Origin of the sequence: Chryseobacterium sp. c4a, assembly GCF_009900745.1 — a bacterium.
Taxonomy (GTDB): Bacteria; Bacteroidota; Bacteroidia; order Flavobacteriales; family Weeksellaceae; genus Chryseobacterium.
Window position 1 is genome coordinate 115,343 of record NZ_WXVU01000009.1, and the last position, 87,186, is coordinate 202,528.

An 87,186-nucleotide genomic window follows, 5' to 3' on the forward strand; every position below is an offset into this window, starting at 1 on the left:
AAGAAGTTTATTTGCTTTTGTAAATGCTGTAGCCGTTTTAATTGTAGCATGTCCCTGTGCTTTAGGTCTGGCTACTCCAATGTCCTTAATGGTAGGAATTGGAAAAGGGGCTAAGAATGGTATCCTGATTAAAAATGCGGAAGCTTTGGAACAAATGAATAAAGTTAATGTCTTGATTACTGATAAAACAGGAACTTTAACGGAAGGAAAACCTTCTGTAGAACACATTGAAACAGTAAATAACGAAGATAAAAACCAGATTCTAAAACTGGCATTTTCTCTGAATCAAAATTCCGAACACCCGCTCTCCAATGCAGTTATTAAAAGAGCAAAGGATGAAAATATCACTGCTGAAAAAGTGGATCAGTTTGAAAATATTTCAGGAAAAGGAGTAAAAGGAAATATCTCAGGAAAAACAGCTTATCTTGGAAATGAAAGCCTGTTAACTTCTCATAAGATTCAAATTCCAACAGCATTAAAACAAAAAGCTATAGAAGTACAATCAAAAGCTCACACTATTTCTTACGTTGCTCAGGATCAGAATGTGTTAGGGTTTATCAGTTTTACAGATAAGATTAAAACAAGCTCTAAAAAAGCCGTAGACCGATTGATGAGTGAAGGTATCGACATCATTATGATGACAGGAGACAATGAGCATACCGCAAAAGCTGTTGCTGAAGAATTAGGGATCAAGCATTTCAAAGCCAATTGTCTTCCTGAGGATAAACTGAATGAGGTAAAAAGACTACAGCAGCAGGGTAAAATCGTTGCCATGACCGGAGACGGAATCAATGACTCTCCTGCCCTTGCCCAATCAGATATAGGAATTGCAATGGGAACCGGAACTGATGTAGCTATTGAAAGCGCTGAAATTACCTTATTAAAAGGTGACATTTTAGGAGTAGCCAAAGCAAAATTATTAAGTGAAAAACTTCTTAAAAACATCAAGGAAAACCTCTTTTTCGCCTTTATTTATAATGTTTTAGGAATTCCGGTTGCAGCAGGATTATTGTATCCATTCTTTGGAATTTTATTATCCCCAATGATTGCAGCAGCAGCAATGAGTGTAAGTTCTTTATCCGTAATTTTGAATTCATTGAGATTGAACTCAGTGGATCTGGATATCAAATAATATAATATTTTACAAAAACAAAAAGACGATCTATTTCAGGTCGTCTTTTTTATTGAGTACAGGTGATCATTCTGAACGAAGAGGATTTATAAATTAACTTGAAGGAAAAATAGGAAAACTCATTGAGCAATAGGATAAGTGATTTGTTAAAATAAAATAATTCCCAAACAAAGGAAGAATATTATTATCTCAACAAAAATAGAAAAAGACTATCGTTTTAGCATTTATAAATGTTAAGACCAACCAAAAACAAAATCATAACTAAACAATACGTATTTTAACAAAAAAAGCCTTTAAAATAAAGTTCTTAAAATAAACTTAAAAAGGAAAAACACAGAAAAACATGGCATATAATTTGTTAACATTAAAACGTTATTTTTAACGATTTTTAACAACACAATTCCATTACCTTTATGAGAAAAATTTTTGCGGGAAAGTCAAAAAATAAGGCTTTTCTCGGGATGTTTGCATTGATGAGTGCAACTTCAGTAGTTTTAAACAGCTGTAATTTTAAAAATGATGTGAACGACACACTAAGTTCACAGGAACATCCTACCGCAGAAACGGCACCCAAAATGGACGACGAAAGCGTAGACCCGGACAAAAGAGTAATCTACCTTACCTTTGATGATGGCCCTAACCAGGGAACTGAAAATCTTTTAAAGATTCTTGACAAAAGAAATGTATGTGCCACGGCTTTCTTGGTGGGAAAACATGCGTATGGCAGTACAAGACAAAAAAATGATTTTAAACTGTTAAAAGACAATCCACTGATTGAACTGGCTAATCATAGTTTTACCCATGCTCACAATAAATATACAGATTTTTATAAAAGTGCAGATGCTGTTGTCCGTGATTTTGACATCGCTAAAGACAGCCTGAAGCTTCATGATAAAATAGCAAGAACTCCCGGAAGAAATATCTGGAGACTTAACAATATCAATGTAACTGATATTAAGAGCACGACTGCCGCTGCAGATGGCCTAAAAAGAGCTGGCTACAAAGTGATCGGCTGGGATCTTGAGTGGAGACCTACTCATAAAATGACTCTAAAAGGAAGCCATGAGGCTATGCTTAAAAAAGTAGACAGCATTTTCCTTAATGACCTTGAAAAAACATCAAGGCACCTTGTATTCCTTACTCACGACCAATATTTGAGAGATACAGACTCTATCAATGAGCTAGATTTGTTTATTGAGAAATTACAAAAGAGCAACAAATTTGTTTTCAGAAAAATTTCTCAGTATCCGAAGATCAATGAAGTGTTGAACTAGTTTAGAAATTAAAGTTGGAGAAAAATAGATTCTTTTATGATAAAATCTGTTTTTCTCCAACTTTAAACTTTGAACCTTCCTCTAAATTTCAGAAATTTGCATTTATGAGTATTAAGGAAAATTATAAAGCGATACAAGATAAGCTTACATCAGATATTGAACTGGTTGCTGTTTCAAAAACGCATCCGATTTCTGCAATTCAGGAGGTTTATGATCTAGGGCAGAGAGTTTTTGGGGAGAACAAGGTTCAGGAACTAATGGAAAAAGCACCTCTCCTGCCGGAAGACATTCAATGGCATCTGATTGGGCATCTGCAAACTAATAAAGTAAAGTATATAGCTCCATTCATAGATACGATCCAAAGTGTGGACTCAGAAAAACTATTAGCTGAAATCAACAAAGAAGCAAGTAAAAACAACAGATCTATTAAAGTTTTACTTCAGGTAAAGATTGCAGCAGAAGAGAGTAAATTCGGTCTTGAAATATCAGAAGCTAAAACCCTTTTCCAACAGTATACCGAAGGAACTTTCCCTCATATTGAGATTACCGGATTGATGGGAATGGCAACTTTTACAGATAATGAGCTACAGATCAGAAAAGAATTTTTAACTTTAAAGGCACTTTTTGATGAATTAAATCAACTAAAACCTTTAAAAACCTTATCAATGGGAATGAGTGATGATTTCCCTGTTGCGATTGAATGTGGTGCCAACTCTGTAAGGGTAGGATCCGCAATTTTCGGAAGAAGAGACTATTCTATATAGAATATTTAGGTATGGTTTTTGCTAATAATTGAAACAAAAAATTTAAATTTGCGACTATGCAAAAAATCCTTATAGTAGAAGACGAAAAAGCAATCTCAGGAGTACTTCACAGTATTCTTTCAGACGAACTTACAGATTATGAATTTGTTATCGCCGAAGACGGCCTTGAAGGTTACAAACAGGTAGAAAAAGAAGATTTCGCTCTGGTGATCTCCGATATCAAAATGCCTAAACTTTCAGGAACCGAGCTTTTGAAGCAGAGTCTGTTATTAAAACCTGAAACTACTTTTATCATGATTTCAGGTCACGCAGACATTGATTCTGCTGTTTCCTGCTTAAAAGATGGTGCATACGACTTTATTTCTAAGCCTATTGACATCAACAGATTGATCACTAGTGTAAAGAATGCTTTAGCCAAAGAAACACTGAAGAAAGAAAACAAAAATCTTCAGACTGAAAATAAAACTTTAAAAAGAAAAGTAAATAAGAAATATCAGATGATCGGGAATTCTCCTGCTTTGCAGAAGATTCAGGATATGATCGAAAAGGTAGCCGTTTCTGATGCCAGAGTTCTGATTACAGGGCCTAATGGTGCTGGAAAAGAATTGGTAGCTCATGCTATTCACAATCAAAGTGATCGTGCAAGAGGGCCTATGGTAGAGGTAAACTGTGCTGCTATCCCATCTGAACTTATTGAATCTGAACTTTTCGGACACGTAAAAGGTTCTTTTACCGGTGCTATTAAAGATAAGCAAGGAAAATTTGAACAGGCTAACGGAGGAACTATCTTCCTTGACGAGATTGGAGACATGAGCCTTATCGCTCAGGCTAAGGTATTGAGAGCACTTCAGGAAAGCAAAGTATCTCCTGTAGGAAGTGATAAGGAAATAAAAGTTGATGTGAGAGTAATCGCAGCAACCAATAAAAACATGCAGAAAGAGATTGAGGAAGGGAAATTCAGAGAAGACCTTTACCACAGACTTTCTGTAATTGAAATTTATGTTCCACCATTGGATGACAGAAAAGATGATATCAAATTGTTGGTTGAACATTTCTCTGGCATGATTGCTGATGAGCATGGTACAGCTACGAAAAAGTTTGATGATAAAGCTATTGATGCTTTAAAAGCTCTTTCATGGACTGGAAATATCAGGGAATTAAGAAACGTTGTGGAAAGGTTAATTATTCTTGGTGGAAACACTGTTTCCGAAGGTGACGTTGCAAGTTTTGTAAGGAAATAATACAACTATTATTACAATATTATAAAAATTTGCAGTAGTACTACTGCAAATTTTTTTTTTGAACTATTTGAAATATAAACTATATGAATCTTAAAATATTATGAAATTTTTAGACAAAAACTACACAAAGGAATGCCTGACTTTAGCTCTGCCTGTAATGCTTACTCAGGTGGGGCAAGTTTCAGTAAACTTATTTGACAATATTATTGTCGGAAAACTATTAGGAGCAGATGCATTAGCTTCAGTTTCATTAGGAAATGCAGTATTCTTCTCCATATTTGTCTTGGCACTTGGTTTCTCTTTTGCCATCCCTCCGTTGGTTTCGGAAGCACATTCAAGAGAAGACCATGCTACGATCAATTCCGTATTCAGTCATGGTTTTGTAATCAATATGACTGTTGGAGTTCTTCTGATGGTTATTCTTTTATTAGGAATGCCTCTACTCTATCATTCTGGGCAACCTGCGAAGATTATTCCTGATACGGTAAGCTTTTTAAGCATCATGGTGGTCAGTATGGTTCCATTTATGGCATTTCAGACGCTTCGTGAGGTTTCAGAAGGGCTTTCTTACACAATTGGAGTAACAAAGGCTACGATCATTGCCAATATTATTAATATCGCCTTAAACTATGTATTTATCAAAGGACTTTGGGGAATTCCTGCAATGGGTGTGCAAGGTTCTGCTTTAGCAACCTTAATTTCCAGAATATTTATGGTGGTTTTCCTTTACTTTGTATTGCTAAAGGAGAAAAGAACGAGACGTTATATTAAGGATTTTTCATTAAAAATTCAAAACTTCTCAAAGGCCATGTTTGATAAAATGGTAAAGTTGGGATTACCTACGGCTTTACAAATGTTCTTTGAAGTAACCGCTTTCGCAGGAGCAGCATTCATCTGTGGACTAATTTCTGCGCATGATATTGCTTCTCACCAAATTGCTTTGAGCATGGCTTCATTTACCTTCAACCTTTGTGTTGGATTTAGTGTGGCTTCTACGGTAATGATTGGAAGAAAATTGGGAGAACAAAACTTTGTTGAATTGAGAAAAGTCGGAATTAACAATTTAAAGATCGCGTTCATTTTTATGTGTATCTGTGGATTGGTTTTCATCTTGGGAAGAAACATATTACCAACTTTCTTCACGAAAAAAGAAGAGGTTGAAGTAATCACTTTAGCATCAAAACTAATGATTATTGCAGCTTTATTCCAGCTTTCTGATGGTATTCAGGTAACAGCTTTAGGAATGCTGAGAGGTTTACAGGACGTGAAAATCCCTTCTATTTATACTTTTATCGCCTATTGGGTAATTACTATCCCGCTAGGATATTTCTTCTGCGTAACGCTAGGAAAAGGAGCTTTCGGAATGTGGATTGCTCTTGGGTTAGGATTAACGGTTTCTGCCGTTTTCCTGGTCAAACGATTTTTAAATATGTCTGCGAAAAGAATTAAGCAGAATACATAATACTAAAAGGCTGTTTCTATAGAAGCAGCCTTTTTATTTTCTCGCAGATTTTGAAGATCAGGCAGGTTTTTATAATGCAATGCTTGTATCCTATTATATTTAACAAACAATAAAATCATTTTCAAAATCCTAAATATAGGTTTTGGCTAAAGCCAATGAATTATCGTTTATTTTTAACGGACTAAAGCCCGTTTCTATTGAATTTAACAAAAGGAAATCACCTACAATACCGCCATTCAATAAGCATCTAAACATTCAAACAAAAAAAAAGCTTGTGAATATTTTTAATTGATCAATTATCACTTTCATGAAACTCAGCAAATCATAAGCATTTTATAATCTGCCTAATCTGTTAAATCAGGGAGAGTTTTTTAATACAGCAATAAGAAAAAAGGTTATTTCGTTTGAAATAACCTCCTATATTTTACTTAATTCTTTTCCCTAAAATCTTCAGGCTTCGTTCAATACCATCCAGAATAGCCACATCAGGAAGCGTTCCCCAATCTTCAAAATCAAAATGTCTAAATAGCTTCAAACTTGGCTCATTATGAAGAAAGATAAGGGCAACAAGATTATTCACTCCAAATTTACCTGCATTGTCGATACAATATTGAAGGATCGTTTTACCATATCCTTTTCCTCTGGAACTTTCATCCAAATAAATACTCACTTCTACAGTTCCGCTATAAGCAGATCTTTCATGAAAAGAGCTAAAACTCACCCATCCTACCATATCTCCTTCCATATTTTCTACCACCCAAAGCGGTCTTGTTTCCGGGTTATGTTCGTTGAACCATTTTACTTTACTTTCCACAGCTACTTCTTCTACATCTGCCGTTACCATTCTGGAAGCAATGGTTGAGTTGTAGATCGCTACAATTTTATTTAAATCGGCTAATTCTGCATTTCTGAATTTTATATTTTCCATTGATATTGGGCTCAACTTTTTACAATGCAAAAATAATAAATTTCAATAACACCCCATCATAATAGAATAATTATTTCAATTTTAATAAAAAAAACACAAACACCCCTATAAAAAAACAAAATAAAAAAATATTTCTTATTAGAAAGCACAAAGACTCAAGGATTTTATTTCCGATAAAATTGAAGGCTGATTCTAATGTTGCGAACGCACGAATAATTTATCAGCGTATAAAACCTATGTTTCCTTTAGTTTATAAAAAGAAATAAGTTTACAAACTAAAGGAAACATAGAATATTGTAGTGGAAAGGTATTTTTTTTCGTGCTGAGAATTCTTGATTCTCTTGTGTTTTTCAACGACTTTTATTTTAGATCCTTCAGAATTCTATTTAAACTTCTAACCGTGATTCCTAAATATGCTGCCATATCTTCTTTGGAAATCTGAATATTCTGCTTCGATTGCATTTTAAGCAACTGTGTAAGAGTATGTTCTATGGTATAAAGCTGCTGATATGAAGCTCTGCTTGTAGTATTGATAATGCGATCTGCAAAGGAACTAAGTAATAAATTATTAAGGATTAGATCCTGTTGAATCAATTCATTAAAATAAGGCAGACTTATGGTATACACAACCACTTCTGTTAATGCTTCAATACCGCACAAACAGGGAATATTTTTAATCAATTCTACTTCTCCAAGAATTTCACCACTTCCCAGGAATTCAACAATATATTCTTTTCCGTTTTCTTCTTCGAAATAGCATTTTGTAATTCCATCTTTAATCAGCATAACCTTCAAAACAGATTGATCCTGAATCAATAGCTGTTGCCCTTTGGAGAATGATTCCAATATAATATTTTCTCCATTCTTCTTATGATAAAGTTCTTCGAGATGGCTTAAAAATGATTGATTCGTTCTTAACATACTTCTCCGGGACAATTGTCCTTGTCTGATCTATTTTTTATTATGAATTTTACAGGCAGAAATTTACAAAACAAAAATGAATAATCATATTACGACGATAGCTTTTGATGCTGATGATACTCTTTGGATCAATGAGCCCTACTTTCAGGAAGCAGAAAAGGAATTTTGTGTTTTGCTTGAGGATTATCTTCCTCAGCATTCTGTATCACAAGAACTTTTTAAAACTGAAATGAATAATCTCCATTTATATGGATATGGAGTAAAAGGATTTATGCTTTGTATGATTGAAACAATCGGAAAGGTTTCTAATAATACCGCCTCTCTCCAACTTGTAAATAAGGCGATTGAACTAGGCCAGGAACTTCTTCAGAAACCGATTGAGCTTTTAGAGGGAGTTACAGAAACCCTTGAAAGTTTAAAAGGGAAATACAGACTTGTTGTAGCCACAAAAGGAGATCTGCTTGATCAGGAGCGTAAACTGAAAAACTCCGGATTACAGGAATATTTCCATCATATTGAGATCATGAGTGATAAAAAGGAATACGATTATAAAAAATTGCTTAAACACCTTGACTGTCAGCCTGAAAATTTTCTCATGCTTGGAAATTCTATCAAGTCAGATATTTTACCGGTATTGGAAATTGGAGGATCTGCAGCTCATATTCCTTATCATGTTACATGGAGCCATGAGCAGCAAGAGATCAATCTGGAACACGAAAATTTTATGGAATTGAAAAGTATTAATGAGATCTTGAAATTTCTTTAATGATCAGGATCTTCAGAATATTAAGTTAAGCTTTTACCCATAATGAGATTTCCTTATTCTGGTACAGTAACTAATCTTCCATTAGCTTATCATTTCTTAAAAGTAAAAAGGCTGTCTTGAAGTAAGACAGCCTTTTCATATTATTTTTTCAGACATTTATCAAGGAACTGATCTTGTTCCCATAAAACGTGGAATATATTCTCTTTTGCCTGATATCCGTGTGATTCTTTTGGAAGAAGAACCATTCTTACCGGTGCTCCAAGGTTTTTCAATGCCTGGAAATATCTTTCCGTCTGCAATGTAAAAGTTCCCGGATTGTTATCAGCATCACCATGAATAAGCAGTAATGGAGTTTTCATTTTATCGGCATTCATAAACGGAGACATGGTGTTATAAATTTCCGGAACATCCCAGTAATTTCTTTGCTCACTCTGGAATCCAAACGGAGTCAGTGTTCTGTTATAAGCACCACTTCTTGCAATACCACAAGCAAAAAGATTAGAATGCGTCAATAAGTTAGCTGTCATAAATGCTCCATAAGAGTGACCTCCAACGGCAACTTTCTTTTTATCAATATATCCCAACTGATCTACAGCATTAATTGCAGCATCAGCATCGGCTACCAATTGAGTAATAAAGGTATCATTAGGTTCTGTTTTTCCTTCACCAATGATCGGGAACGCAGCGTTATCTAAAACAGCATATCCTTTAGTCACCCAGTACACAAAAGAACCGTAATACGGGAAGGTAAAGTCGTTGTCATTCTGAGTGCTTTGTCCTGCAGTGTTCTTATCTTTAAATTCTCTCGGATAAGCCCAGATCAATAAAGGTAATTTTTCTTTCTTTGCATTTCTGTCATAGTTTGCAGGCAGATAAAGAGTTCCTGTTAATGTAACTCCATCATTTCTCTTATACGTAATTACTTCTTTATAAACGTCTTTAATGCTTTCAAACGGATTTACGAAATGAGTTACCGCTTCTGCTTTACTAGACTTAATATTCTTTTTGAAATAGTTTGGATATTGGCTTGAAGATTCCTGCGTTGTTAAAATCTCACCCTTTGAAGGATTTAAGATATCTACAATGTTCTCTTTAGCCCCTTTAAGACTAGAGGTATACAATCTTTTTTTCTTCAGTGATTTAATATCCATTTCATCAATAAACGGATGTTGACCCTCTTTTGTAAAACCTTCTCCCATCAGGTAAGCTTTTCCGCCTTTGATATCGATCACAGATTTACCATATTGGTTCTTCACTTTATTGAATTTCCCCGGATCACTATACACATCCTGAGAATTTCTATCATCAATCACTTTTGATTCCCCATTATTAAGATCAACCAGGAAAGTTTTGGTATTTCTCGTATCGTACCACTCTTCTGAAACTAAAGCATAATGATCATTCGTCCATTCTACATCCTCAAATCTCTGTTTGATCTTAAAGAATGATTTCGGAGCCGCAGTAAACGGAGCTTCCCAAGTAAAGATTTCATCTCTGTATTCCGAAGATTTATATTGATCTCCGCCATCAAGAGCTTCTGTAAAGACTAATGTTGCAGGAACATCGCTTCTCCAGGACATTGCTCTCTTTCCAGTTCTTACAGAGGAGAATCCTTTAGGCATAATTTCATTCAACGGAATTTCATTCACAACTTTCACAGTATTTCCTTTAGTATCATATACTGTAGTCGTCATTGGAAACCTGCTTAAAGGAACAATATATGAAAACGGTTTTTTAATCACCGAAGCCATCAGATAATTTCCGTCAGGAGAAAAGCTCAAGCCTGTATACATATCCTGATTCATTACCTTTTTAAGAGTACCATTCAGATCTACATTAAATACTTCCGAAGTTACTAATGTTTCAAAGTTCTTCTCATCCTGTGGATTCTTTAAAAGATCCTGATAAGTTCTGTTTTGAGAAACTTTCCCGTCCGCTGTAGACACAATTGGCCCTGTTGGAAGGTCTTTCCCTGAGTCAATCAAAGCAGGTCTGTTTTGAGGAAGTGTTCTGATTAAAAGGCTTTGGGAGTCATTATACCAAAGATACGGAGTTCCTAAATTCGCATTCAGAATGTCACCTGTAAGTTTTTTGGCGGTAGCTGTTTCCATATCTACCATCCATAATTCTACTCCTTTGTTGGTTGTATTGGTAAAAGTGAGTTTTTTTTCATCCGGTGAAAACTGAACATAAGCAATTTTTGCTCCTGCAGGTAGATTTTTCACCTGAACTTCATTTTTATCACTGAACTTTCTTACTTTAAGATTATTGAAATAAACTACCGTGCTGGCTATATTAGTGACTGGATTTATTCTTAATCCACCCAGCTTCATATCTTGTTGATTAAGATCCTCCAAGGTCTTATATGTTGGACGATAAGTAAAAACCACCCAATCTTTTTTGTTGTTCATCAAAACAGCTGGTGGTCTTTCATAATCTGCCAGTTTCAGGATTTCGGCAGAGGGTTTTTGATAAGTAATATTCTCCTGTGCATCATAAAAATTGAGAAATGCCAGAAGGCAGATTGTCAGTTTTATCTTCATATAGATTCATTTTCTACGAATGTAGTGATTTTTAATAGAATTCCTGTATAAAAATTCATCTACAAATCCCAATAACAAAGACATTTGCAAAAAATAACTCCAATAAAAAAGAGCATCCTCGGATGCTCTTTTCATTATATATTGTAAAAATTCTACCAGTCTGAAGCTCTTTTTCTTCTTTCAATCAAATGGTCTACAGAGACTTTTCCGGCTCCTAAAACCATCAGAAGAAGATAGACGGAAAGGTAGATAAGACTCATTTCTCTTTTCTCAAAGGGATCAGCTCCATGCACTACAAATCCTGCAATAATCATTGTAAAGATCAAAAAGCCTAAAGAAACTCTTGTAAAAAGTCCTAATATTAGTAGAATTGAACAAACAAATTCAGCAAGAACCGTAAGAATCAGGGTAATCTGCGGCCCCATTCCCAGAAAATCGAAAAACTCGATTTTACCACCAGCCAATAACATTTGGAGCTTTGGATATCCGTGAGAAAGCATTGCAAAACCAACAAATACTCTTACCGCTAATAAAATAACATCTTTAGGTATTGAGCTCGAATTTGAATTATTATAGTTCATTTACTAAAAAATTTAGACTAAGGTAATGAAAATCTTTTAATACAAAGGGCTTTACAGCATTTTTAGTCTATCTGTAACCAAAATTTTTAAGGTCTCTGTCATTCTTTCTCCAATCTTTTTTCACCTTAACAAATAGATTGAGGTGAATCTTTTTGGAAAAGAACTTCTCAAGGTCTAATCTTGCTTCTGTGCCTACCTTTTTGATAGCCTCTCCTTTATGTCCGATAATAATCCCTTTTTGGGTATCTCTTTCTACATAAATAATAGAGTCGATGAAAATAATTCCTTCTTTTTCTTTGAATTGCTCAGTTACCACTTCTACAGAATATGGAATTTCTTTATCATAATTCAAAAGAATTTTCTCACGAATAGCCTCATTTACGAAAAACCTTTCCGGCTTATCGGTATACTGATCCTTATCATAGTAAGGTGGGTTTTCAGGCAGTAAAGATTTTAATTTAGGTAAAATAACCTCCGTATTAAAAGCATTAAGAGCGGAGATCGGAAGGATTTCCGCTTTTGGAATCCTATTGTGCCAGTCTTCTACCAATTTTTCAAGACCAGCCTGATCAGTCTGATCTACTTTGTTTAATAATAAAAGTACAGGAACAGGGATCTTATTTAATTTATCTATAAGGAACTCTGAAGGTTCCGCTTTATCTGTTACATCAACAATGAACAGGAATACATCAGCATCCTGAAGAGAATCCTTTACAAAATCCATCATCTTTTCCTGCAAACCATATTTTGGATCCAATACTCCCGGAGTATCGGAAAATACGATCTGAAGATCCTCCTCATTATAAATACCAAAAATTCTGTGACGGGTTGTCTGAGCTTTCTGCGTTACAATCGCCAACTTCTCTCCCATTAATTGGTTAAGTAGTGTTGATTTTCCGGCATTAGGCTTTCCAACTATATTTACAAATCCAGCTTTGTGCATAAAAATAATATTACGAACTGCAAAGTTAGTAAAACAAAATTGGTCTTTACCGTTAATCTCAATATTTAAAAAGAAAAAAGCGAGTTATTTGTCTTTGAAGCCCATTTCAAAGAGATTTTTTAAGAAGTTTTTGCCCAAGATTTTTAAACTTCTATATCTGAACCACAAAGTCACAAAAATTTTTAAACACTTACGTTCACTTTAGTAAGTTTAAGAGGAGACTATAAAAAAGAACACTTAAGTTTTGAAAATCCAAGATGTTCATGAATGTTCCAATAGAAATATTACAATTAAATGACTGTCTATTTTTCTCTTTGGAAAGCGGACAGAAGCCAAGATTTAATGGGACGACTGATCTTCCAGCCCAATTTCTCACAAAAACCACAAAATAATTTTGTATTGCATTACCTAAAACTAATACTTTTGAATATTAGAATTCATCATTTTTATGAATATAGACCAGATTCTTGACCAAATTTACATACTCCCGGAAGCTTCTAAAAATAACTTAAAAGCATATATTACTGAAGTTTCCCATCCCAAAGGTTACTGTCTGATGGAAGCTGACAAGGTCATTCCCTTTGTTTATTTTATCCGTAAAGGAATTGCCCGTGCCTATTCTTCCACCTCAGAAAATGATATTACGTTTTGGTTTGGAAGTGAAGGCCAGTGTGTACTTTCCATGAAAAGTTATGTGGAGGACAAACCAGGCTATGAAAGTATTGAATTATTAGAAGATTGTGATCTGTACAGACTTGAAACGGAGCATCTCAAAAAGCTTTTCAACGAAGATATTCACATTGCCAATTGGGGAAGAAAACTGGCTGAGGCGGAAATGATAAAATCTGAAGAACTAATTATTTCAAGACAATTCAAAACTTCTCTGGAAAGGTATAAAGATATCATCCAGTATCAACCCGATCTGCTTAAAAGAGTTCAGCTTGGCCACATTGCTTCTTACCTTGGAATTACACAGGTGAGTTTGAGCAGAATCCGGGCGGAGATTAAGTAAGTTTCTGTTTTATGGAGGGAAGATGGAGGATGGAAGTACTATTCTGTTTAACGACTAAAGTTCAGTATCTATAAAATATTTTTTAAGTTTTGGCTAAAGCCATATGGAATAGAAATTTATTTTTGAAAGCGGGCTAAAGCCCGCTCCTATTGATGTTATAGTGTGTATCATAGTAATATTGATGATTACTTATACAAAGAAAAGTAAGTAGTTAACCCTTTTCCGCCTAAAAAACTCTAATTAAACAACAGACCCATTTAAACTACCCTAAACTCATTTATCTAACTAACAGAATACCTCTCATTCAGACTCCCATAACGTCCCTCTTCCAGCTTCCAACTTCCTGGCTAACATAACCTCATTGGTAAAAATAACAGAATGCCCTTGTCCAAGCTCCCATAACTTACCTCTTCCAGCCTCCAGCTTCCTACTAACATAACCTCATTGGTAAAAATAACAGAATGTCCTTGTCCAAACTCCCGCAACTTCCCTCTTCCAGCTTCCAGCCTCCTGGCTAACATAACCTCATTGGTAAAAATAACAGAATGCCCTTGTCCAAACTCCCACAGCTTCCCTCTTCCAGCTTCCAGCCTCCTGGCTAACATAACCTCATTGGTAAAAACAACAGAATGCCCTTGTCCAAACTCCCGCAACTTCCCTCTTCCAGCCTCCAGCTTCCAGCTTCCTAACTAAAAACTCATTTTTTAACAATTGTAAAATTTTTTCTCCGTTCAAATTCTGAAATTTGCAACAGAAAAATTTAACAAAATGAATTGGATCATCTTAATTATTGCCGGATTATTTGAAGTGGCATTTGCATCATGTTTAGGAAAGGCAAAGGAAACTTCCGGAACTGAATCTTATTATTGGTTTGCAGGTTTCTTGGTTACTATGACCATTAGTATGCTTCTTCTGATTAAAGCGACACAAACATTACCTATTGGTACGGCTTATGCTGTATGGACGGGAATCGGAGCTGTAGGAACAGCTTTAATGGGAATTATCTTCTTTAAAGATCCTGTAAGCTTCTGGAGAGTATTTTTTATTGTAACTCTTATCGGTTCTGTTGTAGGTTTAAAAGCGGTATCTTCATCACACTAAAAAGCAAATAAACTTCTATCTATATTTAATGAAACCGTTCTCTTATGGAGGGCGGTTTTATTTTTCAAGCTATTGTTGGCTTTTATTATTTCTAATCAGAGAATGGAAGACTCTGTAAGAAACAAAAACCACCTTCGTTATGAAGATGGTTTTTACTTCTAGTGTCATGAAACACTTATTATTTTTTATATACTACAGGTAAGATTTCATTACTTCTTAGCCCGTATTTTTTTATTTCTTCTTCAGAAAATTTCTGTGAATAGAAGTTGACATCTGTTTCAAATCCTGCATTTTTTAAACGCTCAAAGTAATCCATTCCATACCAGCGAACGTGATCGTACTGGCCAAAATGTTTTTGACGTTCTTTCGGATCTTTGATAGTAAAATCTTCATAAGTCTTTTCCAATGAGTTTTTCATCGGAACCTGAAGAATTCCCCATCCTCCTGGTTTCATTACCCTGTACAACTCGCTCATTGCTTTTGCATCGTCTTCAATATGTTCCAACACATGATTGCAAAAAACAATGTCAAAGCTGTCATTTTCAAAAGGCAAATCCAGAATATCGGCCTTTACGTCCACAATGGGCGAATACAGATCTGCCGAAATATAATTCAGATTGCTCATTCTCTTGAACTTCCTTAGAAATTCCTGTTCGGGAGCAATATGCAGCACTTTATAATTTTTAATGAAAAAATCTGTTTCATTCTGAAGATACAGCCACATCTGACGATGCCTCTCAAGGCTTAAAGTCCCGGGAGAAAGAGCATTTTCTCTTTGTTTTCCATACCCATAAGGCAGAAACTTACGATAAGATCTTCCATCGATAGGATCATAAAACTGATCTCCTTTGAAAAACTGATAAATAAGCGGTCTTGCCCAGATACTCATTTTTATAAGCATTGGACGTGGAATTTTGTTCAGTAAAAGCTTAGTTATCTTTTTCATTAAAAATCCAGTTGGAAAGGCTTTTCTTCGTCACTTACGATTCCTAAAGCTTCATATACATAGTCAAATGTAGAAAGCAATACCGGTTTACCGTTGATAACGGCCACATCATGCTCAAAGTGTGCAGAAGGCAGATTATCTAAAGTAGTTACCGTCCAGCCATCGTTATGGAATTTTACTTTTTCAGTTCCAAGGTTAATCATCGGTTCAATCGCAATAGCCAAACCGTCTTTGATTACTTTTCCACTTCCTTTTTTTCCATAATTAGGAACTTGAGGATCTTCATGCATTTGTCTTCCCAAACCATGTCCTACAAGCTCTCTTACCACTCCATATCCTTCTTTTTCACAATGTGCCTGGATCGCATGAGAAATATCTCCGATTCTTTTTCCTCTGATACATTGTTCAATCCCTTTATAAAGAGATTCTTTAGCAACTTTCAATAGTTTTTTTACTTCCGGTTTTACTTCACCGATTTCAAAAGTATAAGCGTGGTCTCCCACAAATCCGTTAAGAACCACACCACAGTCTACAGAAAGAACGTCTCCTTCTTTTACTACTTCATTATTTGGAAAACCATGAACTACTTGCTCATTTGGAGAAATACACAAAGAGTTCGGGAAACCTCCATATCCTAAAAATGCAGGTTCAGCCCCATGATCTTTGATAAAATCATGAGCTAATTTATCTAAATATAAAGTCGTAATTCCCGGCTTAATTTCTTTTGCTAGCATTCCCAATGTTTTAGAAACCAATCGGGCACTCTCCTTCATCAGACGAAGTTCGTCTATTGTTTTTAATTGAATCATTGTATTAATTTACCAATGTATTATTATATCAGCGTATCCACATTCATTGATCGATAGATACGTTGTTAATTTATTATATTTAATTCTACCAGAAAAGTCCTTTTTTCTTTTCTTTTTTAAGTTTTGAATAGGCCAACACTTCTTTTCCTTCTACACGAAATTCTATTCTTTCCTGAATAATATTGTAAATTTCACCCCATCCAGGGAATCCGCCTAAGTTTCTATCATCAATGAACCAGTCTGCATCTAATTTTCTGGATTGATTTTCAGAATCAAAGACTTCTCCTTCGAAGCTTGAGTTCACTGCATAAAATTCTACTCCATTTTGTTTGCAGAATTCTACTGCTTCATCTAACGTTTTTCCGTGTCTGTATGTCCAAAGAATAAGCCTATATCCTTCTGCCTGTAATCTTTTCAAGGTCTCGAAAGCGAAGATCTTTGCCTTTCCAATTCCCGGATAAGCATCATCAACAATGGTTCCGTCAAAGTCAACAGCAATCTTTTTATTATTTAACATTTTGTTCTTTTTTTAGCTTTGCAAAGATAAGAAATAAAAAAGAGTGCCAAAAAGAAAGGCACTCAATACTTTTATAATTTAAAATAATAATATGGGCTACTAGCTCTTAACCCAGTTAAACTGGAACTGAAGATCCGGAGTAGATACTCTGTCTGTGATCTTCTGTAGTCTTGCAGGAAGCTTCATCAGATATTCCTGAGCTTTTTCTGCTTTTTCTGTAAGACCTTTTACGTGCTCAATCTTCCATTCGTCTAACAGATCTTTCATGATATTGATATAATCCTGACCTGTGTAAACCATACATCTTTGCGCCGCATCTGAGAAATGTCCCCAAAGTTCTCCTGCCTTCTGCCCTGATTGTCTCATCAAGTGTGCCGGCATTACGATTTTCTTACGCATCATATCTTCAAATGCAAGAATCATTTCTGATGGATCTATTTCAAGGATCTTAGCTACGAAATGTTTGTAAGCTTTTGCGTGTCTTGCTTCATCTGCTGCAATTACACCACACATTTTAGCTAATTTTCCGTTTCCGGATTGCTTTGCCAATGTTCCTACTCTTCTGTGAGAAATATTGGTAGCTGTTTCCTGGAAACTTGTGTAAATGAAGTTTCTGTATGGATCCATACTTGTTCCCAAGTCAAATCCATCGTTGATCAGATATTGAGTGGTAATTTCCACTTCTCTCATATTTACTCTACCGCATAGGTAAAGATATTTATTTAATAGATCTCCGTGTCTGTTCTCTTCTGCAGTCCAAGCTCTTACCCAGTTTGCCCAGCCTACTTTTTCTTCCTGATTAATTCCGTCAACTCCCATTAACCAAGACTCGTATGAAGGAAGTGCTTCTTCTGTGATACAATCTCCAATTAATGTTACAAAAAGGTCATAAGGCATTTCGCGAGCGAATGTCTGAATTTCTTCTAGATCATGCTTAAATTCTTCGCTTGAAGGATCTGGTAAATAATCAGAAGGCTGCCAGATTTTTTCAATTGGCGTTAAAAATTTATCAAGAAAAGAACCTACTTCCTTTTCCAATATTCCCATTACTTCTTTCCTAACAAGCTTTTGATACATTTTTATATTCAGTTTTTAATTAGCAAAGATATGATTTATTTATTATTTAACGCATAATAAAGTATGCAACTCATACCTTATCTGACATAAATCATAAAAAAATGCCGATATACAACTATAACGGCATTTTTTTAACAATATTATTGAATTTTATTTAACTAAAATATCACCTGTCATTGCATTTGGTATTTCAACACCCATTACATTAAGGATTGTAGGGGCTACATCGCCCAATTTTCCTGGCTTTAAGCTCCAAGTATGGTCTTTATCCATCACAATAAAAGGCACCAAATTCGTTGAGTGCTGAGTATTAGGTGTTCCATCCGGATTCAGCATTACATCTGAGTTTCCGTGGTCAGCCAAAATAAACACAGTATATCCGTTTTCGTAAGCTGCAGTCGCTACTTTTTCGATACATGCATCTACTGTTTCTGCGGCTTTTACCGCTGCTTCAAAAACGCCTGTATGTCCTACCATATCTGTATTTGCAAAGTTCAGACAAACAAAATCGGCTGTTCCTTGTTCTAATTCAGGTACAATAGCATTAGTGATATCGTATGCTGACATCTCAGGCTTTAAATCGTAGGTAGGAACGTCTTTTGGACTTGGGCACAGTAATCTTTTTTCCCCCTTAAACTCTTCCTCTCTTCCACCTGAGAAGAAGAATGTAACGTGGGGATATTTTTCGGTTTCGGCAATTCTGATTTGGGTTTTTCCATTCTTTTCCAGAACTTCCCCCATTGTTTCCGTTAAAACATTTTCATCAAATACAACCTGAACATTCTGGAATGTTTTATCATAGTTGGTTAACGTAATGTAATAAAGGTTCAGTTTACGCATATCATAATCAGGGAAATCTTTCTGCGAAAGCACTTCTGTAATTTCTCTTCCTCTATCTGTACGGAAATTGAAACAGATCACTACATCATCTTCAATAATTTTCGCCACAGGAACAATATTTCCTGTCGCAGTTGTATTCATTAAGATGATAGGCTTCAGGAATTCATCCGTTACATTATTGTCATAAGATACACGGATAGATGCCAATGCATCTGTACTCTGTTCTCCTACTCCTTCTACAAGGGCATCATAAGCTAATTTTACACGCTCCCATCTTTTATCTCTGTCCATTGCGTAGTATCTTCCCACCACGGTAGCCAGTTTTCCGGTAGTGGCTTCCATATGGTTTTGAAGCTCTTCAATAAAGCCTAATCCGGAATGTGGGTCGCAGTCTCTTCCGTCTGTAAATGCATGTACAAAGACATTTTCATTCAGACCAAATTCTTTAGCTGCAGTCAATAATCCTTTAAGGTGATTGATATGTGAGTGTACTCCTCCATTGGAAACCAATCCGATGAAATGTACTTTCTTATTTTCTTTTTTAGCGTATTCAAAGGCATCCTGGATCACTTTTTCTTGTCCAAGAGTTCCATTTTCAACCGCCATATTCAGTTTTACAAGATTTTGATAAACAACTCTTCCGGCTCCAAGGTTCATGTGTCCTACTTCAGAGTTTCCCATCTGTCCTGCAGGAAGACCTACAGCCAAACCGCTTGCTTCAAGGGTTGTATGTGGAAATTTTTGGTAACAGCTATCTATAAATGGTGTATTTGCTTTGTCTATGGCAGAAACGTCCGGGTTTGTTCCCAATCCCCATCCGTCAAGAATTGCTAATATTGCTTTTTTTGACATTTTGTATAAACTTTTTATACTACAAATTTATTTATTTTGAAATGAATGGAAGAATTTGGAGTTCTGAATTTTATTCATTCAGAGTAAAAAGAAAAAATCAGCATCATCTGCGAACTGTATTATTCTCGCAGATGATGCTGATATCTCAGATTTTAAAATGTAGAATTATAAACTTCAGCGACCTTAGCTTCTAATCTAACACTAATTATAATTTTTAAACCAACTATTAATCTTATAAGTAAACTTTTTTGACTTCATATTTTCGATTTTGATATTCTGTCCTTTTTCCACGCCTTTTACATCTGCTTCCTGATCCCAGTTTCCTTTAGTAAATTTCAATTGCGCCGGTACATATATTTTTAAGGTAAGCGTTCTTTCAAGATCACTTTTCCTTTCCATTTTAATTGAAGAGGCACTCCAGTACCCCAATCCCTTCTGGTTTCCTGCAATATAAACCTCATCATTTTTATCAGGAACATTCACTACTAATGTTACCGTTGAAGGTTCTCCTGAAAACTCCTGAAAAAAATCATCATACTTTAAGTTCTTTTCTTTTGCATAGGCTTTGATATAAGAATCCAGAAAACCACTTTCTTTTAAAAATAAAAAAGGATCTTCAATGTTTAGAATATCGTGTACTGCTTTATGTTTATCAGTTTGTTTATTGAAATAGGCTTCACATATTTTGTATCCGATCCAATATCCCAAATCATTGGGTCTGTCATCTATTTTGGAAGTCCAATAGAACCAATCTCTCAAATCGTCACTTTTATATCTTGTTACGAATTCTTTGTAGAGTTTGTCTGAATTGGCTTCACCATACTGAAAGGCTTTTACATTCATTGGTTCTCCTGAAACAAATTCTGCGATAAAATCTGCTCCGCCTTCTGTTAAAGCTTGTTTTAATAAAGTTTCTCCACCTTTATTATTTTGCTGAAAATGGATCATTTCATGAACAATAAGCGGTACTACTCCATCCAGGTTTTTAAACAATTCAGTTCCTATTGAAATTCCTTCATTGGAAGAATTCCCTCCTGTATTCATTCTTCCATAAACGAAATATACGGTTGAGAATTTAGCATTTGGGTACCAATATTTTAAAGCGCTGTAACTCGCCTTTAGTTTTTTATCTTTTGCCCCGATTCCATTTAATACATTTCTGGTTTTAAGATATTCTTCCTTATTCTTTTTCACTGTTGCATATAGAGAATCTGCATTAATGATTCTATTCTTTATGAAACTTTTCACTCCCGGTGAACCGTTTTCTATGTATTCTACAAAAGGATTGGTAGATGACGTTTCCATTTTATCAAAGGCTTTCCAGAAGTTCTGTGCATCTTTTGTTTCTAAAATAGCCCCTAAAGGGTCTGTGGAAAAACCTGTTTGTGCATTTGTAATCCCAAAAGCCAAAAGTAAGGCTGCAAGAAGATTGGTTTTCATATTAGTTTTTAAGTTAAATATCAAAAAATGAAAAACGTAAATTCAATAAGGTTTATTATAATTTCGAAAATTTTTACCCTATAAATCCATAATTCTTTTTTAATTTTGCGGTATGGACTTACGTGATCAATTGAAGAATCTTTTTCCTGAACATGAAGAGCAGGATTTTGAAATGCCTGAAGAAGAATTCAAGCAGAAAGAGCCTTTGGTATGCAAATTTGAGAAGAAAGGAAGAAATGGCAAGCCTGTAACGATTGTTGAAGGCTGGGAAGGTAGTGAAGAAGACCTAAAAAAAATCTCAAAGAAAATAAAAACCACCTTAGGAATAGGCGGTTCTGAAAAGGATGGAACGATTATCATTCAGGGAGACAACCGTGATAAAATAATGGCTATCCTTAAAGATATGGGTTATAAAACCAAACGAGTTGGCGGGTAGGTCTAGAAATAAACCTGGGTCTCCGGCAGTAAGGCTTTTAATTTTTCAATTTTAGATTTTTCTATAGGATTTCCTGTAAGGATCAAGGTTTTCAGATTTTTAAGCTGACTGATTTCTACAGGAATATCTTTCAAACTATTGTTGGCCAGATTCATGCTGACAACCTTCTTTAATCCTTTTATACTTGGCGAAATCTCCGTGATATTGTTATCACTGGCATTCAGAAATTCAAGCTCCTGGGCTTTAAAAAGGTTTTTGGGAAGCTGGGTCATTGCGTTCTGCTGCAGTTCAAGATATTTTAAATTCCTGGGAAATGACAAGTTCCCCATGTCATTGATCTGGTTATTGGCTAGATTTAAAAATTTTAAGTTCTTGATCTGGTACAGTCTGTCTGTAATAAAACTAATCTGATTTCCTTCCAGGTTAATCTCCTGCAATCCTGGAATTTCCATAAGTGCTTCCGGAAAAACATTCAGGTTATTGGCATCAAAATGAACAGCTTTAAGGTTTTGAAGTTTTGCAACATTAGGATTGATGTTAGTCAGACTATTTAAATTCATGGAAAATGTTGTCAGCTTTTTAAGCTCACTTATTTCATCGGGAATATATTTGATGCTGTTTTCATTTACATTTAAAAATTCCAGTTCTTTGAGTGCAAATAATTCCTGATCCATCTTTTCTAGCTTATTGGCCATTATATTCAAAAAGAATATCGAATTCAATTTTACAATCTGAGGGGGAAGATTGAACAATCCTTTTTCTCTGAAACTCATGCTATAAACAGTATTTTTACTATTTAAGGCATCTTCGATATTCGTAAAAGTAGGATATTTAACCGGATCAATTTGAGCATTGATCTGGGCTAATGAAAAAACAGAGATAAATAGGATAACCTTTTTCATAGGAAGATGTTTATCGTTTTTTTGGTCATATACAATCGCGTCATTTTGATTTGCAAATGATAGCGATTTCATCAAAGAAAATGTCTGCCAGCAACAAAAAGCTACCAGCAGACAAGAATTATAAATAATTTATTTCTTTAAAAGTTTTACCGTTTTCTGGAATCCTCCTTCTGCTTCAATATTAAGAATTAAAACACGAGATCCTTCCAATTGCTGTGTAAAGTCTAGGTCTAAAGCTTTGTTAGTGCCATTAAACTTCTTGGTAAAGACAATTTTACCATCCATACTGTAAGCCGTTACTGAAATATCTTTCAATCCTTTTGGTGAATTGATCTTCACAATTCCGGAAGTAGGATTTGGTGCTACTGTTACTGTATTTTCTGCTATTGTATTTTCCCCTGTCCCTAAAGAACCTTGTGTTCCTAGGTTTCCTTTAAGAGCAATAACTACTGTAGCAGATTTTCCTCTGTAGTCAATCGTATTTCCTGTAGCATCAACATCTGTAGAAATGGTAGCATCAGGGTGCTGAATAGAGAAGAATCCAAATTTATGATCAGGTGTAAATGTTAATCCTGTAGGCTCAGATCCTGCCGGCATCGATGCAAATAGTCTTACTTTAGGATTTGCTTGTGTATGATCCGGAGCAATTACCCAGATATAGTTTTTACCACCATCCTGAAGTACCCAAAGGTTTCCAAGCTCATCAAAGGTAAGGTTATCATTTCCATCTGCCCATGCTTCAGATTTCATTCCTTGAGGGGTATCAAATGAATATACTGTAGATCCTCCACCTACGAAAGTTTCTACTTGTGAGGCTGTTGTTCCATCATCTTTTAAACGATAAACTCTATCCAGTCCTTTTGAGGTAAAATAAATTTTACCGTCTAGTGGACTGATATCTACATCCTCAATTCCATTAAATCTCGTTCCCCCTAATGTTTTAGCTGCATTATTGGTATTGTTCTGATCTGCCTGGGTTTTATTCGGAACCTGAATCCATGTTGCTGTTGTTCCTGCCGGATCACCAGCTGCAGTTAATCCTTGGTCTAACTTCAATACATAAAGATTTCCTGAAGAAAGGTTATTAGGTACATCCATCACATATTTATATACCATGTGAGTTCCTCCATCTTCTCCATAATAAGCAACAGTTCCGGCATTATTAATGACTACATTTTCATGATTCATAATTCCCATCTGCCAAAGTTTACCTTTAGAACCATCTGCATTTTTAGATATCACCTGAGCTGTTGCAGGGTCAATTTCTACAAGCCATCCATAATCTTTGTATCCATCACCATTCGTGTCGTTAGCTGTTACCGATTCTTCTGCTGTTACTACAGTTCCCCATGGAGTAATTCCTCCTGAACAGTTTCTGATTGTTTGTACCAAGCTAGGATCAGAAAAACTTACCGCTCTTGATCTTGTCAACTGCCAAAGTTTTGTAGAAGCATTGTAATTGACCTCAGCCATGGTAACACCTCCTGGATTCGTTTCGTGATTTACGGAAAGATAGCCGTTTGTACTGCTACCGGATTTGGCAACATAGCCCGTAAAGTCGTTTTGGCCACCTACTAAGCCGCCACCTTCAGTATAATTATCACCTTCTTTTAAAATAAGCTGATATTTGTGTTCTGCAGGGATGATTAGTTTACCTGTCTGTGCGGTAGGAACAATAGAGGTAAAACAACTGATATGAGTACCATCACATGCAAGAGGTGTTGGAGTGGTATTTCCTGTTGTTTTCAGATAGGCATCAATTCTAAGATCTGAACTGCTTACACTTCTATTATGCAATTCAATAGAAATTCTATTCACTCCGTTTACAAATTTTGATTTTGGAATAGAGAAAATATTATATACATTTTCTGCTGGCCCATCAATGATTGTACTTGCTAAAGTATTGAATGTAATTGTTCCTGCAGGCATATTATCTCTTACGACTTCCTCTCCGTTAAGATAAACTACAATACCGTCGTCTCTCATTACTCCAAGTTCTACATTGTCTGAAAGAGTTGCTAAATTGACAGTAATATCTTTAGCAAAGTAAGCTGTAATCAACCCAGTGGTTCCGGAGTGGATTGTAGTGGCAACAGGATCTCCATATCCCAATGGGCTATTACCCACAGGCCATGAAGAGATGTCATAATTTTTAGTTTTCCATGCATCAGGTTGTGCCTGATCAAGATCTTGATAACTCCAAGATGTACCCTTATCAAAAATAAGGGTCTGCGCATGGATGCCAGAAGTGGCAAATAGAGCCAAAGCTCCAATTGTTAGTAGTTGTTTTTTCATTTCAATTTCGATTTATTAGACCTTGCAAAACTATTTTTAAAAGGCTATGTTTCTGTTAATAGGACTTTAAATATGGACAGAAGAATGTTAATTAATTTAAAACCTAATGTTAAGGGGATTAAGTTTTTGTTAAATGCGGTACGGGGTGCGGGATTCGGGATTCGGAGTACGAGGTGCGAGGTGCGAGATGCGGGGTGCGGGGTGCGAAAATATCATCGAAGATTATTTGTTTCTGAAATATTATAAATTGTTTTCAGCCCATACATCTTGAGACTTTGTAACTCAAATCCTAGAACTCTAATCTCAAATAAAAAAACATCATTCCTACCTCAACCGCTCATCTCGCAACTCGCAACTCAAATCCTAGAACTCAAAACTCTAATCTTAAATGAAACAATTTCATTCCTACCTCAACCGCTCACCACGAATCTCGAATCCCGAACCCCGAACCTCACATCCCAAAACGCTCATCTTAAATAAAAAAACGTCATTCCAACCTCAACCGTTCACCACGAACCACGAACCTCGAATCCCGAACCCCGAACCTCACATCCCAAAACGCTCATCTTAAATAAAAAAACGTCATTCCTACCTCAACCGTTCACCACGAACCTCGAATCTCGAATCCCGAACCACGAATCCCGCAACTCGCCTACTTAGCTTTACTCACATCAGTAAGAGCATTCAAAAAGGCAATAATCTGATTCATCTCTGTCTGGGTAAGATTTAATTTATCCGGTGCCAGCGTCTGGTCTTTCATCTTTAATCCCAATCCTTCCCCACCACCTTCATTATAAAAATCCAAAACTTCTTCTAAAGTATTAAAAGCTCCATTATGGAAATATGGTTTGGTAAGAGCAATATTTCGAACTGTAACTGTTTTGAATGAATAGTCATAAATCCAGGATTTTTCCTTTTTCACCGGGCTCTTTCCTCTCCCAAGATCCTTATCAAGTTCTACAGGGAGCTGTTTAATAGGTTTTGTAGTAACTCCAAGTACTTCAGATTCATTTTCATTAAAAAATGGCGGCACTAAGCCTGAGAAATGCGGAGCAAAATGGCAGGTTGCACAATTGGCTTTTCCCATAAACAAATTGAAACCTTTTTTCACGTCTTCCGAAACATTCTTTTCATTTCTCATAAAACGATCAAAGTCGCTATCGAAAGAATATAAGGAGGCAACATAAGAACTTAATGCTTTTGAAAAGTTCTCTTTATTAATATTCCCATCTTTAAAAGCCACACGGAATGCTTTTTTATATTCTGGCTTTGTTTTTAGCTTTTGGATAATGCTTTCGTAACTTGTATTAAATTCATCTTCGTTATAAATCACGTGTTCGGCCTGTTGTTCAAGATAAAAAGCTCGCAAGTCGTAGAAAAATCTTTTTGCAAAAACAGCATTATATAAGGTGGGTGAATTTCTCAGCACTGTTTTTCCTTCTACATTACTTTGGGATTTGGCTTTAAGGTCTGTGAAAGCATTTTCCTGAAGGTGACAGCTAGCACAACTCATCTTTTTGTTACCACTTAAATTCTGATCATAGAAAATTGATTTTCCAAGATTCCGAAGATTTTGATTATCTTCTGAAGATTTCAGTAAGGTATAGAAATAGGGATCTAAAAAATCACTACTGAAAAGGGTTTTATTATTGACATTCCATCCTGAAAATTCTTTCAGATCATCAGTTCTTCCATCCCACTTTCCTAACTCTTCATACAAAGGCTGAATGTATTTTTTATAAAACTCAATACGATCAAAGGTTTCAAAGTCTTTATTTTTCGAAAGATATCCGATAGCTTCCGCTAAGATCTGATCTGCCTTTTGGGTATGATAGTTTTTGAAATAAGGATCATCATTGATGTATTTTTTCATCCCTGCAAAGGCATGGCTGGCTTCTTCAGAAATATTCAGTGAACCAGGGGTATCAAAACCTGTTACTCCTAGGGAATATATTCTGATTAATTCTATACGCAAAGGTAAAGTCTTGTTATTTCCTTTACTTAATCCGTTTTTCATAGCACTGAGATAGAAGCTTGAATAGCTGTTGTATAAAAAATCGGTAATGGTTTTGATCTTTTCTTTTTCATCTTCAGCTTCTTCGGAAAATATCAATTCATCCAGAACCTGTAATCCTTTAGGAGGAATTGTATACGCTGATGTTCCTGCAGCTTCAATATGAAATAAAGGAGCAGCATTGAGATCGGTTTTGGTAAATTCCGGATAATAATAAGCTATATAGAATTCTATTTCTTTAAATGAATTTCTTGTACTTTTCAATGATGTTTGTAATTCTTCAAGCGAAATAAGGCCTTCAGAAAACTTTCGAACATCCGACTTCAACTGCTCAAGCTTGCCCTTAAAATCAGTTAACCCTTTATTAATAAATGTATTTTCACTTTCTTTGCCTCTGTAAACAGGATTAAAAGACATTACTGCAAATCCTATCAAAAGGATGACAACAAGCAGTGGATAAGATCTCATGGATTTTTAGCGGCAAAGCTATTAATATGATGTTATCTCAATTTTAATAACAGATTAAATAATGTTTATATTTCTGATACAATAATTTTTACTAATTTTAAACCCCGAAATCAGATTCATTATTCTTAAAAACGGTTTATTCTAAATACCGGCAAAATAATGGCGAGAGGTTATTGGGAGAGGATTTTTTTAATTAAATTCAATACATCAAAACTAAAATAGGAGTATGAAAACAAAATTATTGTTTGCAGTTACGGCAAGTTTCCTTTCGCTAACAGCATTTTCACAAAAGAAAAAGGCCGCAACACAACCTGTAAAACAACAGGAAATGGCTATATATGCAGAGAAAAAAGGAAATGATTATTATCTGATCCGCCTGGAACAGGATAAACCAGTCCCTAATGTTTATGTATATTCCAATGGGGTAACCAAACCCTATAAAAATTATGCAGAACTTAAAGATGTAGTCATGGAATTTCCGGGAATGATGTCTTCCAATAACTCAACCAAAGAAGAGCTGGTTTCTGTTCTTAAAAAAGATGATCATTTCTATGAGGTCACTTCACAAAGAAAAGATCCTAATAATTTTGAAAAAACAGTTGTTACAGTATATGAAGTAATGGGTGGTCAGAAAAGGATTGTTGAGGAATATGATTCTATTTATCAACTTATGGCTTCGCCTTATAAAGAAGCAATTTTCATTAATTAAAAAAACAAAAAATATAAATTATGCTAAACAAACTTGCTGCTTCAGAACTTATTCTGAATGAAGACGGAAGTGTATACCACTTGAATCTTTTACCTGAAGATATTGCTGATAAAATCATCCTTGTGGGTGATCCGGACAGAGTGGCAAAGGTTTCAAAATACTTTGATACCGTAGAAATCAAAAAAAACAAAAGAGAATTTTACACCCATACAGGAACTCTTCGTGGGGAGAGAATCACTGTAATGTCTACTGGTATCGGAACTGAGAACATCGATATCGTAATGAACGAACTGGATGCTCTTGTTAACATTGATCTTAAAAATAAAGAGTTCAAAACTGAGCACAAAGCGCTTGAATTATTCCGTATGGGAACTTGTGGAAGTGTAAATCCTGATGTACAGGTTGATAATATGCTTGTTACCCAAAACGTAGTGGGATTAGATGGCTTAATGCACTTCTATCAGGACTATAACTTTGAGAATGAGTTTTCAAAAAGCTTCATGGAAAGATTCCCTTATGAGAAAATCAAGCCTATGCTTTACTTCTCAGACTGGGCAGAAGAAATGGGTGAATATTACAAAGATGCCAAATACCATGGAAATACAGCTACTTTCCCAGGATTCTATGCTCCACAGGGAAGACAGCTTCGTCTAAAAGCAGTAGATGATAAGTTCCTTGAAACATTGAATGACCTTGGGGTTACCAACTTTGAAATGGAAACATCTGCTATCTATGCATTTTCAAAACTACTAGGTCACAAAGCAATTACCGTAAATAACGTAGTGGCTAACAGAAGACGTGGAGAGTTCTCTACAGACCACCACAATTCTGAAAAGAATCTGATTACTTGGGTTCTTGACAGAATTATTAAATAAGATAAATAGTACAATCTATCTCTATAAAAAGCCTTTGGAATTTTTTCCAGAGGCTTTTTTATAGGTTTTGGCTAAAGCCAATGGATTGGATATGAATTTAAAAGACGGGCTAAAGCCCGTCTCTATTGATGATTTTATTGTCTATGAATAAAAAACAGTCACGCAGATTTTGCTGATGATGCAGATTTTTTAAACCATTAAGCTGACATTAATGTTGTAAGCATATTAAGAAGACCTTTACTTGAAGAAATGTTATCTTAAAGATCTATTTGAGTTTCTTAATGAGACATTTTTTACTGGTTCAAATGGAATTCCCTAGGATCAGGATATTGAAAAATATAGCCTAATTCTGCAACCAATTTTGAAGATAAAATTTTCTTACCCTTAACTTCTTCTCGCTCTTCCCTATTTTCTAGATTTTTCTGAGCATTGATAACCTGAGCTTTTGACGGATGTAATAAAGTCGTTACATTATACAGACACTTCTCCGTTCCATTTTCGATCATTTTTAAGATAATACCGGCAATATCCTTGTAATGGATATGATTAACAGCAAAATCAAGATTGCTGACATTATAGTTCTTAAGAAGTCTGTTGTCTCCCATAAGGCCACCCAGTCTCAGGATATTCACCTGTGGATATTTATTTTTTACCATTCTCTCCCCTGAAATTTTTTCAACAGGAACATCAATTTCGGTAAACTCTTTTTCTGTATCCGGATAAACGCCGGTAGAGCTCATTAAAAACATTTGTCCTTTAAAATCTCCGATAAAAGAGCATAAATTCTGAATTCTATTGTACAAAGAACTTACACAACAGCTTTTCTCTGATATTGGTATGGTAATTATTAAAACATCAAGGCTTTCCAAAACATTCCATCGGGGATACGGATCAGCAAGTTGATAATCCGGAAAACTGGCAACTACTGTTTGAATTCCTTTCCCCTTCAATTCCTCTGCTTTTTCTTGGGTAGTGGTTGTAACGTATAGAGAATATTTTTCGGATAATGAAGCCGCAATTCTGGTTCCCAGCCATCCACACCCTATGATCCCAATATTTTTCATATTTTGGAGTTAGATTGTGTTGATAATATTTCATCCAGACCGGACATAAGTTGTTTCTTTTTTTTCATATCAAGATGAAAACAACGCTGAACTGATCCCGGGACATGTTTTGCCTTCTCCTTAAGAGCTTTTCCATTTTCAGTAAGACTAATAAGGACTACTCTCTCATCATTCTTACTTCGGATTCTGTTGACAAGATTGTTTTTTTCCATTCGTTTTAATAAAGGAGTTAATGTTCCGTTATCCAGATAAAGATGTTCTCCAATTTTTCCGATATTCATTTCACCGTTTTCCCATAGTACAAGCATTACCAGATATTGTGGATAGGTTAATGAAATTTCATCCAGGTAAGGTTTATATATTCCTGTAATATATCTTGAAACCGCATAGGTTTTAAAGCATAAATGTTCCGACAGAGCAATCATAGTTTATTTTATAAAGGCAAAAATACTCATTTTATTTTGTGCACAATATTTTTGTTTCAAATATTATTACTCATTCAACTTGGAAGTTTAAATACCTATTCGCTACACTTTTAGGATATACCTCCTATTTTCTTGATTACCTGGAAAAGTCAGATAGAGGTTATAACGAAATAAAGTCTCGATAGTCTGGCTCAAAAAAGTTTTACTAAGAAGTCTGATGATTCCCGTTTCCTTTATGATCTTTCAGATCTATTTGGGGCGTTGCGGCTTCTATTTTACATACACAACAATAAAAAAGACCTCCAAAACTGGAGGTCTCTAACACCATATCAACTATAATAAAACTTATTATCACGTTTAAAATTCATTAATCATCACATAAAAGTGGCCTGAGTTCAGACTATTGGCACTTCCTGAGATATTGGTAAGATTAATAACAATAGTGGAAGTGGAAGTCATTCTTGGATTAGAAATCGAAAATGTTGAATTCCCAGCAAAATCTCCAGCCGGAGATACTACAACTACAGCTCTTGTAGAACCCGGTTGATATCCGGAAGGAACTGCAATTTCAAGTGTTGTAGATTTTCCCGGAGGTATATTATTGATGGAAATTCCAGGCCATACTTCAAAACTGATTTGGTTTTTCTGTACACTGCCTTTTTCACCAAGTTTATACTGTCCGTTTACATCTAATCTTGCAGATGTATTGGGAGCCCCCGTGCCAATGCCTACATTCGCATTATTATTCCCCAGCACTATAGCATTGGCTTGTGAGGTAGTTGCTCCATATCCTATGGCAGTAGAAAATTGCCCTAGAGCATTTGCTCCTGAACCTACTGCTGTAGAGTTTTCTTTATTGGTAACAGCATTATATCCTAAAGCTGTTTCACTATTTGTATTTGTCTTCGCATTATATCCTATAGCAATTGATTGAAACCCTCCTGCTAAAGCATTATTTCCAATCGCTGTGGATTCATTTTTACTAGTTTGAGCATTATAACCAATGGCTGTTGATTTAAAAGCTCCCGCCGTTGATTTATTTCCAATGGCCAATGCATCATTTGCAGAAACTGCTGCTGCACTACCAATTGAAATTCCCTGAAATGCAGAGCTTGAACTTCCGATTGCAATTCCGTTCTGACCAGCATTAGCACCTAATCCGAAGCTTACAGAATTATCTACTCCTAATCTTCCTGCTGTAGCAGCATTTACTTTGAAGATCAGGTCATCCATTGTTTTCGTTCCTAATGATAAAGCAGTATTGGCCCCACTATAAGTTCCGGCATTCTCACCTATTGTATTCCATCCGGTGCCATCATTTCCTTTATTAGTATTGGCAGACGTTGAAAGTTTATTCCATTTAGAAGCAAACCAATAATAAAATCCAGCTTCTGTTAATCCAGCTTTTCCGTTATTCCATACAATCAGCCCATCTGCGGGAGAAGGTACTGTAATTACATCTGTATCTGAGTTCAGAGCAATGCTTGGAAGAAGCACTCCTTTGTCTTTAGCATTTACATGGAGCATTGCAGAAGGATCCGGACTTGGTAACCCAATCCCAATCTGCGCATATGTAAAGACAACAAACAGTAAAAAGAGAAGACTAAATCTTAATTTATAATTTCTTTGCATCACCTATGTTTTTGGAGGTGCAAATATACAAATTTTATAACAAATACCTAATTTTATTGAAAATACAATAATTAAAACACAATATTGTGAGTAAAAGCTATTATACTCACATATAAATGAAAAATCATCTAATTAACAACCAATTAATACTTCTTTATCCATTAGCATTTAGTGAATTAATTGGATACAACACTCATAATCAGAACTTATATAATTAATAAAAAACATCACTAAAAATTGAATAAAAAACAACACATCACTTTCTAATGAAACAAGTTTCTATATGATCATTTACCATTCCTGTTGCCTGCATGTGAGCATAAATCACTGTGGAACCCACGAATTTAAATCCTCTTTTTTTCAAATCTTTGGATATGGTATCAGAGATTTCTGTAGTTGCCGGTACTTCAGATAATGCTTTAGGATTATTATCAATAGGAACTCCACCTATAAATCCCCAGATATATTTTGAAAAGCTTCCAAATTCTTTCTGAACCTCTATAAATTTCTGAGCATTGGTTATTGTTGATAATATTTTAAGCTTATTCCTTATAATTCCGGGATTATTCATCAACTCATCAATTTTTTGTTCAGGATAAACCGCTATTTTATTATAATCAAAATGATCAAAAGCTTTTCTGAAGTTATCTCTTTTTGAAAGAATAGTGTACCAGCTTAAACCAGCCTGAAAGCTTTCAAGAATAAGAAATTCAAAGATCGTTTCGTCATCATAAACAGGCCTTCCCCATTCTTCGTCATGATATCTTCTATAGAGATCATCTTTTTCGCACCATCCACAACGTATTTTTTCCATAATTATCATATTTTGTAAGATAAAGGTAAGATTGATTTACAAAATCATAACAAAATATTATGAAAAGTTTAACAGAGTCATATAATTTTAGGAATGGTTATTGTTTATTCAATACTACCAAACCAAATTTATAGTATTATGAACAATTCAGATTATAACAAAGCGGAAAATGCGGTAAACAATGTAGAAAATTCTTTACAGAATGCAACGGAGAAAGCCAAATGGAAAATCAATGAATTGGCAGACAGAGCCAAGGACTATATTAATGAAAAGAGGAATAATGATGAAGAAGCCCAACAGGAAGACTGGCTAGACAGGGTAAAAGCTAATGTAACCGATGCATGGGAAGACATTAAGGATAAAGCAGATGAAGCTTGGGAAAAAACTAAGGATGCGGCAGAGGATGTGAAGGCAGAATGGAACAAGAAAACCAATTAAAATTTCAGTCATATAAATATTTTCAAGAAAATGGGGTCTTATAATTGATAAGGCTCCATTTTTATTATGTCATAACCACAATTATTGCTACATTTGTATTTCAATAAACATTAAAAAATTATGTCATACGGTTTACTTAAAGGCAAAAAGGGAATTATATTTGGAGCCCTTAATGAACAATCTATCGCATGGAAAGTTGCTGAGAGATGTCATGAGGAAGGTGCAGAATTCATCTTATCTAACGCTCCTATCGCTTTGAGAATGGGAGAACTTAATGGTTTAGCCGAAAAAACAGGTTCTGAAGTTATAGGTGCAGATGCTACTTCTATTGAAGATCTTGAAAAACTTTTTGATGCTGCGGTTGCAAAATTTGGTAAAATCGACTTCATCCTTCATTCCATCGGAATGTCTATCAATGTAAGAAAAGGAAAACATTATACAGAAATGAACTACGATTGGTTGGAAAAAGGCTGGGATATTTCAGCGGTTTCTTTCCATAAAGTAATGCGTGTGGCTTGGGAGAAAGATTGTATGAATGAATGGGGAAGCATTTTGGCGCTTACTTATATTGCAGCTCAAAGAACATTCCCAGACTACAATGATATGTCTGACAACAAAGCGTATCTTGAAAGCATTGCAAGAACTTTCGGAAACTATTGGGGGGAAAGAAAAGTACGTGTAAACACTGTTTCTCAGTCTCCAACAATGACTACTGCAGGTAGTGGTGTAAAAGGTTTCGGAGGATTCCTTGGTTATGCTGAAGATATGTCTCCACTAGGAAATGCTACAGCTCTTGAATGTGCAGACTATTGTGTAACTCTATTCTCTGATCTTACTAAAAAAGTAACAATGCAGAATCTTTTCCACGATGGAGGTTTCAGCAGTTCAGGAGTTACTCAGAGAGTGATTAGTAAATATGATGCTGAATAATAACAGTATTTAGTATAAGATAAAAAGAATCGGCGGCCTCTTCGAGGCCGCCGATTCTTTTTAAAATAACGTTAATATGATGTTATAAAATTACGGTTTGTATAGAGTGTGCCGGAGCATTCAGCTTGGCAGCCATCCCTTCAATCCAAAGATTGGTTTCAATATCATTGTCTGAATCATTCATGATTACTGTTACCAGCTGTCCGTTTTCATTCATGAAAGCTGAAGAAGTTAAAGCAGCTCTGTTGGAAGAAGAACCTATTCTTTGGGCATTAGGTTTAATATACTTTGAAACGTGTCCGATATAGTAATATTCATAAGTATAAAACACCTCTCCTGTTTTGGTATCTGCAATAATTGGTGCAAAACAGAAGTTTCCTTTATGGTTAGGGCCTCCGGTTTCATCCAGAAGAATATTCCAGTCCGTCCATAAAGCATTTCCTTTATTGAAATCGTTCAACATATTCTTACTGTATAGCTCACCAAGGCTTACATCATAGATTCTGTCCATAGTGAATTGTTCTTTACAGCCTTCTGTAAAAGCAAGGAATTTATCTGGAAAAGCTCTATGCGTTTCTGCCAGGTTATCAAACAGCTGGGTTTTATTATTCCAGGTTTCATACCAGTGATAACCGATTCCACTCGCATATTTAGAAGTTTCCGGATCACTAAGTGTGGTTGTAGCTCTTTGATAGATTAAGTCTCTGTTGTGATCCCAGATCATTACCTTTTTATCTTTATAGCCGTTTTTCCATAAAGTTGGCCCCAGATTATTCTTCAGGAACTCTCCTTCTTCTTCCGCTGTATAGATACATGATTCCCAGGATTGTGTAGCCATAGGTTCATTCTGAACGGTTAATCCCCAAACATTAATTCCTCTCTTTTCGTATTCTTTAATGAATTTAATATAATAATCTGCCCAGGTCTGATAGTATTGGTTTTCCAATCTTCCGCCTTTATATAAACTCTTGTTTGATTTCATCCAGGCTGGTGGACTCCATGGAGAGAAATAAAAGGTAAAACTGTTTCCAATTGCTTTTTGAGCTTCCTTAATCAGTGGAATCTTATACTTCTCATCGTGAGCAACATTGAATGTTTTCAAAGAGATATCATTATCTGCTACATAGGTATAAGAATCACTGGAGAAGTCACAGGAATTCATATTGGTACGAACCACAGTGTAGCCCAGCCCATTCTTTCCGAAATATGCTTCCAGAATTTCTTGCTGTTTATTTTTTGGCATTTTGTAGAAAGTTTCTGCAGAAGCATCTGTAATAGCCCCTCCAATTCCGATGAGTTTTTGATATTTAAAATGAGGAGCAACAAAAATACAGGCTTCCGTCTCTTTTGGCTGACCAAACTGCTCAAATTTTACAGCCCCTTTGTCTGCCATCCTTTCATTGACCTTAGAATTGGTCAAAATTACCTTAGCTGTTTTTCCTTCATGCTTTTTCCAATAATTCTGAGCATTGACATTGATGGCAATACCGATTACAAAACAACTTACGATTAGTTTTCTCATGATTTTTTTGTTTGTGGACTAAAACGTCCTCTTTTTCATTATCTATTTTGATAGACTCTTACATAGTCTATATAATACTTTTGTGGAAAGATGCCGTCATCTATTCCTTCTTTTCCACCCCATAAACCTCCAACGGCAAGATTTAAAATGATAAAATAAGGTTGGTCAAAAGGCCATGCCTCTTTGGTTTTTTCTCTGTTTTCATAGGTAAAGAACTTCTTATCATCAATATAAACATCAATTTTTTCGGGTGTCCAATCAGCTTTATACACATGGAATCTTTCACTTACATCTTTTACAATCAGCGTATCTGTTTTTTGATTTCCCTGGATATGATTGTATTTCTTTGTGTGTACTGAAGCGTGAATAAATCCTTGATTAAATCCAACATGTTCCATAATATCAAGCTCTCCATCATCCGGCCATTTTTTCATATTTTCGCTCATCATCCAGATGGCTGGCCAGGTTCCTTTACCTTTCGGGAGCTTTGCCCGTACTTCTACTGTTCCATATTGAAAAGAAAATTTTCCTTTGGTTAAGAGCCTTGCTGAAGTATATTTATTTTTTTCCCAATTTTCTTTTCGGGCTTCAATGATAAGGTTTCCATTTTCCATCCGGGCATTTTCCAGTCTGCTTTTTGTATAAAACTGTGCTTCTTCATTTCCAAATCCATTTCCTCCTGTATCATAGTTCCATTTTAAAGAATCAGGAAGTCCTTTTCCATTAAATTCGTCACTCCAAATCAGCTTCTTACCAGAATCAACTTTAGTAGAAACACAATTTATTACTGATAAAACGGCTATTGCAGCTATACAAAGCTGAATTATTTTTTGGGGTCTTAAACTCATACAATGTTTATGGGCATTATATTTTTATTAAAGTCTTTTTTAATATCTTGATATTGAAGAGGATTAAATCTCACTCTTGTTCAATTTATTTTGTCCAATTAATTCTTTTGGTTTGTACATCCTGAGAATTAGTTCCTATCATAATATCAAACTCACCCGCTTCCCAGTCAAAATTAAGTTCGTCATCAAAAAATTTCAAATCTTCCGGAGTTAGTGTAAATTCTACCTTTTTGGCTTCTCCTTTTTTAATAATTATTTTTTTAAAACCTTTCAGGTCTTTTACAGGTCTTACTACTTTCCCAAAAAGATCTCTTATATAAAGCTGTACCACTTCCTCACCATCATATTTTCCAGTATTGGAAACTGTAACATTGATGACTAATCTCTGATTTCCTTTGAGGTTTTCAGAACTCAATATCATATTGGAATAGGTAAAATTTGTATAACTTAACCCAAATCCAAATGGGAATTTCGGATCATTGTCAAGATCAATATATGCTGAAACATAATTTCTGTCTGTATTATTTTTTGCAGGTCTGCCCGTATTGTAGTGATTATAATACACCGGGATCTGCCCTTCAGTTCTTGGAAAAGTCATTGGAAGCTTTCCACCCGGGTTTACGGTTCCAAACAGAATATCGGCAATAGAGTTTCCAGCTTCCGTTCCTAGCCACCAGGTATAAATAATAGCTGGAATATGGTCTGCCGCCCAGTTAAAAACCAAAGGTCTCCCTGCATTAATCATAAGGACAATCGGTTTTCCTGTTTTGGCAATTTCTTTTAACAAATCTTCCTGCACCCCGGAAAAGCCAATATTACTTCGGCTTTTTGCTTCACCACTCATTGCATGTCCTTCTCCTAAAGTCATAATCACCACATCTGCTTTTTTGGCGGTTTCTACAGCCTCTGCAAACATCGTTTTGTCCTGATCATCAACATTACAGCCTTTTGCATATAATAAGGTAGAATTTTTATCGAGTTGATTTTTAATTCCATCAAATTGTGAAACAATTCTTTGGGTATCATCTTTAAAAGCAATAGACCAAAATCCATGATTAGCTACCGTTTCCTTTCCAAACGGCCCAATCAAAGCAACTGTCTTTATTGTTTTTGAAAGCGGAAGAATATTGTCTTTATTTTTAAGAAGAACGATACTTTTAGATCCGAACGCCCTTCCGAATTTCCTATTTTCCTGGTTATCAAATTGTTTTTTCTGTCTTTTTTCATTACTGAATCGGTAAGGATCGTCGAAAAGCCCCATCTCGAATTTTTTGGTTAAAATTCTTCCTGTGGCATCATCCACGAGTTTAGCATCTACTTTTCCTTCTTTAGCAAGTTTCGGAAGTTCTGCCATATACACTCTACTTTCCATATCCATATCACTGCCTCCCTGTATCGCTTTTTCAGCAGCCTCTGCACCATCTTTTGCATATCCGTGAGGAATCATTTCTCCAATACTTCCCCAATCTGAAACCACAAAACCTTTATAATTCCATTTTTCTTTTAATAAATTTCTTTGGATATATTGATTGGCTGTGGCGGGAATTCCGTTGATATCATTGAAAGAATTCATGAATGTAGCTACTCCTGCTTCTGCAGCAGCTTTGAAGGGCGGAAGGTAAGTTTCGTTCAATTGTCTGAGACTCATATCAACAGAGTTATAATCTCTACCTCCTACTGCTGCACCATATGCTGCAAAATGCTTTGCACAGGCCATAACAGCATCCAGACTTCCTAATCCTTTTCCTTGGAATCCTTTAATTCTTGCTAATCCGATATAAGTTCCCAAGTATGTATCTTCTCCTGAACCTTCCATCACTCTTCCCCATCTCGGGTCTCTGGCAATATCTACCATTGGGGCAAAAGTCCAGTGAATACCATAAGCAGATGCTTCTGTAGCTGCAATTCTTTCGGATTTTTCTATCATTTCCAGATCCCAACTTGCAGCTTGTCCAATATTAACAGGAAAAGTAGTTCTGTACCCATGAATAACATCTTGTCCAAATAATAAAGGAATCTTCAATCGGGATTGCATGGCCAGTTTCTGAAACGCTCTGGTTTCTTCTGCTCCGGCAACATTCAGCATAGAGCCAACTTTTCCTTTTTTTATTTCTTCCAATACTGCAGCTGAATTAGAATGTTGAGGTCCTGTGGCATATTCAAATCCACTGTATTGTACCATCTGTCCTACTTTTTCTTCCAGTGTCATTTTAGATAAAAGATCTGCAACTCTCTGATCTATTGTTTTCTGTCCGTAGACGCTCATTCCAAATGCTGAGAATGCCAATAAGAAATAAACTCTCTTCATACTTATTCGGTTAAAAAATATAAGTTGCGGCAGATTGCCCAGGAATGTTTACTGTAGCGATCTTTCCGGCAAATTTAATATTAAAATTTTCATTTTCTTTATTATCGTTCTGAACAATCAACACTGTTTTTCCGTTGGGAGTTTTGAATGCTACTGTCGATAGATACTGGGTCTGAGTGGAAGCAATACGCTGAGAACCTGCCGGTATAAACTTAGAGGCATGTGCTACAATATAGTAAGCTACATTTCTGGTAAAGTTCTCACTGTCTGAAATGGTAATGGCACCTTTACATTCTGTACAACCACCTTCTGTATGTGGGCTATATTTAGAATCATTGGCAAGATTCCATTCCAGGGCTATTTTACTCCAATTTCTCATCGATCCGATGATCACATTCTTTGTATGCCAGTTCAGATCTTCATTAAAAGTCCCTTTTGAACCTGTCCACTGTTCAGTAAAATATAGATTTTTATCAGGGAAAGCATCATGAACTGTGCTTAATGCAGAAATATCTCCTTCGTACAAATGAAAAGCTGAACCATCAATATACTGATAGGCTTCAGAATCTTTCAGAATATCTAATGCATATTCAGGTTTATTGCAATTATGATCGTATACCACGATCTTTGTTTTGATCATATTGGTTTTAAAAACAGGCCCCAGAAACCCTTTCATAAAGTCTCTCTGCTGATTAGAGGGCATGTACAAACTCGGGTTATTTCCAGGATGTAAAGGTTCATTTTGAGGAGTTATAGCATCAATGCTAATTCCTTCTTTCTTCATTCCCTGAATATATTTTACAAAATAACGGGCATATATTCCATAAAATTCCGGCTTTAGGCTCCCCCCTTTTGATTTTCCATTATCCTTCATCCAAACTGGTGCAGACCATGGTGCAGCAATGATTTTAATTTTAGGATTGATGGCTAAAATTTCTTTTAGCATTGCAATCAGGTCTTTATCTTTTGCCAAACTGAACTTGGATAAGGAAACATCCGTCTCTCCCTCCGGAAGATCATCGTAGGAAAAAACTTCACCATCAAGATCTGAAGCTCCGATACTCAATCTCAGATAGCTGATGGAAATCGAATTTTCACCTGTTCCAAAAAGTTCATGAAGCAAAGCCTTTCTTTTAGATGGAGACAAACGATTGATTACCTCAACACTTCCGCCCGTTAATGTATATCCAAAACCATCAACATATTGAAACTTTTGAGTATCATCAATTTCAATATTTTGAAGAGTATTGGAGGTATTTACAAATCTGGTTGAAGCCTGGGATTGCATTTTGATGCTTTCGTCTCCTTTGGTAAGCCAATATTGAACTTCATTATTATTTTTCATAGCCACTGAGGCACATGATAAAGGAAAAAGTACCACACCGCAAAGCAGTGCAGTACCTTTAAAGAAACTATATAAGTTGTGAAACTTCATATTTTAGTATCCGGGATTTTGTTTTAAAGCAGTATTGGTCAATTCATTGAATGGAATGGGCAGAATTTCATTTTTACCTGCTTTAAACCCTCTTGTTCCTAGTCTCGCTGAGGCTTCTTCCCATCTGACAAGATCAAACCATCTGTGCCCTTCTCCTGCTAATTCTCTTCTTCTTTCATCTTTAATAGCTTGCATAGAAACCGGAACCGGAGCAAGTCCCACTCTTCCCCTTACAGCATCTAATAATGCCTGAGCTCTTCCACCGGCACCACCCAATGCTTCAGCCTCCATAAGATAAGTATCTGCCAATCTTATAGCAATATAGTTTTGACGGAAATTAAGCTCAGTAGGCCCCGGCAGATTAGATTTATCGGCATTCCTTGGTAAATATTTGTTTAGGAAATATCCTGTATCTCTAAAGCCTGGGGAATAAGTAATTTTCCCTTCTTCTTTTAATTTTTTAGCATTAAATATCGTAGCATTTAATCGGGGGTCTCCTTGCATAAAATTAAACAGATCATCTGTAACAGGATTAAATCCCCAACTTGCATAAAGATCAGGAGCATCATTATTAGGGACATTCGCAACTCGTCCATAAGATTTTATTCCTAGCATTACGTTGATTGAATTCCCTTCATCTTTACCAGAACCCCAAAACGGCCAATCTGCATTACTCACATTAGTATGCATTACTTCAAGCACAGATTCAGTCGTAAATTTATTATCTACCTTCCATAGATCATCAAAATTGCTTACTAATTTATATCCATACTGGCTTTCCTTACCCGGAGTACCATTTACCTGTTCAAATTGAGCTGCTGCTTCCACATTCTTCTTATCATATAAATAAATTTTGCCAAGAATAGCACGGGCTGTGCCTTGTGTGATTCTCCCTTTCTCACTAGGCCCGGATGCCTTCATCATAAGATCTGGTAAAGCAGAAACAATATCAGTTTCTATTTGTGTGTATATTTTTTTAGGGTCTTCCTGCGGAATATTATAATAATCATCTGTAAACACAACCGGCTTTAGGATAAGAGGGATATTTTTGAACATCCTCAATAGCTCAAAATAGTATAATGATCTTAGCACTTTGGCCTCCGCAATATATCTTTTTCTTATCTGATCATCCATTGTGGCATTTGGAATTCTTTCCAACAAAAGGTTAGCCTTTGCAATACCCTGATAATAGTCTTTCCAATAACTGGCAGGCATAATAATAGAGTTGATTGAATAGTTTGAGAACCCTTGAATACCAGCGCCATCCGAAGAATTCCCTCCACCTGAATAGAAATCATCAGAAGCTCCGTTAAAGAAAGTCACCATATTCTCGAAACCACCGGAATACTTTCGTAACATATCATAAGTAGCTATTAATCCTCCGAAAGCCTGTTCTTCATTCTTAAAATAGTTACTTGTATCAAAAGTTCCTGTATTCTTTACATCCTCCAGGTTTCCTTTATCACAAGATACAGCCCCAAAACTAATACCTGTTAATAATAAAACAGATACACTCTTATATATAAATCTTTTATTTTTCATTTTTTTAATCTTTAAAATTGAACACTAGCTCCGAAAATGAAAGTTCTTGCTTGTGGATAGAAAGCTCTATCTATACCAAATGTGTCTGTTCCTGCAATTTCAGGATCATATCCTGTATACTTGGTAAAAGTAACAAGATTTTCCCCCGTCACATAGAATCGGATTTTTGAAGCACCAATGGTTTTGGCTGCTTCACTCGGTAAGGTATAGCCTATCTGAACCAATTTAAGACGTAAATAATCTCCGTTCTGCAGATAATAATCAGACATTCTTGTATAGTTTTGATTATCATCATTTACGGTAAGCCTAGCTATTGTATTTGAAGTTCCTTCTCCTGTCCAACGTCCCATAATAGCAGTCTGATAATTGGCTTCCAGGATATCCAGCCTTCTGAGCCCCTGGAAAATTTTATTCCCAGCCTGCCCTTGTGCAAATACCATCAAATCAAAATTCTTATAATTCAGATTAACAGTAAGTCCAAATGTGTATTTTGGTACAGAGCTTCCCAGATTTACATAGTCTTTATCATCAATTACTCCATCACCATTCGCATCGAGTCTTTTGAAATCCCCTGGTTTTGCTTTAGGCTGAATTAATTCTCCTTTAGCATTTCGATACGCATCAATTTCTGCCTGATTCTGAAAAATTCCTAAGTTTTTATAACCATAGAAAGAACCATATGACTCACCCACTTGAAGTCTGGATACAGCTCCTAATGTTTGATAAGAAGCAAAATTTACATAAGGTCTGTTATTTTCAAGTCTGGTAATTTCATTTTTTAAATAAGCTAAATTACCATTAACTGAAAAACCAAAGTCCCCCCATTTCTTTTTGTATCCAAGGTTTACCTCCACTCCATCATTGTTCATATCCCCAATATTTCTGAACGGATTATTGATTAATCCCAAGTAACCGGGAAGCTCAACTTTTCTTAAAATATCAGTACTCTTTTTTCTATAGAGGTCAACGCTCAGATCAATGTTTCTGAAAAGCTTCATATCTGCTGCAATATTGAACTGTGAGGTTCTTTCCCACTTCAAATCAGGATTTTCAAGAGTACTTGGTGCATATCCTACTCGAATAATATTGTCTCCAAAAGTATAGTTACTTCCAGCGATCAGGAAATTGGCAAACTGGAAATCATCAATAGCATCATTACCCAGCACTCCATATCCACCTCTCAGTTTAAAGCTGTTTACCACTTTATTCTCCGGCCAAAAGCTCTCATTAGAAACATTCCACCCTAAAGACATTGCTGGAAAATTTCCCCAATGATTGTTACTTCCAAATTTGGAGGAACCATCTCTACGAATTGTTCCGGTAAAAAGGTATCTGTTATCATAGTCATAAACCACTCTTGCGAAATAAGAAGCTTTATGAGTTTGTTTTCCATCCCATGCGTTTCCTTTTCTATTTTCAGGAGAAATATCAAAGTTAAAAGATGCATCTTCCCAGTTATTGGTAGGAAGATTGGTAAACGTTGTACTTTGTCCTGACGAAATATTATACTCGTAATACCCTTGCCCAAACAAAACGTTCAGGTTATGCAATCCAAATTTATTCTGATAGGATAATGTATTTTCAGTACTCCATTCAAACTTTTTGTCAATTTGCCTGAATAAACTGTTAAAATCATTTTTATTAGCTGTACTCAGATAATTAACCGGAACAAATGCCTGATTCCCCCAATAAGAAAGTTTCCCATTCATGCTCGATTTAAAACTAATATGTTTATCAAGCTTTAACTCCGCAAATACATTAGCTATAATGTCATCAGTCCATTTAAATCTTCCTAACTGAGTTTGTCTGAAAGCCAATGGATTTGTCATCTCCTTACTTACATAAGGTGAAATTCCGTATGGATTTCCATTAGGATCTCTTACATAATTAGGATTATTGATATAATCACTGAAATTAGGCTGGCTATTAATACCATTGGTTACCACTACAGGTGTTAACGGATCAAGATTAATCGCTGAGCTTAGAGGCCCTCCAAATTCTCCGTTATCATTAACTCCTCTGGATTTTGTATGGGTATAGGCAAAAGTTTGTCCGATCGTCAAAAAGTCAAATACTTTGTGGGTAGAGTTTAATCTGGCGTTTATTCGTTTATAATTTGAGATATCTCTTAATACAATTCCTTCTTGATCATAATATCCAAAAGATGAGTAAAAAGTTGATTTATCATTTCCACCATTAATACTGAACTCATGAGATTGACGTTGTGCACTGTTGAAAATTTGCTTTTGCCAGTCTGTACCGACTCCATAAGATGAAGGATTACCCAAGAAAGGTTTCAATCCATCATTGTTATACGCTTCATTCATAATAGTGGCATATTGTGTCCCATTTAATAAATCAAGCTTTTTGGAAGCGCTTCCTACTCCAAAGAAACCATTGTAAGAAAGGTTTAGCTTTCCCTTTCGTCCTTTCTTGGTTGTAATCAAAATTACCCCTTTTGCGGCAGAAACTCCATAAATTGCAGCAGATGCTCCATCCTTAAGAATTTCCATGCTTTCAATATCAGACTGATTTAGCCAGCCGATATTGTCCACCACAATTCCATCCACCACCCATAAAGGATCATTACTTCCGGCTCCAAAACTGGTAATACCACGTACACGTACTGTAGGGGCTGTTCCCGGTTGTCCGGAATTCGAAACTACAGAAATACCTGCAGCTCTTCCCTGAAGCACTTGCTCTGGTCTCCCTGCTGTAGGAGCATCTTCGATATCAGATGCTTTAATGCTTGATATTGCTCCTGTTACATTACTCTTTTTCTGAGTTCCATAACCAATCATAACGATTTCCTCAATTTTATTCTCTTTAGAAAGCGAATCTTTCTTGGTCTGGGCGCTAAAATTAGCCGTGAAATAAAGGACGGCAACCACTCCTAAACTTCTTGATATTCTTATGTTCATATACAGTCATTGTTTTAATTCTCAAATTGAGACAATAAAAATATATTTTTTTTCACTTAATTAACATTAGATTAACAAATATTTTAATATTTCGTTTATTATTAAGGGTTAAAAGCCATATCTTCGCATCAATTATTCACAAAAAGCGATAAAAATTCAATAAAGTTAATACCCAAAATGACCGTTAAGCTTTCCAAAATTTCTCTTCCTTTAAAATTGACCTTTCTTATTTTCTCCATGGTATTAAACTGTATGGGACTTATTATACTCCAACTTGCAGATACCAATATTACCTATGGAGAACTTGGATTTTTGGAATCTTTCAAAGACCTGCCTATTGCGTTTATCTCTTTATTTGCAGTGAGCTTCATCAATAAAACAGGAACTAAAAGAGCATTGATAGCAGCTTTGGCTATTGTAGGATTTTGTTCTTGCCTGCTTCCTTTTATAGAAGAATTTTGGTTCTACAAAGTATGGTTTGCTATTATCGGAGCTTGCTTTGCCATTGGTAAAATATGTGTTTTTGGAATTATCAGGAACAATATTTCGGATGAAAAATCATTGGCAAAAACGATGAATAGTGTAGAAGCTTCCTTTATGATCGGAATATTTGTCGTAAATACAGGATTTGGATGGCTCATCTCCAGCCAGTACTCCGAATTTTGGCGATTCGGATTTTTACTCATTGCCGTATTATCTGCTATTACGATTTTTTTACTTTTAAAAACCGAAATTACAGAATCTAAGCCGCAAAACAACCAAAGCATTTTCTCAGAATTATCCGGATTTACTACACCTGTTGTCGCTTTATTTCTTGCCGTGGTTTTCTTTATTGTCTTTGTAGAACAAGGCTTTAATTCATGGCTTCCTTCTTTTTATAAGAATCATTTGAAAGTTAATTCATTTTTTGCTCTTCAGGCCACCTCCTTCCTTTCCCTTTTTTCTTATGCAGGAAGGACTGTTACTGCTAATGTCATCCGGAGATTTTCATTATCAAAATATTATATTACATGTATTTCTTTAATCATCGTATTACTCCTGATTATTTTAGGAATTCAATATTTTGATTCTGAGGATTCAAAAATAATTTTGTTTTTATTTCCGGTAATAGGATTATTTCTCTCACCACTCTACCCTGTTGTCAATTCAAAAATGATTACTGTAGTTGATAAAGAAAAAATAAATCTTTTTACCTCACTCATTGTTATTTTCTCTTCTTTGGGAAGTTCAGTGAGTTCCATTATTATGGCTTTACTTTTTGGAAACCAACTGTTAAGCTTTTATCCTTTATATATTTTATGTTCTGTAATTCTTCTTTTTGTGATTAGTTTCATATATTTTACTGTCTCAAAAAGAAAATATAGAAAATAGTTTTATTTTTACAAGCATGAAAATAAAAGACACAAAAAGTAAAGAAACGCTTCAGGAACTGATCGACACCAAAGATTTTGTTGCTCATATTTCTGTAGACTGTACGATATTTGGCTTTCACAATAACATTCTGAAAGTCCTGTTATTAAAGTATCATGATCTGGATCTATGGTCACTTCCGGGTGGTTTTGTTTTCAATGATGAAGATCTTCGGGAAGCTGCAGAGCGGGTTTTGTATGAACGAACGCATCTTAAAGATCTGTTCTTAAAACAGTTCCATACGTTTGGAAGAATCGACCGTACAGAAAATAATGTTCACCAGATCCTGCTTAGAAATAAAGGAATAGAAGTTCCTGAAGATCACTGGATCTTTCAGAGATTCATTACTGTAGGATACTGCAGCCTTATTGATTTTTCACTCACCAATACTTTTCCGGATGCTTTTAATGAAAGCTGTGAATGGTTTGAAGTTAATAATCTTCCCAAGATGGCATTTGACCATGACAGAATTATAGAAACCGGATTAGAATACCTTCGAATGAACATTAATACTGAGGTAGCAGCCAGTAATTTACTTCCTGAAAAATTTACAATGAAGGATCTACAGGCACTTTATGAAACAATTTTGGGACAAAAATTCAGAAGGAATAATTTCCAGCGAAAAATATTAAGCCTTAATATCCTTGACAGGTTAGAAAAGTTATATGACGGGTCTGCAAACAAAGCTCCTTATCTGTATAAATTCAAAACCGAGGTACACAATGCCACCAATCAGTATCCTATCTCCAATGATGAGGAGGCTTAAAATATAGATTTTATCCCTGAAATAGGAAAAATCTACATTATCTGTTTGAAAACCAGCATTTAGATAAGTTTTCAAAAAAATTTCTCAAACACCACGAAAAATGTTATTTTTAACAAAATCAAAAAATCATGTCATATTATCCTCTTACAAGCATCCCTGATTATTATGGAATTGATGCTTTACTTACTGAAGAACACAAACTGATCCGCCAATCTGTAAGAGACTGGGTTGAAAGTTATGTAATGCCGCAGATTGACCAGGCAGCACAAAATCATACTGACCTTCCTGGCCTTATGAGAGAATTAGGAAAAATCGGAGCATTAGGCCCGTATATTCCTGTTGAGTATGGTGGTTCCGGATTAGATCAGATTTCTTATGGTCTTATTATGCAGGAGTTGGAAAGAGGAGATTCAGCAGTACGCTCAGCGGCTTCAGTACAAAGCTCTTTGGTAATGTTTCCAATTAATGAGTTCGGTTCTGAAGAACAAAAAATGAAATATCTTCCGAAACTGGCTGCTGGAGAAATGATCGGTTCTTTTGGATTAACTGAGCCTAACCACGGTTCTGACCCAGGATCTATGGAAACTTATTTTAAAGATATGGGTGATCACTATCTTTTGAATGGTGCTAAAATGTGGATTACCAACTCTCCTCTTTGCGATATTGCCGTAGTATGGGCAAAAAATGAAGAAGGAAAAGTACAGGGATTAATCGTTGAAAGAGGAATGGAAGGATTCACAACTCCGGAAACACACAATAAATGGAGTTTAAGAGCTTCCAAAACAGGAGAATTGGTATTTAACGATGTAAAAGTTCCGAAAGAAAACCTCCTTCCTGGCGTTACAGGATTGAAAGGCCCATTATCTTGTCTGAATTCTGCTCGATATGGAATTTCATGGGGAGTAATCGGGGCAGCTATTGATTGCCATTGCACTGCTGTTCAGTATTCTAAAGAGAGAAAGCAGTTTGGTAAACCAATTGGTTCTTATCAGCTTCAACAGAAAAAATTGGCTGAATTCTTAACGGAGATTACAAAAGCTCAGTTATTATGTCTTCAGCTAGGAAACCTTAAAAATGCTCACAAAGCAACTCCTGCACAAATCTCGATGGCTAAACGTAACAACGTTAAAATGGCAATTGACATTGCAAGAGAATCAAGACAGATTCTTGGTGGGATGGGTATCATGGGCGAATTCCCGATGATGAGACATGCTGCCAATCTTGAGTCTGTAATTACTTATGAAGGAACTCACGACGTTCATTTGTTAATCACCGGTTTAGATATTACAGGTATCAACGCTTTCTAAGGAAAGGAAAATATAGAATTAAGAGTCTGGTCTTTGGATCAGACTCTTTTATTTTACTCACGTTTTAGAGAATTTAATATTCGATGAATAACTGTTAATGTCTTAATATTTTTGAGGAATTAATAAAAATACTACATTAACAGTAGTAAAAATCCACGATATGAAGAAAATAACAACTTTTTTGTTAGGACTCACTGCGCCTTTTTATTTCGCCCAACAGGCAGGAGACCTTATCAGTGCTGAACAAAAGCTGGACTTGACTCCCCAAGGGGTTGTTAATTTCATAGCCAATAATCTTGGTGAACAAAACGCTCCGGATTTTGTGAGTTACCTGAACGGTTTCAATGTAGGTTTAAAAGGATATAAAATAACCTATTACACCAAAAATGAAAATAATGTACTGGTAAAAGCAACGGGACTTCTGATGTATCCGAATGTTAATATGAAGCTTTCCACCGTAGTTTCAGATCATGGTACTACCGATAGCAGGCACAATGTTCCATCTAATTTCAAGGGTGCATTAACTGCCGGATTCGTAGTAGAACTTTCTTATGTACTTAATGGTTATATTTTAATGGCTCCCGACTATGTAGGGATGGGAACCGGAGATGGTGTACATCCTTATGTAGATTATGCTACTGAAGCCGGTGCAACGATCGATTTTGTTACTGCAGCCAATAAAGCATTAGCACAATTAGGCATAAAACGATATGATGAATATTTCCTGGCAGGATATTCACAAGGTGCACATGCTGCCATGTCTACATTAAAACGGTTAAGCATCTCAAATCCAAGCAATTTAAAATTCAAATATGCTTATATGGGTGATGGGCCTTATGACATGTCTGAAACCACTTTAAAGAAAGGTGTTTTGGAAAAAGATATTTACCCGTTTAGCTCATTTTTAGCCAATGTACTTCACAGCTGTAATAATACAGGATTTAAAACGTACACAAATAATATTTCAGAAGTCATTTCTGCAGAATATCTTGATCGATATAACTATCATGTTGTTCAGGATAATGGAGGATTATTATGGGGATCTTTCCTTTGGAGAAAACTATTCACAACCAATTTTGTAAATGAAGTAACCAATAATCCCAATCATAAATTCAGACAATGTCTGAAACCCAAAGATGTATACGATTGGTATAATAAAACCCCAATGACACTAGGCCATTCTACCGTTGATTTAGCCATTCCACCAGAAAACACCTCCAAAACGATTGATGTACAACGTAGCTATTATGCATGGTGGGATCTGAACAAATACAAATTAGATTCTTTTTACTGGGGGCCTATCGGACATGTGGGTGGTATTGTTCCGTTTGTTCTGGCTTCTAATGCTAAATTTAATACCTTAAGAAGCGGTGGTCTTTTTAATGAATGGGCAGCCATAGGCTCTATTTTTGGAAAACAATCGGCAAAAGAGTCTCAGGAAATTTATCCTCTGTTCTCCTCCCAGATAAAACCTGATTTTGGGAATATGCAGCTACAGGAAATCACTGATTTTAATAAAGAAAAAGCAGTAAGCAGAGCAGCTACTGACCGCACTTTATCTTCCTTAAAAGATGGAGTATATCTGTTAAAAGTATCAGAAAACAATCAGAATAAGATGCTTCCATACATTAAGAACACCCCTAAAGAAGTAGCCGAAAATGAAATCGTACAATCTGAAAACAATGCCATTTTAAAATTAAAGATTGATCAAAACGAACTTTCTGCGGTACATATTTTTGATGAAAATAAAAATCTGGTTACAACCATTTCCAGAGATCAGTATCAGGAAAAAGGCGGAATCAGCCTACAGGATATGGATGCTCAGAAATATACATTCGAAGTAGTTACATCATATTATAATCTGCAATTCAGTAAAAATATCGGAAACCGTACGTTGGAAAACAGTACAGATATCTTTAGCCAAAACAAACAGATTAAGGCCAGATCCAATAACGACATTAAAAATATAAGTGTATACCATATTTCCGGAGCTTTGATTCTTCAGCAGGAAGTGAATTCTCAACAATATGAATCAAAAAGTATGGAACCTGGAATCTATGTGGTACAAATGACCCTTTCTAATGGGAAAACAATCAATAAAAAAGTTAAACTATAGCATCAATCCTTTTTATATATCATTTTCAAGTTAATTTTGGCACTCCAGCAATGGGGTGCTTTTTTGATCAAGCAGCTGTTTACAAGAATTTAAACCATCAATTTTTCGTATCTAAAGAAGATGGATGCCCCTGTTATATTGCAAGGAAACCAGAAAATAAAATATCAGATTAAAATTCCCACACTTTTCTCACTCAATATAAAACTATGTTTCTATGGGGTTAAAAACCTACTCACACAATTCTATAGTCTTTCAATAGAAATAACTCCAATAATATAAATTAGAAATAAAAAATCATAAAAACTAAAAACCACAAAAACAAACAACTGACAAACAACACAATACAATCTAAAACAAACGATCAAAGCGATCTCATAACCTCATAAATATTTTTTTTGTGCAAATGACATTTGTCAACTATTTTAAATTATTCTAAATAAAATTATAAATCTTATCTAATGCCTCCTACCTTTGCGGAAGAATAATGTCAGATGATCCATAACGATCCCAAATTCCCTTTTAAAAAACAAGTTTTTACATTTTTATTTCTTTTCACAACCTATTCAACAGTTCAAGCACAAGACAGATCTGCGGTCATTTTATTTGAAATAAAGAATAAACAAGCTGAACCTATCAGAGATTCAGAAATCAAAATCATATCCAGTGCAAATAACTACACTGTACCTACTAATGAAAAAGGAATTGCTACTCTATCAGTAATTCCTGGTCAGTATGTGATTGAGATTCGTAAAAATGGGATGATCGGATATTCAGGTAAGTTATCAATTACCCAATCTGAAACCTTTACATTTTCACTTACAGACAAAATAACATCTATAGAGGAAGTAACCATTACTGCTAAGGAAAGTAAAGGTCTGACTTCATCCTCTGTGATTTCCCAGCGTGCAATGCAGCATTTGCAGCCCTCTAGTTTTACCGATCTTCTGGAGCTTCTTCCCGGAGGCCGATCTGGAGACCCTGTTTTAAATCAAGTTAATAAAATCAGTCTTCGTGAAACTGGAAATCCAGGAAATGACTACAATACTTCTGCTATGGGAACCACATTTTTAGTAGATGGAGCTCCATTAAACTCGGGTGCTAACCTTCAGTATACCTATGATTTTTTAGATAAAAACAATAATGGACTAAAAAGGCGACTCAATCTCACTAGTGGTGTAGATATGCGAAGTGTTTCTACTGATCAGATCGAAAAAGTAGAAATTATGCGTGGGATTCCTTCTGTCATTTATGGAAATCTAACGTCCGGAATCGTTAAAATCACCAACAAATCAGGATATACTCATTGGAAATCAAGATTTAAAGCTGATGGCTACAGTAAACTATTTGCCATCAGTAAGGGTTTTGAAGATAAAAAGCATGGCTTGAAAATCAATACAGGAATCGACTATTTGCATGCTAAATCTGATCCAAGAGATCAACTTGAAAATTATAAAAGAATTACAGCTAATTTTGCTCTCATAAAGGAAAAACAAAGTAGTCAAGGTAATTTCAGATGGCAAACGCATCTTAGCTACACAGGTTCTCTTGATGGCTCAAAGACTGATCCGGATGTAGATTTATCACAATTAAACTCTTATGAAGTCAATAATCACCTTTTGAGTCTTTCCAATGTGTTTAATTACACCAAAAATGAGCCTTCATTTTACAAATCAACAGAGGTTCAGGCTACCATCAATCAAAGATTTGACAAAATAAAGCAAACCAAGTTCATTCAGCTGGAGAATGCAACCGCTTTTCCTCTATCCAGAAATGACGGTGAGTATGATGGCTACTACCCTACAGCTCAATATATTTCAGACTATAGTGTAGATGGCAAGCCACTTGATATTTTTGTGAAAATGGTAAATGCTTTTCAATGGGATTTCAAAACCGTTAAAAATGAGATCAATACAGGATTTGATTGGCAACTCAGTAAAAACTGGGGTCAGGGGCAACTATTTGATATTTATAAACCAATAGACCCTAAAGCCACTTTCAGACCTCGTGCTTATCGTGATGTACCAGCCTATTCTACTGCTGCTTTATTTCTGGAAACCATTAGTACAGCAGATCTTGGCAAACACAAACTTACACTAGCATTAGGGGTAAGAGGAAATTCGATGTTGAACCTGCCGGCTCATTTTAATATGAACGGAAAGGTGTATCTGGATCCAAGAACTAATCTTCAATGGGATCTACCAACATTTAATTTAATGAATAAAAAGGCTCAATTAGCATTAACATTAGGTTATGGTAAGCAGAGCTTATTCCCAGATCTTAATCTGCTATATCCTGAATTGATCTATAAAGATGTACAGCAATTGAACTATTTCCATTCTAATCCGAATTATAGAAAAGTGAATTATAAAACCATGATCTATAATCCTCAGAATCCGGAAATAGAACCTGCTACCAATGAAAAATTTGAGGCAAGAGTAGACTTTAGTTTAGGGTTCCATCAGCTCTCTGTAACTGTTTTTAAAGAAAAGATGCACAATGCTTTTCGCTCTATGAATGAATATGCAATTTATCAATATAAAAAATACGATACATCAGCACTCAATCATGATGCGATTACTTCACCTCCTGATGTCAATACACTTCCTTATCAAAGCATTACGGAGAATTTCATGTATTCAGCACAACGAAATGGAAGTAAAATAGACAAGGAAGGTGTGGAATTTCAGTATTCTTCCAATAGAATTCCTATCATTAATACAAGGTTTACCGTAAGCGGAGCATGGTTTCGCACTCAATATGGCAACAGTCTTCCGGTATACAGGAGACCTGATGTATTGATCAACGGCAGGCCTTATCCTTATCTCGGACTTTATAATGGAATGGAACCTAATTCTGTAAATGAAATCCTGAATACAAACTTGATGATGGATACCTACATTCCCAAATTAGATCTGATATTTTCAAGTTCATTCCAATTTTCATGGTATTCCAGCAGAAAGGTGGAACCTATGAGCGGACTCCCTAGTCATTATGTGGATCAAAATGGTAATATTTTCCCATTCAATCCTGATACAGCCCGTGGAACGATCCTCGAAAGACTGATTATGGTTCAGAATGAAGACCGATATAATGCTACAAGAAGACCTTTAGAAGCTAATCTTAACCTGAAAGTAACTAAAAGCTTCAGAAACAAAACAGTGATCGTTTCGATGTTTGCTAACAGGCTTTTCAGTTATTATGCACCCTACAATGTGAATGGATTTATCATCAACCGAAAAGGAGCACAAGATCCCTATTTCGGAATGGAGATCAATTTCAATTTATAACAATTTCAAACCAATAAATTATGTTAAAACATTTAGTAAGAACACTATTATTATTGTGTGCTGTAGTAAGTCTTGCAGCCTGTTCGTCTGACTCCGATGCCCCAGAGGTACAAGCTCAGACTACTCTAAACCTTGATCTGAGAGTTGTTCCGGAGAACATCCAGGTACAAGAATACAAGTATCTTACGGTAAAATTCAAAGAGCTGAACACTGGATTTACAGTTACTCAGGAGCTTAAAAACACCAATTTACTGAAAACAGTTCTTCCTATGGGAACTTATCACATTACTGTTGAAGGAAGTATTGTATATGGAGATAAATTCACGCTTATAGAGTCAAAAGTAGGTGGAGTTCAAACTGGAGTTGTTATCAATGGTACTGAACAAAGCAAAACGATTGATCTCTCATTGAAAGCAGAAAGCGGCGATCTTATTCTTGAGGAAGTATTCTTCACAGGTACTCAAACCCCACAGGGAGCTATGTATTTTGGAGACCAGTATTTTAAAATCACCAATAATACAGACCAGACATTATATGCTGACGGAATGTTATTGATACAATCAGCTTTCATGACCAATGAAAAGCAGGATTACAGCCCCAATATTATGGGAACGACATTCTCTGCAGGAGCAATCATTAGAATTCCAGGTAATGGAACCACTTATCCTGTATTGCCTGGCTCATCGATTATCATTGCAGAAGATGCCATCAATCATAAAGAATTCAATCCTTCATCAATCAATCTTTCTCAAGCTAATTTCCAGATTTTCAAAGAAGATTCCGACGATATTGATAATCCTACAGTCCCTAAAATGATCAATGTATTTGAGAAAATGGTTATTCACACGCAAGGATATTATGCGTATGCTATAGCACGTATGCCACCGGGAGTTACCAATGAATCACTAATCAACCAGAATTCATATACTTACACCTATAATCTTACTTTTGGCGGAGAGGTTTATCCTATGGATGGAACAGCTGTTAAAATCCCGAACCAATGGATCAAAGATGCAGTTAATTTAAGTGTACAGGACTCTTTCCAATGGCTGGTAACTTCTCCTTCTTTGGATATGGGATGGACTTCTGTAACTTCTTTTGATGGTGATAAAAACCGCTTTGGAAAAGCTGTTCGCAGAAAAGTTATTGGTAAAACTGCTGAGGGTAAAGATATTTTAAAAGACACCAACAACTCCACTGCGGATTTTGACCATGGGGTAAAACCTTCATTATTCAATTAAAATGAAACATTTTCAATCCATACTTATCCTGCCCATACTTTTTCTGGGTTCTGAAGTATATGCTCAGGACAACGACTCTATCATGAAGAAAATTCGTGAAGAGTACAGCTATGAAAGGATACTCAAAAACAGGATCAATACCAATCCTGCCAATATGTTAGATTCAAGGAAGTATCGCATTACAGTTTTTAATATATTCACTCAAAACAATGATACTCCCAATGAAATACAACAAAAAGGAAAGGGAAAAGATCTTTGGGGTGCAGAAACCCGCACTCACCAAATATTGGATCCAAAAACTGTAGTTTGGGGTAATGCTTCTTATTCGCAGGGAAAACACAAGCAGGTAGTATGGAACGAAAATGCTGATTATGACATCATCTATCCTTACGTAGCAGCCGATAGCGTTGGAGGTGATATGAAGTTTGAAAACTATGCATTTTCAGGAGGATATTCAAAACAGCTCAATACATTCACAGTAGGTGTTACAGGAAGTTATAAAGCCAGTCTAAGCTATCGTGATATTGATCCAAGACCTAAGAACACTTCTGCTCAATTCTCATTGGCTTTGGGTGCTAATAAACTGATGTTTAATCAGTTTAAAATTGGTGCTTACCTGGAAGCCGAAAAGTATACCCAAAAGCATTATTTGAGCTTTGTAAGCAATCAGGGATTTCCAATGATCTATAATATGAACGGATTAGGAAACTACAATGCTCTTCTTTCCGGAAAACTTCGACAAGCCTATTATGAAGGTTGGTCTTACGGAGGTGGTTTACAGATCTATGAAGCAGAAAACAGATCATGGTATCTTACTGCAGGAATGAAAAAGTTTAATCTTGATAAACTTTTGACGGAATATGCAGATCTTACTGCTTCCAAGATAGAGGAACAACAATTTAATTTTTCATTGGGAAAGTCTTTTGAAACCGGTACAATCTCTTGGGGAATTTCAGCAATAGGAAATCATACCAACAGAAAGGGAACAGAGAACCTTTTTCTTAATGATAATTCAAGGAATTACATAGAGATTGGTTCTGCAGAACGATACAGTCATCGGGTCACTGATATTGTTTTTAAAGGCTTTTTAGAGGTGGAACATAAAAGTGCAAAATCATCACTTATTCCTTATTTTGGATTAATTCAGGAAAATGAAAAATACAACAATCCGCTTTCATTTATTCATTTAAGTAAGCTTTCTTATGGTGCAGACTACCAATGGTTAAAAACATTTAGTGACAAGCTTGCTCTTTCCGTTTCCACAGGAGTTTCTATAATGGATGTCTATAAAAAAGACGCAGCATTTAATAGTTCCGGGAAACCTGCTATTCAGAAGATGTTACAGGAAAACTACCAATTTCAGTCTTCAGATTTTTGGCAGGCAAAAATTGATATTCATTTTCATTTCAATGTTCCGGTTATCAAGAATGCTTATGTAGGAGGTAAAATGGTGTACACCCATTTCAAAAACGATAACAATATGCTTTTCACAGCAACCCTAGGAGCCATTTTTTAAGCAAAAAAATATGAAATTTTCAGATATTAAATTAATACTGCTGATAGGCATCATTGCTCTATTTTGCATGCAGCATACCTTACGAACGTATGCAACAGATTATGGAGAAGTTGTCGCTCAATATAAAAAGCCCAAACAATATTGGCCAAAACCTTCTATTGATACGGATGTAGACTGGAAAGAATTTGAAGCCATAGAATGGGATTCCAATTATTATGAAACCCAGGAACTTCCTGAAGTGATGCTAGGAAAAAAATTATTCTTTGATCCTAAACTTTCTTCATCCAGTCAAGTTTCTTGCAGCAGCTGCCACAATCCTGAATTGGGCTGGAGCGACGGGCAGGAAATCGCTTTAGGTCATGATCATTTAATGGGGAAAAGAAATACCCAGTCTCTTTACAATATCGCTGACAGAACTTCCTACTTTTGGGACGGACGAGCGAAAACTCTTGAAGAGCAATTGGTAGGCCCTATTTCTGCTCATAATGAGATGAATATGAAACCGGAGAAACTGGCAGGAAAACTCTCAAAATACAAAGAATACAAACAGCTTTTTAAAGAGGTATACCATACCGACAAAATCACTTTTAATCAAATTGCCAGTGCAATAGCTACATTTCAGCGCACTCTTCAAAGCCAACCCAGTAAGCTGGATAAATTTATCAAAGGAGATTATAAAGCAATGAGCGATCAGGAAATCTATGGGATGCACTTATTCCGCACCAAGGCAAGATGTATGAACTGCCATTACGGTAAAAATCTAACGGATGAATCATTTCATAATATAGGGCTAACTTATTATAAACGTGAATATGAAGATCTTGGACTTTATCATATCACCCTTAATCCAAATGATGTTGGCAAGTTCAAAACGCCATCATTAAGGGATCTGAACTATACTGCTCCCTGGATGCACAATGGTTTAATGGATGACCTGCATGGTGTTGTTAATCTATACAATAGCGGAATGCAGATGATTAACCCAAGTCCTGAAGAAAAGAAGGCGGATCCCAATTTTCCGGTAACCGATCAAAGGATGCAGCCATTACATCTTAATAATCAGGAAATAGATGCTATTGTAGCTTTTTTAAAAAGTATGTCAGGCAGCTATTACAAAATGCCACGTCCCGAAATTCCAAGGCAGTAAATATTGGGCTGGAAGAGGGAGGCTGGAAGTTACTGTTTCTCCAATCAGCTTTGGAAATCATTTTAATCTATTATTAGCCTATAACTTGATACTGATAAAATCGAGGTATAGCTATATCCTTAACTTCAAGATCTTCCAGCCTCCATCTTCCTTACTTTTTAAAATTTAAACCCAATACTGAAATAGATTCTTGAAAAATCAAGTTGATTATTTCTGGAAACATTAAGGTTGATTGGGCCAATAAGAGATTCATATCCAAGATTTAATCCATATCCAAACATCTCATAACTGTTATTGAAAGGAGAGAATTCCTCACTCGCTTTTCCATAGCTGAATGAAGGTGTTAGGTATAATCTTTTCATAATTCTATACTGAAGTGATACTCCTGCCTTTGCTACAGAGTTCATGGGAAGTTCTTTCTGTCGAAGGCCATTAAACTCAGGATTCATTAGATCATAATTGTATTCACTTCCACCTAAATTATATTTCTGATTCAAAAAGAAATAAGGCACTGTATCGTTTCTATAGGAACCAAAACTAGTTCCAAGAAAAAGGTTAATTTTTGCAGCCAGCCTTCTTGTAATAGGATGAGCAAAGTTTTCGTTCAGCGTAAATGATACCAGGTTCTTGGGTAAAAAATATCCCTGGGTATTAGGATTTAAAATCGGATATAACTGAGGTTGTACTACCTGAAGATCATACAGTTTATATTCATCACCAAAATACATTCTTGTACTGATTTGAAGATGGTTTCCTCTGGTAGAAAAGTATCTTTTATTCAGATTATTCTGTTCAAATTTTAAAAAGGCATTAAAATTACTATGATTATAAAGTTTTTTGCTATAGTTATCGGATTTTGCCTGATCTACCTTATCCAGTAAGCTGTACATTCTTTCAGTGCTAAACTCCGTTCCAACGGAAATAACAGCATTAGGAGTGATATTATAATTCAATGCTACTTTTCCGGTAATATTTCGATACATATGATTAGGAAACTTTTCCGTATAATCCCCATTATAACCTAGAGTTCTAAATATCAAATCATTACTTTTAAGATGAACCATTTTAGCCTCAAGATCAATCCACCAGTGATCACCGCTACCCAAAAAACGCTGGTAAGCCAGCCTTGCTTTAAAACGTTCTGATATATCAATAGTAGCCAGGAATCTCGATCTGTTGGCCAGGATATTTCTATACGTATAGTTCACAATAATTCCTACCGATTGCTCCGTATCATAGTGTAAAGCCAGTTTAAAGGCTCCTTTTTTTACCTTTTTTACGAAAATATTCATCGCAAGTCCATCACCTTCATTGGTATAAGTATAATACACCTTTTCGTATTGACGCATCCCAAATACTCGATCTATTGCTTCATTCACTGTTTTCACATCATAATACCTACCTTCTATGAGTCCCATCTCCTTTTTAATAACAGCAATTTCCACATCATCTGTAAGTGGAGTTCCATTTTCTTCACTAAAAGTGAATTTTGTAGTAGGCAGCTTTACTTCTTCAATCATCTGATGCTCATACTTAATTCCTAGCTTCCTCTGGGCTTCTGCCAAGGCAACAAACTCAGGGAGATGTTTTCTGGCTTCTATTTCCCCTATTTTAATGATCTTTCTGAACTTTGCGAAGTCTTTTGTTGTAATATCCCCCAAAGGGTCTACAAAGTCTACAAGAACGTTGGATAGAGCTTTCTGATGCTTAAAATCTTCCACAGATCGAATGGCGTGGGTCTGATAGATCATTTTCATGGGATTTTCGATCTCTTTTTTAGTAAAAAGCCTGAATCCGGTATAGCCTCCAATCACAAAATCAGCTCCCATCTGCCGAACTTCATTAGCCGGATAATTTCGATCCAAACCACCATCTACTAATAATTTACCATCGATATAAACCGGGGCAAAAGCAGCAGGAATTGCTAAAGTAGAACGGATAGCTAGCGGTAGCGATCCTTTTTTCTGCATCACCAAGCCTCCGTTTTCAATGTCTGAAGAGGTAAGCTCAACGGGTATTCTTAATTTACTAAAATCATTGATATGCTTTGCGTTAAAAGTAAGGGTATTCAACACCTCACCCATATATTGTCCCTCAATATAAGAGCTGGGAAGTGTAGGAATTCCTTTTACTACCGGAAACTCCAGAATATATTTATCATACTCATCCTTTTCACTGATATTAACTTTACTGTAAGGGATTTTATTACTTAGAATTCTATTCCAATCTACTTTATAGATCGTTTTCTTCAGCTCGTCAGCATTATATCCCATGGCATACAACCCTCCTAAAATACCACCCATACTTGTTCCTGTGATATAATCCACCTTAATACCAAGAGAATCTATCATTTTCAGAATACCGATATGAGCAAATCCTTTTGCACCACCTCCACTCAATGCTAAACCGAATTTTGTATCCTTCGTTACATTTTGTAATCTGGTATTCAGAGAATCGTTGATTTGCTGAGATTTAAGAAAGAGAGAAAAAATGAGAGTTCCCAAAATCAAGAGCTTTTTCATGACATAGCGTGTTTTTATGTGTATAAAATTTTACAGTAAATATACAATTATACCATAAAAACAGACACAAAATCAGATGATTCTTTCCGGTCATTATGCAGTTATACAGCTTCCCAACAAAAATACTGTTTCTTGCTTAGGACAATAAAATATCGGAAATAGATTTGTTTTGTTATTGATTTAATCTCACGCAGATCTCACAAATTATACAGATTAAAATAACGTTTCTTTACCATAAAGTCTGTCATTCTGGAAGGATCTAAATATTCTCATCCTAAAATCTAAGGCTAGATTCCAAAGGAATGAAAATGATTACAAGTAAGACTTAAGAATCTTCGTAATCTACATGAAAAAATCAACATGAAGGTACCACAAGAATGATTGCCAGACAAGGCACATGCTTAATAAGACTTTATCGTTTCTACAAAGTTGATATCCGGGTTCAGAATTTCAAGAATAAGGCTTTTCACAGATCTCATCGCATCATCAATATCTCCTTTGTCAAATACCAGAGAAACCATCCCTTTTTTAGCTTCAGCAAAGCTCCAGATTCCTGTTTCAATAGGATATCCCCAGAATTCAGGCAGATGCTGCACGACATAATGATAGATACAAAGCTGCAACGCCTGTTTCCTTTCACTATTATGAAAATACCCATCTACATTATCTTCATCAATTTTTACATGGAGGTTTTTAATCTTTGCCGTTTTATAGTCAATGATCCTTAAAGTTCCATTCAACTTATCGATTCTGTCAATAAATCCTAAGAAGGAAATTTTATCATTGTCATCAAGATAGAATTCCACATTCTCGAACTTTCTTTCTATATCAATAATTTCTAATTTATTTCCCTCTCTGATCAGATCAAGATCATGATTCAGAATATTTTCAATGACCTTTTTCGCGATGGCTTTGTGGATATAGTTCATCCCCTTTTCATAAAATTCCGGCTGATGTTTAAGCTTCTCAATCGCAATATTAATATAATATTCTATCGCTTTAATTGACTCCTCTAAATCGCTTTCTTTTAAAACTTTACCCTTCAATATTTCATAAATCTCTTGAAGTGAATAGTGAACTAAGTTCCCGTAGTTTTTCACTGATAGCTCTTCTTCAATTTCATCCGATTCGGAAGTGTTCAAAATCTTAGATAAATAAAAATCAATAGGATTATAGAGGTAGCTCGTAAGATGAGAAGCCGATACTTTTTTCTTCCATTTTTGAAGTTGCTCCCTCACAATTTCCGTCTTGGAAATCTCTATGGGTTTTGAGATAATAGGCTCCGAAGAATTCTCAATAATCAAGTGTTCTATCTCATGAGAACTTTCCATTTCGATCTGAGTAATGAAACGGCTTTTTTCTCCTGTATTCACCCCAGAACTCAATGCATTATAGAGCAAATGAACATTTTTGGCATCCTGAATCAATCTGTAAAAGTGATAAGCATAAATACTGTCATTCTCCAAAAATGTATGAAGATCAAAAAATCTTCTGATATCAAAAGGGATATAAGTATTCTGTGAATTTCCCAATGGAAGTTTTCCTTCGTTAACTGAAAGCAGAATTACGTTTTCAAAATTCAAAAGACGGGTTTCCAGCAGTCCCATAATCTGTAATCCACGCAAAGGCTCTCCTTGAAAATCTATACTCTCAGAATTGATATGCTGATTGATCAAAATCTCCAATGTTTCCATTTTGATCTCAATATTATACGGAGTCAGCTGGTTTTTGATCACCCTAAAGGCATTCTCGAAGTGAGAAACGTTTTCGTATTGAATATCATCTATTTCCAGCCATTTCACCTGATGACAAAATGAAATAAGAGTATCCAGATAAGCATGGGTACTGACTGCTTTTTGCAGAAGTCCAAAATAAGATAATTCTCCTAAAAGTTCATTCAAGAGCTTCTTTGAAATATAAACGATGTTTCGTTCCTCTATCTTCGTTTTAAAATCATTGATGACCAATTCATCCTTAGCTGACTTAGGAAGTTCTTCAAGAATAGGAAATACATCTCTGTAATAGTACGAGGTCTTATTCTTTTCAAGCTGTTTTTGCAGATAAAACAATCGTTTTACCGCATTGGAAAAAGACAGGTTCTTCAAAGGGAACCCCATCGTAATATTCAGATTATCTACTCCATGCATCACATCCAGGCTCGCAGGCAGAAGATTTTCATCCAGCAAAACAACTGCCGTATTGGAATAAGTTTTATTTTCAATCTCCTTAAAAATCTCCGGCAACACCTTTGTTTGGGTCACATTTCCGGAAACCTCATATACTTTAATCTTTTTAGGTTGGCTAAAATCATCCTCTATCCATTGAAAAGTTCTGTTATCATCAAATTCCTTCCAAGTTTTATGATTTCTGAGAAACTTTCCAGCTTCCTGTCTTTCGTCATTAAAGTAATAACGGTCTGCCTGAAAAAAGCATTGAGCCTTATTCCACTGCAAAAGACTTCTCACCAGTTTTTCTTCAACCGGCGTAAAGGCGTTAAATCCGCAAAAAACGAAATGCTCCGTGGTATTCTTCGCAAAATCTGAGATACTCGCTTTAGCGGCCTCGTGAATCATTCCTGAAGTCGCCCAATTCTTATTCTGCAGTCTGCTTTTTAACTCAGGAAGAAAGACATTCATATTTTGCCAGAAATTAAGAAACTTTTTTCTGGGAACATCATCATCTTCACCAAGGTTTTGTGCCCATTCCTTGATTCTTTCTTCATCGAACATATACTGTAAAACGGCCTGATCACTGTCTGAAAACTTCAGAATATCATCCCAGTCCTTCTGCAACGTTGGGAACCATTTTAAAAAATCTGAAAAATCATCTCTTGGAATCAGATTCAGACTTCTGTAGACATCAAATGAAAAAAGCCAAAGAGGAATTCCCTGGATCACTTGTTTATCAGCAATAGTATTGATAAGCTCCTCAATGGTAAAAAAATTAGGAAGAAACCCTGAATAGTTATTCTCCTCTAAAATTTCTCTGATGAATACAATCGGACGTTTTCCGGGCAGAATAATATTAAACGCAGAAAGATCCGGGTTTTGGGCTAACAGTTCGTGAATGATCTTATTGAGGAATTTCAAGGGGTTTGATAACTTTTAAGGTTTTCTAATTCACCGGAAATAATGGCATTATATTCTGCCTGTTTTTCTTTATTCATTCCGTGGCGGGTATCTCTGTCATAAGCGCCCTGGAAGGTTTTATATTCGGTGGATATTGTATTATAAATAGATTTAAATAACCTATTGTAATCACCGGAATTTCTGATGTTTTCAGCAATAGACTTCCTGAATTTTCTCACAAAAATCTCTGCAATATCAAAATGTTTCTGCTCATGGAGCAAAATATAATCATTGATTTTATTGACATCTTTCCATGATTTATCTTCGTTGAAAATTGTCTTGATCTCGATCTTTACAGGTGACTTCGGATTGGTAGATTTTACTACAGAATATTCCCAACCACAATTGGTATACGCGGCAACATCCGGGTTATTTTTTCTATTGACAGGACTTTTAAAATGATCCCAATTCAATTTCAGTCCTTCCTGCCAGATAATTTTTTGTCCAAACACAATATTAGTGACAAGCAGACACAATGCAAAGGTCAATTTCATTATTTCACTACAATCGTTTTTGTAATCCAGTTATTTCCGCCGTTCCAAAATGTAAAAGTGTATTTTCCTTTTTTCTGTGGATTGAAATTAATCTGATTAACTGCTGAATAACTATTTTGAGCACAAGAGCCATTGCTAATGTATTTATAAGCGGTTACTGATCTTTCAAAATCACCGTTATAAATATAATCATATCCATAAAATCCCTGACATTGAGATGAATAGGTGGAATATGTTTTTATATGCTGTATCGCCAAAACATCCATAGTATCTTTTGTAATGATTACACTGTCTATCTTTACTTTACCAATAGATTCAATGGTTTGATAATCATCGTCATTACAGGAAACCAATGCTAAGCCAAACAATAATGCCGAAAATCCAATATTTAGAAACTTTTTCATAATCTTTAATTTTCTTATTATTAATAGATGTTTAGCAAAAATTATTCCTCCATCAAGAAAAATTAGGAATTAAAATTACCTTTTGATACATAAACCACTTTTTTAGTATCAAAAAACTCTTCATCAAAATAATGTTTCAGATTGAAAATTTCACATTTAAGTCCAGCAAGCTCTTCTGCAAGATCTCCACCTTTTAAATACAAAATTCCATTATGTTTAGGGTTAAACTGTTCTTTTTCAAATTTCCCTTTCAGCCATCGTAAGAATTCCGGCATTTGAGTTACCGCTCTGCTGACCACAAAGTGAAATTTTTCTTTTAGCTTTTCCGCTCTTCCGTGAATGGCTGTAACGTTTGTAAGTCCCACTCCTTCCGCTACAGCATTTACCACACTAATTTTCTTTCCAATAGAATCAATCAGGGTAAATTGGGTTTCAGGAAATAGAATCGCTAAAGGAATCCCGGGAAAACCTCCTCCGGTTCCGATATCCAGAACTTTCGTTCCGGGAGCAAATTCCATTACTTTCGCAATCCCTAATGAGTGCAGAATATGCTTTTCATACAACGATTCCATATCTTTTCTGGAAATCACGTTGATCTTTTCATTCCATTCATTGTACAGAGTTTCCAGTTTTGCAAACTGTTCTAGCTGTGTCTCGGTAAGATCCGGAAAATATTTTAATAGTAACGATGTAGACATGTGAATTATTATAATCTGCAAAAATAAGTTTTTATTGGCTTTATTCAAATTTTCCGAAAGAGTATATCAAAAAATAACACAATTTTATTTTGAATTTTCTTTTTCAATAGGATTGTTACTTTTCTTAAGCAACCTTGCCAATTCTGCATCTTCATTTCCCTTACCCGCTTTCTTAATTTGCGCCATATCCAATTGTGTAGCATATCCATCTTTCAATTGCACCCCCATCTTTCCGGTTTGCCCATCTATGTTGATACTTTCAATATCTTCAGGACTGAATGTCTCATTTTTCAGAAGTTTCCTATATTCCTGATCAGACATCTTTTTATTGTTTTTAGGAACAAAACTAAATATAGAATTCACTTTTTTCACCTGAATCATATTAAAAACATGATGATTATCCATATCTTTCACCCTTATCACAAGCCCCGGAAGGCCGTTGAATTTGTAAGGGCCATCACTGATAGGATATTCTTTGGAAAACCATGCTTCCCACTCTCTTCCTTTGTATTGGGCAACCGCTTTCTGGCAATCTATCCCATTGACCTTTAAAAACTCTTTCTGTACAGACCATTTTGGAGCTTCGTGATCCGTAACAACAAGATTTGCAGTTTTATATTTATCATATAAATTAGCTTCTCTTTTTGAATAATCTTTTTCAATGATATACCCTAAGTTTCTATCATAATTTTTACTCTTAAATAACCTCTTAAGATCTTTGTCTGCCTGATAAATAGAATCTCTTTCATATTTCACAGCATTATAAAAATAAGATTTCTTTCCGTCAGAATCCAGATTCATATAATCCGTAACCTGAGAATCTTCATTTTCAATATCTGATTTCATTTTGTATTCATACACAAAACGGTAATTCTGAGCAGACACAGTGCAGACTAATGCCAAAAATAAAAGAATATAGATTTTTTTCATAGTATTAAGCTTTTGATTAAATAGGACTTTTCAAAACAAATTATATCAAAAAAGAACATTAACTCCAAATATAGTGAATACTTTTAAACCTGATAAAAATCTTTAAACCTATCCCCCTTTTATTTCTCCTGCAAGGCCTTTTTATTATATATTTGTTAAAATTCAAAAAATACATGGACAAACTTTCAGATAGAGTAAAAAGACTAGGATACTCACAGACTTTTGTAATGTCTAACAAGGCAAGGGAAATGAAGGCGAACGGAATTGATGTAATCAGCTTAACCCTTGGTGAACCGGATTTTGATGTGCCGGATAATATCAAACAGGCTGCATTTGATGCTATCAATGAAAACTATAGCCACTACTCTCCTGTTCCGGGATTCCTTGAACTTCGTGAAGCTATTGCTTATAAATTAAAAAGAGACAACAACCTGGAATACAAACCAACACAGATCTGTGTTTCTAATGGAGCAAAACAGGCTATTTTAAATGTTTTAGCTGCTATTATCAATGATGGTGATGAAGTTTTACTTCCTGCTCCTTACTGGGTAAGCTATGACGAAATGGTAAAAATGATGGGTGGAGCCTCAGTAATGCTTCCTACGTCTTATGTTACAGATTTCAAAGTAACAGCTGAACAACTTGAAGAAGCGATTACAGACAAAACAAAAGCCATCCTTTTCAGCTCTCCATGTAATCCATCAGGAGGATATTATACTTATGACGAATTGAAATCTATCGCTAAAGTAGTTGCTAAATACCCTCATGTAACAATCATTTCAGATGAAATCTATGAATTCATCAATTATGAGACAAAAACTACTTCTATTGCCCAGTTCCCTGAAGTTTACGAACAGACTGCCGTAATCAACGGAATGTCAAAAGCTTTCGCAATGACAGGATGGAGAATCGGGTATTCCGCATGTCCTGAATGGCTGGCTAAAGCTTGTGAAAAAGTACAGGGACAAATGACAAGCGGCGCTAACACGGTTGCTCAAAGAGCTTCTATTGTTGCTTTAAAAACGGATCCATCGGAATACAGATACATGATTGATGCTTTTAAAAAGAGAAGAGATCTTGTATACGAACTGATCCAAGAAATTCCAGGATTTAAAGTATTGCTTCCAAAAGCAGCATTCTATTTCTTCCCGGATATTTCGCATTATATTGGAAAAACTCTGAACGGAACAGAAATTAAAAACTCTGATGATTTCGCGATGTTCTTATTGGAAAATGCTCATGTTGGATGTGTTGGAGGATTTTCTTTCGGAAGCCCGGAATGCATCAGATTCTCTTATGCAGCGTCTGAAGAAGAGCTAAGAGAAGCGATGAAACGAATCAAAGATTTGTTAGACCAATTCAATTAAGAATTCAAAAACAAAAATAAAACACAACCACTACAATGAATTTGTTAAAAAAGCTAACAATCGCGACAAGTATCGCTGCAGCAAGTTTTGCAGGTCATGCTTTCGGACAGGATTATCAATGGAAGGAAGCTACCTCCAACGGATACAAGTACAAATACGTCACTAATGATCCTACTGCCGCAAGATACTACATCTTAAAAAACGGATTAACAGTTATTCTAAGCCCAACCAACAAGGAGCCTAGAATACAGACCTATATTGCAACCAAAGCAGGGAGCAAAACCGATCCGGCCGATCACACAGGTCTTGCTCATTATCTTGAGCACATGCTTTTCAAAGGAACCAATCAGTTCGGATCTAAAGATTGGGCTAAAGAAAAACCTCTTTTAGACCAGATTGATGCTCTTTATGAAAAATACAATCAAACTAAAGATGAAGCTAAGAGAAAGGAGATCTACAAAGAAATTGACAAAGTCTCCGGAGAAGCAGCCAAATACGCGATTGCTAACGAATATGACAAAATGATGGCTGGTATGGGAGCTGATGGAACAAACGCTTTCACATCTTTTGAACAGACCGTTTACACAGAAGACATACCATCTAATGTGGTTGATAAGTTTCTGGCTCTGCAATCCGAAAGATTCAGAGAGCCTATTCTCAGATTATTCCATACAGAGCTTGAAGCAGTATACGAAGAAAAAAACAGAACGCTTGATGATGATGGAGATAAAGTATATGATACCATGTTTGCCAACCTTTTCCCTAATAACAATTACGGAAAACAGACAACTATCGGTACCATTGAACACTTGAAGAATCCATCTCTTCATGCGATCAGAGAATATTACAACAATTATTATGTTCCCAACAATATGGGAATCATCATGTCCGGAGACTTCAATCCCGATGAAGTGATTGCTAAGATCGACAAGGCTTTCTCTTACATGAAATCAAAACCTATCCCTGAATACATCATAGGACAGGAAAAAGCCATTACTACTCCTGTTATCAAAGAAGTTGTAGGCCCTAATCCTGAAAGCGTAATGCTTGGCTTCAGATTCCCGGGTGCCTCTACGAAAGACGCAAGACTTTTAAACTTCGTAGGAAGCATGCTTACCAACGGACAAGCAGGACTTATTGACCTTGATTTGGTAAAAAAACAAAAGCTATTGGGCGCTTATGCATATCCTTATGCTCTTAAAGACTATTCGGTATTACTTTTAGAAGGAAAGCCTACCGAAGGACAATCATTAGATGATGTAAAAAGTCTTCTTCTTCAGGAAATTGATAAATTGAGAAAAGGAGAATTTTCTGATGATCTTATCCAGTCTATCGTAAACAACGAAAAGAAGAATACCATTCAAAAAGATGAAAAATATTCTTCAAGAGCAAGCATCCTGATGGACGAGTTTACGTCTGATGTTGACCACAAGGCAAATCTGGAATATATTGAAGAAATTTCCAGGCTTACCAAGAAAGATATCATGGATTTTGTTTCCAAATACCTTCAGAACAATAACTACGTTGCAGTTTACAAGAAAAAAGGCGAAGACAAAAGTATTGTAAAGGTTGACAAACCAACCATCACTCCTGTTTCAGTGAATAGAGAAGATCAATCTGCTTTTCTTAAGAAAATTGATGAGATGCCTGAGAAAGCAATTGCCCCGGTATGGTTAAATTATGACAAGGACATTGCTAAAAATAAATTGGGCGAGGTAGATGTACTCTCTGTAAAAAATACAGATAATGCTCTATTCAGAATGTATTATCACTTCGATTCCGGAAAATGGAATAACAAGATGCTTCCGTTAGCCGCAGAATACTTACAATATCTTGGAACCAATGATAAGTCTTCTGAAACCATCAGCAGAGAGTTTTATAAACTGGCATCAAGCTTTAAAGTAAGTGCAGGAAACGAAGAAACTTACGTATCACTGGAAGGCTTAAATGAGAACTTTGATAAAACCATCGCTTTATTTGAAAATCTTATTAAAAACTGTAAGGCAGATCAGGCAGCATTAGATGCTTACAAAGCAAGACTTAAAAAAGCTAGAGCTAATGCAAAGCAGAATAAAGCAACGATCATGGCCGGACTAAGAAGCTATGCTCAATATGGGGTACAAAACCCATTCAACAATGTTTTGAGTGATGCTGAACTCGATGCATTAAAAGCTGAAGATCTAGTCAACATCCTTCATGATCTTTTTAACTTTAAGCATAAGGTACTTTATTATGGGCCAAAAACAGGAACTGAAGCAGTAGCCTCTTTAAAACCTATCCACAAACTGCCTGCAGCACTTAAAGAACTTCCAAAGACTAAAACATTTGTACAGATCCCAACAGATAAAAACAAAGTATTATTCGCTCATTACGATATGGTACAGGCAGAAATCTTCTGGGCCAGAAATGCCGATCAGTACAATTCCACCATTACCCCTACAGTAAGTTTATTCAACAATTACTTTGGAGGCGGAATGGGATCTATTGTGTTCCAGACCATCAGAGAGTCTAAAGCACTGGCCTATTCTACCTATTCTTATTTTGCTCTTCCAAGCAAGAAAGAAGATAAGAATAGCATTATGGCCTACGTAGGAACTCAGGCAGATAAATTCAATGAAGCATCTTCTGCAATGAATGAACTCTTAACGACCCTACCAAAGTCTGAACAATTATTTGAAACAGCTAAAAGCGGATTGAAAAAAACAATCGCATCCGAAAGAATTTCTCAGGATGGGATCATTTTCTCCTACTTGAAATCTCAAAAGCTTGGAAACAACTTCGATATCAGAAAGAATGTCTATGAACAGGCACCAAAATTGTCTTTTGCAGACATCAATACTTTCCATGATAACGAAATGAAAAACAAGAACTACACCTATTGTATTGTGGCTGCACAAGATAAAGTAAATGAAGCCGATATGCAGAAATTAGGAGAGGTAAAAAAACTCAATCTAACAGAAATATTTGGTTACTAAAATAAACAAAAGCCCTGGTTTCAGGGCTTTTTCATTTAATAACACATCAAAAACAATTATAGATTTTATTTATCAAAAATCATTTGTTCGATAGATAAAACTTTTCTATATTTGCATTAGAAATTTAAATATAAAAACAGAAAATTATGTCTTTAGTAGGAAAAAAATTCCCGAATTTAACAATCGACGCAATGTCTGAAATGGGTGATGATTTAAGAATCAACATCCTTGAAGAAGCTACAAAAAACCAACAAAAAGTTCTTTTGTTTTGGTACCCTAAAGATTTCACTTTCGTATGTCCTACTGAGCTTCATGCTTTCCAGGAGGCTTTAGGTGAATTCGAAAAAAGAAACACTAAAGTAATCGGTGCTTCTTGTGATACTAATGAAGTACACTTCGCATGGTTAAACACACCAAAAGATAACGGAGGTATTGAAGGAGTAACTTACCCACTTTTAGCTGATACTCACAGACAATTAGCTAATACTTTAGGGATTGTTGATCAGGATTTCGAATACAATGAAGAAGGAGAAGAAATCTTCACAGGTTCTAACGTAACTTACAGAGCGACTTACCTTATCGACGAAACTGGAAAAATTTTCCACGAAGCGGTAAACGATATGCCTCTAGGTAGAAACGTAAAAGAATTCTTAAGATTAATCGACGCTTACACTCACGTTCAGAAACATGGTGAAGTATGTCCTGCAAACTGGGAAGAAGGTAAAGATGCTATGAAAGCTGACAGAACTTCTACAGCAGAATACTTAGCAAAAAATTAATATCTTAATTTTAATATAACAATGTAACAATCTAACAGTATAACAATTTTAAAAGTTTTTTGAATTGTTAGATTGGTAAATTTTTAGATTGTTACATTGTTTATTTTAAAAAAAATAAACTTATGTACACAGAATTAACCGAAGATACATTACAAAATATAGTAAACGACAACGAAAAAGTAGTTGTTCAATATGGCGCAACATGGTGCGGAAACTGCAGAATCATGAAGCCGAAATTCAAAAAATTAGCATCTGAGAATGACTCTATTCCTTTCTTATATGTAGATGCTGAAAAACTTCCTGAAAGCAGAAAATTAGCAAAAGTAGACAACTTACCTACATTCGCTATCTTTAAAAATGGTGAATTGGTAAACCAGGTTCAATCTAACCAGGCTGAAAGTTTAATTAACCTTTTTAACGAATTAGCATAATGAAATTACCAGTAATCAGACAATTCTATCAGAATCAAACTCCTGAGAACCTAGAAAAAACATTAGAAGTACTAGAAAGCTTTTGCGAATTCAGAGGAACGAGTGAAGAGGACTTAAATGTTGCCGGAGAACTTATTACGAACATTTGCGGAGCTTTGGAAGTTCACGCTAATGTACAAAACGGAATGAGCGAAAAAGATGCTCTAAACTCTTTTGCACAAAAGGTTTTAGGATCTATTGATAAGTAGTTTTTATCATTTAATATTCTATAAAAACGCAAAAGAAAAAATCTGAGGTTTTCCTCAACACTATACTTCCCTATTCTTTAACCTATACTCTACTTTTATCTGAAATAAAACTTCAAGGATCATCAAAAGTCTTATTGAGGCTATATTCAGCACAGAATAATTAAAGAATATCCAATAAAATCCCGGTGAAATGTCATCAGGATTTTTTGGGTTCACAGCTTATTATCATTACCTCACTCTATTTTCTTCTTCTTCTTCTTCTTCTTCTTCTTCTTCTTCTTCTCATTTCAACGGAAGAGAACTTCAAACCTCACTTAGATTGTTCATTCTACATCATTACTTTCAGAATAACATTCTGCTAAACACATTCATCTAAATGTTAATTTTTCAGGTTCTTTTGTACCATCCTACGAAGACACATATCCTTGTCAAGGTTTAGAACCTTGACAAGGATATTAGAACCGCAAATTTCAACGGAAGCAAAAAAGTAAGGATACTTTCTAAATCCGCTCTAGCTGCAAATCTACGAGAGGAATAAAAAACCTTCCAAAATCAGATTTCGGAATTAAAAAATCCTGATGAAAAACTCACCAGGATTAGTATTTAATGTTAAATAGATTTTCAAACTAGCTTCTTCTGCTCATCAAAATATTCAGGATATACCAAAATAAAAGCATAATAGAAGCAAAAAGTTGTAATGCTGCTCCTACATACTGATTCGTAGCATAAGAATCTTTAAGTTTACTGGTTTGATATAAAATCGTTGCAGAAGCCAGAATTACCATTCCTACAGAGAACCATAATCCAAGATTAAAACCAAAAGCCATTCCACCAATGATTAATCCAATGGAAACAAATCCTCCGATAATGATAATGTTTCTTAAAAAAGAAAAATCTCTCTTAGAAGTAAAAGCTACTGCAGAAATACCCGCAAACATAGCAACCGTTAAAGTAGCTGCCTGGAAGATAATATTAGCACCGCCAGCAACATTAGTTGCGATATAAAGTAATGGTAAAAAGATTACAGCTTCCAATACAACATAGAAACCTAAACCAAGATACTGAGTAGATTGACTTTGCGAAAGTGACCATTTAGAAGCCAAAATAGAAGCCAGCCAGAAAACTCCAATGATCAACAACCAGGTAAATCTTCCCTGAAACATCATCGCAATAATTTCTACTGGTATAGTTTTCAACAAAATAGTCTCCACTCCAATAAATGCAAGAATCGATAATGCAACATGCAAATACGTCTTCTTGTAAAAATTCGCTTTCTCCACTTCCGAAGAATGAGCGACTAAAACATCTGTCATCATAGTTAATATTTTTTTTGATTAATCGAAATTTATTTACTCATTCCAGCCGGCAATACTCCAAGAAGCTTGCCGTCATCCTCAAATACAGCGCTTATCACTTCTTTCGATGAGGAATCTCCTGCATATTTATATTTAATATTAGGATGACTAACACCATCCATTGTTACATAATAGCCTACTTTTAAAATATCGAGCTTTTTATTAATATCAATACCATCTTTTACCTTTTTAAGGACATCTTCTGTAACAATTTCCTTTACCTTATCAGAAAGCACTTCTTCTGCTGCTTTGTAGTCTGAAGACTGCAGCGCTTTGATAAATTTCTGGAAATTATCATTATACATATTGACTTTATCCTTACTTATAGTCGCAGGCTGTTCTTTCTTTTGATTATTCTCAACCTTCATTCCCACGACTTTCTGGGCAAACATGAACTGCGCGCCAATAATCGCTAAACCTAAAAATATTTTTTTCATAGTATTTGTTTTATTATTTAGTGAAATAGGTCATGGAAGATACGAAAATCAGACCAGTTCTAAAAATTTCATTGTATCCACATTATCAGCATACGTATCAAGCCCCGGATTTTGAGCATCACCAAAGGCAATTGAATCTAAGCCCAACACTTCTTTAGCAACCACACACTGAATGTTTTCCTCATTTTCAGTAATAAAGTTTTTTACTTCCTCCAAAGATTCATATCGGCTAAAGTTAATCACTGAAAGTGGGCTAAATAATTTGTCATCCTCTTTCAGCATCACAAAATTATTATCCCAAAATTTATCCTGATTCAAAAGATAAACCGCTCTGTTATAATCATAATTATTAGCATATTTATTATGATTAATAATATCTTGAAACCCTAAGAAATTTTCAAACAATCTGTCGATTACAAAATCCTTAGGAATAAAAATTCTTGTCACATTTCTGCAGCCTAATCCAAAATATTGGAAAATATCTTTTGCCAAAAGCTGTAGCTCTTCATTAGTTTCGTCACCTTTTAAAACAGCTACAGAAGTTCTGTTTTTGCGGATAATACTTAAATAATTTTTAAAATAATACTCCAGATATCTTGCTGTATTATTACTTCCAGTCGCAATGACGGCATCAAAATTCTCTAATTTTTCTACAAATTCAAACTGTATCTGATCGTCAGAAAACTCTTTCCATTTCTTTAATAAAAACGGAATTAGATATCTATCTTTAGATGATAGCTTAATTAAAGGAATGTGATTACTTAATACAACAGAAATTACATCGTGAAATCCTACTAAAGGAATATTTCCAGCTAAAATAAGTCCAACTTTCTTGGAAATTTTCGAGATTGAATAATTTTTAAGCCAGTTTTTAATATTTTCTTCAGTAAGAAGGTCTGACCATTGTTGTAAAGCAAATTTCTGATTATCAACAGTAAACCACGGATTTTCTATTTCTGATTTCTTTAATAATAATTCAATATTTACATCATCTTCATTGTGATCTTCTGGTTTCTTCGCTAAAAACGCTTTTATATAATCACTTAATTTAATAAGTCCTAAAACTTGATTTTCGGTATTCATAATTACTTTAAAATTGGGGAATATTTTGTAATTTTGTGCAAATTTAAAAAAAATTAGCGATGGCTATTAAAATAACTGATGAATGCATTAACTGTGGGGCTTGTGAACCTGAATGTCCAAACAATGCAATATATGAAGGAGCTGTAGACTGGAAAGCTTCTGATGGTACTAGTCTTCAAGGAACGATTACATTACCTTCAGGACTTACTGTAGACGCAGATTCGGCGCAAGAGCCTGTAAGTGATGATGTTTATTTCATTGTAACTGATAAATGTACAGAATGTAAAGGATTCCACGAAGAGCCACAGTGTGCGGCAGTATGTCCTGTAGACTGCTGTGTTCCGGATGAAGATCACGTAGAATCAGAAGAGGCACTGCTTAACAAAAAAGCATTCCTACACGGCGAATAAAAAAATTCCGTCTCATCATGTGTGAGGCGGCTTTTTTTAACCAAAAATCCAATAAAACAAAAAATTAAGCCAAAGGATTTCACTTCCTAAGGCAACCAAAAAAATAAAAATATGAACAAAAAGCACAACTTCAGCGCAGGGCCATGTATCTTACCACAAGAGGTATTTGAAAAATCAGCACAGGCAATCTTAGACTTTAACGGTATCGGATTATCTCTTCTTGAAATTTCGCACAGAAGTAAAGACTTCGTTGCAGTAATGGACGAAGCACGTGCTATTGTAAAAAGATTGATGAACCTGGGTGACGATTATGAGGTTCTTTATTTAGGAAGCGGTGCCAGTATGCAATTTGCTATGGTTCCTTACAACCTGATGAAAGTAGGCGGAAAAGCAGCTTATCTGGATACAGGAACATGGGCAGCGGGAGCTATTAAAGAAGCAAAAAAACTGGGAACTGTAGATGTAGTAGGTTCTTCAAAAGAAGAGAACTACTCTTTCATTCCTAAGAATTATACCGTAGGTTCAGAATACGATTATTTCCACTGCACTTCCAACAATACAATTTATGGAACTCAAATGAAATCATTCCCTGAAGTAGATACTTTAATGGTATGTGATATGAGTTCTGATATTTTCTCAAGACAACTTGATTTTTCAAAATTTGATTTAATCTATGCCGGAGCTCAGAAAAACATGGGGCCTGCAGGTGTTACTTTAGTAGTGATCAAAAAAGAAATCCTTGGAAAAACAGGAAGAGAAAATATGCTTTCTATGCTAGATTATTCTCAACATATTTCTAAAGAGTCTATGTACAATACTCCACCAGTATTCCCTATCTATGCCTCTTTACTTACGTTACAACACCTTGAAAACAATGGTGGAATTGCAGCGGCTGAAAAAAGAAATGAAGCTAAAGCTAAGCTTTTATATGATGAAATAGACAGCAACCCATTATTTGAGACATTCTGTGTAGAAGAAGACCGTTCATTAATGAATGTTTCTTTCAAAATTACAGACGAAAGCAAAAAAGAAGAGTTTGATAGTGCATGGAAAGCAGCAGGCATCAGTGGACTTAACGGCCACAGAAGTCTTGGTGGATACAGAGCCAGCTTATACAACGCCCTACCTATTGAAAGCGTACAAGTATTGGTAGATGTAATGAAATCTATCAAATAATTAAAACATAAAAAATTCAAAGATTGAAAGATTTAAAAGCAGTTAATTTAAATTTATTAATTTGCAGCCCAGTTTTAAATTTTTGAAATATTTTAAATCTTTCAATTTTTAAATCAAAATAACACATGAAAGTTTTAGCAAACGATGGAATCTCAAAAGCAGGAGAACGGGCTCTAAAAGAAGCCGGAATTGAAATTCTGGACAATAGAGTGGCCCAGGATCACGTTATTAATTTTATAAACGATAATAATGTAGACGTTCTTCTTGTAAGAAGTGCAACAAAAGTAAGACAAGACCTGATTGATGCATGTCCGGGGCTTAAAATCATAGGCCGTGGTGGTATCGGGATGGACAATATTGATGTTGAGTATGCAAAAAGCAAAGGAATTAAAATAATCAATACTCCTACAGCATCGTCAAAATCCGTTGCAGAATTGGTTTTTGGGCACTTTTTTTCATTAGCAAGATTCCTTCACGAATCAAACAGATTGATGCCTTTGGAAGGGGAAACTCATTTCAATGCCATGAAAAAATCATTCAGTAATGCTTATGAACTTTCAGGAAAAACGTTAGGAGTAATTGGCTTTGGAAGCATTGGCCAGGAAGTCGTAAAAATAGGAATCGCTTTGGGAATGAAAGTTCAGGTTCTCACAAGAAGTCCAAAAACAGAAGTTCTTACCCTGAATTTCTTTGACGGACAATCGGTGAACTTTGAAATCACATCCACCAATGATATGGATGCATTTCTTAAAGAAGCAGATTTTATAAGCATCAATACTCCAAGAACGAATGAATACATTATAGACACACCACAGTTTGAAAAAATGAAGGATGGAGTTTATATTGTAAATACTGCAAGAGGCGGTGTGATCAATGAAGTAACACTAATTGATTTTATCGATTCAGGAAAAGTAGCAGGAGCAGCATTGGATGTATTTGAAAACGAACCTACACCTGAGCTTCCTTTACTAATGAATCCGGCACTATCACTATCTCCTCATGTAGGTGGAAACACGGTAGATGCGCAAGAGAAAATCGGTGTCGAACTTGCAGAACAAATTATTAAGCTACAAAAAGAAACTATAAGATAAATATGCCTGTTTTTAAACCTTTCCGTGGAATAAGACCTCACAGAGATTTTGAGGATACTTTCCCTACCCATCCACTGGATAATTTTACCCAGGAAGAAATTGCAGAAAAAGCTCAAGTTGAAAATACTTACATCAACATGATAAAACCTTATGTTGTAAGTAAATCTAAAGATGTTGACCGGAACCTGCGAAAGATTCGCTCTACGTTTGAAGAACTTCTGGACGAAAAGAAACTCGTTCAGGATAATTCTGCATATTATCTTTACGAACAAATATATCCTAATAAACAAATTTTCAGAGGACTTTTAGGTCTGGCGAGTATTGAAGATTTCTGGAACGGAAAAATCAAAAGACACGAAAGTACCATTCCACAGAAAAAAGAAAAACTGGCTCACTACCTTGAAAAAGTAAACCTTCAGGCTGAACCGGTACTTCTTACCTACCCTGCCAACTCAAAAATTGAGTTGCTAATGAACCATGAGGAAAAAAATGTTCCCATCTTCAACCATGTAGATACTATCGGAATCAGACATAAAATCTGGAGAATAGACAACCGCCTTAAGCTTCAGCAATTTAAAGAAGTGATTGATCAAATCGATTCGTTCTACATTGCTGACGGTCACCACAGAATTGGTTCTACTGCATTAAATGCAAAAAAACACAAGGAGAAAAACAAAAGACATAACGGTACAGAACTTTATAACTTTGTTTACAGTTTTATTGTTTCTAACCAATCTATTAAGATCCACGATTACAACAGAATACTTCACGATCTAAACGGACTTTCTACTGAACAGTTCCTGAAAGAGCTTGAACAATATTTCCTGATTCACGAAAAAGGAGAAACACCATACTACCCTTCTCAGAAATTCCACATTTCAATGTATTTGGATGGTAAATTCTATTCTCTTCACGTAAAACATGATCTTCGTTCTAAAGAAATGTCTCTAGATAACCTGGATCACCATTTATTGGACAAATATATCTTCAAAGGTATTTTGAAAATAGATGATCCGGATAGTTCTGATCTTATCTCTTATGTAAAAGGTACATCCAATATCAACGGGATCAATATTTTTAAAGAAAAAATAGATAACAAAGAAGGAAAAGCAGGCTTCGGAATTTATCCTGTAAGTTTTAATGATATGATTAAAATTTCAGACTTAAAACTGAGCATGCCTCCAAAATGTACATTCATTGAGCCAAAATTAATTACAGCACTGGTAATGTACGACATGAAACCTTAATAAATTCCTATTTTTTCCCTAATTTTATCATCGGTAAAAGAAAGGTAAATAAAAAATGAAAAAAATATTCATTATACTTCCACTCTTTTTGAGTGGATTTTTATTTTCTCAAAAAAAAATCCAGAAAAAGCCCGCGGGTAGAACATCGATTCCTGTAAAATTAAATTATCACGATGAATTCAAAAAGATCTCAGACGAGATCATGACCAATGGCAGGGCTTATGAAAATCTTGGAGAACTTACAAAAGGGATAGGGCCACGTTTCAGCGCTACTCCTGGTTATACAAAAGCCGTTGAATGGGCTGAAAAAAAGCTCAAGGAAATGGGCATTAATATGATCTGGAGACAGGAAGCCAAAGCGCCTATCTGGGTCAGAGGGAAAGAATCTTTACAGATAAAGGTAGAAAATGGAGATTGGAAAAATATCAAAATGCTTTCTTTCGGAAACTCTGAAGGAACAGGAGGAAAAGATCTGACGGGAGAAATTGTTGTAATTAATTCCACTGCAGAACTTAATGCTATGTCGATAGGTCAGTTAAAAGACAAAATAGTCTTCGTGAATGTTCCTATGGATCCTAAAATCATTAATACCAGCGATTCTTATTTACAAACAGCAAAATCAAAGTTAATTTCAGCCTCTGTTATTGCTAAGACAGGTGCAAAAGCGTTAATTATAAGATCATTAACAACGGCTAACGATGATACACCTCATGCTAAAATGATTTACTATGAAGCTGATGACAAAGTTAAAATTCCAGCCCTATCAATTGGCGTAAGATCAGCAGATGAATTAGAAAAAACATTGAAAAAGCAAAAAGTTACTGCTAAAATCAATATGACTGCTGAATCAAAAGGCAGCACTACCAACCCTAATATCATTGCTGAAATTCAGGGTAAAAAAGACTCCAAAGTGATTGTTTTAGGAGCTCAGCTTGATTCCTGGGATATAGGTGAAGGGGCGATTGATGACGGAACCGGAGTCGTTCAGTGTATTGAAGTATTAAGAACCTTGAAAGCATTGGGATATGAAAATAACCACACCATCAGAGTGGTTTTATACGCCAACAGTGAAAACGGAGGCCAAGGTCGTGAAATGTATGCAGCCTATGTAAAAAAGAGAGAAGAAAAACACATATTTGCTTTAGGAACAGATGCCGGAGGATATTCTCCACGAGGGTTCTCTTTAGATATGTCCCCTCAAAGAAGAAGACTGGTATTTCCTTGGAAAGAATATTTCCTTCCTTATGGCGTTTATGACTTTGATCAGACAGATGCTATCCAAGATATCTCACCTTTAAAAAAACTGGATATTCCTTTAGCTGAACTTGTGGTAGACACTCAAAGATATTTCGACTATCACCATTCTGAACAAGATACTTTCGATAAAGTAAATAAAAGAGAGCTTCTTCTTGGGGCAATTGCTATGACACAAATGATTTTTATGGTTGATAAAAATTGGTAATATGAAAAAAAGTATAACCCTATCATTAATAGCTTTAGGAATAAGTTTTATATCAGGACAAACCAAAGAGGATTCGATACAGTTCAATAAAATCTCCACAGAGATCCTTAATCATGGAAAAGGATATGAGGAGCTGCGGGAACTGACTAAAAATATAGGCCACCGTTTGAGTGGCTCCGAAGCCTATGAAAAATCGGTACAATGGGCAGCTCAGAAACTTCGTGATGCCGGTGCAGACAAAGTATGGCTTCAGGAAGTCATGATTCCGGTTTGGGTTAGAGGAAAAGAATCCTTACATATCCAAACCTCAAACGGAAAATGGAAAAACCTTAAAATGCTCTCTCTGGGAAATTCCGAAGGAACAAACGGAAAAGATGTTTCAGGAGAAATCATCATGGTTAAATCTCTGGAAGAATATGATAAACTTCCCCCGGAACAGGTAAAAGATAAGATTGTTTTCTTTAATTATCCTTTCAATCAGGGAAATGTACAGACATTTATTTCTTATAGAGAATCAGGAGCCTACAGACGTACTGCTGCATCTTTAACCGCAAAGAAAGGCGGAAAATTCGCTATCATAAGGTCTCTTTCTTCGGCTTTCGACGATGTTCCACATACTGGAAACATGCGATACGAAGAGAATATTGCTAAAATCCCTGCCGTTACCATTGGAAATACAACAGCCGATGAACTGGAAGTTTTATTAAAAAATCAAAAAGTTATTGCAAAACTCAACTCCAATTGCGGAATGAAGGGCGAAAAACTCTCCCACTCTGTTATTGGTGAAATTACAGGTAAAAAAGATCAAAGTGTCATCGTAGTCGGTGGACATCTTGATTCCTGGGATGTAGGTGAAGGTGCCCATGATGATGGTTCCGGGATTGTTCAGAGCATTGAAGTGTTAAGAACCTTCAAAAAATTAGGACTCCAAAATAACCATACCATCAGAGCTGTTTGCTTTGCCAATGAAGAAAATGGAACCAAAGGCGGAAAACAATACGGGAAAATAGTAAAGGATCATGATGAAAAACATCTTTTTGCCATAGAATCAGATGCCGGAGGTTTTTCTCCCCGCGGAATTTCTCTGGAAATGGATGATGCAAAAAGAAACCAGATCAAAAGTTGGGGACATCTGTTTTTACCTTATGGAGTCTATAATTTTGAAGGAAAATATTCAGGATCGGATATTGCTCCGCTTCATGAGATGGGCGTTCCAACCGCAGAACTTGTTCCGGAACCACAACGTTATTTTGATATTCACCATACAGCAGAAGATACTTTTGAAAAAGTCAACCGTAGAGAATTACTTTTAGGCTCAACGGTTATGACACAACTTATTTATATGATTGATAAAAATTGGTAACAATGAAAAAGATATTAGGAACCTCATTATTGCTTTTTGGAATGGCTGCTTTTGGCCAAACCAAAGAAGATTCAATACAATTTAGCAAGATCTCTCTTGAAGTTTTAAATAACGGAAAGGGCTACAACGATCTGCGTGAACTTACTAAAAATATCGGCCACCGTTTGAGTGGTTCCGAAGCTTATGAAAAATCAGTACAATGGGCAGCACAAAAACTTCGTGATGCCGGTGCAGACAAAGTATGGCTTCAGGATGTTATGATCCCGGTCTGGGAAAGAGGAAAAGAATCCTTACACATCAAAACTTCCAACGGAAGCTGGAAAAGCCTTAAAATGCTTTCCCTTGGAAATTCTGAAGGTACAGGCGGAAAAGATGTTTCAGGAGAGATCATCATGGTAAAATCTATGGATGAATACAATAAGCTCTCCCCGGAACAGGTAAAAGACAAAATCTTATTCTTCAATTATGCTTTCAAACAATCTTTTATAGAAACCTTTAAAGGATACGGGGATGCTTCCAAATACAGAACAACCGCCGCCTCTTTAACGGCTAAAAAAGGTGGAAAATTTGCTATCATCCGTTCTCTTTCATCAGCTTTTGACGATGTTCCTCACACAGGAGCCATGCGTTATGAAGAGAATGTTTCTAAAATACCAGCTGTAGCTATAGGAAGTACTACCGCAGATGAACTGGAAGCTTTATTAAAGAATCAGAAAATTACGGCTAAACTGAATTCCAACTGCGGAATGAAAGGTGAGAAACTCTCCCACTCCGTTATTGGTGAAATTACAGGTAAAAAAGACCAAAGCGTCATTGTAGTAGGTGGCCACCTTGATTCGTGGGACGTAGGAGAAGGTGCTCATGATGACGGAGCTGGAATTGTACAGAGCATTGAAGTGTTAAGAACATTCAAGAAATTAGGAATTCAGAATAATCACACCATCAGAGTAGTTTGCTTTGCCAACGAAGAAAATGGAGTGAAAGGCGGTATTCAATATGGAAAAACCGTAAAAGAAAAGAATGAAAAACATCTTTTTGCTATAGAATCAGATGCCGGAGGTTTTGCCCCTAGAGGTATTGCTCTGGATATGGATGATACAAAAAGAAAACAGATTCAAAGCTGGTCGAGATTATTCCTTCCTTACGGAGTGTATAACTTTGAAGAAAAATTCTCAGGAACAGATCTTTACCCACTTCACGATATGGGAGTTCCAGCAGCTGAATTGATGCCTGATTCTCAACGTTACTTTGACATTCACCATACTGAAGAAGATACCTTTGACAAAGTAAACCGAAGAGAACTTTTATTAGGAGCAGTAGCCATGACCCATATTATTTATATGATTGATAAGAACTGGTAATATAAAGTTTGATATAAAAAGAACCCATTACATCTTGGCTATAAGATGTAATGGGTTTTTCTTTTTAAATCCTTTCACAAATGACACTCTGTAACGACATGAAAAGAATATCAGAAGAACCTACAGCTAAAAGACGCTAACAGTGTCTTTGTCATTTCGTAGAAATCCAAATAAAGCTATTGAATAGGGTTGTTGAGATTCTTATAGAAATCGAAGATTCGACGTAGTCAATGACAAACTAAGTTTTATCAAAGAATTAAACTTTCAATATAAAAGTATTTATTCTGTACTTAATTTGGCTAATAAAATGATTACAGAAGTATCTTAATCCACCTAACTCCCAATTGACATCAAACTTTTTATGATCTCTCACGTAATAAGGTTTTGAAATTTTAGAATGAAACATAGGACTATTATCTTTCACTACAGCAAAATAATCAGGTTCAAAATTTGATTTCCTGTAATATTGAATCTCAATTACAGTTTCTTTTTTACCAGCTTTGAAAATATATAATGTAACATCATAAAGATCCTGATAATCATTCTTTAAAATCTCAATCGCAGAATCCAGAGACAATGTAGCTTTAGATTTATTTACTTTATTTCTAGATTTCCTTTGTTCAAAAAAATTTATTTCTTCAAATTCATTGAAGTCAGATACTATAAAAACTAAATTAGGAGATATTATATTCCAGCAACTCATCTTTGCCAATCGTTGAAGATTAACAATACTAATCTCAATATTGTCTTTTAAGCTATCTATATTATTCATTTCAACCGTGTCTTTGTCATTTTGTAGGAATCTAAATAAAGCAGATCAATAAGTATGGTAAAATATAGTGATACAAAACTCCATTGATTTCCTCTAAGACTCATAATCAATTATTTTTTCTTTTTTAAAAACCAATCCATCGACATCAGGGATTTCCAACCCATTATCTGCGCCCAAAGAACAATCCGAAACTTTAGAATGATAGCTAAAGGAAATTGTATTATTCTCCAACTTTTTAAGATCAATGACTGCATCTTTGATAATACAATCCTGATATTGTTCAAAAGCTGCTTTAATGACTTTCAGTTGATACTCAGATGGCGCTGAAGATAAAACTGTACTTTCATTCACTATAAATTTTGCTCCGTTTACATTAATTAATATAACCTGAAAGTGCTCCTTCTTATCTTTCTCCATATTTATGAGTAACGTCAATGAACTTCCTTTTACTTCAGCTTTCCATGTCCCCACCAATTCAGACATCTTTTTTTCTGCTTCTGAGAGCTGCTGCTGTCCATATCCTAAGCTGCTCAAAAATAAAATAAACCCTATATATATTCTATTCATTTTAAATAATTAGAATCTAAAAATAAAACTTTTTTCTTTGTTTGAGGAAATAAACTCAAAAACACTCTAAAAAACAACAACATACACTACTTTAAAATAAAGTGTTAATCGTGAAATAATCACTTTGGCATGATATTAGCATGTACTATTTTGAGAAAAAATTAAAAAAAGCACTAAGGATGAGAAAAAAGGTTTTCTGTGGATTTTCAGTTTTCCACTGATTCAAAGTTCATATCTCGTATATGAATCCTTTTTTTTCTACGATGCCGTAAAAGATACGGGAACGTGATTGATTAGCCCTCGGTTGATTTTTCACAGCAGATTTATGCCCCGTATCTAACTGGTATCATCAATAAACCCATGAGTCATTTATTGATTCAAAATGATTATAATTCCCGGACTTTAGAGCCCGGTATCATAATATTGAATAAACGGCAAGTTATCATAAATCTTAGCCTAGTAAAAAATATGCCTTTCTTTTTTTACTATGATAACACTACCCGACTTATTCTCAATTAATTAATGTATAACCCTTAAAATGTTAGTAATGATGAGAGCCTTTTTTGAAATGATTTTTAAGAGAAATGAAGATGCTGCGAAAATGCATATCTGGAGCTTGCTTTTGGTATTGAGTTTTGCTGCCTTTTCTGTACTGGTATACAGTTCAAAACCAAGTTTAAATAGCTTAATGGTATATCTTACCGCCTTTGCCGCTTATATCGGCTTTGGTCTTGTATTCATCAGTTCCCTTGCTGGAACAGGAATGAAGAAAAGATCTGGTAGATAGAAAAATATAACTTTTATTTCACTCTTTTACTGAAAAACCGCCCTTTAATAAAAGGGCGGTTTTTTTATACATTGCGACTTCGCAAATTATTCTTTAAAGATATCTTTCATCATTTTCTCAAGGAATTGAGTAGTCTCCTCCTCTACCATTTTTTCAGATTTTGCTACTAATTCAGCATGAAAAGGCTGGCAACAAGCTTTTATTCCAAAGCCATCATCTGTTTTTACAAACTCAGGATGTAAGTTATGTTCCGGACATACTTCAGCTTCAATAGTCTGCTTTATTAAATCATAATTCAAATCAAACATATTTTCTATTTTTATTTCATTGGTTGGAGATAAAGATAGGAATAATTTGTTTTCACACAATACCCGTATTTTTACGGGACTTTTCCAAAAAGCAAAAAAGCCGCTCCTTTCGGAACGGCTTTCATATCTTAAAGATTCAATTATTTTACTTTTACAAGCTCAACATCGAAAACTAACCAAGAGTTTGGTGGAATAACTCCTCCCGCTCCTCTTTCTCCGTAAGCCATTGCAGGCGGGATCAATAAAGTAGCAGTTTCTCCTTCTTTCAATAATAGGATACCTTCATCCCATCCTTTGATTACTCTACCCATTCCGATTGGAATATCGATAGGCTCATTTCTTTTGAATGAAGAATCGAATTCAGTTCCGTCTACTAATTTTCCTGCATAGTGTACAGAAACGTTATCACCTGCTTTTGGAGCTTTACCGTCAGCAGTTTTAGTAATTTTATAGTAAAGACCTGATTCAGTTTTTTGCATTCCAGCTTTTAAGTTTTCAACTAATTTTTCCTGGTTTGCTTTGAATTCTTCTTCTCTTTTCTTTTTCTCAGCTTCTTCTTTAGCGATGAAAGCTTTGTTATTTTCAGCGATTTTAGCTTTTCCTTCGTTAAAAGTTTTAGCTGCATCGTAGTTTTTGTACTCGTCACCTTTACCGAAGATAGAAACTTTTTCTAGAACGATATCTGTTTTAGGTTTATCCTGAGCTCCTTTTTCAACATTAGCAATAGCGTCGATTACGTCATTACCTTTTACAACCTTTCCGAAGATCGTGTGTCTTCCATCCAACCAAGGAGTAGCTACTTCAGTAATGAAGAACTGAGAACCGTTTGTATTAGGCCCAGAGTTCGCCATAGAAAGAATCCCTTTTCCAGTGTGTTTAAGATCGTTTCTTTCATCTTCAAATTTATATCCAGGATCTCCCATTCCTGTTCCTTGAGGATCACCTCCCTGAATCATGAAATCTTTGATCACTCTGTGGAAAATAGTTCCGTCATAGTAAGGAACTCCCTTAGCTTTAGCTTTGTTGTCGATTTTCCCTTCTGCAAGACCAATAAAGTTGGCTACAGTTACTGGTGCTTTCTTGTCTTCAAACTTCACAATCATGTTACCTTTTGTGGTTTGAAGATTAGCATAAAGTCCGTCATTAAGACCTTCGTAAGTTTCTTTGTCTACGTTCATTTTTTTATAAATTGGGGTACAACTCATCAGCGAAACACTTGCCGCTGCCAGAATTATATTCTTGTTAAACAATTTCATGTATTATAAAGCTTTTAATTTTATGATTAATGGTATATCATTGTCTATTTTCTTTTCGTCTCCAAAAGTTCCATAAGCCAAAGAAGACGGTACCAAAAGCGTCACTTCTTCTCCATCATGTATAAAACGCAAGGCATTTTCCACTGCTTTCAGTTCATCAAAATGTCCAAATTTAGCATCTTTTCTTTCAAAAGGCTGATCATAGATTTTGGTCTGATCAAAATCATACAGTTCATACGAATAGGAAATCAGAGAATTATCTGCTCTTTTTTCTCTACGATCAAAACCGTCCACTGTAGCCCAATAATTAAGCTGCATAGGATAAAACTTTACGTTTTGTCCATTGATCCAGTCCTGAATTTGTTCTCTTTCCAAAGTATTCAGATTTCTCATCCTGTTCTTAGAAACATCCAGATCTTTTTGACTTAAAACACCTCCTACAGGAGGATGAGCCGTAGGTGCATTTCTATTGCAGCTCAACAAGCTTAAGGCTGATATGAAGAGTATTTTTTTCATAAACTTTTGCGAAAATACACATTTTGCGAATCAATTACAAAAGCTTTTAGACCATTCATGTAAATTATATAAAAGCTTCTGTTGACATCCATGGATAAAATCAAACCACAAAATACATAAAAATTTCCGAATACTTTAATTCTTATCAATCAAAAATGTAATATTGAGAAGAATGCTTAAGCTTAGTTTTGTTTTGTAAAACTCATCCAAGTCAAACAAAAAAGCCGGGTGATTCCCGGCTTTCTATATTAAGTATTTTGTCCCGTCCTGAAATAAGTTGACAACTAATCGACTTATTTATGAAACATCAAGGATTAACAAGAGAAAAGCGTACACAAAAGGACTATAGTATAGCCTTTAAATTAAGAATTGTTTCTCAAGTAGAAAACGGCGATTACACTTACAAGCAGGCTCAAAAAGAGTATGGTATTCAGGGAAAGAGTACCGTTTTGGTTTGGTTGCGAAGATATGGTAACTTAGAGTGGAGTAAACCCAAACTTCA

Annotated in this window: 75 protein-coding genes (1 of these 75 running past the window's edge); 36 read left to right on the plus strand and 39 right to left on the minus strand. The window is 35.4% G+C overall.

Going from position 1 to position 87,186, the window contains the following annotated elements; all coding sequences use genetic code 11:
• From GTR01_RS13370 to GTR01_RS13390, 5 genes are all read left to right on the plus strand, one after another.
• Positions 1–1,132: the 3' portion of a heavy metal translocating P-type ATPase gene (locus GTR01_RS13370; RefSeq protein WP_160138329.1), read on the plus strand. It extends 1,733 nt beyond the left edge of the window; only the last 1,132 of its 2,865 coding nucleotides appear in the window; its start codon lies off the left edge, out of view; its stop codon occupies positions 1,130–1,132.
• Between the two features lie 413 nt (positions 1,133–1,545).
• Positions 1,546–2,406 carry a polysaccharide deacetylase family protein gene (locus GTR01_RS13375; protein WP_160138330.1) on the plus strand — a complete coding sequence of 287 codons (861 nt, stop codon included), beginning with the start codon at positions 1,546–1,548 and terminating at the stop codon, positions 2,404–2,406.
• A 104-nt stretch (positions 2,407–2,510) separates the two neighbouring features.
• Positions 2,511–3,170, plus strand: a complete 660-nt coding sequence (locus GTR01_RS13380; RefSeq protein WP_160138331.1) for a YggS family pyridoxal phosphate-dependent enzyme — start codon at positions 2,511–2,513, stop codon at positions 3,168–3,170.
• A 56-nt stretch (positions 3,171–3,226) separates the two neighbouring features.
• Positions 3,227–4,411, plus strand: a complete 1,185-nt coding sequence (locus GTR01_RS13385; protein WP_160138332.1) for a sigma-54-dependent transcriptional regulator — start codon at positions 3,227–3,229, stop codon at positions 4,409–4,411.
• Between the two features lie 100 nt (positions 4,412–4,511).
• The gene (locus GTR01_RS13390) at positions 4,512–5,873 is read left to right on the plus strand and encodes an MATE family efflux transporter (RefSeq protein WP_160138333.1); all 1,362 of its coding nucleotides are present in this window, start codon (positions 4,512–4,514) and stop codon (positions 5,871–5,873) included.
• Positions 5,874–6,297: 424 nt separating this feature from the next.
• Here GTR01_RS13390 and GTR01_RS13395 read toward each other — a convergent pair whose 3' ends face one another.
• Entirely contained in the window at positions 6,298–6,801 is a 504-nt protein-coding gene (locus tag GTR01_RS13395) for a GNAT family N-acetyltransferase (RefSeq protein ID WP_185155131.1), read from the minus strand.
• A 360-nt stretch (positions 6,802–7,161) separates the two neighbouring features.
• Positions 7,162–7,722: a Crp/Fnr family transcriptional regulator gene (locus GTR01_RS13400; RefSeq protein ID WP_160138334.1), complete on the minus strand. Its 561-nt coding sequence runs from the start codon at positions 7,720–7,722 to the stop codon at positions 7,162–7,164.
• 76 nt (positions 7,723–7,798) lie between these two features.
• On the opposite strand from GTR01_RS13400, the gene GTR01_RS13405 reads away from it, so the two are divergent.
• The gene (locus GTR01_RS13405; protein WP_160138335.1) at positions 7,799–8,488 is read left to right on the plus strand and encodes an HAD family hydrolase; all 690 of its coding nucleotides are present in this window, start codon (positions 7,799–7,801) and stop codon (positions 8,486–8,488) included.
• Between the two features lie 140 nt (positions 8,489–8,628).
• On the opposite strand, the gene GTR01_RS13410 is transcribed toward GTR01_RS13405, so the two are convergent.
• The 3 genes from GTR01_RS13410 to era form a co-directional block, all read right to left on the minus strand.
• The gene (locus GTR01_RS13410; RefSeq protein ID WP_160138336.1) at positions 8,629–11,031 is read right to left on the minus strand and encodes an alpha/beta hydrolase family protein; all 2,403 of its coding nucleotides are present in this window, start codon (positions 11,029–11,031) and stop codon (positions 8,629–8,631) included.
• Between the two features lie 152 nt (positions 11,032–11,183).
• The gene (locus GTR01_RS13415; protein WP_160138337.1) at positions 11,184–11,612 is read right to left on the minus strand and encodes a DoxX family protein; all 429 of its coding nucleotides are present in this window, start codon (positions 11,610–11,612) and stop codon (positions 11,184–11,186) included.
• 67 nt (positions 11,613–11,679) lie between these two features.
• Positions 11,680–12,555: a GTPase Era gene (gene era / locus GTR01_RS13420; protein WP_066698033.1), complete on the minus strand. Its 876-nt coding sequence runs from the start codon at positions 12,553–12,555 to the stop codon at positions 11,680–11,682.
• A gap of 448 nt (positions 12,556–13,003) precedes the next feature.
• On the opposite strand from era, the gene GTR01_RS13425 reads away from it, so the two are divergent.
• Positions 13,004–13,567, plus strand: a complete 564-nt coding sequence (locus GTR01_RS13425; RefSeq protein ID WP_160138338.1) for a Crp/Fnr family transcriptional regulator — start codon at positions 13,004–13,006, stop codon at positions 13,565–13,567.
• A 347-nt stretch (positions 13,568–13,914) separates the two neighbouring features.
• Here GTR01_RS13425 and GTR01_RS13430 read toward each other — a convergent pair whose 3' ends face one another.
• On the minus strand, positions 13,915–14,172 hold the full coding sequence (locus tag GTR01_RS13430; RefSeq protein WP_160138339.1) for a hypothetical protein: 258 nt from the start codon (positions 14,170–14,172) through the stop codon (positions 13,915–13,917).
• A gap of 163 nt (positions 14,173–14,335) precedes the next feature.
• On the opposite strand from GTR01_RS13430, the gene GTR01_RS13435 reads away from it, so the two are divergent.
• The gene (locus GTR01_RS13435; RefSeq protein WP_160138340.1) at positions 14,336–14,668 is read left to right on the plus strand and encodes a DMT family transporter; all 333 of its coding nucleotides are present in this window, start codon (positions 14,336–14,338) and stop codon (positions 14,666–14,668) included.
• 178 nt (positions 14,669–14,846) lie between these two features.
• Here GTR01_RS13435 and GTR01_RS13440 read toward each other — a convergent pair whose 3' ends face one another.
• The 6 genes from GTR01_RS13440 to GTR01_RS13465 form a co-directional block, all read right to left on the minus strand.
• Positions 14,847–15,614, minus strand: coding sequence for a class I SAM-dependent methyltransferase (locus tag GTR01_RS13440; RefSeq protein ID WP_160138341.1), 768 nt, complete (start codon positions 15,612–15,614; stop codon positions 14,847–14,849).
• Complete coding sequence (map, locus tag GTR01_RS13445) at positions 15,614–16,423, minus strand: type I methionyl aminopeptidase (protein WP_160138342.1); 810 nt, start codon at positions 16,421–16,423, stop codon at positions 15,614–15,616. Before map ends, GTR01_RS13440 begins: the two co-directional genes overlap by 1 nt.
• An 85-nt stretch (positions 16,424–16,508) precedes the next feature.
• Positions 16,509–16,940: a BT0820 family HAD-type phosphatase gene (locus GTR01_RS13450; RefSeq protein ID WP_160138343.1), complete on the minus strand. Its 432-nt coding sequence runs from the start codon at positions 16,938–16,940 to the stop codon at positions 16,509–16,511.
• Between the two features lie 99 nt (positions 16,941–17,039).
• Positions 17,040–18,017 carry an acyl-ACP desaturase gene (locus GTR01_RS13455; protein ID WP_076553341.1) on the minus strand — a complete coding sequence of 326 codons (978 nt, stop codon included), beginning with the start codon at positions 18,015–18,017 and terminating at the stop codon, positions 17,040–17,042.
• Positions 18,018–18,167: 150 nt separating this feature from the next.
• Positions 18,168–19,709 (minus strand): 2,3-bisphosphoglycerate-independent phosphoglycerate mutase, encoded by a 1,542-nt coding sequence (gene gpmI / locus GTR01_RS13460; RefSeq protein WP_160138344.1) that lies wholly within the window; start codon positions 19,707–19,709, stop codon positions 18,168–18,170.
• Between the two features lie 201 nt (positions 19,710–19,910).
• Positions 19,911–21,149 (minus strand): DUF2268 domain-containing putative Zn-dependent protease, encoded by a 1,239-nt coding sequence (locus tag GTR01_RS13465; RefSeq protein ID WP_160138345.1) that lies wholly within the window; start codon positions 21,147–21,149, stop codon positions 19,911–19,913.
• Between the two features lie 112 nt (positions 21,150–21,261).
• Here GTR01_RS13465 and GTR01_RS13470 point away from each other — a divergent pair, with 112 nt between their 5' ends.
• Complete coding sequence (locus GTR01_RS13470; RefSeq protein WP_068943063.1) at positions 21,262–21,585, plus strand: translation initiation factor; 324 nt, start codon at positions 21,262–21,264, stop codon at positions 21,583–21,585.
• A gap of 2 nt (positions 21,586–21,587) precedes the next feature.
• Here the strand turns inward: GTR01_RS13470 and GTR01_RS13475 are convergent, their stop codons facing one another.
• The 3 genes from GTR01_RS13475 to GTR01_RS13485 all read right to left on the minus strand — a co-directional run bounded on the left by GTR01_RS13475 (position 21,588) and on the right by GTR01_RS13485 (position 27,264).
• A complete protein-coding gene (locus tag GTR01_RS13475; RefSeq protein ID WP_160138346.1) occupies positions 21,588–22,487 on the minus strand; it encodes a leucine-rich repeat domain-containing protein in 900 nt (299 codons plus the stop codon).
• A gap of 129 nt (positions 22,488–22,616) precedes the next feature.
• Positions 22,617–24,782 (minus strand): alkaline phosphatase PhoX, encoded by a 2,166-nt coding sequence (locus tag GTR01_RS13480; protein WP_160138347.1) that lies wholly within the window; start codon positions 24,780–24,782, stop codon positions 22,617–22,619.
• 652 nt (positions 24,783–25,434) lie between these two features.
• Entirely contained in the window at positions 25,435–27,264 is a 1,830-nt protein-coding gene (locus GTR01_RS13485; RefSeq protein ID WP_160138348.1) for a cytochrome-c peroxidase, read from the minus strand.
• A gap of 226 nt (positions 27,265–27,490) precedes the next feature.
• Here GTR01_RS13485 and GTR01_RS13490 point away from each other — a divergent pair, with 226 nt between their 5' ends.
• Positions 27,491–27,973: a hypothetical protein gene (locus GTR01_RS13490; RefSeq protein ID WP_160138349.1), complete on the plus strand. Its 483-nt coding sequence runs from the start codon at positions 27,491–27,493 to the stop codon at positions 27,971–27,973.
• A 20-nt stretch (positions 27,974–27,993) separates the two neighbouring features.
• Entirely contained in the window at positions 27,994–28,848 is an 855-nt protein-coding gene (locus tag GTR01_RS13495; RefSeq protein WP_160138350.1) for a nucleoside phosphorylase, read from the plus strand.
• Between the two features lie 293 nt (positions 28,849–29,141).
• On the opposite strand, the gene GTR01_RS13500 is transcribed toward GTR01_RS13495, so the two are convergent.
• From GTR01_RS13500 to GTR01_RS13515, 4 genes are all read right to left on the minus strand, one after another.
• Entirely contained in the window at positions 29,142–29,912 is a 771-nt protein-coding gene (locus tag GTR01_RS13500; RefSeq protein WP_160138351.1) for a hypothetical protein, read from the minus strand.
• On the minus strand, positions 29,909–30,337 hold the full coding sequence (locus GTR01_RS13505) for a MarR family winged helix-turn-helix transcriptional regulator (protein ID WP_160138352.1): 429 nt from the start codon (positions 30,335–30,337) through the stop codon (positions 29,909–29,911). The genes GTR01_RS13500 and GTR01_RS13505 overlap by 4 nt, the downstream gene beginning before the upstream one ends.
• Positions 30,338–30,694: 357 nt before the next feature.
• Complete coding sequence (locus tag GTR01_RS13510; protein ID WP_160138353.1) at positions 30,695–31,969, minus strand: hypothetical protein; 1,275 nt, start codon at positions 31,967–31,969, stop codon at positions 30,695–30,697.
• Positions 31,970–32,225: 256 nt separating this feature from the next.
• Positions 32,226–32,783 (minus strand): DNA-3-methyladenine glycosylase I, encoded by a 558-nt coding sequence (locus GTR01_RS13515; protein ID WP_160138354.1) that lies wholly within the window; start codon positions 32,781–32,783, stop codon positions 32,226–32,228.
• Between the two features lie 138 nt (positions 32,784–32,921).
• Between GTR01_RS13515 and GTR01_RS13520 the strand changes: the two genes are divergently transcribed.
• Entirely contained in the window at positions 32,922–33,221 is a 300-nt protein-coding gene (locus GTR01_RS13520; protein ID WP_160138355.1) for a hypothetical protein, read from the plus strand.
• Between the two features lie 120 nt (positions 33,222–33,341).
• Positions 33,342–34,151 (plus strand): enoyl-ACP reductase, encoded by an 810-nt coding sequence (locus GTR01_RS13525; RefSeq protein WP_062670284.1) that lies wholly within the window; start codon positions 33,342–33,344, stop codon positions 34,149–34,151.
• An 82-nt stretch (positions 34,152–34,233) separates the two neighbouring features.
• Here the strand turns inward: GTR01_RS13525 and GTR01_RS13530 are convergent, their stop codons facing one another.
• From GTR01_RS13530 to GTR01_RS13555, 6 genes are all read right to left on the minus strand, one after another.
• On the minus strand, positions 34,234–35,673 hold the full coding sequence (locus GTR01_RS13530; RefSeq protein WP_160138356.1) for a glycoside hydrolase family 30 protein: 1,440 nt from the start codon (positions 35,671–35,673) through the stop codon (positions 34,234–34,236).
• A 38-nt stretch (positions 35,674–35,711) separates the two neighbouring features.
• A complete protein-coding gene (locus GTR01_RS13535) occupies positions 35,712–36,521 on the minus strand; it encodes a family 16 glycosylhydrolase (RefSeq protein WP_160138357.1) in 810 nt (269 codons plus the stop codon).
• Positions 36,522–36,606: 85 nt separating this feature from the next.
• Positions 36,607–38,829 (minus strand): beta-glucosidase BglX, encoded by a 2,223-nt coding sequence (gene bglX / locus GTR01_RS13540; protein ID WP_160138358.1) that lies wholly within the window; start codon positions 38,827–38,829, stop codon positions 36,607–36,609.
• Between the two features lie 10 nt (positions 38,830–38,839).
• Complete coding sequence (locus GTR01_RS13545) at positions 38,840–40,264, minus strand: glycoside hydrolase family 30 protein (protein ID WP_160138359.1); 1,425 nt, start codon at positions 40,262–40,264, stop codon at positions 38,840–38,842.
• A gap of 3 nt (positions 40,265–40,267) precedes the next feature.
• Positions 40,268–41,806: a RagB/SusD family nutrient uptake outer membrane protein gene (locus GTR01_RS13550; RefSeq protein ID WP_160138360.1), complete on the minus strand. Its 1,539-nt coding sequence runs from the start codon at positions 41,804–41,806 to the stop codon at positions 40,268–40,270.
• Positions 41,807–41,817: 11 nt separating this feature from the next.
• Entirely contained in the window at positions 41,818–44,727 is a 2,910-nt protein-coding gene (locus tag GTR01_RS13555) for a SusC/RagA family TonB-linked outer membrane protein (protein ID WP_160138361.1), read from the minus strand.
• A 177-nt stretch (positions 44,728–44,904) separates the two neighbouring features.
• Here GTR01_RS13555 and GTR01_RS13560 point away from each other — a divergent pair, with 177 nt between their 5' ends.
• From GTR01_RS13560 to GTR01_RS13595, 8 genes are all read left to right on the plus strand, one after another.
• Entirely contained in the window at positions 44,905–46,098 is a 1,194-nt protein-coding gene (locus GTR01_RS13560) for an MFS transporter (RefSeq protein ID WP_160138362.1), read from the plus strand.
• Between the two features lie 16 nt (positions 46,099–46,114).
• Positions 46,115–46,903 (plus strand): NUDIX hydrolase, encoded by a 789-nt coding sequence (locus GTR01_RS13565; protein WP_160138363.1) that lies wholly within the window; start codon positions 46,115–46,117, stop codon positions 46,901–46,903.
• Positions 46,904–47,031: 128 nt separating this feature from the next.
• Positions 47,032–48,210 carry an acyl-CoA dehydrogenase family protein gene (locus tag GTR01_RS13570; protein ID WP_160138364.1) on the plus strand — a complete coding sequence of 393 codons (1,179 nt, stop codon included), beginning with the start codon at positions 47,032–47,034 and terminating at the stop codon, positions 48,208–48,210.
• Between the two features lie 160 nt (positions 48,211–48,370).
• Positions 48,371–50,326, plus strand: coding sequence for a lipase family protein (locus GTR01_RS13575; protein WP_160138365.1), 1,956 nt, complete (start codon positions 48,371–48,373; stop codon positions 50,324–50,326).
• A gap of 491 nt (positions 50,327–50,817) precedes the next feature.
• Positions 50,818–53,613 (plus strand): TonB-dependent receptor plug domain-containing protein, encoded by a 2,796-nt coding sequence (locus GTR01_RS13580; protein WP_160138366.1) that lies wholly within the window; start codon positions 50,818–50,820, stop codon positions 53,611–53,613.
• Between the two features lie 20 nt (positions 53,614–53,633).
• Positions 53,634–54,854, plus strand: a complete 1,221-nt coding sequence (locus GTR01_RS13585; RefSeq protein ID WP_160138367.1) for a DUF4876 domain-containing protein — start codon at positions 53,634–53,636, stop codon at positions 54,852–54,854.
• A 1-nt stretch (position 54,855) separates the two neighbouring features.
• Positions 54,856–56,370 (plus strand): DUF6850 family outer membrane beta-barrel protein, encoded by a 1,515-nt coding sequence (locus GTR01_RS13590; RefSeq protein WP_160138368.1) that lies wholly within the window; start codon positions 54,856–54,858, stop codon positions 56,368–56,370.
• Positions 56,371–56,380: 10 nt separating this feature from the next.
• The gene (locus tag GTR01_RS13595) at positions 56,381–57,517 is read left to right on the plus strand and encodes a cytochrome c peroxidase (RefSeq protein ID WP_160138369.1); all 1,137 of its coding nucleotides are present in this window, start codon (positions 56,381–56,383) and stop codon (positions 57,515–57,517) included.
• A gap of 158 nt (positions 57,518–57,675) precedes the next feature.
• On the opposite strand, the gene GTR01_RS13600 is transcribed toward GTR01_RS13595, so the two are convergent.
• The 6 genes from GTR01_RS13600 to GTR01_RS13625 form a co-directional block, all read right to left on the minus strand.
• Positions 57,676–60,039, minus strand: a complete 2,364-nt coding sequence (locus tag GTR01_RS13600; RefSeq protein ID WP_160138370.1) for a patatin-like phospholipase family protein — start codon at positions 60,037–60,039, stop codon at positions 57,676–57,678.
• 401 nt (positions 60,040–60,440) lie between these two features.
• On the minus strand, positions 60,441–63,128 hold the full coding sequence (locus GTR01_RS13605; RefSeq protein WP_160138371.1) for a PD-(D/E)XK nuclease family protein: 2,688 nt from the start codon (positions 63,126–63,128) through the stop codon (positions 60,441–60,443).
• Positions 63,125–63,661 carry a DUF922 domain-containing protein gene (locus GTR01_RS13610; protein ID WP_160138372.1) on the minus strand — a complete coding sequence of 179 codons (537 nt, stop codon included), beginning with the start codon at positions 63,659–63,661 and terminating at the stop codon, positions 63,125–63,127. The genes GTR01_RS13605 and GTR01_RS13610 overlap by 4 nt, the downstream gene beginning before the upstream one ends.
• Positions 63,661–64,065: a hypothetical protein gene (locus GTR01_RS13615; RefSeq protein ID WP_160138373.1), complete on the minus strand. Its 405-nt coding sequence runs from the start codon at positions 64,063–64,065 to the stop codon at positions 63,661–63,663. Before GTR01_RS13615 ends, GTR01_RS13610 begins: the two co-directional genes overlap by 1 nt.
• A gap of 62 nt (positions 64,066–64,127) precedes the next feature.
• On the minus strand, positions 64,128–64,763 hold the full coding sequence (gene rsmG, locus GTR01_RS13620; RefSeq protein ID WP_160138374.1) for a 16S rRNA (guanine(527)-N(7))-methyltransferase RsmG: 636 nt from the start codon (positions 64,761–64,763) through the stop codon (positions 64,128–64,130).
• A gap of 84 nt (positions 64,764–64,847) precedes the next feature.
• On the minus strand, positions 64,848–65,693 hold the full coding sequence (locus GTR01_RS13625; RefSeq protein WP_160138375.1) for a GLPGLI family protein: 846 nt from the start codon (positions 65,691–65,693) through the stop codon (positions 64,848–64,850).
• A gap of 173 nt (positions 65,694–65,866) precedes the next feature.
• On the opposite strand from GTR01_RS13625, the gene GTR01_RS13630 reads away from it, so the two are divergent.
• From GTR01_RS13630 to GTR01_RS13655, 6 genes are all read left to right on the plus strand, one after another.
• Positions 65,867–67,060: a pyridoxal phosphate-dependent aminotransferase gene (locus GTR01_RS13630; RefSeq protein WP_160138376.1), complete on the plus strand. Its 1,194-nt coding sequence runs from the start codon at positions 65,867–65,869 to the stop codon at positions 67,058–67,060.
• 35 nt (positions 67,061–67,095) lie between these two features.
• A complete protein-coding gene (locus GTR01_RS13635; RefSeq protein WP_160138377.1) occupies positions 67,096–70,035 on the plus strand; it encodes a M16 family metallopeptidase in 2,940 nt (979 codons plus the stop codon).
• A gap of 146 nt (positions 70,036–70,181) precedes the next feature.
• Positions 70,182–70,814: a peroxiredoxin gene (locus GTR01_RS13640; RefSeq protein WP_160138378.1), complete on the plus strand. Its 633-nt coding sequence runs from the start codon at positions 70,182–70,184 to the stop codon at positions 70,812–70,814.
• A 122-nt stretch (positions 70,815–70,936) separates the two neighbouring features.
• Positions 70,937–71,245: a thioredoxin family protein gene (locus GTR01_RS13645; RefSeq protein WP_034698499.1), complete on the plus strand. Its 309-nt coding sequence runs from the start codon at positions 70,937–70,939 to the stop codon at positions 71,243–71,245.
• Entirely contained in the window at positions 71,245–71,493 is a 249-nt protein-coding gene (locus GTR01_RS13650; RefSeq protein WP_002980002.1) for a DUF6952 family protein, read from the plus strand. Before GTR01_RS13645 ends, GTR01_RS13650 begins: the two co-directional genes overlap by 1 nt.
• A gap of 190 nt (positions 71,494–71,683) precedes the next feature.
• Entirely contained in the window at positions 71,684–71,869 is a 186-nt protein-coding gene (locus GTR01_RS13655) for a hypothetical protein (protein WP_160138379.1), read from the plus strand.
• Between the two features lie 250 nt (positions 71,870–72,119).
• Here GTR01_RS13655 and GTR01_RS13660 read toward each other — a convergent pair whose 3' ends face one another.
• Genes GTR01_RS13660 through GTR01_RS13670 form a run of 3 tightly spaced genes read right to left on the minus strand, consistent with a single transcriptional unit; the run spans position 72,120 to position 74,368 of the window.
• On the minus strand, positions 72,120–72,809 hold the full coding sequence (locus GTR01_RS13660) for a Bax inhibitor-1 family protein (RefSeq protein WP_160138380.1): 690 nt from the start codon (positions 72,807–72,809) through the stop codon (positions 72,120–72,122).
• 29 nt (positions 72,810–72,838) lie between these two features.
• A complete protein-coding gene (locus tag GTR01_RS13665; RefSeq protein WP_160138381.1) occupies positions 72,839–73,285 on the minus strand; it encodes a peptidylprolyl isomerase in 447 nt (148 codons plus the stop codon).
• A 48-nt stretch (positions 73,286–73,333) separates the two neighbouring features.
• Complete coding sequence (locus GTR01_RS13670) at positions 73,334–74,368, minus strand: acyl-CoA reductase (protein WP_160138382.1); 1,035 nt, start codon at positions 74,366–74,368, stop codon at positions 73,334–73,336.
• Between the two features lie 59 nt (positions 74,369–74,427).
• Between GTR01_RS13670 and GTR01_RS13675 the strand changes: the two genes are divergently transcribed.
• The 7 genes from GTR01_RS13675 (at position 74,428) to GTR01_RS13705 (ending at position 82,478) form a co-directional block, all read left to right on the plus strand.
• Positions 74,428–74,778, plus strand: coding sequence for a 4Fe-4S binding protein (locus GTR01_RS13675; RefSeq protein WP_068943024.1), 351 nt, complete (start codon positions 74,428–74,430; stop codon positions 74,776–74,778).
• A gap of 111 nt (positions 74,779–74,889) precedes the next feature.
• Positions 74,890–75,954, plus strand: a complete 1,065-nt coding sequence (gene serC / locus GTR01_RS13680; protein WP_160138383.1) for a 3-phosphoserine/phosphohydroxythreonine transaminase — start codon at positions 74,890–74,892, stop codon at positions 75,952–75,954.
• Between the two features lie 125 nt (positions 75,955–76,079).
• Positions 76,080–77,045 (plus strand): D-2-hydroxyacid dehydrogenase, encoded by a 966-nt coding sequence (locus GTR01_RS13685; protein ID WP_160138384.1) that lies wholly within the window; start codon positions 76,080–76,082, stop codon positions 77,043–77,045.
• Between the two features lie 2 nt (positions 77,046–77,047).
• Positions 77,048–78,292: a DUF1015 domain-containing protein gene (locus tag GTR01_RS13690; RefSeq protein WP_160138385.1), complete on the plus strand. Its 1,245-nt coding sequence runs from the start codon at positions 77,048–77,050 to the stop codon at positions 78,290–78,292.
• A 55-nt stretch (positions 78,293–78,347) separates the two neighbouring features.
• A complete protein-coding gene (locus GTR01_RS13695; protein ID WP_160138386.1) occupies positions 78,348–79,754 on the plus strand; it encodes a M28 family peptidase in 1,407 nt (468 codons plus the stop codon).
• A 1-nt stretch (position 79,755) separates the two neighbouring features.
• The gene (locus tag GTR01_RS13700) at positions 79,756–81,117 is read left to right on the plus strand and encodes a M28 family peptidase (RefSeq protein WP_160138387.1); all 1,362 of its coding nucleotides are present in this window, start codon (positions 79,756–79,758) and stop codon (positions 81,115–81,117) included.
• Between the two features lie 2 nt (positions 81,118–81,119).
• Positions 81,120–82,478 carry a M20/M25/M40 family metallo-hydrolase gene (locus GTR01_RS13705; protein ID WP_160138388.1) on the plus strand — a complete coding sequence of 453 codons (1,359 nt, stop codon included), beginning with the start codon at positions 81,120–81,122 and terminating at the stop codon, positions 82,476–82,478.
• 256 nt (positions 82,479–82,734) lie between these two features.
• Here the strand turns inward: GTR01_RS13705 and GTR01_RS13710 are convergent, their stop codons facing one another.
• Positions 82,735–83,250 (minus strand): hypothetical protein, encoded by a 516-nt coding sequence (locus tag GTR01_RS13710; protein WP_160138389.1) that lies wholly within the window; start codon positions 83,248–83,250, stop codon positions 82,735–82,737.
• Between the two features lie 93 nt (positions 83,251–83,343).
• A complete protein-coding gene (locus tag GTR01_RS13715; protein WP_160138390.1) occupies positions 83,344–83,817 on the minus strand; it encodes a hypothetical protein in 474 nt (157 codons plus the stop codon).
• 547 nt (positions 83,818–84,364) lie between these two features.
• Here GTR01_RS13715 and GTR01_RS13720 point away from each other — a divergent pair.
• Entirely contained in the window at positions 84,365–84,604 is a 240-nt protein-coding gene (locus tag GTR01_RS13720; RefSeq protein ID WP_160138391.1) for a hypothetical protein, read from the plus strand.
• An 86-nt stretch (positions 84,605–84,690) separates the two neighbouring features.
• Here the strand turns inward: GTR01_RS13720 and GTR01_RS13725 are convergent, their stop codons facing one another.
• The 3 genes from GTR01_RS13725 to GTR01_RS13735 form a co-directional block, all read right to left on the minus strand.
• Complete coding sequence (locus GTR01_RS13725; protein ID WP_129056580.1) at positions 84,691–84,912, minus strand: hypothetical protein; 222 nt, start codon at positions 84,910–84,912, stop codon at positions 84,691–84,693.
• A 140-nt stretch (positions 84,913–85,052) separates the two neighbouring features.
• Complete coding sequence (locus GTR01_RS13730) at positions 85,053–86,090, minus strand: peptidylprolyl isomerase (protein WP_228452239.1); 1,038 nt, start codon at positions 86,088–86,090, stop codon at positions 85,053–85,055.
• Positions 86,091–86,171: 81 nt separating this feature from the next.
• Complete coding sequence (locus GTR01_RS13735; RefSeq protein ID WP_160138392.1) at positions 86,172–86,684, minus strand: FKBP-type peptidyl-prolyl cis-trans isomerase; 513 nt, start codon at positions 86,682–86,684, stop codon at positions 86,172–86,174.
• Positions 86,685–86,983: 299 nt separating this feature from the next.
• Here GTR01_RS13735 and GTR01_RS13740 point away from each other — a divergent pair.
• A partial coding sequence (locus GTR01_RS13740; RefSeq protein WP_160138393.1) for a helix-turn-helix domain-containing protein occupies positions 86,984–87,186 on the plus strand: 203 nt, incomplete at its 3' end.

Coding starts and splice junctions, on each gene's coding strand:
- GTR01_RS13375 (WP_160138330.1), top strand. CDS start 1,546: ATGAGAAAAATTTTTGCGGGAAAGTCAAAAAATAAGGCTTTTCTCGGG.
- GTR01_RS13380 (WP_160138331.1), top strand. CDS start 2,511: ATGAGTATTAAGGAAAATTATAAAGCGATACAAGATAAGCTTACATCA.
- GTR01_RS13385 (WP_160138332.1), top strand. CDS start 3,227: ATGCAAAAAATCCTTATAGTAGAAGACGAAAAAGCAATCTCAGGAGTA.
- GTR01_RS13390 (WP_160138333.1), top strand. CDS start 4,512: ATGAAATTTTTAGACAAAAACTACACAAAGGAATGCCTGACTTTAGCT.
- GTR01_RS13395 (WP_185155131.1), bottom strand. CDS start 6,801: ATGGAAAATATAAAATTCAGAAATGCAGAATTAGCCGATTTAAATAAA.
- GTR01_RS13400 (WP_160138334.1), bottom strand. CDS start 7,722: ATGTTAAGAACGAATCAATCATTTTTAAGCCATCTCGAAGAACTTTAT.
- GTR01_RS13405 (WP_160138335.1), top strand. CDS start 7,799: ATGAATAATCATATTACGACGATAGCTTTTGATGCTGATGATACTCTT.
- GTR01_RS13410 (WP_160138336.1), bottom strand. CDS start 11,031: ATGAAGATAAAACTGACAATCTGCCTTCTGGCATTTCTCAATTTTTAT.
- GTR01_RS13415 (WP_160138337.1), bottom strand. CDS start 11,612: ATGAACTATAATAATTCAAATTCGAGCTCAATACCTAAAGATGTTATT.
- era (WP_066698033.1), bottom strand. CDS start 12,555: ATGCACAAAGCTGGATTTGTAAATATAGTTGGAAAGCCTAATGCCGGA.
- GTR01_RS13425 (WP_160138338.1), top strand. CDS start 13,004: ATGAATATAGACCAGATTCTTGACCAAATTTACATACTCCCGGAAGCT.
- GTR01_RS13430 (WP_160138339.1), bottom strand. CDS start 14,172: ATGTTAGCCAGGAGGCTGGAAGCTGGAAGAGGGAAGCTGTGGGAGTTT.
- GTR01_RS13435 (WP_160138340.1), top strand. CDS start 14,336: ATGAATTGGATCATCTTAATTATTGCCGGATTATTTGAAGTGGCATTT.
- GTR01_RS13440 (WP_160138341.1), bottom strand. CDS start 15,614: ATGAAAAAGATAACTAAGCTTTTACTGAACAAAATTCCACGTCCAATG.
- map (WP_160138342.1), bottom strand. CDS start 16,423: ATGATTCAATTAAAAACAATAGACGAACTTCGTCTGATGAAGGAGAGT.
- GTR01_RS13450 (WP_160138343.1), bottom strand. CDS start 16,940: ATGTTAAATAATAAAAAGATTGCTGTTGACTTTGACGGAACCATTGTT.
- GTR01_RS13455 (WP_076553341.1), bottom strand. CDS start 18,017: ATGTATCAAAAGCTTGTTAGGAAAGAAGTAATGGGAATATTGGAAAAG.
- gpmI (WP_160138344.1), bottom strand. CDS start 19,709: ATGTCAAAAAAAGCAATATTAGCAATTCTTGACGGATGGGGATTGGGA.
- GTR01_RS13465 (WP_160138345.1), bottom strand. CDS start 21,149: ATGAAAACCAATCTTCTTGCAGCCTTACTTTTGGCTTTTGGGATTACA.
- GTR01_RS13470 (WP_068943063.1), top strand. CDS start 21,262: ATGGACTTACGTGATCAATTGAAGAATCTTTTTCCTGAACATGAAGAG.
- GTR01_RS13475 (WP_160138346.1), bottom strand. CDS start 22,487: ATGAAAAAGGTTATCCTATTTATCTCTGTTTTTTCATTAGCCCAGATC.
- GTR01_RS13480 (WP_160138347.1), bottom strand. CDS start 24,782: ATGAAAAAACAACTACTAACAATTGGAGCTTTGGCTCTATTTGCCACT.
- GTR01_RS13485 (WP_160138348.1), bottom strand. CDS start 27,264: ATGAGATCTTATCCACTGCTTGTTGTCATCCTTTTGATAGGATTTGCA.
- GTR01_RS13490 (WP_160138349.1), top strand. CDS start 27,491: ATGAAAACAAAATTATTGTTTGCAGTTACGGCAAGTTTCCTTTCGCTA.
- GTR01_RS13495 (WP_160138350.1), top strand. CDS start 27,994: ATGCTAAACAAACTTGCTGCTTCAGAACTTATTCTGAATGAAGACGGA.
- GTR01_RS13500 (WP_160138351.1), bottom strand. CDS start 29,912: ATGAAAAATATTGGGATCATAGGGTGTGGATGGCTGGGAACCAGAATT.
- GTR01_RS13505 (WP_160138352.1), bottom strand. CDS start 30,337: ATGATTGCTCTGTCGGAACATTTATGCTTTAAAACCTATGCGGTTTCA.
- GTR01_RS13510 (WP_160138353.1), bottom strand. CDS start 31,969: ATGCAAAGAAATTATAAATTAAGATTTAGTCTTCTCTTTTTACTGTTT.
- GTR01_RS13515 (WP_160138354.1), bottom strand. CDS start 32,783: ATGGAAAAAATACGTTGTGGATGGTGCGAAAAAGATGATCTCTATAGA.
- GTR01_RS13520 (WP_160138355.1), top strand. CDS start 32,922: ATGAACAATTCAGATTATAACAAAGCGGAAAATGCGGTAAACAATGTA.
- GTR01_RS13525 (WP_062670284.1), top strand. CDS start 33,342: ATGTCATACGGTTTACTTAAAGGCAAAAAGGGAATTATATTTGGAGCC.
- GTR01_RS13530 (WP_160138356.1), bottom strand. CDS start 35,673: ATGAGAAAACTAATCGTAAGTTGTTTTGTAATCGGTATTGCCATCAAT.
- GTR01_RS13535 (WP_160138357.1), bottom strand. CDS start 36,521: ATGAGTTTAAGACCCCAAAAAATAATTCAGCTTTGTATAGCTGCAATA.
- bglX (WP_160138358.1), bottom strand. CDS start 38,829: ATGAAGAGAGTTTATTTCTTATTGGCATTCTCAGCATTTGGAATGAGC.
- GTR01_RS13545 (WP_160138359.1), bottom strand. CDS start 40,264: ATGAAGTTTCACAACTTATATAGTTTCTTTAAAGGTACTGCACTGCTT.
- GTR01_RS13550 (WP_160138360.1), bottom strand. CDS start 41,806: ATGAAAAATAAAAGATTTATATATAAGAGTGTATCTGTTTTATTATTA.
- GTR01_RS13555 (WP_160138361.1), bottom strand. CDS start 44,727: ATGAACATAAGAATATCAAGAAGTTTAGGAGTGGTTGCCGTCCTTTAT.
- GTR01_RS13560 (WP_160138362.1), top strand. CDS start 44,905: ATGACCGTTAAGCTTTCCAAAATTTCTCTTCCTTTAAAATTGACCTTT.
- GTR01_RS13565 (WP_160138363.1), top strand. CDS start 46,115: ATGAAAATAAAAGACACAAAAAGTAAAGAAACGCTTCAGGAACTGATC.
- GTR01_RS13570 (WP_160138364.1), top strand. CDS start 47,032: ATGTCATATTATCCTCTTACAAGCATCCCTGATTATTATGGAATTGAT.
- GTR01_RS13575 (WP_160138365.1), top strand. CDS start 48,371: ATGAAGAAAATAACAACTTTTTTGTTAGGACTCACTGCGCCTTTTTAT.
- GTR01_RS13580 (WP_160138366.1), top strand. CDS start 50,818: ATGATCCATAACGATCCCAAATTCCCTTTTAAAAAACAAGTTTTTACA.
- GTR01_RS13585 (WP_160138367.1), top strand. CDS start 53,634: ATGTTAAAACATTTAGTAAGAACACTATTATTATTGTGTGCTGTAGTA.
- GTR01_RS13590 (WP_160138368.1), top strand. CDS start 54,856: ATGAAACATTTTCAATCCATACTTATCCTGCCCATACTTTTTCTGGGT.
- GTR01_RS13595 (WP_160138369.1), top strand. CDS start 56,381: ATGAAATTTTCAGATATTAAATTAATACTGCTGATAGGCATCATTGCT.
- GTR01_RS13600 (WP_160138370.1), bottom strand. CDS start 60,039: ATGAAAAAGCTCTTGATTTTGGGAACTCTCATTTTTTCTCTCTTTCTT.
- GTR01_RS13610 (WP_160138372.1), bottom strand. CDS start 63,661: ATGAAATTGACCTTTGCATTGTGTCTGCTTGTCACTAATATTGTGTTT.
- GTR01_RS13615 (WP_160138373.1), bottom strand. CDS start 64,065: ATGAAAAAGTTTCTAAATATTGGATTTTCGGCATTATTGTTTGGCTTA.
- rsmG (WP_160138374.1), bottom strand. CDS start 64,763: ATGTCTACATCGTTACTATTAAAATATTTTCCGGATCTTACCGAGACA.
- GTR01_RS13625 (WP_160138375.1), bottom strand. CDS start 65,693: ATGAAAAAAATCTATATTCTTTTATTTTTGGCATTAGTCTGCACTGTG.
- GTR01_RS13630 (WP_160138376.1), top strand. CDS start 65,867: ATGGACAAACTTTCAGATAGAGTAAAAAGACTAGGATACTCACAGACT.
- GTR01_RS13635 (WP_160138377.1), top strand. CDS start 67,096: ATGAATTTGTTAAAAAAGCTAACAATCGCGACAAGTATCGCTGCAGCA.
- GTR01_RS13640 (WP_160138378.1), top strand. CDS start 70,182: ATGTCTTTAGTAGGAAAAAAATTCCCGAATTTAACAATCGACGCAATG.
- GTR01_RS13645 (WP_034698499.1), top strand. CDS start 70,937: ATGTACACAGAATTAACCGAAGATACATTACAAAATATAGTAAACGAC.
- GTR01_RS13650 (WP_002980002.1), top strand. CDS start 71,245: ATGAAATTACCAGTAATCAGACAATTCTATCAGAATCAAACTCCTGAG.
- GTR01_RS13655 (WP_160138379.1), top strand. CDS start 71,684: ATGTCATCAGGATTTTTTGGGTTCACAGCTTATTATCATTACCTCACT.
- GTR01_RS13660 (WP_160138380.1), bottom strand. CDS start 72,809: ATGATGACAGATGTTTTAGTCGCTCATTCTTCGGAAGTGGAGAAAGCG.
- GTR01_RS13665 (WP_160138381.1), bottom strand. CDS start 73,285: ATGAAAAAAATATTTTTAGGTTTAGCGATTATTGGCGCGCAGTTCATG.
- GTR01_RS13670 (WP_160138382.1), bottom strand. CDS start 74,368: ATGAATACCGAAAATCAAGTTTTAGGACTTATTAAATTAAGTGATTAT.
- GTR01_RS13675 (WP_068943024.1), top strand. CDS start 74,428: ATGGCTATTAAAATAACTGATGAATGCATTAACTGTGGGGCTTGTGAA.
- serC (WP_160138383.1), top strand. CDS start 74,890: ATGAACAAAAAGCACAACTTCAGCGCAGGGCCATGTATCTTACCACAA.
- GTR01_RS13685 (WP_160138384.1), top strand. CDS start 76,080: ATGAAAGTTTTAGCAAACGATGGAATCTCAAAAGCAGGAGAACGGGCT.
- GTR01_RS13690 (WP_160138385.1), top strand. CDS start 77,048: ATGCCTGTTTTTAAACCTTTCCGTGGAATAAGACCTCACAGAGATTTT.
- GTR01_RS13695 (WP_160138386.1), top strand. CDS start 78,348: ATGAAAAAAATATTCATTATACTTCCACTCTTTTTGAGTGGATTTTTA.
- GTR01_RS13700 (WP_160138387.1), top strand. CDS start 79,756: ATGAAAAAAAGTATAACCCTATCATTAATAGCTTTAGGAATAAGTTTT.
- GTR01_RS13705 (WP_160138388.1), top strand. CDS start 81,120: ATGAAAAAGATATTAGGAACCTCATTATTGCTTTTTGGAATGGCTGCT.
- GTR01_RS13710 (WP_160138389.1), bottom strand. CDS start 83,250: ATGAATAATATAGATAGCTTAAAAGACAATATTGAGATTAGTATTGTT.
- GTR01_RS13715 (WP_160138390.1), bottom strand. CDS start 83,817: ATGAATAGAATATATATAGGGTTTATTTTATTTTTGAGCAGCTTAGGA.
- GTR01_RS13720 (WP_160138391.1), top strand. CDS start 84,365: ATGATGAGAGCCTTTTTTGAAATGATTTTTAAGAGAAATGAAGATGCT.
- GTR01_RS13725 (WP_129056580.1), bottom strand. CDS start 84,912: ATGTTTGATTTGAATTATGATTTAATAAAGCAGACTATTGAAGCTGAA.
- GTR01_RS13730 (WP_228452239.1), bottom strand. CDS start 86,090: ATGAACGTAGACAAAGAAACTTACGAAGGTCTTAATGACGGACTTTAT.
- GTR01_RS13735 (WP_160138392.1), bottom strand. CDS start 86,684: ATGAAAAAAATACTCTTCATATCAGCCTTAAGCTTGTTGAGCTGCAAT.